At 60.6% G+C, this 115,343-nt stretch carries 101 protein-coding genes and 1 tRNA gene (2 of these 102 cut by a window edge); 62 read left to right on the top strand and 40 right to left on the bottom strand.

The window, feature by feature from the left end:
- The 11 genes from VI215_02295 to VI215_02245 form a co-directional block, all read left to right on the top strand.
- Positions 1 to 458: the 3' portion of a peptidylprolyl isomerase gene (locus VI215_02295; GenBank protein HEY6191138.1), read on the top strand. Its footprint begins 196 nt before the window's first position; 458 of the gene's 654 nt are visible here — the last part of the coding sequence; its start codon lies beyond the left edge, outside the window; it ends in the stop codon at positions 456 to 458.
- An 18-nt stretch (positions 459 to 476) separates the two neighbouring features.
- Positions 477 to 1,538, top strand: a complete 1,062-nt coding sequence (gene holA / locus VI215_02290; GenBank protein ID HEY6191137.1) for a DNA polymerase III subunit delta — start codon at positions 477 to 479, stop codon at positions 1,536 to 1,538.
- Between the two features lie 89 nt (positions 1,539 to 1,627).
- The gene (locus VI215_02285) at positions 1,628 to 2,230 is read left to right on the top strand and encodes a sigma-70 family RNA polymerase sigma factor (protein ID HEY6191136.1); all 603 of its coding nucleotides are present in this window, start codon (positions 1,628 to 1,630) and stop codon (positions 2,228 to 2,230) included.
- A 4-nt stretch (positions 2,231 to 2,234) separates the two neighbouring features.
- A complete protein-coding gene (locus VI215_02280) occupies positions 2,235 to 3,056 on the top strand; it encodes a hypothetical protein (protein ID HEY6191135.1) in 822 nt (273 codons plus the stop codon).
- Positions 3,057 to 3,251: 195 nt separating this feature from the next.
- Entirely contained in the window at positions 3,252 to 3,476 is a 225-nt protein-coding gene (gene rpmE, locus VI215_02275) for a 50S ribosomal protein L31 (GenBank protein HEY6191134.1), read from the top strand.
- Positions 3,477 to 3,553: 77 nt separating this feature from the next.
- Complete coding sequence (locus tag VI215_02270) at positions 3,554 to 4,810, top strand: putative sugar nucleotidyl transferase (GenBank protein ID HEY6191133.1); 1,257 nt, start codon at positions 3,554 to 3,556, stop codon at positions 4,808 to 4,810.
- Positions 4,811 to 6,217, top strand: coding sequence for a 16S rRNA (cytosine(967)-C(5))-methyltransferase RsmB (gene rsmB, locus VI215_02265; GenBank protein HEY6191132.1), 1,407 nt, complete (start codon positions 4,811 to 4,813; stop codon positions 6,215 to 6,217).
- Positions 6,214 to 7,446, top strand: a complete 1,233-nt coding sequence (locus VI215_02260; protein ID HEY6191131.1) for a zinc-binding dehydrogenase — start codon at positions 6,214 to 6,216, stop codon at positions 7,444 to 7,446. Before rsmB ends, VI215_02260 begins: the two co-directional genes overlap by 4 nt.
- A gap of 146 nt (positions 7,447 to 7,592) precedes the next feature.
- The gene (locus VI215_02255; protein ID HEY6191130.1) at positions 7,593 to 8,819 is read left to right on the top strand and encodes a glycine C-acetyltransferase; all 1,227 of its coding nucleotides are present in this window, start codon (positions 7,593 to 7,595) and stop codon (positions 8,817 to 8,819) included.
- Positions 8,820 to 8,830: 11 nt separating this feature from the next.
- Positions 8,831 to 9,922 carry an iron-sulfur cluster carrier protein ApbC gene (apbC, locus tag VI215_02250; protein HEY6191129.1) on the top strand — a complete coding sequence of 364 codons (1,092 nt, stop codon included), beginning with the start codon at positions 8,831 to 8,833 and terminating at the stop codon, positions 9,920 to 9,922.
- A 16-nt stretch (positions 9,923 to 9,938) separates the two neighbouring features.
- The gene (locus VI215_02245; protein ID HEY6191128.1) at positions 9,939 to 10,178 is read left to right on the top strand and encodes a NifU family protein; all 240 of its coding nucleotides are present in this window, start codon (positions 9,939 to 9,941) and stop codon (positions 10,176 to 10,178) included.
- 115 nt (positions 10,179 to 10,293) lie between these two features.
- On the opposite strand, the gene VI215_02240 is transcribed toward VI215_02245, so the two are convergent.
- The 15 genes from VI215_02240 to VI215_02170 form a co-directional block, all read right to left on the bottom strand.
- A complete protein-coding gene (locus VI215_02240; GenBank protein ID HEY6191127.1) occupies positions 10,294 to 10,989 on the bottom strand; it encodes an ATP-binding cassette domain-containing protein in 696 nt (231 codons plus the stop codon).
- The gene (gene pdxA / locus VI215_02235; protein HEY6191126.1) at positions 10,986 to 11,987 is read right to left on the bottom strand and encodes a 4-hydroxythreonine-4-phosphate dehydrogenase PdxA; all 1,002 of its coding nucleotides are present in this window, start codon (positions 11,985 to 11,987) and stop codon (positions 10,986 to 10,988) included. The genes VI215_02240 and pdxA overlap by 4 nt, the downstream gene beginning before the upstream one ends.
- A gap of 30 nt (positions 11,988 to 12,017) precedes the next feature.
- A complete protein-coding gene (locus VI215_02230) occupies positions 12,018 to 13,532 on the bottom strand; it encodes a leucyl aminopeptidase (protein HEY6191125.1) in 1,515 nt (504 codons plus the stop codon).
- The gene (locus VI215_02225) at positions 13,529 to 14,557 is read right to left on the bottom strand and encodes a bifunctional oligoribonuclease/PAP phosphatase NrnA (GenBank protein ID HEY6191124.1); all 1,029 of its coding nucleotides are present in this window, start codon (positions 14,555 to 14,557) and stop codon (positions 13,529 to 13,531) included. Before VI215_02225 ends, VI215_02230 begins: the two co-directional genes overlap by 4 nt.
- A 22-nt stretch (positions 14,558 to 14,579) precedes the next feature.
- Positions 14,580 to 15,632 (bottom strand): 2-oxoacid:ferredoxin oxidoreductase subunit beta, encoded by a 1,053-nt coding sequence (locus VI215_02220; GenBank protein ID HEY6191123.1) that lies wholly within the window; start codon positions 15,630 to 15,632, stop codon positions 14,580 to 14,582.
- A gap of 7 nt (positions 15,633 to 15,639) precedes the next feature.
- The gene (locus VI215_02215; protein HEY6191122.1) at positions 15,640 to 17,466 is read right to left on the bottom strand and encodes a 2-oxoacid:acceptor oxidoreductase subunit alpha; all 1,827 of its coding nucleotides are present in this window, start codon (positions 17,464 to 17,466) and stop codon (positions 15,640 to 15,642) included.
- 35 nt (positions 17,467 to 17,501) lie between these two features.
- Complete coding sequence (locus VI215_02210; GenBank protein ID HEY6191121.1) at positions 17,502 to 18,236, bottom strand: cytochrome c biogenesis protein CcdA; 735 nt, start codon at positions 18,234 to 18,236, stop codon at positions 17,502 to 17,504.
- A gap of 264 nt (positions 18,237 to 18,500) precedes the next feature.
- The gene (rplI, locus tag VI215_02205) at positions 18,501 to 18,944 is read right to left on the bottom strand and encodes a 50S ribosomal protein L9 (GenBank protein HEY6191120.1); all 444 of its coding nucleotides are present in this window, start codon (positions 18,942 to 18,944) and stop codon (positions 18,501 to 18,503) included.
- 25 nt (positions 18,945 to 18,969) lie between these two features.
- On the bottom strand, positions 18,970 to 19,209 hold the full coding sequence (gene rpsR / locus VI215_02200) for a 30S ribosomal protein S18 (protein ID HEY6191119.1): 240 nt from the start codon (positions 19,207 to 19,209) through the stop codon (positions 18,970 to 18,972).
- A 3-nt stretch (positions 19,210 to 19,212) separates the two neighbouring features.
- On the bottom strand, positions 19,213 to 19,713 hold the full coding sequence (locus VI215_02195) for a single-stranded DNA-binding protein (protein ID HEY6191118.1): 501 nt from the start codon (positions 19,711 to 19,713) through the stop codon (positions 19,213 to 19,215).
- A gap of 45 nt (positions 19,714 to 19,758) precedes the next feature.
- A complete protein-coding gene (rpsF, locus tag VI215_02190; protein HEY6191117.1) occupies positions 19,759 to 20,271 on the bottom strand; it encodes a 30S ribosomal protein S6 in 513 nt (170 codons plus the stop codon).
- A 102-nt stretch (positions 20,272 to 20,373) separates the two neighbouring features.
- Entirely contained in the window at positions 20,374 to 20,961 is a 588-nt protein-coding gene (gene pth / locus VI215_02185; protein HEY6191116.1) for an aminoacyl-tRNA hydrolase, read from the bottom strand.
- A 24-nt stretch (positions 20,962 to 20,985) separates the two neighbouring features.
- Complete coding sequence (locus tag VI215_02180; GenBank protein HEY6191115.1) at positions 20,986 to 21,753, bottom strand: 50S ribosomal protein L25; 768 nt, start codon at positions 21,751 to 21,753, stop codon at positions 20,986 to 20,988.
- 14 nt (positions 21,754 to 21,767) lie between these two features.
- Positions 21,768 to 22,715, bottom strand: a complete 948-nt coding sequence (locus VI215_02175; protein ID HEY6191114.1) for a ribose-phosphate pyrophosphokinase — start codon at positions 22,713 to 22,715, stop codon at positions 21,768 to 21,770.
- Between the two features lie 319 nt (positions 22,716 to 23,034).
- Complete coding sequence (locus VI215_02170) at positions 23,035 to 24,369, bottom strand: T9SS type A sorting domain-containing protein (protein ID HEY6191113.1); 1,335 nt, start codon at positions 24,367 to 24,369, stop codon at positions 23,035 to 23,037.
- 287 nt (positions 24,370 to 24,656) lie between these two features.
- Here VI215_02170 and VI215_02165 point away from each other — a divergent pair, with 287 nt between their 5' ends.
- The 6 genes from VI215_02165 (at position 24,657) to VI215_02140 (ending at position 35,431) form a co-directional block, all read left to right on the top strand.
- A complete protein-coding gene (locus VI215_02165) occupies positions 24,657 to 27,584 on the top strand; it encodes a CHAT domain-containing tetratricopeptide repeat protein (GenBank protein ID HEY6191112.1) in 2,928 nt (975 codons plus the stop codon).
- Positions 27,585 to 28,277: 693 nt separating this feature from the next.
- Positions 28,278 to 29,819 carry a hypothetical protein gene (locus VI215_02160; protein HEY6191111.1) on the top strand — a complete coding sequence of 514 codons (1,542 nt, stop codon included), beginning with the start codon at positions 28,278 to 28,280 and terminating at the stop codon, positions 29,817 to 29,819.
- A gap of 96 nt (positions 29,820 to 29,915) precedes the next feature.
- Positions 29,916 to 31,301 (top strand): T9SS type A sorting domain-containing protein, encoded by a 1,386-nt coding sequence (locus VI215_02155; protein HEY6191110.1) that lies wholly within the window; start codon positions 29,916 to 29,918, stop codon positions 31,299 to 31,301.
- A 215-nt stretch (positions 31,302 to 31,516) separates the two neighbouring features.
- The gene (locus VI215_02150; GenBank protein ID HEY6191109.1) at positions 31,517 to 32,047 is read left to right on the top strand and encodes a sigma-70 family RNA polymerase sigma factor; all 531 of its coding nucleotides are present in this window, start codon (positions 31,517 to 31,519) and stop codon (positions 32,045 to 32,047) included.
- Between the two features lie 67 nt (positions 32,048 to 32,114).
- Positions 32,115 to 32,957 carry a hypothetical protein gene (locus VI215_02145; protein ID HEY6191108.1) on the top strand — a complete coding sequence of 281 codons (843 nt, stop codon included), beginning with the start codon at positions 32,115 to 32,117 and terminating at the stop codon, positions 32,955 to 32,957.
- A gap of 398 nt (positions 32,958 to 33,355) precedes the next feature.
- Positions 33,356 to 35,431 (top strand): T9SS type A sorting domain-containing protein, encoded by a 2,076-nt coding sequence (locus VI215_02140; protein HEY6191107.1) that lies wholly within the window; start codon positions 33,356 to 33,358, stop codon positions 35,429 to 35,431.
- 123 nt (positions 35,432 to 35,554) lie between these two features.
- On the opposite strand, the gene VI215_02135 is transcribed toward VI215_02140, so the two are convergent.
- Genes VI215_02135 through VI215_02120 form a run of 4 tightly spaced genes read right to left on the bottom strand, consistent with a single transcriptional unit; the run spans position 35,555 to position 39,131 of the window.
- A complete protein-coding gene (locus VI215_02135) occupies positions 35,555 to 36,934 on the bottom strand; it encodes an amino acid permease (protein ID HEY6191106.1) in 1,380 nt (459 codons plus the stop codon).
- A 16-nt stretch (positions 36,935 to 36,950) separates the two neighbouring features.
- Positions 36,951 to 38,057 carry an SRPBCC family protein gene (locus VI215_02130; protein HEY6191105.1) on the bottom strand — a complete coding sequence of 369 codons (1,107 nt, stop codon included), beginning with the start codon at positions 38,055 to 38,057 and terminating at the stop codon, positions 36,951 to 36,953.
- Entirely contained in the window at positions 38,054 to 38,470 is a 417-nt protein-coding gene (locus VI215_02125) for a FlgD immunoglobulin-like domain containing protein (GenBank protein HEY6191104.1), read from the bottom strand. The genes VI215_02130 and VI215_02125 overlap by 4 nt, the downstream gene beginning before the upstream one ends.
- Before the next feature lie 13 nt (positions 38,471 to 38,483).
- Positions 38,484 to 39,131, bottom strand: coding sequence for a hypothetical protein (locus VI215_02120; GenBank protein ID HEY6191103.1), 648 nt, complete (start codon positions 39,129 to 39,131; stop codon positions 38,484 to 38,486).
- 299 nt (positions 39,132 to 39,430) lie between these two features.
- Here VI215_02120 and carB (VI215_02115) point away from each other — a divergent pair, with 299 nt between their 5' ends.
- Genes carB (VI215_02115) through VI215_02095 form a run of 5 tightly spaced genes read left to right on the top strand, consistent with a single transcriptional unit; the run spans position 39,431 to position 49,754 of the window.
- Positions 39,431 to 40,921, top strand: a complete 1,491-nt coding sequence (carB, locus tag VI215_02115; GenBank protein ID HEY6191102.1) for a carbamoyl-phosphate synthase large subunit — start codon at positions 39,431 to 39,433, stop codon at positions 40,919 to 40,921.
- A 22-nt stretch (positions 40,922 to 40,943) separates the two neighbouring features.
- Positions 40,944 to 41,435, top strand: coding sequence for a Spy/CpxP family protein refolding chaperone (locus tag VI215_02110; GenBank protein HEY6191101.1), 492 nt, complete (start codon positions 40,944 to 40,946; stop codon positions 41,433 to 41,435).
- 5 nt (positions 41,436 to 41,440) lie between these two features.
- Positions 41,441 to 43,234 (top strand): carbamoyl-phosphate synthase large subunit, encoded by a 1,794-nt coding sequence (gene carB, locus VI215_02105; protein HEY6191100.1) that lies wholly within the window; start codon positions 41,441 to 41,443, stop codon positions 43,232 to 43,234.
- 35 nt (positions 43,235 to 43,269) lie between these two features.
- Positions 43,270 to 46,125, top strand: coding sequence for an excinuclease ABC subunit UvrA (gene uvrA / locus VI215_02100; GenBank protein HEY6191099.1), 2,856 nt, complete (start codon positions 43,270 to 43,272; stop codon positions 46,123 to 46,125).
- A gap of 59 nt (positions 46,126 to 46,184) precedes the next feature.
- The gene (locus tag VI215_02095; GenBank protein ID HEY6191098.1) at positions 46,185 to 49,754 is read left to right on the top strand and encodes a T9SS type A sorting domain-containing protein; all 3,570 of its coding nucleotides are present in this window, start codon (positions 46,185 to 46,187) and stop codon (positions 49,752 to 49,754) included.
- A 131-nt stretch (positions 49,755 to 49,885) separates the two neighbouring features.
- Here the strand turns inward: VI215_02095 and VI215_02090 are convergent, their stop codons facing one another.
- The 3 genes from VI215_02090 to VI215_02080 all read right to left on the bottom strand — a co-directional run bounded on the left by VI215_02090 (position 49,886) and on the right by VI215_02080 (position 53,103).
- Complete coding sequence (locus VI215_02090; protein ID HEY6191097.1) at positions 49,886 to 50,575, bottom strand: hypothetical protein; 690 nt, start codon at positions 50,573 to 50,575, stop codon at positions 49,886 to 49,888.
- Positions 50,576 to 50,833: 258 nt separating this feature from the next.
- Positions 50,834 to 52,009, bottom strand: coding sequence for a class I SAM-dependent rRNA methyltransferase (locus VI215_02085; GenBank protein HEY6191096.1), 1,176 nt, complete (start codon positions 52,007 to 52,009; stop codon positions 50,834 to 50,836).
- Positions 52,010 to 52,047: 38 nt separating this feature from the next.
- Entirely contained in the window at positions 52,048 to 53,103 is a 1,056-nt protein-coding gene (locus VI215_02080) for a class I fructose-bisphosphate aldolase (protein ID HEY6191095.1), read from the bottom strand.
- Positions 53,104 to 53,284: 181 nt separating this feature from the next.
- Here VI215_02080 and VI215_02075 point away from each other — a divergent pair, with 181 nt between their 5' ends.
- The 9 genes from VI215_02075 (at position 53,285) to VI215_02035 (ending at position 64,908) form a co-directional block, all read left to right on the top strand.
- A complete protein-coding gene (locus VI215_02075; protein HEY6191094.1) occupies positions 53,285 to 54,835 on the top strand; it encodes a hypothetical protein in 1,551 nt (516 codons plus the stop codon).
- Positions 54,832 to 55,827: a Gfo/Idh/MocA family oxidoreductase gene (locus VI215_02070; GenBank protein HEY6191093.1), complete on the top strand. Its 996-nt coding sequence runs from the start codon at positions 54,832 to 54,834 to the stop codon at positions 55,825 to 55,827. The genes VI215_02075 and VI215_02070 overlap by 4 nt, the downstream gene beginning before the upstream one ends.
- 4 nt (positions 55,828 to 55,831) lie before the next feature.
- Entirely contained in the window at positions 55,832 to 57,274 is a 1,443-nt protein-coding gene (locus VI215_02065) for a CCA tRNA nucleotidyltransferase (protein HEY6191092.1), read from the top strand.
- Positions 57,275 to 57,431: 157 nt separating this feature from the next.
- Complete coding sequence (locus tag VI215_02060; GenBank protein HEY6191091.1) at positions 57,432 to 58,757, top strand: TolC family protein; 1,326 nt, start codon at positions 57,432 to 57,434, stop codon at positions 58,755 to 58,757.
- A 26-nt stretch (positions 58,758 to 58,783) separates the two neighbouring features.
- Positions 58,784 to 60,037: an efflux RND transporter periplasmic adaptor subunit gene (locus VI215_02055; GenBank protein ID HEY6191090.1), complete on the top strand. Its 1,254-nt coding sequence runs from the start codon at positions 58,784 to 58,786 to the stop codon at positions 60,035 to 60,037.
- Between the two features lie 27 nt (positions 60,038 to 60,064).
- Positions 60,065 to 60,787, top strand: a complete 723-nt coding sequence (locus VI215_02050; GenBank protein ID HEY6191089.1) for an ABC transporter ATP-binding protein — start codon at positions 60,065 to 60,067, stop codon at positions 60,785 to 60,787.
- A gap of 9 nt (positions 60,788 to 60,796) precedes the next feature.
- Positions 60,797 to 62,020, top strand: a complete 1,224-nt coding sequence (locus VI215_02045) for an ABC transporter permease (protein HEY6191088.1) — start codon at positions 60,797 to 60,799, stop codon at positions 62,018 to 62,020.
- Positions 62,021 to 62,032: 12 nt separating this feature from the next.
- Positions 62,033 to 63,292, top strand: coding sequence for an ABC transporter permease (locus tag VI215_02040; GenBank protein ID HEY6191087.1), 1,260 nt, complete (start codon positions 62,033 to 62,035; stop codon positions 63,290 to 63,292).
- Between the two features lie 212 nt (positions 63,293 to 63,504).
- Positions 63,505 to 64,908, top strand: a complete 1,404-nt coding sequence (locus tag VI215_02035) for a T9SS type A sorting domain-containing protein (GenBank protein ID HEY6191086.1) — start codon at positions 63,505 to 63,507, stop codon at positions 64,906 to 64,908.
- A gap of 216 nt (positions 64,909 to 65,124) precedes the next feature.
- Here the strand turns inward: VI215_02035 and VI215_02030 are convergent, their stop codons facing one another.
- The 5 genes from VI215_02030 to VI215_02010 all read right to left on the bottom strand — a co-directional run bounded on the left by VI215_02030 (position 65,125) and on the right by VI215_02010 (position 70,274).
- Positions 65,125 to 66,834, bottom strand: a complete 1,710-nt coding sequence (locus tag VI215_02030) for a short-chain dehydrogenase (protein HEY6191085.1) — start codon at positions 66,832 to 66,834, stop codon at positions 65,125 to 65,127.
- An 84-nt stretch (positions 66,835 to 66,918) separates the two neighbouring features.
- Positions 66,919 to 67,251 (bottom strand): YbjQ family protein, encoded by a 333-nt coding sequence (locus tag VI215_02025; GenBank protein HEY6191084.1) that lies wholly within the window; start codon positions 67,249 to 67,251, stop codon positions 66,919 to 66,921.
- A 12-nt stretch (positions 67,252 to 67,263) separates the two neighbouring features.
- Positions 67,264 to 68,256 (bottom strand): PsbP-related protein, encoded by a 993-nt coding sequence (locus tag VI215_02020; GenBank protein ID HEY6191083.1) that lies wholly within the window; start codon positions 68,254 to 68,256, stop codon positions 67,264 to 67,266.
- Between the two features lie 35 nt (positions 68,257 to 68,291).
- Positions 68,292 to 69,791, bottom strand: coding sequence for an aldehyde dehydrogenase family protein (locus VI215_02015; protein HEY6191082.1), 1,500 nt, complete (start codon positions 69,789 to 69,791; stop codon positions 68,292 to 68,294).
- Between the two features lie 3 nt (positions 69,792 to 69,794).
- The gene (locus VI215_02010; protein HEY6191081.1) at positions 69,795 to 70,274 is read right to left on the bottom strand and encodes a hypothetical protein; all 480 of its coding nucleotides are present in this window, start codon (positions 70,272 to 70,274) and stop codon (positions 69,795 to 69,797) included.
- 280 nt (positions 70,275 to 70,554) lie between these two features.
- Between VI215_02010 and VI215_02005 the strand changes: the two genes are divergently transcribed.
- The 12 genes from VI215_02005 (at position 70,555) to VI215_01950 (ending at position 80,485) form a co-directional block, all read left to right on the top strand.
- Positions 70,555 to 71,352: a methyltransferase domain-containing protein gene (locus tag VI215_02005; GenBank protein ID HEY6191080.1), complete on the top strand. Its 798-nt coding sequence runs from the start codon at positions 70,555 to 70,557 to the stop codon at positions 71,350 to 71,352.
- Between the two features lie 163 nt (positions 71,353 to 71,515).
- Positions 71,516 to 72,331 (top strand): glutamate racemase, encoded by an 816-nt coding sequence (murI, locus tag VI215_02000; protein ID HEY6191079.1) that lies wholly within the window; start codon positions 71,516 to 71,518, stop codon positions 72,329 to 72,331.
- Between the two features lie 33 nt (positions 72,332 to 72,364).
- Positions 72,365 to 73,054: a CADD family putative folate metabolism protein gene (locus tag VI215_01995; GenBank protein ID HEY6191078.1), complete on the top strand. Its 690-nt coding sequence runs from the start codon at positions 72,365 to 72,367 to the stop codon at positions 73,052 to 73,054.
- Between the two features lie 51 nt (positions 73,055 to 73,105).
- Positions 73,106 to 73,381: a 4a-hydroxytetrahydrobiopterin dehydratase gene (locus tag VI215_01990; GenBank protein ID HEY6191077.1), complete on the top strand. Its 276-nt coding sequence runs from the start codon at positions 73,106 to 73,108 to the stop codon at positions 73,379 to 73,381.
- Between the two features lie 37 nt (positions 73,382 to 73,418).
- Entirely contained in the window at positions 73,419 to 74,003 is a 585-nt protein-coding gene (pyrE, locus tag VI215_01985) for an orotate phosphoribosyltransferase (protein ID HEY6191076.1), read from the top strand.
- Between the two features lie 12 nt (positions 74,004 to 74,015).
- Positions 74,016 to 75,104 carry a mechanosensitive ion channel family protein gene (locus tag VI215_01980; protein HEY6191075.1) on the top strand — a complete coding sequence of 363 codons (1,089 nt, stop codon included), beginning with the start codon at positions 74,016 to 74,018 and terminating at the stop codon, positions 75,102 to 75,104.
- Positions 75,076 to 75,615, top strand: a complete 540-nt coding sequence (locus tag VI215_01975) for an NUDIX hydrolase (GenBank protein ID HEY6191074.1) — start codon at positions 75,076 to 75,078, stop codon at positions 75,613 to 75,615. Before VI215_01980 ends, VI215_01975 begins: the two co-directional genes overlap by 29 nt.
- Entirely contained in the window at positions 75,612 to 75,800 is a 189-nt protein-coding gene (locus tag VI215_01970; GenBank protein ID HEY6191073.1) for a hypothetical protein, read from the top strand. The genes VI215_01975 and VI215_01970 overlap by 4 nt, the downstream gene beginning before the upstream one ends.
- A 1-nt stretch (position 75,801) precedes the next feature.
- On the top strand, positions 75,802 to 77,127 hold the full coding sequence (locus VI215_01965) for a thymidine phosphorylase (GenBank protein ID HEY6191072.1): 1,326 nt from the start codon (positions 75,802 to 75,804) through the stop codon (positions 77,125 to 77,127).
- Positions 77,128 to 77,188: 61 nt separating this feature from the next.
- Positions 77,189 to 77,644 carry a CBS domain-containing protein gene (locus VI215_01960; GenBank protein HEY6191071.1) on the top strand — a complete coding sequence of 152 codons (456 nt, stop codon included), beginning with the start codon at positions 77,189 to 77,191 and terminating at the stop codon, positions 77,642 to 77,644.
- Positions 77,645 to 77,674: 30 nt separating this feature from the next.
- On the top strand, positions 77,675 to 78,115 hold the full coding sequence (locus VI215_01955) for a 2Fe-2S iron-sulfur cluster-binding protein (protein HEY6191070.1): 441 nt from the start codon (positions 77,675 to 77,677) through the stop codon (positions 78,113 to 78,115).
- A gap of 138 nt (positions 78,116 to 78,253) precedes the next feature.
- A complete protein-coding gene (locus VI215_01950) occupies positions 78,254 to 80,485 on the top strand; it encodes an MASE1 domain-containing protein (GenBank protein ID HEY6191069.1) in 2,232 nt (743 codons plus the stop codon).
- On the opposite strand, the gene VI215_01945 is transcribed toward VI215_01950, so the two are convergent.
- From VI215_01945 to VI215_01935, 3 genes are read right to left on the bottom strand one after another with little or no spacing between them, the layout of a single operon-like run.
- A complete protein-coding gene (locus VI215_01945) occupies positions 80,446 to 81,222 on the bottom strand; it encodes an inositol monophosphatase family protein (protein HEY6191068.1) in 777 nt (258 codons plus the stop codon). The genes VI215_01950 and VI215_01945 overlap by 40 nt on opposite strands.
- A 29-nt stretch (positions 81,223 to 81,251) precedes the next feature.
- Entirely contained in the window at positions 81,252 to 82,529 is a 1,278-nt protein-coding gene (gene hflX / locus VI215_01940; protein HEY6191067.1) for a GTPase HflX, read from the bottom strand.
- Positions 82,526 to 84,697: a BatA and WFA domain-containing protein gene (locus VI215_01935; GenBank protein HEY6191066.1), complete on the bottom strand. Its 2,172-nt coding sequence runs from the start codon at positions 84,695 to 84,697 to the stop codon at positions 82,526 to 82,528. Before VI215_01935 ends, hflX begins: the two co-directional genes overlap by 4 nt.
- 296 nt (positions 84,698 to 84,993) lie before the next feature.
- Between VI215_01935 and VI215_01930 the strand changes: the two genes are divergently transcribed.
- The 15 genes from VI215_01930 (at position 84,994) to VI215_01860 (ending at position 103,381) form a co-directional block, all read left to right on the top strand.
- Entirely contained in the window at positions 84,994 to 87,228 is a 2,235-nt protein-coding gene (locus VI215_01930) for a PQQ-dependent sugar dehydrogenase (protein HEY6191065.1), read from the top strand.
- Positions 87,229 to 87,376: 148 nt separating this feature from the next.
- A tRNA-Pro gene (locus tag VI215_01925) sits at positions 87,377 to 87,450 on the top strand.
- 303 nt (positions 87,451 to 87,753) lie between these two features.
- A complete protein-coding gene (locus tag VI215_01920; GenBank protein HEY6191064.1) occupies positions 87,754 to 88,122 on the top strand; it encodes a response regulator in 369 nt (122 codons plus the stop codon).
- 36 nt (positions 88,123 to 88,158) lie between these two features.
- Entirely contained in the window at positions 88,159 to 89,499 is a 1,341-nt protein-coding gene (locus tag VI215_01915; GenBank protein HEY6191063.1) for a sigma-54 dependent transcriptional regulator, read from the top strand.
- A gap of 288 nt (positions 89,500 to 89,787) precedes the next feature.
- Positions 89,788 to 90,957 carry an acyl-CoA dehydrogenase family protein gene (locus tag VI215_01910; GenBank protein HEY6191062.1) on the top strand — a complete coding sequence of 390 codons (1,170 nt, stop codon included), beginning with the start codon at positions 89,788 to 89,790 and terminating at the stop codon, positions 90,955 to 90,957.
- A 57-nt stretch (positions 90,958 to 91,014) separates the two neighbouring features.
- Positions 91,015 to 92,481: an IMP dehydrogenase gene (gene guaB / locus VI215_01905; protein ID HEY6191061.1), complete on the top strand. Its 1,467-nt coding sequence runs from the start codon at positions 91,015 to 91,017 to the stop codon at positions 92,479 to 92,481.
- Positions 92,478 to 93,581, top strand: coding sequence for an aminopeptidase P family protein (locus VI215_01900; protein HEY6191060.1), 1,104 nt, complete (start codon positions 92,478 to 92,480; stop codon positions 93,579 to 93,581). Before guaB ends, VI215_01900 begins: the two co-directional genes overlap by 4 nt.
- 2 nt (positions 93,582 to 93,583) lie before the next feature.
- Positions 93,584 to 94,885, top strand: a complete 1,302-nt coding sequence (locus VI215_01895) for a glycosyltransferase family 4 protein (protein HEY6191059.1) — start codon at positions 93,584 to 93,586, stop codon at positions 94,883 to 94,885.
- Positions 94,882 to 96,192: a phosphoribosylamine--glycine ligase gene (purD, locus tag VI215_01890; GenBank protein ID HEY6191058.1), complete on the top strand. Its 1,311-nt coding sequence runs from the start codon at positions 94,882 to 94,884 to the stop codon at positions 96,190 to 96,192. The genes VI215_01895 and purD overlap by 4 nt, the downstream gene beginning before the upstream one ends.
- Positions 96,189 to 97,115, top strand: a complete 927-nt coding sequence (locus VI215_01885) for an NAD-dependent epimerase/dehydratase family protein (protein HEY6191057.1) — start codon at positions 96,189 to 96,191, stop codon at positions 97,113 to 97,115. The genes purD and VI215_01885 overlap by 4 nt, the downstream gene beginning before the upstream one ends.
- Before the next feature lie 3 nt (positions 97,116 to 97,118).
- Positions 97,119 to 98,075 (top strand): methylmalonyl Co-A mutase-associated GTPase MeaB, encoded by a 957-nt coding sequence (meaB, locus tag VI215_01880; GenBank protein HEY6191056.1) that lies wholly within the window; start codon positions 97,119 to 97,121, stop codon positions 98,073 to 98,075.
- Positions 98,076 to 98,370: 295 nt separating this feature from the next.
- Positions 98,371 to 99,549 (top strand): acyl-CoA dehydrogenase, encoded by a 1,179-nt coding sequence (locus VI215_01875; protein ID HEY6191055.1) that lies wholly within the window; start codon positions 98,371 to 98,373, stop codon positions 99,547 to 99,549.
- A gap of 89 nt (positions 99,550 to 99,638) precedes the next feature.
- Positions 99,639 to 101,228 carry an acyl-CoA carboxylase subunit beta gene (locus VI215_01870; protein ID HEY6191054.1) on the top strand — a complete coding sequence of 530 codons (1,590 nt, stop codon included), beginning with the start codon at positions 99,639 to 99,641 and terminating at the stop codon, positions 101,226 to 101,228.
- A 9-nt stretch (positions 101,229 to 101,237) separates the two neighbouring features.
- Positions 101,238 to 102,005: a hypothetical protein gene (locus VI215_01865; protein HEY6191053.1), complete on the top strand. Its 768-nt coding sequence runs from the start codon at positions 101,238 to 101,240 to the stop codon at positions 102,003 to 102,005.
- Positions 102,002 to 103,381 carry a sigma-54 dependent transcriptional regulator gene (locus VI215_01860; protein ID HEY6191052.1) on the top strand — a complete coding sequence of 460 codons (1,380 nt, stop codon included), beginning with the start codon at positions 102,002 to 102,004 and terminating at the stop codon, positions 103,379 to 103,381. The genes VI215_01865 and VI215_01860 overlap by 4 nt, the downstream gene beginning before the upstream one ends.
- 28 nt (positions 103,382 to 103,409) lie before the next feature.
- Here the strand turns inward: VI215_01860 and rlmB are convergent, their stop codons facing one another.
- The 10 genes from rlmB to larB all read right to left on the bottom strand — a co-directional run bounded on the left by rlmB (position 103,410) and on the right by larB (position 111,335).
- Positions 103,410 to 104,195, bottom strand: coding sequence for a 23S rRNA (guanosine(2251)-2'-O)-methyltransferase RlmB (rlmB, locus tag VI215_01855; protein ID HEY6191051.1), 786 nt, complete (start codon positions 104,193 to 104,195; stop codon positions 103,410 to 103,412).
- Positions 104,196 to 104,230: 35 nt separating this feature from the next.
- Positions 104,231 to 104,434, bottom strand: coding sequence for a hypothetical protein (locus VI215_01850; protein ID HEY6191050.1), 204 nt, complete (start codon positions 104,432 to 104,434; stop codon positions 104,231 to 104,233).
- On the bottom strand, positions 104,431 to 104,685 hold the full coding sequence (locus tag VI215_01845; protein ID HEY6191049.1) for a glutaredoxin family protein: 255 nt from the start codon (positions 104,683 to 104,685) through the stop codon (positions 104,431 to 104,433). The genes VI215_01850 and VI215_01845 overlap by 4 nt, the downstream gene beginning before the upstream one ends.
- Complete coding sequence (gene lgt, locus VI215_01840; GenBank protein ID HEY6191048.1) at positions 104,685 to 105,512, bottom strand: prolipoprotein diacylglyceryl transferase; 828 nt, start codon at positions 105,510 to 105,512, stop codon at positions 104,685 to 104,687. The genes VI215_01845 and lgt overlap by 1 nt, the downstream gene beginning before the upstream one ends.
- A 50-nt stretch (positions 105,513 to 105,562) precedes the next feature.
- Positions 105,563 to 105,973 carry a hypothetical protein gene (locus tag VI215_01835; GenBank protein ID HEY6191047.1) on the bottom strand — a complete coding sequence of 137 codons (411 nt, stop codon included), beginning with the start codon at positions 105,971 to 105,973 and terminating at the stop codon, positions 105,563 to 105,565.
- A complete protein-coding gene (gene hisS, locus VI215_01830; GenBank protein HEY6191046.1) occupies positions 105,970 to 107,238 on the bottom strand; it encodes a histidine--tRNA ligase in 1,269 nt (422 codons plus the stop codon). The genes VI215_01835 and hisS overlap by 4 nt, the downstream gene beginning before the upstream one ends.
- Before the next feature lie 63 nt (positions 107,239 to 107,301).
- A complete protein-coding gene (locus tag VI215_01825; protein ID HEY6191045.1) occupies positions 107,302 to 107,772 on the bottom strand; it encodes a PTS sugar transporter subunit IIA in 471 nt (156 codons plus the stop codon).
- Between the two features lie 211 nt (positions 107,773 to 107,983).
- Positions 107,984 to 109,117, bottom strand: a complete 1,134-nt coding sequence (locus VI215_01820) for a PLP-dependent aspartate aminotransferase family protein (GenBank protein HEY6191044.1) — start codon at positions 109,115 to 109,117, stop codon at positions 107,984 to 107,986.
- 6 nt (positions 109,118 to 109,123) lie between these two features.
- Entirely contained in the window at positions 109,124 to 110,512 is a 1,389-nt protein-coding gene (locus VI215_01815) for a cystathionine beta-synthase (GenBank protein ID HEY6191043.1), read from the bottom strand.
- 25 nt (positions 110,513 to 110,537) lie between these two features.
- Complete coding sequence (gene larB / locus VI215_01810) at positions 110,538 to 111,335, bottom strand: nickel pincer cofactor biosynthesis protein LarB (GenBank protein ID HEY6191042.1); 798 nt, start codon at positions 111,333 to 111,335, stop codon at positions 110,538 to 110,540.
- 483 nt (positions 111,336 to 111,818) lie between these two features.
- On the opposite strand from larB, the gene VI215_01805 reads away from it, so the two are divergent.
- The 4 genes in view from VI215_01805 to VI215_01790 are tightly spaced (at most 24 nt apart) and all read left to right on the top strand, a layout consistent with a single transcriptional unit that may run on beyond the window.
- Entirely contained in the window at positions 111,819 to 112,430 is a 612-nt protein-coding gene (locus VI215_01805) for a glycerol-3-phosphate acyltransferase (protein HEY6191041.1), read from the top strand.
- A 16-nt stretch (positions 112,431 to 112,446) separates the two neighbouring features.
- Entirely contained in the window at positions 112,447 to 113,346 is a 900-nt protein-coding gene (locus tag VI215_01800; protein ID HEY6191040.1) for a transketolase, read from the top strand.
- A complete protein-coding gene (locus tag VI215_01795; GenBank protein HEY6191039.1) occupies positions 113,324 to 114,283 on the top strand; it encodes a transketolase family protein in 960 nt (319 codons plus the stop codon). Before VI215_01800 ends, VI215_01795 begins: the two co-directional genes overlap by 23 nt.
- 24 nt (positions 114,284 to 114,307) lie before the next feature.
- A protein-coding gene (locus tag VI215_01790; GenBank protein ID HEY6191038.1) for a trypsin-like peptidase domain-containing protein crosses the window boundary here: on the top strand, positions 114,308 to 115,343 show its 5' portion. It continues 161 nt past the right edge of the window; the window shows 1,036 of its 1,197 coding nt (coding positions 1-1,036); the start codon lies at positions 114,308 to 114,310; the stop codon falls past the right edge of the window.

Raw genomic sequence — 115,343 nt, 5'->3', positions numbered from 1 at the left:
GCGCGCAGGCTCCGAAAACGGTCGAGAACTTTGAAGGTCTCGCAAAGAAGGGATATTACAACGGCCTGACCTTCCACCGCGTGATCGAAAAGTTCATGCTCCAGGGGGGCGATCCGACCGGTACGGGCGCCGGGGGAGAGAGCATCTATGGAAAGGATTTTGAAGATGAAATCAGCCCCGATCTGAAGTTCGACCGCCCCGGGCTCCTTGCGATGGCGAACAGAGGGCCGGGCACCAACGGCAGCCAGTTTTTCATCACGCTCGTTCCGACGACATGGCTCAACGGCCACCATACGATTTTCGGCGAAGTTGTCGGCGGGATGGACGTCGTCGAGGCGATCGGCAAGGTGAAGACGTCCAAACCGGGCGACAAGCCGCTCACCCCGGTCGTCATGAAGAAGGTCTATCTCAAGGAGGGCAGTGAGAAAGCTCCCAAAGAGTCCAAGCCGAAAAAGTAACCCCCCAGGGAGAGCCGCGTGACCGATCCCGTACCCGAAGATCGGGCGGGGCGATCCGCCCTGCAGACCCGCCGGGCGACCGGCGGCGGCGGCACGTTGGGTGAACTGGAGCGGTCTCTCCGGCAAGGGGAGATCGCTCCTCTGTATCTGTTCCACGGCGAGGAGGACTTCCTGATCGGCGAAGCGGTCCAGCGCGTCGTCGAGTCCGCTCTCGAGCCGGGCGCGCGGGAGTTCGACCTCGACACCGTCCGGGGAGCCGAACAGGATGCTATGGATATCTCCTCGATCGTCGCGTCCTATCCGATGATGGGGAAGCGGCGCGTGGTCGTTGTACACGAGATCGACAAGGTCGCCAACCTGGAACGGTTGCTTCCGGTGGCGGAGCAGCCCCCGGCCTCGGCGAGCCTCGTCTTGATCTCCGCGAAGCCCGACTTCCGTCTGAAGTTTTTCCGCGCCGTCCGCGAGAAGGGAGTCGTGCTGGAGTGCAAGCGGCTGGCCGAGTACGAGATGCCCGAGTGGGTCGAAGGACGCATCAGGAAGCTCGGCAAGGAACCGAGCGCGGAGGCCTGCCAGCTTATCCCGTCCTATGTCGGCAGGTCGCTCCGCGAGGTCCAGAACGAGATCGAAAAACTCGTCATCTATGTCGGCGACAAGAAATCGATCGACGCCGGGGACGTCAACAGCGTCGTGGGGATGTCGAGGCAGTTCAATATTTTTGAGCTGCAACGGGCGATGGGGCTCCGGAACATGCAACGGGCGATGGAGATCATGGAGCGGATGCTCAAAAGCGGCGAATCTCCGGTGGGGATGATCGTCATGCTGACCCGCTACTATCAAAAAATCTGGCTCCTCCAGGAGTTCGTCGGGAAAAGGATCCCCGAGTCGCAGCTCCCGGCTCAAATGGGCATGAGCCCCTTCGCCCTCAGGGAATATCTTGCGGCCGTGAAAAACTACCCGGCGGAGACGCTCCGCAACTGTTTTCGCGCGCTGGTGGAGGCCGACGAGTCGTTGAAGTCGTCTCAGATGGACGAGCGGCTGACGATGACGCTCCTCGTCTTCAAGCTGGCGGGGCCCGGATGACCGGCGGGGTATCGAAACCGTGCCGATTGGCCCCGAATCCGGCCGCGGAGGAACATTTGACCCGTTCAAGAAGTTACATGGGTAGCTGAATGCCCCTCGGGGAGCAGACCGCGGCCCGCGTGCGGACCGACGAAGAATTGATCGGGGCGTTTCAGAACGGCGACCAGCGGGCGTACGATCTCCTCGTCGGCCGGTACAAGGACCAGCTCGTCAATTTTGCGTTCCGGTTTCTTGGGGAATACGACGGGGCGGATGAGGTGGCCCAGGAGACGCTGATCAGGGTCTACCGGAAGAAACACTCGTACAAGCCGATCGCCAAATTTTCGACCTGGATCTACACGATCGCCGCGAACCTCGCGAAGTCGGAGCTCCGCCGGCGCACACGGCACGGCTTGTTTTCCCTCAGCGGCCGGCGCCGGGGCGGCGGGGAGAGGGAGTTCGAACCGGCGGACCACCGGAATCCCACCGACGGACAGGCGGAGAGAAGCCTGCAGTCGGGGCTCATCCAGGATGCTCTTGATTCCCTCCCGCCGAAGTACAGGGAGGTGGTGGTCCTGCGGTATGTCCAGGAGATGAGCTATGAGGAGATCTGCGAGATCTCTCACACCTCGATGGGTACGGTGAAGTCGCGCCTGAACAGGGCTCGGCTCCGCCTTCAGGAGTTGTTGAAGGGCGCTCTCGATGACGAATGACAGAATGGAACAAAGGGACGATCCCTCCGACCGGATCAAGCGGGCTCTGAAGAATCTTCCCCCGGTCAAAGCCGCGCCCGATTTTGAAGCGCGGCTGCAGCGGCGGCTCGACGAGCCGGAGCGGCGGGAAGCGAATGCCCGATGGTGGCAAAAGATTTTCACCCCCGAGAGAGTGCCCGCGTTCGGATATTCCCTCATGGCCCTTGTCGCCGTCGGATTCGTTTCCTATTACATGTTCTGGCGCTCGGGGATGACTCCGGAGGGTGCCGTCGAATCCGTCCAGGCTCCAACCGGACGCGCGACGCCCGCGCCGCCGCCGGTTCTCAGGCAGGGGGAATCTGCCGGGGGACTGGAAGAGAGTAATTCAGGGGCGGCTGCTTCCACGGAACCGGGATCAAAGGCGCCCGCCCCGCGGGAAATACCTGCAGGGAAGGATAAGACACCGCTCATGACGAAAACCGATCTTCCGGGCGTCGCGAGGGACGCAGATCGCAGGCTTGAGAGCTCTTCGCGCAACAGGGTCGGCTTCGGAGACGCATCTCCCAGCGCCTCACAAGCGCCGAGAGACGAGGTGAGCGCACCGGCGGCGAATGTGCAACTCCAGCAGGTCAGTCCCTCCCAGGCGAAGAAGGCGGGACCGCTGGCCCCCCAGATGCGAAAGCAGCAAGCCGTTCCTTCCACGACCTACGACCTGAAAAAAGGGGAGGAGTTCCGGCAAGAAGCGGCCGCGGCGGTGACCGCACCGGCTCCCGATTCGGCCGCCCGACGGGATAGTCTCCGGCTGGATTCCCTGAGGAGGGCGAGGGCAAAGAAGCCACCCGAGTGATTGGGGGGAGTTCACTTTGTCATCCTGAGCGAAGCGAAGGATCTTGCTGGTTGAATCGACGAGATCCTTCGGTCGCTACGCTCCCTCAGGATGACATATTCGCTGAAAGTAAGACACCACCCCCGGGTCGATTTGTGATTCTGCCGGATTTTTATTATACTATATGGTCAAATTTCGACGGAATCGGAGATTACAATGCAAAAAGGAATTCATCCAGGATATAAGAAGGCGCTCGTCACCTGCGTTTGCGGGAGCGTCTTTGAGACCCGCTCCACGAGCGGCAACATGAAAATTGAAATCTGTTCCAAATGCCATCCCTTTTATACCGGAAAGCAGAAGCTTGTCGACTCGGCCGGTCGCGTCGAGCGGTTCAATAAGAAATATGCGAAAAAGACCCCTGTAGTACCCGCGACTGCTTGACCCGGGATCAAACCACGTTACCTTCAGAAACGGAATTCCGGTCGATCGGAATTCCGTTTTTGCTGCAATAGGGTCGCATGCACATCTGCCTCTTCGAAGATATTCATTACCGGAATTTTCTCCCGCTCGCATACCTGCGGCCTCTCTACGAGCTCCGGTGCGGCGCCTCCACGCTCAGGGAAAACCTCGAGTCCTGGTTTCCCGGGAACGCCGTGTCCCTCCACGTCCGTCCTGATCTCGCCGGATTCTGGCGCCGCGAGCATTCCTCTCAATCCGTAAATACGCTCGCGGACCGTGACACCTGGTTCATCAACGGCCGCGTCATCGCGGACGAGCGCCTCGTGAAGCTGGTCCGGTCGAAGAAACCCCGGCAATGCGCGTACTTCAGAGGCGGCGATCTTGCCGCCTTCCGCGTCGACGGGGGAAATCTCCGCACGTTTCTTCACCGGTGGCCCGAGCCCATCGGACCGGAGGACGTCGCGGGACTCCCCGCGGAGCAGATCGATTGCGCGATGGTGCGGTATCCCTGGGACCTGGTCTCCAACACTGCGGCAGAGATCGAGAGATTCTTCGGATTGCGCCGGCGACGCGACGGCGCGGCGGGAAAGACGCGTGTCGACCGGAGAGCCACGCTGCTGAACGGCAGGCAGATAAGAATCGGCCGGGAGAGCGTCGTGAAGGCGGGCGCGGTCATCGATGCCACCGGGGGACCCGTCCTTCTCGGCCGCAACGTCACCGTCCTTCCGCATGCCATGATTGAAGGGCCCGCATCGATCGGGGAGCACTCGGTCATCAGGGCCGGAGCGAGGATCTATCACGGAACTTCGATCGGAGCGCACTGCAAGGTGGGGGGAGAAGTGGAGGCCTCAGTCGTCCAGTCTTACTCCAACAAGCAGCATGACGGATATCTGGGCCACTCCTACCTCGGGAGCTGGGTGAATCTCGGCGCCGGTACGATCACGAGCGACCTCAAGAACACATACGGACACGTCAGGGTGCGCCTGGGCGGGGAGGAAATCGACACGGGGCTGCAGTTCGCCGGACTCACGATGGGAGACCACTCGCTGAGCGGCATCGGTTCCCTGTTCGATGCCGGGACCGTCGTCGGCGTCGCCTGCAATCTCTTCGGGCCGGGCATCCCGCCGAAATTCGTCCCTTCGTTTTCATGGGGGGGACAGGGGCGCTTCACTCTCCACGATCCCGGGAGGGCGGTCGAGACCGCGAGCAGGATGATGGCGCGGCGCGGCGTCGCGATGAGCGACGCGTACCGGGAACGGCTTCTGGAACTCTGTTCGATCACCCGGACCGAACGCGCCAACGCGGGGATATCGTAGATGGCAACCGAGACCGCGGAGCGCCAGGCATTGTACGCCGGTCCCCGGGGGACCGCCGTCAAGATACTGAACCGGATCGAGCGGACCGACTCGTATCTCGACAAGCTCCTCGACGTGGAGCTGAGGTCGGGGGAGCTCTCCGATCTGGACAAGAACCTGCTCGCGGAGATCGTGCACGGCGTCATGCGCTGGCAGGGAAGGCTCGACTGGGTGCTGAACGGGTTCACGCACGGGAATTTTTCGAAATCCGAGGTCAACGTCAAGAACACCGCCCGCGTCGCGCTCTACCAGCTCCTGTTCCTGACCCATGTGCCCCACTACGCCGCCGTCAACGAGGCGGTCGAGTTCATCAAGCGGATCCGCGGCGAAAAATCGGGCCATCTCGTCAACGCGGTCCTTCGGAACATCATCCGGAGCCTCGACGCGATCCATTATCCGAAACCCGACGACGACCTCGCGCAATACCTCGCGGTCTACTATTCGCACCCCCTCTGGATGGTGAAGCGCTGGATGACCCGGTTCAACAGGGAGGAGCTCGAGAAGTTTCTGGCGGTCAATAACGAGATTCCCAGCCTGACCCTCCGCATCAACAAGCTGAAGATCGCGCCCCCCGAATTCCTCTCGATGCTCGACACCGCCAGGATCACCTACCAGGGGTCGAGCTTCATCGACTATTTCATCAAACTGAAAAGCCTTTCGGGGATCGGGCAGATGAAGATGTTCCAGAGCGGGTTCTTCTCGATCCAGGACGAGAGCGCGGCGCTCGCGGTGCTCCTGCTCGACCCGCAGCCCGGGGACCGTGTCATCGACATGTGCGCGGCGCCGGGGGGCAAGACGACGTTTATCGCGGAACTGATGAACAATCAGGGGGAGCTTCTCGCCGTCGACAAGTACGAGAGCCGGCTCAGGATCATCAAAATCAATTGCGAGCGGCTCGGCATCCGGAACGTCCGGTTGCACGTGGCGGACGGAACCGTCATCGATACCCCGCAGGCGGACCGGGTGCTGATCGACGTCCCCTGTTCCGGGCTGGGAGTCCTCAGAAAAAAACCCGACATCAAGTGGAAGCGCGAGCCGGAGGATATCGAGCGGCTTGCCCGTCAGCAGACGAACCTCCTCGAACGGGGCGCGCAGCTCGTAAAACCCGGCGGCGTCCTGGTCTACAGCACGTGCACGACCGAGCCGGAGGAAAACGGAATGCAAATCCGGTCGTTCCTCGACCGGCATCCGGAATACTCGCTCGACGACGCCTCCCGCTTCGTCAATAAGGCCGCGGTGGGCCCGGACGGCTCGATCGAGACGTTTCCCCACCGGCACCATATCGACGGGACATACGCGGCGCGGCTCGTAAAGTCTCCTGCCGCGGCGCCGGAAACCAACCACCAGACGGAGGCGACAGAGGCATGAAATCGATCTTGAAAGCACGGCCTGTCGAGGGGAACGAATGGAAGCGCGGCCTCTCGCTCGCCGACCGTCCCGAGCCGTCCATTGAGTCGTCCACCGACGCGAAGCTCCGGGTCGTCGCCGGCGCCGTTTGCGGGACCGACGGGGGGATTTACGACTCGAAGGACTCGCTCCGCCGGGAGATGCTGAAAGCCAGGCGGCCCGAGGTGATCATCGGCCACGAGTTCTGCGGCAGGATCGTCGATTCGGGCACGAAGGCGAGGGAGATGATCGCGCAATTGATGATCCGCCACGCCCGGGGAAACGCCCGCGTGGGGAAGTTCATCGGCCGGAGGAACGCGAAGCAGCTCTCGAAAGACCGGCATTTTGACGAAGTGTTGGAGGAACACTTTTTCGCCTCGGCCGAAATGCACGTCACCGACGGAACGTGCTACCAGTGCCGGCTGGGCGAGCGCCACGTTTGCCAGCACACGGTGATCAAGGGAGTGCACGACGACGGGGCGTTCACGAACTTCGTAGTGGTGCCCGCGGAAAACATCGTGCTGTTTCCCGCCGGCGAGATTCCGCCCGAAGTCATCGCGTTCATGGATGCTCTGGGCAACGCCACCCACACGGTGCAGTCGGTCCCCTCCAGGGGGGGCACCATCGCGATTCTGGGTTGCGGAGTGCAGGGGTTGATGGCGACGGCGGTCGCGAAATATGCCGGCGCCAAGAAGGTCTTCGTCACCGACGCCTCGCACGGAACGGTGACGCACGAGAAGCTGGAGGAGACGCGTTTCAGGCTGGCAACACTGTACGGAGCGGACGCATGCTTCGACGTTTCGGTCCCCGCCGAGCATGAGGCGTTCATGCAACGGGTGATGAAGGAAACCAATAACACCGGGGTCGACGCCGTGTACGAGATGTCGGGAAGTTACCGCGCCTACGAGGATGCCTTCCGCGTGGTGAGGATGGGCGGGGCGATCTCCCTTCTCGGATTGCCGTCCGGAGTCATGCAGATGGATTTTGCGAAGGATGTGATCTTCCGGGGCGTGACGATCCACGGGATCATCGGCCGGCGCGTATTCGAAACGTGGGACCTGATGCGGCAGATCCTGAAAAAGGGCCTGGCCGAAAAATTCGTCTCGACCGGTTTTATCACGCACGATCTCCCGCTCGCGCGGTTCGAAGAGGGGTTCACCGCCCTCCGAAACGGCGACGGGCTGAAGGTGCTGCTCCGGCCGGAGAAATGACGAATGTCATCCTGAGGGAGCGAAGCGACCGAAGGATCTCCACGCGCCAAGGAATAGATCCTTCGCGGAGTTTACACTGAGCGAAGCGAACGTGCTCAGGATGACACATACAATATTACAATCGATCCGCTCATATGGGTATTTCAATGACTGACAACATGGATCTCATCCGCGCCGAGCTCGCGCGCCTCGAGGAGACGAAAACTTATAAATACGAGACCGCCCTGGAAGGCCCCCAGGGGGGCATGGTCGAGGTGGGGGGAAAAAAGCTCGTGATGCTCGCTTCGAACAACTACCTCGGCCTCTCCAACCATCCCGCGGTCAAGTCGGCCGCAATCCGGGGAATCCGCGAGTACGGCTACGGGGTCGCGTCGGTCCGCTTCCTCTGCGGGACACAGGACATCCACAGGGATCTCGAAAAGAAAATCGCGAAGTTCATCGGGTGCGAGGATGCCATCCTCTACTCCTCCTGCTTCGCGGCGAACGAGGGGTTCTTTGCCTCGCTCGTGAACGAGAAGATGGGCCTGAACCAGTACAAGGATGTGCTCTACAGCGACAGGCTGAATCATGCGAGCATCATCGACGGGCAGCGCCTTTGCCGGCCTGAACTGGTGGACAAGAAAATCTATCAGCACGCGGACATGGCCGACCTGGAGCGGATGCTGGAGGAGGACAAGAACCGGGACTACCGCTTCCGGATCATCGTCACCGACGGCGTCTTCAGCATGGAGGGGGACCTGGCGCCCCTCGACGCGATCGTCCGGCTCGCGAGGCGATACGGGGTCATGGTGTTCGTCGACGATTCCCATGGAATCGGCGCGTGCGGCCGCACCGGGAGGGGGACTCCGGAGGCGACGCAGACGAGGGGAGACATCGATATTCTGAGCGGGACGCTCGGGAAGGCGATCGGAGGCGCGGCGGGCGGCTATGTCGGCGGCTCGCGCGAGATGGTCGCGTACCTGCGCCAGAAATCGCGCCCGTACACCTTTTCGAATTCGCTTCCTCCCCCGATCGTCTACGGCGCTGCTGCGGCGTTCGACCTGCTCGTGAAGAACCGTTCGATCGTCGCGCGGCTCCGGGAAAACACGGAGTACTTCCGGGCACGGATCAAGGCGCTCGGATTCAGGATCCTTGACGGGACGCACCCGATCGTGCCCGTTATGCTCGGGGAGGCGGCGGTCGCGCAGGAGATGAGCGCAGCGCTCCTCAAAGCGGGCGTGTTCGTCAAGGGGTTATGGTTCCCGGTCGTGCCCCAGGGCGAGGCGCGCCTCCGCGCCCAGATATCGGCGGCGCACACCCGCCGGCACCTCGATCGCGCTCTCGAGGCGTTTGAGCGCGTCGGGAAAAAAATGAACGTGCTTACCAAGGACTAAAAGGAATTCCAATGAAACCGCTTACCGAATCAAACGTGCTGGACGCGCTCCGCTCCGTGAAGGATCCGGATCTGCACCGCGACATCGTGTCATTGAATTTCATCAAGAACCTTTCCATCAAGGGGAACAACCTGAGTTTTGCGATCGAACTGACGACGCCCTCCTGTCCCGTGAAGGATGAGCTGAAGGCCTCCGCGATCCAATCGATCCGGGATCGGATCGGGGATGTCGGAACGATCGACGTGGAGATGACCTCGAACGTTAGAAGCAGCAACGCGGGGCAGCGGGCCAATCTTCTCCCCGGCGTGAAGAACACCATCGCGGTGGCGAGCGGAAAAGGAGGGGTGGGGAAGTCAACGGTCGCGGTGAATCTCGCCGTCTCCCTTGCCCTCGACGGAGCGTCGGTCGGGTTGATCGACGCGGATATCTACGGGCCGAGCATCCCTCTGATGATGGGCATCAGCACGAAGCCGGTGGTGGTCGATCAGAAACTCGTCCCGCTCGAAGCGCACGGTATCAAGGTGATGTCGATCGGGTTCCTGGTCGAACCGCTCCAGGCGGTGATCTGGCGGGGGCCCATGGTGAGCGGCGCCCTGAAGCAATTCATGTCCGATGTCTCCTGGGGCGAGCTGGATTATCTCGTGTTCGACCTTCCCCCCGGGACCGGGGACATTCACCTGACGCTTGTGCAGACGATCCCTCTCTCCGGCGCCGTCGTGGTCACGACCCCCCAGGATATCGCGCTCGCGGACGCCCGGAAGGCGTTCAAGATGTTCGAAAAGGTGCACGTCCCCGTCCTCGGAATCGTCGAGAATATGAGCTACTATATCTGCGGGAGTTGCGGCCACCGGGAGGATATCTTCGCGACGGGGGGCGGGCGGCGCGCTTCGGAGGAACTGGGGACGTCGTTTCTGGGAGAGATCCCGATCTACACGCCGATCCGTGTCGGCGGAGACATCGGCAAGCCGATTGTCACGCTCGAGCCCGAATCGGAGCAATCGAAGAATATCCGGCAGATCGCCCGCTCCATGGCCGCGCAGGTGAGCATCCACGGGTTCGACGGTGAGGCGAAGCCGGCGATCGAAATCAGCCTGAACATGTAGGAAGGGTGCGGAATCCATGACAGACTCTCTTCGGGAACGCGTCGAAGGCGCGCTGGAGGAATGCCGGCGGTACCTGCACGCCGACGGCGGGGACATCGAGCTGGTCGAAATCCGCAGCGGCGGGATTGTCATTCTGAAGTACCACGGCACCTGCGCGATCTGCCCGATGTCGCCCATGACGCTGCGCGCGGGGCTCGAGCGATCGATCCTCTCCGCGGCGCCCGAGATCAAGAGGGTGGAGGCGGTGCAGAAATGAAATTGTCATCCTGAGCACGTTCGCTTCGCTCAGTGTAAACTCCGCGAAGGATCTCGTTCTTCGAGGTGGGAGATTCTTCGCTTCACTTCGTTCCGCTCAGAATGACAGGGGGGTGTCACACCCCCGCGATCTCCGAAACGCTTCTCTCCCTGACGCCGATGATCCGGCTTCCCGATCTCCTGACGAGCTCGTGATTGTGCGTCGCCAGGATCACCGCGGTGCCCCGGCTGTTGATTTTCTTCAGGAGCTGCAGGATCTCGAGTGAGGTCGCGAGGTCGAGGTTCCCGGTCGGTTCGTCGGCAAGGATCACGAGCGGATCGTTCACCAGCGCCCGCGCTATGACCATCCGCTGCTGCTCTCCCCCCGAGAGCTCATGCGGCATCCCGTTTCGCTTATGGCTCAACCCCACGTCCGCCAGCGCCTGCAGCACCTTCTTCCCAATCTCGGCCTTTTTCGCGCCCGTCACCTCGAGCGTAAACGATACATTCTCAAAGACCGTCCTGTCTTCCAGGAATCGAAAGTCCTGAAACACGATCCCGAGCGTGCGGCGGAGTTTCGGGATGTCGCGCTTCCGCGCCGACGAAGTGCTGAAAGCGCCGACGGTGACCGTCCCCTCTTCCGGAAGAAGGTCGAAATAGATCAATCTGAGCAGGGTCGTCTTGCCCGAGCCGGTGTCGCCCACCAGGCAAACGAACTCGCCCCGGCGGATTTCCAGGACGACGTCGGTGAGGACGGGCTGGCGTTCGAACGACACGGAGACGTGGTCGAGGCGAATCATCGTATCCGGGTTCTGTGCGGAATCGGCGCTCAACGGCGGGACCTCTTTCTGTTCCTGATGACCGAGGCGGCGAGCTTGATCGCCTCGATCATGCTGCCGGGATCGGCGAGGCCTCGCCCGGCGATATCGAACGCCGTGCCATGGTCCGGCGAGGTGCGGACGATCCGAAGCCCGGCGGTGAAATTGACTCCCGATGAAAAGGCGCTCATTTTGAGGGGTATGAGGCCCTGGTCATGGTACATGGCAAGCACCGCGTCATAGGAGCGAAACGCGGCAGCGCCGAAGAAACCGTCGGCCGGAAAGGGCCCGCTCGCGAGGATCCCGGCCTTGCGCGCCCGGTTGATCGCGGGGCTGATGGTCAGAATCTCCTCCGCGCCGATGTGGCCGCGTTCACCCGCATGGGGGTTCAGGCCGAGCAGGGCGATCTTCGGCCGCTTGATCGCGAAGTCGCGGCGCAACGAAGCATCGATGACGCGAAGTTTCTTCACGATCCGGTCGACTGAGAGGTTCTGCGACACCTGCCTGAGCGGGAGATGCACCGTGGCCAGCGCCACCCTGAACCCGCCGGCGACGAGCATCATGGCGGAGTCGCGCGCGCCGGAGCGCCAGGCGAGAAATTCCGTCTGCCCCGGATACCGGTAGCCGGAGCGGAACATCGCATCTTTCGAGACCGGCGCCGTCACCATCCCGTCCACGGCCCCGTCGAGGCAGAGGGAGAGAGCTTCTTCAAGCGCCTGGGCGCTCCGTCTCCCGCTCGCCGCAGAGAGGAGGCCGGGCCTGATCCGGGGCGTCCCGCGGCCCGACGAAACGACGGCGATCGCGCCCGGCGTCCCGTCTCCCGGCATTTTCCCGACCGTGGTGAAGCGAAGAGAGATCCCGAGCTTGCGGGCATAGTATTCGAAGACGCCGGCCGAACCCACAAGGACCGGCGAACAGATCTTCCGCACGGCGGGGGATCGAAGGCTCTTCAGCACCACTTCCGGCCCGATCCCGTTGAAATCCCCCATTGTAATCGCGATGACCGGCTTCATTGGCAGATAGATCCTTCGCGGGGATTCTCTTCAGGCCGTCTTCCAGTTCCTCAGGAAGTTTACGAGCAGCCGCACGCCGACGCCCGAGCCCCCCTTGGGCGCATACGGGAGCGATTCTTCGAGGATCGCCGTGCCCGCGATATCGAGGTGGACCCACTTGTACCCGTCGACGAACTTTTTGAGAAAAAGCGCGGCGGTGATGGCCCCGCCCCAGCGGCCCCCCACATTTTTTACATCCGCCACGTCGCTCTTGATCTGCGGCTCGTATTCCTCAAACATCGGAAGCTCCCAGACCCGCTCGTACGTCGCTTCCCCGGCTGTCTTGAGCGCCGCCATGAGACCGTCGTCGTTCCCCATCATTCCGGAGGCGTGGTGCCCGAGGGCCACGACGCACGCCCCGGTCAGGGTCGCGAGGTCGATCACGGCCTTCGGTTCGTACTTCGAGGCGTAGACGAGCGCGTCGGCGAGCACGAGCCGCCCCTCGGCGTCGGTGTTGTCCACCTCGGAGGTTTTTCCGCCGTAATGCGTGATGATGTCCCCCGGCCTCATCGCCAGCCCGCCCAGCAGATTCTCGGTGGAAGGAATGAGGCCTACGATATGAAGGGGCAGATCGAGCCGGCTCGCGGCCTCGAGCGTCCCGACCACCGCCGCGGCGCCGCTCATATCCATTTTCATTTCCGCCATCCCGCTCGAGGGCTTGATGGAGATCCCGCCGCTGTCGAACGTGATTCCCTTGCCGACGAGCACGATCGTGTCGAGGTCCTTGCGTCCCGAGTTGTGCTCGAGGATGATGAACCGGGGCGGCCTCTCGCTTCCCAGGTTGACCGCGATCAGTCCGCCGAATCCCATCCGCTCGATCCGTTTCTTGTCCCAGACCTCCGCGCGGTATCCGTGGGCGAGCGCAGAGCGCCTGGCGGCATCGGCGAGCGTTTCGGGGTAGAGTTCGTTCCCCGGAGCGTTTTCCAGATCCCTCGCCAGGGTGACCGCCTCGCAGACGATGCGGGCCTCCCGGGCGGCTTTCTTCAGGAGCGCGGCCGTTGCGGGGGCAGGATCGAACAGCGTCAGTTCGCGCACCTTCTTGTCGTGCTGTTCCTTGTCCGTGAAGTATTTGTCGTAGCGATACAGAGAGAGGACTGCGCCCTCGATCAGGGCCTCCGCGAGCTCGGGCATCTCCGTTCCGGCCGGGGCGGCCGGAAGAGCGATCGCGAGGTGCCTGACGTTTGAGCTGCGGGCCCGCTTGGCCGCGGCCGCGGCGGCCCGCCGGTAGCCCTCGAGCGTGCGGGGATGGTCGGCCTTCTCACTCCCGAGGCCCGCAAGGATGAGTCTCGGCGCGGAGATCCCGCCCTCGCTGAAGAGCGCGAGGACCTGGCCCTCTTTCCCCTCGAACTTCTCGAGTTCGACCGCCCGGTCGATTCTTTTCCCGAACAGCTTGCGGAGGGTCGACATCTCCTGGCGAAACAGCTTCGCCTCCTGGGGGATGAAGAGCGCGACGGCATCCGCACGCACCCGTTTGAGCGTGGATTGAATGGTGGTAAGCTTCATCATGATTTGATTCCTTCAGTTGAGGATCCGGCCACGTACTTCTTGGCCCTGGCGACCACTTCGGGGACGACCGCGTCGAGCCGGGCGTCGAAGAGACGGGCGCCGGCCGCGTTCAGGTGGCCGTTCCCCCCGAACTCTTTCGCAAGCTCGTTGACCGGAATCCGGCCCTTCGACCGGAAACTGATCTTTACGCCGTTTTCCAGCTCGTTGAAGAGAATTCCCACGAGGACGCCCCGCACGCCCATGGGGAATGTAGTGAAATTATCGGTATCCACGCCGGTCGTGCCGGTCGCGCTGAACATTTTTTGGGTGCAGACGATATAGGCGAGCTTCCCGTCGTGGGCGATTTTCATGGAGTCGAGGACCTCCCCCAGGAGACGCAGGCGTCCGGGGCTCCAGTTCTCGTAGACATTTTCGAAGATGGAGGTCGGGTCGGCGCCGCGTTCGATCAGGTGGGCGGCGATGAGATGGATTTCGGGGTCGGTCCGGGGATACCGGAACGAACCGGTGTCGGTCATGATCGCGGTGTAGAGCGCCCGGGCGATTTCCTTCGTGATGGAAACGCCGGGGAGTTCCTTCAGGATCCTGTAAACGATCTCCCCCGTGGAGGTGGCCCCGTCGTCGATTACGTACCGGTCGGCGAACGGATCGGGATCGAGGTGGTGGTCGACGACGATCTTCACGCCCTTCGCCGCCCGGAGCGGTTCCTCGAGGCTCGGCAGGCGCGCAGGATGGTTCGTGTCGAGGACGACGATGCAATCGGCTTTCAGGAGGGTCTGGCGGTCGCGATCGGAGGAGAACTGCACGAGGTCCTGGCCGGGGTCGAGCCAGCGATAATTTTCGGGGGTGCTGCTGTGATTCAGGATCGAGACGCTCTTGCCCATCTGCCTCAGCGCCCACGCGAGGGCGAGTTCGGAGCCGAGCCCGTCGCCGTCGGGGTTGACGTGCGTGGTGAGGACGAACTCCTGGTGCAGGGCCATGATGCTCGCCGCCTGGCGGATCGCTTCTCCCGGATCTTGAATCTGCATGCGGTTCACGGGTTAACCGCCCTTACTGGATCGTCCAGGTCTCCCCGTGATGCAATAGTTTTTCGAGATCGCCTTCGCCCTGCTTCTGGACGGCCTGCTCGATCTGTTTCACCACCTCGGCCTCGTAAAGCGGCCGCTCGACCGAGTAGATGACGCCCGCGGGACGCGGCAAACCGGCGATGCTCGACATCCGCGCAAGGATGAACGAGAGCATCGTGTCTTTCTCGTTGTGGACGATCAGATCGCTTGCCGAATAGGCGCCCTCCTTGAGCGATACCACGGTCGGCGTAAATCCCTCGAGCCGGATCCCTTTGTCGCGATCCTTTCCGAAGATCATCGGCTTTCCGTGCTCGATGAACACGACGTTCTCCTCCTTCGTCTCTTTTTCCGTGTAGGTGAAGAAGGCGCCGTCGTTGAAGACATTGCAATTCTGGTAAATCTCGACGAACGACGTTCCCTTGTGTTCCGCCGCCCTCCGGACCACGGTCTGGAGATGTTTCGGGTCCCGGTCGAGCGTGCGCGCGACGAACGACGCCTCGGCCCCGAGAGCGACAAGGAGCGGGTTGAACGGATGGTCGATGGAGCCGTAGGGAGTCGACTTGGTCACCTTTCCCACCTCGGAGGTGGGCGAGTATTGCCCCTTGGTCAACCCGTAGATCTGGTTGTTGAAGAGCATGATTTTCAGGTCGATGTTCCGGCGGCAGACGTGGATGAGGTGGTTTCCGCCGATGCTGAGGCCGTCCCCGTCGCCCGTCACCACCCAGACCATGAGGTCGGGGCGCGCGATTTTCAGGCCGGAGGCGATCGCGGGAGCGCGCCCGTGGATCGAATGAAAGCCGTACGTATCCATGTAGTAGGGGAACCGGCTCGAACAACCGATGCCGGAGACGAACGCGACGTTGTGTTTCGGGATGTTCAGGTCGGGCATCACGCGCTGCACCTGGGCGAGGATCGAATAGTCGCCGCACCCGGGACACCACCGGACGTCCTGGTCGGACTGGAAGTCCTTCGCGGTCTGCTTCACCGCGGGAATTTTCGGCACGTCTCTGAGAGTTTCTTCAACTAAGTTGGTCATTGGTCACCTATAGGATTTCGTCAATTTTCTCTTCGATCTCGCTCGCCCGGAAGGGCAACCCCTGGATCTTGTTCAGGCTCAGCGCGGGGATCAGGTACTTCGCCCGCAGAAGGCGGGAGAGCTGCCCGAGGTTGAGCTCAGGAACAAGGATGTTCTTGAAGTTATAGAGGATCTCGCCCACGTTTCTCTGGAACGGGTTCACATATCTCAGGTGAAGGTGGGAAACCGACTTTCCTTCCCGGCGCTTGGCTTCCACGGCGGTCCGGATCGCGCCGTAGGTGCCGCCCCAGCCGACCACGAGCAGGTCGCCCTTCTCGTCGCCTTCGACTACGGCATCGGGGATGTCGTCTGCGATGCGGTCGACTTTTGCCTGCCGCATCTTCACCATGAACTCATGATTCTCGGGATCGTAGCTCACGTTCCCGGTGATGTGCTGTTTTTCCAGACCGCCGATCCGGTGTTCGAGCCCGGGTGTCCCGGGAATCGCCCAGGGGCGCGACAGTGTTTTCTCGTCGCGCAAATAGGGCTGGAAGCCGGCCGGATCCGTCCTGAAGGACGGCCTGATATCCGGAAGCGATGAGATCTCGGGAATCAACCACGGTTCCGCGCCGTTCGCGAGATAGCCGTCCGAGAGAAGGATGACCGGCGTCATGTACTTGATCGCGATCCGCACCGCTTCGAACGCGGCGATGAAGCAATCGGCGGGTGTGGAGGATGCGATCACGGGGATCGGCGCCTCGCTGTTCCGCCCCAGGACCGCCTGCATGAGGTCCGCCTGCTCCGTCTTCGTCGGGAGCCCGGTGCTCGGGCCTCCCCGCTGAACGTCGACGATGACCAGCGGAAGCTCGAGCATGACGGCAAGTCCCATCGCCTCGCCCTTCAGGGCCATGCCGGGACCGCTTGTCGTCGTGACTCCGATGGCCCCGCCGTAAGACGCGCCGATGGCCGAAGAGATGCCGGCGATTTCGTCCTCCGCCTGAAAGGTCTTGACCCTGAAATTCTTGTGCTTGGAGAGCTCGTGCAGGATGTCGCTCGCCGGAGTGATCGGATAGCTGCCGAGGAAGATATCGAGGCCTGACTGTACGGAGGCCGCGATCAATCCCCATGCGACCGCCTCGTTCCCGGTGATGCTCCGGTACTTTCCGGCGGGTAGATCCGCGGGTTTTACTTCGTACCGCGCCGCGAAGATCTCGGTGGTCTCGCCGAAGGCGTACCCCGCCTTCAATACTTTGATGTTGGCTTCCACGAGCTCGGGATTCTTCTTGAACCGCTCCTGGAGCCACTTGATCGTCGGCTCCAGGGGCCTGGTGAACATCCAGTACATCATCCCCAGGGCGAAGAAGTTCTTGCTGCGATCGACGACCTTATTGGAGAGCCCCAGCTCGTCGAGTGCATTGTGCGTCAATTTCGTGATATCGACCGCGTGCACCTGGTATTTCGAGAGGGAGTCGTTCTCGAGGGGGTTCGCTTCGTACGCGGCGAGCTTGAGGTTCTTCTCGTTAAATCCGTCCCTGTTCGCGATGATGATGCCGCCGTCGCGCAAACTCCGGAGATTGACTTTCAGGGCGGCGGGATTCATGGCGACGAGGACGTCGCACGTGTCGCCCGGAGTGTTGATCTCCGTCGATCCGAAGTGGATCTGAAAACCGCTCACACCGAACAGGGTCCCCGCGGGGGCCCGGATTTCGGCCGGATAATCGGGGAAGGTGCTCAGGTCGTTTCCAAGAAGCGCGGTCGTGCTCGTGAACTGCATGCCGGTGATCTGCATGCCGTCCCCCGAGTCGCCCGCAAAACGGATCGTTACTTCGTCAAGATTCTTAAACGGTTTCGCCATGGTCTTTTATGCCGGTGCTGTTGAAAGTATTGTCTCTATCCAAGCTCGTTGAGGAACGGAAACCATCTCGAGAGATACCCCGACAGGATCGTCAGGTAGTTCGTCATGATGAGGGCGCCGACGGCGACCAGCATGATTCCCCCCACCACTTCCACGGTGTGCAGATGCTTCTTGAACCGGTTGAAGGCGCTGTAGAACGCCGTCAGGCTCATCCCGGCCAGCAAGAAGGGGACCCCGAGGCCGAGGGAGTAGCTCGTGAGGAGCACCATCCCTTTGCCGACCGAGTCCTGCTGGCTCGCGATCGCGAGGATCGCGGCCAGAATCGGCCCGATGCAGGGAGTCCACCCGAAGGCAAATGCCAGTCCGACGAGGAAGGCGCCGAAGTACCCCAGCTGCTTTCCCTCGGTGTGGAAGCGCTTCTCGTAATTCAGAAAGGGGATTTTGAAGACCCCGATCATGTGCAGGCCGAAGACGATGATGACCACCCCGGCGATCTTGCTGATGATGCCGATCTGCTCGTGCAGAAACCGGCCCACGACGGTTGCGGACGCGCCCAGGGCGATGAAGACCAGGGAGAAGCCGAGGATGAAGAAGACGGAATTTGCGACGATCCGGTTCCGGACCCGCTTCCGGTTGTCGGAATTCTGCATCTCGTCGAAGGAGACGCCGGAGATGAACGAGAGGTATCCCGGAACGATCGGGAGGACACAGGGGGAGATGAAGGAGAGCAGGCCGAACGCGAACGAAGTCAATATATTGACGTTTTCCAACTCATCTCCTCATCAATTAACGGCCCCGAATGACACCTATCCGCTCAGAATTACAGGCTTTTCGGCGGCCTGCCATTGAAAAGTAGCAAATTTTCGAGGAAATAACAAGCCGGGGTAGTGCCTCAGTGTGGTCGATTTCCTCCCCAACTCGTCATGCTGACATGCTCCTGGTCAGCATCTTTCAACTCTCTTATAAAGATCCCGACCTAATACATGTCGGGATGACGGCATAAGACGAAACAGCGACGTTGCGCGGGAGTGGGGTTATTCCCTCACCACCCACACCTTCACTTTTCCCGTCACCCCGGCGAGAAGCCGGACGTCGACGGTGTAGATCCCGAGCGCCTTGATCGGCTCTTCCAGCTCGACCGAGCGCTTGTCGATGACGATGCCCTGTTCCTTCAACGCGTCGGCCACCATCTGGTTCGTGACCGATCCGAAGAGCTTCTCATCTTCTCCCACCTTCACCTTCAACGTCACCGAGATCTTCTCGAGGTCCGCCGCCAGCTTTTCCGCCTGGTGGACCTCCTTCTTTTTCCGGTCGACGTGCTGCTTCTTCTCCTCTTCGAGGGTCTTCAGGCTCCCTTTCGTCGCGATATAGCCGATCCGGCGGGGGAGGAGATAGTTGCGGGCGTACCCGTCCTTCACCTCGACGATGTCGCCGAGTTTCCCGAGTTTTTCAAAATCCTGACGCAAAATGATCTTCATGTGGCTCCTTTTCGGTTGTCGTGACCTACCGGATCGTTTCCGAGACGAACGGCAGCATCGCGAGATGGCGGGCGCGCTTGATCGCCTTCACCAATTGACGCTGATGCCCGGCGCATGTGCCGGTGATCCTCTTGGGAATAATCTTCCCCTGCTCGGAGACGAACCGTATCAGCCTTTTTTCATCCTTGTAATCGATGTAGATTTCATCGTTTTCGCAAAACCGGCAGACGCGGTGTTTTCTGATTTGTTGATCTGGTTTAGGCATGGTTTATCTTCCCTGTGACTGAGTCGTTGGTTGGTCCTTGAGGAGGTGCGATTCCTCGTTGGTAAGGAATTTGTCGAAGGAATCATCCTCTGCGGTCGAAAATTCCTCCTCGTGCGTGTGCGCGGGAGGGCACGGGTGCGAAGCGTCGGCCGCCACGGGCCGCTTGTTGAGGAACTGAATGCGGCGCGCCTTGATCTCGACGATGTTCCGGTTGAACCCGTCGTCCGTCTTGAACAGATGGCTCTGGATTTCTCCGTCGATCAGGACGGCGCTCCCTTTCTTCAGCCGGTTTGTGCAGCTTTCCGCCAGCTTGTTCCAGGCGACGATGCCGATGTAACAGACGTCCTCCTGCCACTGGTTGTTCGCATCGCGGTACTTCCGGTTCGAAGCGATCGAAAAATTCACGACCGGCGTTCCGTTCGTCGTCTGCCGGAACACCGGGTCTTTCGTGAGATTTCCCGCGATGATGATGTAATTGAGTTCAGGCATTTTCAAGTCGGCCATGGTCATTCCCCTTGCAAAGAGATGAGTGTCATCCGTTCAGGCTGATCACGAGGCTTTTGGCGAACTTTTTTCTCCCGGCTCGTCGTCGAACAGGGGTTTCTTCTCCGGTTCGGACGGCGCTGCAGGCGCCGCTTCGGCCGCGGCCGGCTGGGCTGCGGGAGCCGCTGCGGCGGGGGCCGGAGCAGCAGGAGGAGGGGGGGGAGGAGGCGCGACCGCCGCGGGAGGCGGAGGAGGAGCCAGCGCCCGGGCTTTCAACGAGAGCTTGTCGATCTGGATGGTGAGGTACCGCAGGAAGTTCTGGTCCAGCTGAAACGTGCGCTGGAGCTGGGCGATCACCGGCTCCGTTCCGAGGAACTCGAGGTTCGCATAGAACCCGTTGTTCTTCTTCTGGATCGTGTAGGCGAGCCGCTTTCTCCCCCAACGGTTGACGGCGGTGATTTCGCCGCCGTTGCGGGTGATGACCTCCTGGATGTGGGTGATTGCCCCCTCGATCTGCGTATCCTCGAGGGAGGCGTTGACGATGAAGGTTGTTTCGTAGAGACGCTTGCGTGGTTCCATGACTGGCCCTTTGGACGTTGAAGATGCGATCCCCGAATAATTGTCCCGCCCCGGGCGGGATCAAATTCAGGGATAGGGTTTATTATTGTTGCTTCGACTATTTCAAATTGTTCTGTTAAAGCGGTTGATCGCGACGTCAAGGCCCTCGGCCACTGCGACGACCGCCGCGTCCCGGGCCCTCAGCGTGAGCGCGCGAACCGCGTCGAGCTCCCGCTTCTCGAACGGGGAGAGAACATACTGCGCGAGTTCGCTCTTGTCGGGCGGCATCGAATCGCCGCCGATCCCGCACCGGAGCCGGGGAAAATCGTCCGACTGCAGCTGCTCGATGATCGAGAAAAGGCCGTTGTGCCCTCCGTCGCTTCCCCCGCGCCGGAGCCGGATCGAGCCGAGCGGGAGATGAAAGTCATCGACGATCACCAGGAGGTCCTGCAACCCGAGCCCGAACTGGCCGACAATCTCCCGGACCGCCTCGCCCGAGTTGTTCATGTACGTCAGGGGTTGCACCAGGAGCACGCTTTCCGCTCCGATCACCCCCGCCGCGGAGCGGTAGTTGCTCTCGCCGCCGCTTCGGCGGATCTTCAGGCGGACCTTCAGCGCGAGCGCGAGCGCGTCGACGACCTCAAAACCGATATTGTGTCTCGTACCGTCGTACTGCGAACCGGGATTGCCGAGACCCACCAGGGCGCGCACGGCCGGAATCGCCGCCCCGACGGCCTACTTTTTCTTCTCTTCCTTCTTCTTTTCTTCCTTGCCGGCGGGTGCTGCGCCTTCGGCCTTCTTCGCCCCGGCCTCGCCCTTCTTTCCGCCCGCCTCGCCCTTCTTCTCCGCGCCTTCCTCGCCCTCTTCGCCTTCTTCGACCTTCTTGCCCTTGCTGATCACCTCGGGCTCGACGGCTTCCTCGACTGCCGCCGTCGCGGGGGTGGCTTCCTTCTCGACGGTCGGAGGAACGACGCCGACGATCGTGCCGCCCTCGTTCTCGAGGATCGTGACGTTCTCGATCTTCACGTCCCGGACGTGGATGAAGTGGTTGATTTTCAAATTTTCCGGGTTCACCTCGATGTGGTCCGGGATGTGCTTCGGGAGGCACGAGATCTTGAGCTTATGGATGATCTGCTGGAGGACGCCGCCGTCGCGGACGCCGACCGGGGTCCCGCCCCCGACGATCACAGGAACTTCGATCGTGATTTCCTCGTCCTGCCTGAGCCCCTGCAGGTCGAAATGGATCGGCCGGTCGGTCACGGGATCGAACTGGATATCGCGCAGGATGCAGCTCTTGTTCGTCCCGTCGGCCAGTTTCAGGTTGACGATATGAGTCTCCGCCGTGAAAATCAGCGGCTTGAGGCTTTTCTCGACCACCGTGATGGGAATGGTATCCTCACCGTGGATGTAGAAGACGCCCGGGACCTTCCCCTGGCGCCTGATTGCGCGGGTGTGTTTTCCGAGCTGGGTTCTGACTTCCGCTTCCAATAGAATTTCACGCATGCGTTCTTCCTTTGCTATCCTTTATCGACGTCGAATAAGGAACTGATGGATTGATTTTTGAAACCGCGTTTAATCGCGTGTGCGAATATGTCGGCGACCGAAAGCACGTTGATGGTCTTCGACCGGGAAATCTTTGAATCGAGCGCGATCGTGTCGGTCACGAACAGGCGCGAAACGGGCGCGGCCGCGATCCGGGAGGTCGAGTTTCCCGAGAGGATCGCGTGGGTGCAGGCTCCGTAAATTTCTTTCGCTCCCGCCTTGCGGAGCGCACTTGCCGCCGCGACGAACGTGCCGCCGGTGTCGATGAGGTCGTCGACGATCAGGATGTTTCTCCCTTTCACTTCGCCGATGATGTTCATGACTTCCGCCTGGTTCGGTTTCGGGCGGCGCTTGTCGATCAGGATGAGGTCCCCGCCGAGCCGCTTCGCGAACGCGCGGGCCATCTTGATCCCCCCGACATCGGGGGAAACCACCGTCAGGTCCCGCATCTTCTTCTTCAGGAAGAACGACGTGTAGAGCGCCGACGAGTAGAGGTGGTCGACCGGTATGTCAAAGAATCCCTGAATCTGGGGCGCGTGCAGGTCCATCGTGATCACCCTGTCGACGCCGGCTTCCGTCATCAGGTTTGCGACCAGTTTTGCCGTGATCGAAACTCTCGGCTGGTCTTTCCTGTCCTGCCGCGCGTATCCGAAGTACGGGATCACCGCCGTGACTTTCCGGGCCGAGGCCCTTCTCGCGGCGTCCACCATGATGAGCAGCTCCATCAGATGGTCCGCGGGCGGATTCGTGGACTGGATGATGAAAACGTCGCTTCCACGGACGTTCTCGGTGAACTTGACCCAGATCTCGCCGTCGCTGAAATTCCGGATCTGGACCTGACCCAACGGCTGGCCGACAAGCTTCGCGATCCGTTCAGCGAGCCGCGGATTCGACCGGCCGGCAAAGAGTTTCAGTTCAGGCATTCAGGGTTTTGAGAGCAGGGTTGTTGCACCGTCTGGGCCTTGCCGAAAAGCCCTCGAATCTGTCATTTTCCCGGATAATTCGGGGACTCCAATATACAAATAATCCGCGGATTCTGCAAGGAATAAAGGGGGGAATAAGCCTGCGGGTGACCCTCCGCGACCTAAAGGTCGCGGACCGCAGCCTAAAGGCTGCGGCTACCAAGCCCAAGGAATCGGTAGCCGCGACCTTCAGGTCGCGGACCGCAGCCGGAAGGCTGCGGGTACCCGTCTCTGCTCGCAGGAGAGGCTATACCGCAAAGCTAGCGGTTGGTTCCTTCACTTACTTGATCAAAGACATCTTTCTCACGTTCTGGAACATCAGCTCACCAGTCCCAATGTCGTGCGCGAAGAGCTTGAAGAAATAGATGCCCGAGGGGAGGTTCGTGCCGTCGAACTCCACCTCGTTCTGGCCATCCCCGAACTCCTCTCCGTCGACCGCTGCGGCGACCTCCTGCCCGAGGGTATTGTAGATTTTCACCGATACGAGCGCCCTTGTGGCAAGCTCGAACTCGATGGTTGTGGTCGGGTTAAAGGGGTTGGGATAATTCTGCCGGAGGGCGAACTCGGCGGGTTGAGAATTGCCCGCCAGGCCTTCAGGCGGACGTTGTGTCGCGGGGTACGCCGTCGTGCTCCGGAACAAGCCGTCGAGCGTGCCCGCCAATAGATGCCCGTCCGGCGTCACTCCCACAGAAGAAATGATCGGAGGATAGGAGGATTCACTGGGCGCCAGTCCGCTCCGAAGTTCTTGCCATGTCGATCCCCGGTCTTTCGACTGAAGCACACCGTTGGCGCAGGAGCCGAGATAAAAATTCCCCGCGCCGTCGGCCGCGAAGGACGAAACTCCGGGGCCGCAGATACCCGCGGTGTGAATCTCCGAAATTTTTTTCCACGCTCTGATTCGTGAACTTGTGAGCCGGTACAGGTTCAGTGTGGACGCCGCGCTGGAGTTGTACGGAAACGCAAACACACCTTGCACCTGATCCGACCACACGTGCCAGGAACGGCCGTTTCCCCGGCCGATAATTTTTCTAACAGCGGCCAGCCTTCCGGGCGCTACAAAATAGACACCGCCCTCATCCATGCTTGCCGCCCAGATCCGCTGACTCACGGCGTCGCAAGCCATCGTCGTAATCATCGTGGAGACCGGCATCCGTACGGTAATTCTCAGCCACGAAGCGCCGCCGTCGGTGGATCTGTAGATGGAACGGAACCCGCTGAAGAAGATATGACCCGCGGCGTTGACCGCGATGAGCCCGCCTCTCCGCTCCCCGGCATAAATGGAGTCCCAACTTATGCCGTCATCGGTGGATCGGAGGAGGGCGAACGGCTCAGCTCTCGAAAGGAGAAGCGAACCGGAGGGAGTGACTGCGATTTGAATGAAGTCCGTGCCCCCGGGATTGATGCGAGACCAGTGGAGTCCGTTATCCGAAGACTTGAACGCCCCTTCAGTGGAGGTCGTATAGACTCTGCCGTCTCCCCGCGATGCAAACGAGTAGACCCACCCAGTCACACCGTCCGCTTTCTCCCAGAAGTTCGTCTGTCCGGAGGCGCTATGATTACCGTCTATTGCGAATAAGCCACCAACGATCAGGAGAGTGGTCTTCAAGAATTTCATTGGAGTATCCTTCCGAAAAATTCCTGAATAAACATCTGGATCGCAATATACGATAGTTTCCTGAAAAACACGAAGATGAGCCTATTCCGTGGAACCTCCCGTTCGGAGTAGGTAGCCGCGACCTTCAGGTCGCGGACCGCAGCCGTCAGGCTGCGACTAACGGATCACAGCCTGCCAACCTTCCGTGGGCTGGCATGAAAGAGGAGAAGATCTTGACAATACGATCCGGAAGCTCTAAATTCACTCGTGAGTCCCGACTAGTCATTTCGGAATGCCGTCATTATCGAATGGAGAAATCGTTGAGCTGGAGCTTCATAGGAATCGTTCTGGTGTCATTGATCGGTCCTTCATATTCAGCTCAAGGGCAGACATGGAACGAGTTACTCAAGAAATCCCAGGTTTTCCGCGGCCTACAGTCGGAACCTCATGCCTTGGATTCAGCAATCTATTATGGTCAGGAGGCGTTAAACGCCGCACGGAGTGCCCTCGGAGAATTGGATACGAATACAGCGCAGATCTCACTCCATCTAGGGAACTGTTACTTCGCCGACAGGAGGTTTGTTGCAGCGGAATCCCTATTGAGACAACTGGTTCTTACCTATCACAAGACTATTGGACTGGAGAATGCCAGTGGCATGGCCGCGCTGAATGATTTGGCGAACCTGGTCGACGATCTTGGACGGCATGATGAAGGGCTACGTTTAACTCAACAATTGCTCGGGATCAGGATCAAGGTGTTCGGTCGAAATCATGTCAATGTGGCAAGAAGCTATACCAATCTCGCAGTGATCCTGATCGAAGCAGGACGCTACGTCGAAGCTGAGCCATTGTTGGGAAGGGCCCTAAAGATACATGAAAGCTTATCCCCTCGCATGCCTTGGGCTCTCGCGGTTACTTACACAACGCTGGGCTCCCTCTTTGAAACCGAGAAACGTTTCAGCGAAGCGGAATCACTTTTTGTTCGGGCTTCTCGATTGTTTGCTGAGGTCCATGGCCCTCGCACGAATGAGGTCGGGATGTGCGTCGAGAACATCGCAGAATGTTATTTCGAGCAGGGGCGATTTGAGGAGGCTGAGCCTAGATTTCTTGCAGCGATCGATATTTGGCATGGTATTGATTCCCTCAATTGGTGGATTCCGACGGCTCTCAGACGTGTTGCCGAACTGCGCAGCGCAACCGGAAAGACATCGGCCGTCGAAGGGATTTACCGGCGGGTAATTCAACTTCACAATCGTGAATTGCCCGCAGATCATCCCTGGATGGCTGAGGATCTCGAGGGCCTGGCAAACTTCTATAGAAACCAGAAAAGATATGATGAGGCACGGGTTCTGTATGACCAAGCGCTTTCCATCAATCGGAAAAAGCTCTCCCCAACGCATGATAATTTCGCCATCTGTTATGGCGATTTGAGCACATTTTATGGAATGAGGGGGGACTGGCAACACTCAAGGACATATGCCGACAGCGCGTATGAGATTCGATGGAAAAACTTCAAAGCGCTGTCCTCCGGCATGTCCGAATATGATGCCTTGAACTATGAGGCATTATTAAGGGAATCTGCAGATCAGTCGCTTACATCATATTTCAAAGATCTGTCATCACTTGCGACCAGACAAGAGGAGGCGGCCGGGGTCATATTCACCATCAAGGGCGGTCTCTCCGAAGAAGTTCAGACTCGCAACAAACGAGCGAGCCAGCAAGTCGATTCGGCCCATCGCTCAATGCTGGAGGCGTACCGGAATGTCCTTCGGAAGATCTCCAACTCATTCATACGACATCCTGATGATGACCCCACATCATCATCGTCCGTCGAGCTCGACTCGTTGACCAGACTCGCCCGCGTGTTTGAATCCGGGCTTTCAGGTCACGTCGGGGGAGTCGGGATCAACCTGGCCGATCAGTCGCTAACCGCCAGGGACCTCGTGCGTAGCATGCCCATGCAGGGGGTCCTCGTTGAATACTTGAAATTCAACTATCATGGCTTGGATCCTAAGACCTCAGCGCCCCACTACCTGGTGGTGGTCCTCGATGCCACTGGGATGCCATCCATCGTTGATCTCGGTGAGGCGAAGAAAATTGATACGGAGATCGCCGCCTACCGGAATCATTTCTTGCAGCTTGCGACGCTCAAACGTCCGATCACAGCAGCGGATCAAGGCGAATGCGTGAAATATTCTTCCCGTCTCTATAAGCTCATCTGGGAGCCGATCGTCCCGAAACTCAAGGACGGAATAACGCTGTTCATCTCCCCTGATGGCGGCTTGAATCTCGTCTCCTTCGCCGGGCTGACGGATGCGAAGGGAGACTACCTGATTGAAGGACACGGAATCCATTATCTCTCAGCGGGGAGAGACTTGATGCGACCGAGGGATCGTGAGAGCTCTGCTTCCGGACTGATTGCATTCGGGGATCCGGATTACGACGCACCGGCGTCAATCCGAGTGTCAGATCGATCGGCATCCGCTCCGCTGAAGTTCGAGGGGGATACGGCGGCCTACAGTGTTCGCAATGTCCGCTCCGGGTGCACATCGCTAGGTGAGATGAGAGTCACCCGGTTGACCGGAACGCGCATGGAAGTTGATTCCATCGTATCCTATTGGACGCGAGATACGCGCGCGGACGCTCCGCTCACTTTTTTCGGACCTGATGCGAGCGAAGAGCATTTTATGAAGTACGCTCCTGGCAGGAGGGTTATCCATCTCTCTACCCACGGCTATTTTCTGCAAGGCGAATGTTCTCAGAACAGGACTCTACCTGTCGATCAGCAAGTATTTAATGAAAACCCTCTCCTTCAATCCGGCATATTCCTCGCGGGCGCGAACCTGCATGGCGAGGGAGCAGATGGTCCTGGCGCAGAAGACGGCATCCTGACGGCACTTGAGGTTTCCACGACGGAACTCGGTGGCACCGATCTTGTTGTGCTCTCCGCGTGCGAGACAGGCCTTGGGAAAGTAGAGCAGGGCGAGGGTGTCTATGGTTTGAGGCGCGCCTTCCAGATGGCGGGGGCTAAAACGGTTGTCAGCTCCCTTTGGCAGGTTCCTGATATCCAGACGATGACGTTCATGAAGGATTTGTATGCCCAGAGGGCATCCACGTACCCTGAGCTGATGCAAAAAGTCATGCTGAAGCGAATTAATGAGCTGCGTCTTCGCGGCATGCCGACCCATCCATTCTCGTGGGCCGGCTTTGTCGCGACGGGGGATTGGAGAAAATGAGTTTTATGACATGACAGCTCCAACCGATTGACCCTTAGTTTACCAAACCCTGTAATCTAGAGATCATCCCAACCCCCCGCCCGAAACTGCCAGCTCTCCATCGATCTCCTCGCGTGTCTTTGTAACCTTCGTCTCCTTCGATCGACTATCTCAAAAGGGGAAGGAATTTCAATTTTGAGACCAGCATGTCTTCGATCGATCACGCGATCCGGTTCATCAAGAAATCCTGGAAGGAGGGGAAAACTCTCAAGGAAATCGCCCATGATCATCGGCTTGACCCGGGCAACCTAGACCGGGAATTCCGCAAGGCCGAAGGGATAACTGTCAAACAATACGTCGATGCGAGAAGAAAAAGGGCCTTTGAACGTGCCCTGAGGCGAGGCGGCCGTTTTGGTTATGAAATTGGCACACTGCTTGGGTTTAAGAATGACCTCGCGTTTTACCGATGGGTTCGACGAGCGTATGGAAAATCGTTTCGCTCGCTGCTTCGCAATCCCCGCCCTCCTTCAAAGGAGGATGAGGCAGGAAACGATTAAGACGTGACAAGAAATAGAACATTTATTCCATTGGGTATGGAACCAATTTGATGTATTCTTTTACACAGTGCGCGATTGTGGGGTGGCTATCTCTCACGCTTGCTGCCTTTCGATTTCCAATTCATCGATTAGATAAATTCGGCCTCAAGGAGGAATCATGGGAAAGAAGGACCTCGCTTTAATACTCTCGATTCTTGGGTTCTCTCTAAGACTCGAAGGGCAAGAAAAAGATGAATTCACAACCGGGAAGGGCTCCGGTCTGATTCGGGGGCCCTTTGGAGCCCAAATAATCACGAGACAGAGTATTCCCCGCAGGCTCTCGTATCAAGGTTTGTTAACAACCTCTTCCGGCACACCCGTCCCAGATGGGAGCTACAACCTGAAGTTCGAGATTTATAACCTGCCGGCCGGTGGAACGCTGCGCTTTGCGGAAATCCAAAACGGCACTCCAGTGGTGCGTGGAACATTTAGCGTCATGCTTGGGTCGATCACCCCTCTTACTGCTATTTTCAGCGAATCGTTGTACGTGCAGGTTACGGCGCTTGCAGGACCGGGCATCGGCTCGCCCCAGGTTTTCTCTCCCAGATCTGAGCTTACGAGCGCGCCCTACTCGCTTGCACCCTGGGCACCCGCCGACTCGGGAATCTTTTACAATGGAGGGCAAGTGGGCCTCGGAACGCCGAACCCCGGTAAAAACGGGATACCCTATTTGAGGCTTGACCTGCAGGATGAAGATGGTATAAACAGTGACATTAACATCGGCGTCTCCGGCGCATTGGAATCAATCGGGGGGCGTGGGTGGCCGGTCTTGAATTTTTCGAAGTCTCGCGGGAGCACTGCCTCACCTCTCGCCGTGCAGAGAAACGATTTTCTTGGCGAAGTACTCTTCTGGGGATACGACGGTCTGCAGTATCGACAATCGTCGCGGATTCTCTCCGTCGCGCGAGGGACGCCGGGCCTGAACAATGTGTCCTCTCAGATGGTTTTTTATACACGCAGACAGGGGGATACAGCGATTACGCGCGCCCTGACCATCGATACAAGTCAGAATATAGGTATCGGCCTGATTACCCCCGCGTATAAGGTTGACGTCAATGGAACGATAAATGCGACAGCGTTCAGGGGCGATGGCTCACAATTGACAAACCTGCCGACCGGCTCGAGCCAGTGGACGACGAACGGGAGTAATATTTATTACAACTTGGGCAGCGTGGGCATCGGGACTTCGACACCCGGACAACAACTGACTGTATCCGGCCCGTCCGCGACGATTCAGCTCAATTCTACCTCTTCCAGTGCCAACGAGCTTTATTTCACCACATCCGGGACTGCTCGCGGGTATATGGGAGTGGCCCCAGCGGCCGACCAGATCATAATTGGGGCCCTTCTTGGAGATATGGTCTTACGGTCGGATAACCAGTCGATCCGGTTTTCCACGAATGCCGGTTCGGGCTCTGCGGCAGTGATTACATCCACTGGCAATGTAGGCATCGGGACAACCACCCCGGCAGAAAAGCTGGAAGTCGCCGGTAACATCAAGATCGGCAGTGCCACTATCCATAGCGGCACGGGAAGTCCGGAAGGTGTTGTTTCCGGGAATGTCGGTGATCTATATCTGAGAACGGATGGTGGCGCCGGCAGCACGATGTATGTGAAAGAGAGTGGGAATGCGACAAACACAGGATGGGCAGGGAAGTGATCACAAGTTTTTTGCCACATGGAAATTGAGGCGAGTCACCCCCTCTCGATTTCGGATTTGTGAAATTGGGAGGGGGTAAGATAAGGAGATGGACGCATGAAAATGCTTTTTTCAACTATGATGTTTGCTCTGGTCTTCGCAAACATAGCACGTTCACAATCGATTGTCCAGAGATGGCATGTCAATGACGCCGGAGGAGGAAGGTCAAGCGGGGGTGGATTGTTGTTATTCTCGTCCATCGGTCAAAACGCGGTTCGGGCAATGAGCGCCGGTGGACAAAACCTTGAAAGCGGATATATTCCGGGAATCCGTTCCGGAGCAGGGTTTACTGCGGTCACGCAAGTCCAGCCGGAAGGTGGATGGAATCTCCTCTCCCTGCCGGTGTTGACTGATGACCCACGGGTACGTGTGTTGTTTCCGACCGCTTTGTCTTCTGCCTTCTCGTATCAGGGAGGGTACAGCAAGCGGGACTCACTAGATAATGGGAGCGGGTATTGGATTAAATTTCCGGACTCTACACTCGTAAATCTGGGAGGTACGACCATTACGCAGGAGACCGTGAAGGTGAGCAAGAACTGGAATCTGATCGGATGCCCTTCCTATCCTGTACGCATTTCCGATATCACAGCCGTCGGTACGAATATCAGATCGCCCTACTTTGGATACTCCAGCGCATCAGGATATTTTGTCGAGGACACGCTGAAGCCCGGTTCCGGCTATTGGCTCAAGACTGACACTGTCGGCAAGCTCGTGTTATGGACGGGCTCGGTGTTGGCCGTACCGGCCGCTCCAACTAAGACCGGACCAGCACCGGGCAGTATGTTGACAGACCTTAGTCAACATGGCGGTGGAATTCTCACGGTACAAGACGCGCTCGGCTTCCGACGCTCCCTATATTTTTGCTCGTCGTCGGAGAATTCCGGTTTGGAGCAATACGAACTTCCTCCCGCGGCCCCTTCAGGTATGGATGTTAGATACACGGACAACCGGATGATGGTGTTAGCCGATCCTCATGATGTGAAACGTGTGAAGATTCAGATCGTTGCCGCGGAATACCCGCTTACGATTTCCTGGAAGTCATCTGTCGTCCTGATAAATGCCGCGCTCCTCGTCGACGGCGAAGCATATCGCATAAAGGGCCAGGGTGAAGCACAGGTCTCGACTTCGGAATCTCAAGTTCGACTGCAGCTCGCACCCGCTTCCTCCGTTCGCCTGCCGAGAGAATTTGCCTTATCCCAGAACTATCCCAATCCTTTCAATCCTACGACGCGTTTGTCCTACGCGATCCCACGAGACCAACACGTGTCGATAACGGTCTATAATGTCTTGGGTCAGGTCATGGCAACCGTCGTCGACGAATTCGAAAGCGCCGGATATAAGTCGGTTGAGTTCGATGCTGGAAGGCTTCCGAGCGGAACCTATTTCTATCGTCTGCGAGCGGGTACGTTCACCGATGTGAGAAAGATGCTGCTCATGAGATAAACGGTTATTGAGAGCGTAGTAACGAAGAAGCTTCTGCTGTAGTAACGGGCGGCCTCTTTGAAATGATCCCGGCAAATCACACTCTTTCCTCTCCTACCACGATAATAAGAATGAGGGACCCGCCCTCCGATCCGAGGTTTTGATAAACAGTTGGAAATATTTATTTTGATGTCGTTCATCGACCGACGGTTGATCTTTACTCTGGAAAGGATAGTTTGTCGGATAGCTCCATCATTGAAGGCTTCCTCAAAGGGAGAACACAGGATTACACCTTGGTCGTCAGTTGGATCAAGGATGTGGTTCACGCGCGGGTATGGGTGTCTGGAATTGAGCCTGATGATATCATCTCCGATACGACCAATAAACTCCTTGTAAACCTCCGCTCAAAACTGTTTAGATTTGAGTCTTCCCTCAAGACCTACGTTCAGAAGATCGCAAGATTCACTCTCATCGACGCGGTTCGCAGAAACAGGAACGCGCCGGCACACATCCCGAAGGAAAGCCTGGAGCCGACTGATGGAACCAACCCCCACGAAATCGCCGTGGAAAATGAGGAAGCGATGATTTTCAGGAGAATTCTGGGCTCAATCGATGAGAAATGCAGGGAGCTTTGGAAGATGGTATTTCAGGATTGTCTCAACTACAAGGAGATCGCCCGGAGGTTGGCAATATCTGAAAACGCGGTGAAGACACGGGTGTTCCGCTGCAAAGAGACTGGAATCAAACTGATGAAGAAAATGGTTTGAAACCCCTCCACTGTGAAAACGACTATTCTATGGACGCCGGACCCGGAAGGTTTTGAAGAGTGAGGCAATGAATCCTGAAGAAATTCGGAAGCTAATTCCGTTCTTCGTCGCCGGAACGCTTGATCCGGAAGAACGAAAGATAGTGGAAGAAGAATTGCGCCGGTCGCCCGAGCTGGAGGATGAGGTGAAATACTGGCGCAATGCGCGGCGTGCACTGCTGTCTGAAGAGGAACAGGCGAGGGAGGAACATCTTACACCCGCTAACATCATTGATTACATCGAGGAGAAATTGTCAGGCGACCACTTCGCCACAGTGGAAAGGCACCTGAGTAGATGTGAATCTTGCAATGAAGATGTGAAGGCTATCCGCGATACGTACGGAACCGAGGCCAGACCGATTCCCGGAGCTCGGACCGGAGACGGGATTCTCGAGATTCTGAGATCGGTACGACTGTCATACGTTCTTCCGGCAATTGCCGCCGCAACGCTTGCGGTCTTTTTGATTGTCAAACACTATTCGCCCCGACAGGCGGACCATCTACGAATCGTTCTTGGCTATCAGCCACAGCTACGGGGCCCTGAAGAACAAGTCATTTCCCGGTTTGTCATTGGACAAGATACCCGGTTCGTCAATTTTGTTCTTGCCGTACCTCACACCGCGATTGCGTCGACGCGGTATGCAGCGTGGCTAGCGAACCCGGATGGTTTGGATAGATTGCTAGCAAAGGAATTGCAACCAGCCGTTGTGACTGCGAACGAAGATACGGTTAAGGTCTCCGTTGGGATGGAAGTCTTTCCTCGAGACGGAATTTATTCTCTCTCGATCAGCGAGATGGCTGAGTCACTTCCTCCCGGCGCGGAGCCGCAAGAATACCTCTTCCGGTTTTCCCTGAGCAAGAGCGGCGAATAAAGATCCCGATCAAAAGCATATCGGGATGACGAGAGAAGGTGAAACTGCGGCACTACCAGGGGGAATGAGGCTGCGAGTGACCTGCAAGGAATAAAGGGGGGTGGTAATGACGCTGACGTTCAACCCTCGAGCATATGTGCACCAGTTCTTAGCCATCTGATTCGGGGGAGCTCGGCGCCCCCGTCGCCCGGGGTCGAAGGCGGGCCCAATCGTTTTCCCCTAGGTGAAACACATTAACCCCTCATAGCAATACAGGAGAATAAAAATTACGCCGCATCCTCTATTGACTGGCGCGTAGGCAGTTTTTACATTCGAAAGCGGAGGCGAAAGCAACCTGTTCGGTGCCTGCCGGAAGGGACTACGGAGGCACTCAACCATCCTTGGAAAGGGGGACGATCATGAATCGCATCGCACGTTTGACTATCGTTTGCTCCCTTGCATGGTTCATCGGTATCTGGGATACGCCGTTTTCGAGCGCAGCGACTCCGGGGAGCGGTACGCTGAGTACCGTCTCGACTTCGTTGTCATGGACCGGCGGACCGTACACCGCTGTGACTGCCGACCCCTCTTTATGCACCTCGTTGACGTGCGACCAGTACTCGCTTACGGTCAACATTCCATCGAGCTTTTACGCGACCAACCCGTCATACACCGTGCGGGTGGGCATCTCGTGGGCAAGCAGTCTGAACGACTTCGATCTGTACGTCTACGACTCGGGAGGCAATCTGGTAAACTCCTCGGCGTCGGGGGGCACAACGAGCGAGTCGGTCGATCTCGGCCAGCTTTCAACCGGCACATTTCAGGTTCAGGTCGTTGCATTCGCGACCGTCAATGCGACCTATTCGGGTCTCGCCACACTCGCCGCGCCTCCGGTCGCGCCATACCGTTCCGCGAAGTACAAGACCGGAGCGTTTTCGTTCTCGACTCCAGTGCCGCTGCTTGGCCCGGACGATCTGGTGTTCGGCGTTCAGGGGCTTGAACCCCGCTCGGCATTTGACGCGCTGGGAAATATTTACGCCGCGGCGATCCAGGGTATTCCCGCCGGAACCGACGTCTGGAAATCGACGAATGGCGGCGCGAGCTTCACGTATCTCGGCCAGCCCGACGGGGCTCAGGCGGCGTCCGCTCTTGCGCGGGGCGGAGGAGCAGGCGGAGGCGATGAGGATATCGCAGTCGGGGCATCTGGAAACGTCTACGTGAACTCTCTCTGGCTCGGATCGTGCACGCAAAGCTCATCCTTTAGCGGCGGGGTGACGTGGCTTCCGAACCCCGTTTCTTCGGTAGTGCCAGACAACGACCGTCAATGGATCGCCGCCCACGGAAACAACGAACTCTATCTCACCTACAAACAGCTCGGCGCACTTCTCGGGGGGACCGAGAGCATCTTCTGTGTCAAATCGTTCGACGGGGGCATCACGTTTCCGCAAGTGACGGAAGTGACGACGCCTGAGCTGGGTGTACAGCCGGGGGATCAGGGCAACATCGCCGTCGACCAATCCAACGGCAATGTATATACCATCTTTGTCGGTCAAAGCTCTCCCAATCAACTCTACATCGCGAGGTCGAGCGACGGGGGCAGGACGTTTATCATCAAGCTGATTTATCAGGACCCATCAGGGACACGTCTGTCGAACGTGTTTCCCATTATCGCGGTCGATCGCGGCAGCAACCTGCATGCGGTCTATTCTACCGGGACAAACATCTATCTGCTCAGCTCTTCGGACCAGGGGGCCACGTGGACTCTTCCGGTGCGGGTGAATAACGGAGGCGGCACAAAGACCGCCCTGGGCCCATGGGTCGATGCCGGCGATGCAGGAAAAGTGAACATCACATGGTGGGGAACATCCTCTTCGTCGAGCCTCTCAAGCTCAGCCCAGTGGAGTGTCTTCTTCGCTCAGACGCAAAATGCGCTCTCGAAGGCCCCTACCATCAGCGAAAACGCGGCAACAGGGGTCATCCACACCGGCGCCATTTGTGTCAACGGCACGGGCTGTGCTTCCGGGACTCGCAACCTGGCAGAGTATTTCGCCAACACAGTCTACCTTGATGGGATGGACATGATCGTCTTTCCTGATGACCAGCACAATTCGAATCCCATCACGTATTTCACGAAGCAGACAGGCGGATCGGGGGTGCTTTCGGGAAAGAGGGCTCAGACTGCTCTCGCTTCCGGAGAAGTCGAGACCAATGCCCGGACCGAGATGACCCCGGTACGCTACGCTCTGGGCCAAAACTTTCCTAATCCCTTCAACCCGACGACCGTGATTACCTACGACCTTCCTGAGGAGATATATGTGAACCTGCGTGTGTACGACGTTTTCGGCCGGGAAGTCCTGACACTGGTCGACGGTGTCCAGGGAGCGGGACACAGGTCGGCCATGCTTGACGCAGCCAGGTTACCCAGCGGGATCTACTTCTATCGTATCAGGAGCGAAAAATTCACGGAGATGAAGAAAGCGATTCTGATGAAGTAAGGTGCGTGCTTCCAATGAGCCGGCCCCCCTCCTGAGGTGTTCGGAAACTTTTTCAGGGACAAGACTCCGGGGCGGCCGGCTCATTCCCATTCCGTTTCGTGTGTTCTACCCTCATCCGGCGAATCAGAGAAATCGACCTGCCCGCCTTCGCCAATAGTAATAGAGCGGAATTCCGGCCAGGATGATGGCGGTGCCGACGGCGGCGTCGCGGGGGTCTTCGATGACCGTTTCGGCGACGAGGTAGAGCGAGAAGAGAACGAAGAGGACCGGGGTCACCGGGTATCCCCATGTCCGGTAGGGCCGGTCGGCCGAGGGCCGGCTTCTCCGGAGCCGTATTACCGCGACAACCGACATTGCGTAGAAGACCCAGGAAGCGAAGACGACGTACGTCGCCAGCTGATCGAAAGTGCCTGACAGCACGAGGACCGATGCGAGAACGGCCTGGGCGATCAACGATCCGATGGGGGTGCGGTACTTCGGGGAAATATTCGCCAGCCAGTTGAAAAAGATTCCCTCCTTCGCCATGGCATAGTAGATTCGGGGACAGGTGAAAATGAACCCGTTGTTGGCTCCGAAGGTCGAGATGATTACTGCGAGTGAGACGGCGGCCGCTCCCCAGCTTCCCAGGAACGTTACCGCGGCGTCCGAGACGACCATGGACGATCCGGCCATCTTGCTGAGCGGCAGCACGTAGAGCAAGCCGCAGGTCACCGCGACGTAGAGGCCGATGACGATGACGGTCGAGAGGAAGAGGGCGCGCGGGATCGTGCGGCCCGGCTGTTTCACTTCGCCCGCGACGTACGTGATCTCGATCCAGCCGTCGTAGGAGAAGAGGGCTGCGATCATGGCGAGCATGAGAGGCCCGGCCAGGCTCGAGAGCGGCTCGACCGGGAGGAGAGGCGAAAAATTTGCGAACGATCCGCCGCTGAGGACGAAGCTGAGAATCGCCAGAAGAACGAGCGATCCGATTTTCAGGAGCGTGAATCCGTTCTGGACGAGCGCGCCCAGCCTGATCCCGAAACAATTGACGATCGTGAGAAAGACGATCGAGGCGACGGCCACGACGGCCCGCCCGGCGGGGCCCATCGGGAAAAAGTAGCTCAAGTAGAGGGCGAACGTGGCTGCGATCGCTGCGATCGACGCGGTGTTGATGCAGGCAAAGGCCGTCCAGCCGTAGAGGAACCCCCAGAGGGGCCCGTAGGCTTCCCGCAGGTAGACGTACATTCCTCCCGCCCTCGGCATCATCGCTCCAAGCTCGGCCACGGAGAGGGCTCCGAAGAGGCTCACGATTCCGCCCACGACCCAGACCGCCAGGACTGCCACCGAGGAGTGAAGCTGGAGGGCGATCGTCGCGGGGACGATGAAGATTCCGGAGCCGATCATGCTCCCGGCATTGATCATCGTCGAGTCGAGGAGCGAGAGCTCGCGTGGGAGCTCTTTCTCCGCCCCCTGGGGGCCGGGGCCGGGATCCAGATTATTCGTCGCTTCGCTCCTCAGAATCACAAACGGGAATAACCTGTCAGCGGCTCAGGAATTTCCGGTAGGCGTCTTTCAGGAGGCATTGGAAATGGTACACCCCCCGCTCCATCTCCACCGAGAATCGCCCCCGGTCGTAGGCCGCCGAATTCAGCCCGTTCTGGACATGCTCGCAAATTTCGATGTCCTCCTGTTGCACGCGCTCGCTGTACTCGATGTCCTCCTCGATGAGCCGGACCGCCTGGGGCGATGTGACGTCGTCGTAGTAGTAGTCGAAAATCACCTTCGTCCTGTCGTGCGCGAGGGGAACGACGACGTTCGTCTGAAGCCGTCCCGGGAGGATGTTCAGCATCGTGTTCGGAAAGATGAAATAGTAGAAGGCCCCGTCGTTCTGCCCCATCGACCCGTAGATCTTGTCCTCGTTCAATGGGCTGTACTGGAGTGAAACGTGCTCGAACGTCTCCGTGACGTACTGCCGGTAATCGAGAAGGTTGCAGAGTTCGGGGTGCACATACGGGAGATGGTAACCCTCGAGGTAGTTATCGACGTAGACCTTCCAGTTGCATTCGAGCCGGTATTCGACCCGGCGGTAGAACTTCCTGGCCGTGAGGTCGATGGGGGCGATCCGTTTCGCGACCGGCTCCAGCATCGATTGAAGGCCCGGTTCCCCCGCGCCGGAAAGGTTGACGAACTGGAGACCCTGCCAGGAGTCGAACCCGACGGGGATCAGGCCGTAGTCCTTCCGGTCGAAGAGTTCCACGCGGTCGAATTGGGGAACTCCCCTGAGCATCCCCTCCAGCGTGTAGGTCCAGCCGTGGTATTTGCATTGCAGCGCGTTGCAATTCCCGCTCTCTTCGATTGCGATCGGACCGCCGCGATGGCGGCAGACATTATAGAATGCCCGGAGGAGATTGTCCTTGCCGCGAACGAGGAGGATCGGATTGCCGGCCGCCGAGCCGGCAAGATAGTCTCCGGGTTTCGCCAGGCGTCCCGCGTGCCCGGCCAATTGCCAGGTCCGGGAGAAGACGGACTCCCTCTCGAAATCGAACAGCCGGGGGTCGGTGTACCAGGAGGAAGGAATCGTTTCGGCGCGCGCCAGGGGAACGATCGTGAAATCGTCGGGGGAGATCCCGGGCGGCGGCGGCTTCATTTCTCCAGCCGTGCGGTTCTGGAGCCGGTGAATCCGGGGGCGTAAAGCGTGATGAAGTAGGTGCCGGCCCTCAGGTCGCGGGTGCCGCCCTTCGTTGCATCCCACACGACCTTATAGAGACCGGGTTCATGGAATCCGGAAGCGAGCGTTTCGACCACATCTCCCACCGGGTTCTGGACGACGAGAAGGATTTGTGACGCGACCGGCAGGGAGACTTCCACCGATGTCGTACCGTTGAAAGGGTTCGGGTACGGGGTGTAGATCGCATAAGCGGAAGGTACGACAGACCCTTCTGGCCCGCCCGCCGATGAAGTGAATGCCGGTCCGTCCGGAGAGGGTGAATCGAACCGGCAGCCGGCGAGGAACATCATGATCAAAAAATTGAAGGCAGTTATCGTTAAACGCTTCTTCATGGTTGAGACCTCCTCAAAAACTTATGGCAAGCCGTGCATGGAAGAGAAAACCGCCGACGTTTCCAAGCCCCCCTTCATCGGAGAAGCCGAGCCGGTTGATGTCATAGTCGATCCCGAAACTGCTTGAGAAGACTTCACCCCACGGGTGTTCGATTCCGAGGCCGAGATCGACTCCGTACCCCAGAAAATTGTCGGTTGTGCTCACCTCTGCGAGGGGCGTAGGATCGTTCTGGGTCGCAAGATAAGTCGACGAGAACCTGGTCCAGTAGAACTCCGCGCCGGCTCCGATGTAGGGGGTCCATCCTGAGAGGGTTATAAAATCCTTCGGAATGTAGTAATGGATGCCGAGCGTGACCGGCATGAGGGCGAGCGAAACATCGTTGTCGGACTTCAAACGGTGGTTGATTCTCCTGACGGCCAGGTAGAGGTCGGTCTGCGCCGAGAGGGGACGGTCGAGTTCGAGCCCGAGCGAGACCGGGACGGAAGCCGACCCCGCGAACAGGCTCTGGTCGTAGTTCAGGCGGAACGATTCTCTCGCCGGGCTGTAATACCCGAGCTCGATCGCGAGCCTGGTCCTCCGTTGCGGGGCGGGTTCCTCTTGTGAAGAAGCGATCTGCACGAATGCGAGGGCCGTCAGAAGAATCAACGTGAATCGGGTCATGGAAGTGACACCTCCGGAGCTTGAATCACTGTGGACTGCGATCGCGCCAATGTAGGAATATTTGCAGCGAGATTCAACACAGAGGAGGGGCGCTTCGCGCGCCCGGCCGCAGAGCGGCCGAAAGACCCGTTCCCACGCGGAGCGTGGGAACGAGAAAAAAAGAGTTGAAAGATGCTGACCAGGAGCATGTCAGCATGACGAGGTGGAGAGACATTCGGCCAAATTGAGACACTCCACCTGCGCAGTTTCTGTGGCAACTCTGGAATAATTTTCCTATCTTTTTGAAACCTCCTGAACCAATGCCCAGACGTCAAGACCTTCATTCAATTCTCGTCATCGGTGCCGGACCGATCGTCATCGGACAGGCGTGCGAATTCGACTATTCCGGCACGCAGGCGTGCAGGGTCCTGCGGGAGGAGGGCTACCGGGTCATCCTCATCAACAGCAACCCCGCGACGATCATGACCGATCCGGAATTCGCGGACCGCACCTACGTGGAACCGATCACCCCCTACTTCGTCGAGCGGATCATCGAGCGGGAGCGGCCCGACGCGCTCCTCCCTACGATGGGAGGTCAAACCGCCCTGAATATTGCCGTCGCGCTCGCCGAAAACGGGGTTCTTGAGCGGTATCATGTCGAGCTGATCGGCGCGAAGCTCGAGGCGATCAGGAAGGCGGAAGACCGGCAGCTCTTCCAGAAAACCATGCGGGAGATCGGCCTTGAGACGCCCCGCGGCGGGCTCGTCCGGAGCCTCCAGGAAGCCATGGACCTTGCGACCGAAATCCGCTTTCCGATTATTCTCCGCCCGTCCTTCACCCTGGGCGGGAGCGGCGGGGGAATCTCCTACAACATAGAGGAATTCAAGACGAGGGTCGAGCATGCCCTCGCCGCGAGCCCCGTCCACGAGATCCAGATCGAGGAATCGATCATCGGCTGGAAGGAATTCGAGCTCGAGGTGATGCGGGACCTGAACGACAATGTCGTCATCGTCTGCTCCATCGAGAATGTCGATCCGATGGGCGTGCACACCGGCGACTCGATTACGGTCGCGCCCGCGCAGACCCTCACCGACAAGGAATACCAGTCGATGCGCGACGCGACCCTGCGGATCATACGGGCGATCGGCGTTGAGACGGGCGGATCGAACATACAGTTCGGCGTGAACCCTGCCGACGGCAGAATGCTCGTGATCGAGATGAATCCCCGTGTCTCCCGCTCCTCGGCGCTCGCCTCGAAGGCGACCGGCTTTCCGATCGCGAAAATCGCCGCCCGGCTCGCCGTCGGATATACGCTCGACGAGATCCCGAACGATATCACAAGGAAGACCCCCGCCTCGTTCGAGCCAACGATCGATTATTGCGTCGTCAAGATTCCGCGGTGGGATTTTGAGAAGTTCAAGGGCGTCGACGACACGCTCGGCGTCCAGATGAAATCGGTGGGGGAAGTCATGGCGTTCGGAAGGACGTTCAAGGAGGCGCTCCAGAAAGCGCTCCGCTCGCTCGAACGCGGCAGGCACGGCCTCGGAGCGGACGGCAAGGACGAAGTCGAGGCCGGCTCTCTGAGCGAAGAGGCCCGGAACGCGCTGAGGAAAAAAACGATCCAGCGGCTGCACACTCCCAAGGCGGACAACCTGTTCCTTCTGCGGACCGCGCTTCAGCTCGGCGTGAGCGTCGACGAGCTGTTTGAAATCACCCGCATCGACCGGTGGTTTCTCCACAATATCCGGCAGATCGTCGAAATGGAGGAAGAACTCCGTGGGTACGCTGTCGAGAACGCGTCACTACAATAACCCTTTGGAAACGGAAAGCGCCATGAACATTCGAACACTGATTCTCGCCGGTTGTTTCAGCATTCTTAGTCTTGCCGTGTCGGTTCCTGCGGTCCGGGGCCAGGTCCCGCCCGACCGTGAGGTCCTCCTCTCGGGAGGCGAGCCGGCGTCCGAGCGGCCGGCCGAGCTGACAGGGTACCCCGCTCCCGGACGCGTGCTGGAACTTGAAAAGGATCTCAAGCTCACCGAGGCTCAGGTGAAATCACTCCGCGCCGCCTCGGAGGAGATGCGCCTGCGGGCGATCGAGCTCGGAAAGCGGATCGTCGGCGTCGAGGGAGAGCTGAACGACGCCTTCCGGACCGGACTCGTGAGCGAGCAATCGGTGCGCGACGACGCCGAGCAGATCGGCCGCCTCAGGGGGAAACTCCGGGCAGTCCACCTGGCCGCCCGCCTGAAAACGAGAAGGATCCTCACGCCCGAGCAGCTCAATACGCTGAGAAATCTGAAATCAAAGGAGCCGGCCGCGAAGCGGTAGCGCGCATGAAGCAGATCACCCGCGACATACTCCTCCGCGCCAAGCAATTCGGATTTTCGGACCGCCAGCTTGCCTATCTCTGGCGGACCGACGAGCCGGCGGTCCGGCGGTTGCGCGAGGGAATGGGAGTCAGGCCGGTGTTCAAGGCGGTCGACACCTGCGCGGCGGAGTTCGAAGCGCATACGCCGTATCACTATTCGACGTACGACTCCGAGACCGAAGCCGTGCGGTCCCCGAGGAAGAAGGTCATTATCCTCGGGGGCGGGCCCAACCGGATCGGCCAGGGGATCGAGTTCGACTACTGCTGCGTGCAAAGCGTTTTTGCCCTCCGCGAGGAAGGGTACGAGACCATCATGATCAATTGCAATCCGGAGACGGTCTCGACGGACTACGACCAGACGGACAAGTTGTATTTCGAACCGCTCACGCTGGAACATGTCCTTGACGTCTGCGACGTGGAAAAACCGGACGGCGTCATCGTGAGTTTTGGCGGGCAGACCCCGCTGAAGCTCGCGCGCGCCCTGGAGGCGAACGGGGTGAAGATCCTCGGCACCTCCCCGGAAGGGATCGATATCGCGGAGGATCGCAAACGGTTCGGGGAGCTTCTCGAGAAACTGCACATCCCCTCGCCGCGCTTCGGCACAGCGAGCTCGGTTGAGGAAGCCCGCGTGGTCGCGGAGAAGATCGGGTATCCCGTTCTCGTCCGCCCGTCCTATGTCCTCGGCGGCAGGGCGATGGTGATCGTCTATAAGCCGGAGTCTCTGGAGGAGTACATCAAGGCCGCGGTCGAGCTTTCCCCGGACCATCCGGTGCTCATCGACAAGTTTCTGGAGGATGCGAAGGAATTCGACGTCGACGCGGTCTGCGACGGGAAGGACGTTCTCATCGGGGGAGTGCTCCAGCATATCGAGGAGGCGGGGATTCACTCCGGCGACAGCGCCTGCGTGCTCATGCCCCAGGTGGAGAGTGTCCAGGTCATCGAACAGCTCAAGGATTTTACGCGCAAGCTCGCTCTCGCGCTCGATGTGCGCGGGCTCCTCAACGTTCAGTGCGCCGAAAAGGGGGGCCTCGTCTACGTCCTGGAAGTGAACCCGCGTGCCTCGCGGACAGTCCCGTTCGTCAGCAAGGCCATGGGAATTCCGATTGCGAAGATCGCCGCGAAGGTCATGGTGGGCCGTACGCTCAGGGAGCTGGGGGTGCCGCTCGATTCCCCTCCGAAGTACATCGCCGTCAAGGAGCCGGTCTTCCCGTTCGGAAAGTTCCCCCAGGCGAATGTCTATCTGGGCCCCGAGATGCGTTCGACGGGAGAGGTGATGGCGATCTCCGGGACGTACGGCGAGGCGATGGCGAAAGCGTTCATCGGCGCCGGGGGAAACCTCGCCCTGGAAGGGGGAGTCTTCATCAGCGTGAACGACAACGACAAGAACTACCGGATGATAGAAGTCGCGAAGGGCTTCCGGAAGCTCGGCTTCGGCATCTTCGCGACGGCGGGCACCGGTTCGTTCCTGGGGCAGCACGGGGTCGAGTATGTGAAGCTCTTCAAGGTGAACGAGGGGAGGCCGAACGTGGTCGATCTTATCAAGAACGGAGAGATTCAGATCGTCGTCAACACGCCTCTCGGCGAAACGTCGCGCTTCGACGAGCTGGCGATCGGCAACGCGGCGCTCGAAGCGAAACTGCTGATGATCACGACGATCTCGGCCGCCGCCGCTGCGGTGAAAGGGATCCAATGGATGCGGGATCAAAAGCCCGACGTGAGATCGCTCCAGGAGTACCACGGTGAACCGGCCGCGCCCTGACCACCTCTTCGTTCCCGTCCAAACCCGCCAGATCCATGCTTAAGACCGCCAGGCGCCGCACGACGGCCCGGGCCGCGGGCGCTCCGAAGGAGGATTCCCCGCAGCCGTCCCGCTCCCGCATCATCATTCGCGGCGCCCGCGTCCATAACCTCAAAAACATCGACCTCGAGCTCCCCCGGAACAAACTGATCGTCTTCACCGGCGTGAGCGGCTCGGGAAAGTCGAGCCTCGCCTTCGACACGATCTATGCCGAGGGCCAACGGAGGTTCGTCGAGAGCCTCTCGGCGTACGCGCGCCAGTTCCTCGAGCGGATGGACAAGCCCGACGTGGATCTCATCCAGGGGATCAGCCCCGCAATCGCGATCGAACAAAAGACGACGGCGAGAAACCCCCGCTCCACGGTCGGGACCACCACGGAAATCTACGACTACCTCCGGCTCCTCTTCGCGCGGATCGGGAAAACGTATTGCTACAACGACGGCTCCCTGGTCCGCCGCGACTCGGTCCGGACCGTCTTTGAGTCCCTCGACGTGGAGGCGAAGGGTCGCGCCGAATTGAAACTTCATGTTCTGTTCCCCCTCCAGGTCCACCCGAAGGCGACCCTCCGGGAAGAATTGGACAACCTGAAGAAGCAGGGCTACTTCCGGATCGTCCACAAAGGGGAGTTGCTCGATCTCAACTCCCAAACCCCGGGCGCGAAGGCCGGCAAAGAGGACATCCTCGTCCTGGTGGACCGGATTGTCTACCGGCCCGGCACGGAGGACAAGCGTCTCGCGGATTCGATCGAGCTTGCGTTCCGTTCGGGCGACGGGCACGCGGTGGTCACGCTTCTTGACGGGGACCGAACGATCCGGTATAACCAGCACTTCGCATGCCCCCGCTGCGCGACCCGGTACGAAGAGCCCGATCCGCGCCTCTTCTCGTTCAATAATCCGTTCGGTGCCTGCCCGACGTGCCAGGGGTTCGGAAGGTCCGTGGGCATCGACATGGACCTGGTCGTCCCGGACAAAGAGCAATCGATCCGCGACGGCGCGATCCAGCCCTGGACCGTGCCCAAGTGGCACGACCAGCTGCGCGATCTTCTCCGGGTCGCGTACAAGGCGAAGGTCCGGGTGGATGTCCCGTTCCGCGAATTGAAGCCCGAAGAGCTCGCCGTCGTCATGAACGGTTGCGAGGGCTTCGAAGGGATCCGGGGGTTCTTCAAGCTCGTCGAGCGGAAACAATACAAGATCTATTACAGGATGCTCCTGAGCCGGTACAGGGGTTACACCCGTTGCGAGGAGTGCGGCGGCTCCCGCCTCAGGAAGGAGGCGCTTTGCGTCCAGGTGGGGGGAAAGACGATCTTCGACGTCGTGCGCGGCACGATCGACGAGACACACCGGTTTTTCGACACTCTCGGCCTCACTCCGTTCGAATCGGCGGTCGCCCGGAGAATTCTCGAGGAGCTCCGGAGGCGCCTCAAGTACCTCGTCGATGTCGGAATCGGGTACCTGACACTCGACCGGTTGTCGAACACGCTCTCCGGCGGAGAATCCCAGCGGATCAACCTTGCGACCGCGCTCGGCTCCTCGCTCGTCGGTTCTCTCTACGTGCTCGACGAACCGAGCATCGGGCTTCATCCGCGCGACAACGCCCGGCTGATCTCGATCCTCAAATCGCTCAGGGACATCGGGAACACCGTGATCGTCGTCGAGCACGACGCGGACATGATGGACGCCGCCGACGTCGTTCTCGACATGGGCCCCCGCGCGGGCGAACTGGGAGGGGAAATCGTGTTTCAGGGGAGCGCCGCCGGGCTCCGGGATTCGGCGGAATCAACGACGGGAGCCTATCTGAGCGGCCGGAAATCGATCGCCGTTCCGAAAAAACGGAGAAAGGCCGGCGCAAAGAAGATCGTCGTGAAGGGAGCCGCCGTGCATAATCTGAAATCCATCGATGTCGGCATTCCGCTCCGCCTCTTCGTGACCGTCACCGGCGTCAGCGGCTCGGGAAAGAGCACGCTGGTTCATGAAATCCTCTATGCCGGGTTGAAGAATACGGCCGGAACGGAGGGAGACGACGCGGGCGGCCACCGCGGCATCGAAGGAGCGGAATTGATCGACGGCGTCGAGCTGGTGGACCAATCGCCGATCGGGCGGACCCCCCGCTCCAATCCCGCCACCTATGTCGGCGTCTTCGATTTGATCCGCGCGTTATTCGCCCAGACGCAGGCGGCGAAAATCCACGGCTACACGCCGGGAACATTTTCGTTCAACGTCCCTGGCGGGAGATGCGAGGCATGCGAAGGGAGCGGCATTCAGACGATCGAGATGCAATTCCTCGCCGATCTCGAGCTCACGTGCGAAGTCTGCAAGGGGAAGCGGTTCAAGAAAGAGGTTCTCGAGGTGTTGTATCATGAAAAGAACATCCACGACGTCCTCGCGATGACGGTCACCGAGGCGATTCCGTTTTTCAATTCTCACGCGGGCGGTCAAAGGGTGGCGAAGCGGCTGCAGGTGCTCCAGGATGTCGGTATGGGATATGTCCGTCTCGGGCAATCCGCGACCACGCTCTCGGGCGGGGAAGCGCAGCGGGTCAAGCTCGCGACCCACCTCGCGAACCAGGAGCGCGGCAAGCACACGCTCTTTATTTTTGACGAACCGACCACAGGTCTTCATTTCGACGACATCGCCAGGCTCCTGAAGGCGTTCAACGCGTTAATTGAAAACGGCAATTCCATCCTGATCATCGAGCACAATATGGACGTGATTAAGTGCGCAGACTGGATCATCGATCTGGGCCCGGAAGCCGGGGCGGGGGGAGGCGAGATCGTCGTCGAAGGGACGCCGGAACAGGTGGCGGCCTGCAAGGCCTCTTATACCGGACAGGCGCTCAAGCCGTATCTGGGGTAACCGGCTACCGGAATCTTACTCCGGATCAGGGGAGGTCATTTTAGTTTACGGAGGGTCGCATGAAAAAGTCGTTGAACCTGTTTACCACTCTCTTCGCATTCGCCGTCATCTTCGCCGGCCTGGGCGGGCCCAACCGCTTCATCGACCGGAGTCCGGACACCTCCAGCCCCGAGGCGGACCGGGAAGAACGGACAGGCGCAATGCCCTCGCTTGATTTTTGGACGCGATCTCGAGCCTACCCGGGGGCGGACATCCCGTCCGCGAAATACTACCGCGCCTACCTCGACGCAAAACGCCAGGTCCGGGAAATCTCTTCGGTCCTGGCCGCCGGGGCCACCTGGGACCCGATCGGACCGACGAACCTTCAGGGCCGTTGCATCAGCGTGGCGCTCAATCCCATGAATCCCGCCACCGTCTATGTCGGGTCGGCGAGCGGGGGATTATGGAAGTCTTACACGGGAGGCCTCGGCGCCGACTGGCGTCAGGTCAAGCTCGGGTACCCCGCGCTCGGAATTTCGGCGATCGTCGTCGATCCAACCGATTCGAACACCGTCTATCTCGGCACCGGAGAGGTCTACCGCTACCAGGCTGCTCTGGGCGGATTGGTGATCCGGACCACGCGCGGAAGTTACGGGATCGGCATTTTGAAAACGACCGACGGAGGGACAACCTGGACCAAGAGCCTCGACTGGACATCCAATCAGGAACGGGGTGTGCAGGTGATAAAAGCCAATCCTCTCAACCCCCGGACTCTCTGGGCCGGAACGACCGAGGGTCTCCTGAAATCGACCGACGCGGGCGCAAGCTGGACCGGGCTCCTCGACTACGGCTCGCTGACGATGGCGGAAGACATCGCGATCAATTCCGCCGATACGGACAGGGTGATGGTCTCCATCGGAAACCTCGACCCGTTGAGCGCGATCTGGCGCACGCTGGACGGCGGGACAACCTGGGAGGTGGTCTTTTCCAACGGCTCGACCGGCAAGACGCTTCTCGACGTCTATGAGGCGCATCCCGATGTCGTCTATGCAAGCGTCGCCGACAGCACGACCGGAATCGGCGCCCTTTGGAGGACGACCAATTTCGGCGAGAGCTGGTCAAAGCTAAGCGATCAGTCGACGGGTCCCAGTTTCGGGCAGCAGGGATGGTATTCCCATTTCGTGGCGGTCCACCCCGCGGACTCGAGCAGAATCATCCACGCGGCCGTGAGCGCAGGATCCTCGCTCGACGGCGGCAGGTCGTTCAATTCGAGCGGCGGGCTCTATTCCGATAATCACGCGTTCGCCCGCGACCCGCAGAATCCGGAGATCGTCTATGTGGTGAACGACGACGGAGTCTACAGGACGACCGATTTTGGATTCACATTTGCGAGCGTCGGCGACGGGATGCAGACCGGTCAACTCTACAACGGTTTTTCAAATTCCGAGCAGGACTCGCTCTTCGCGGTGACCCAGTCGCAGGACCACATTCCCGGCTACCTCTACCACGGGAACCGGGTATGGTCCCGCGGCGTGAGCGATGAGGTCGGATGGACGGCGGTCGACCCGACAAACGACCAGATCGTCTATGCGGACAATCGCAACGGAAGCTCTGTCTGCAGATCGGACAACCGGGGGGTCTCTTTTTCCACATGTATGGGGTTCGGCGGCACCGGGGGGTGGAACTCCCCCTTTGCTCTCTCCCGCTCGAATCCGTCCACGCTCTACTTCGCAAACCAGAGAGTGTACAAGACCACGAACCAGGGGAACACGTGGAGCGTGACGAATAGCGGCATCATGCTCGACGGCGACCCGGCGCTCTCGATGGCGATCGCGCCCACGAGCCCGGACACGGTCTTTGTCGGAGTCGCGCCCGTTTCCGCTCGGGCCCGTCTCTTCCGCACGGTGAACGGCGGAGCCTCATGGAGCGACGTGACAGGAACCCTGCCCGACCGCTATCCGCTCGACGTCGTGGTGGATCCGGCCGATTCCCGCGTGGTGTACGCGGCGTTCGGGGGGTTCGGATCGGGCCATCTCTTCAAGTCGATTGACGCGGGCGCGAGCTGGGCGGATATCAGCGGTTCGCTCCCCGACATGCCGACATCCGCGGTCGCGATCGATCCGCTCCATACGAATATCGTCTATGCGGGAAACGACATGGGGGTCTATGCGTCGACGGACGCCGGCTCAACCTGGTCGGCGTTCGGCGAGGGCCTGCCCGACGCGGTCATCGTGGCCGACCTTGCTATTTCTCCCTCGAACAGGGCTCTCAGGGTCGCGACCCACGGGAACGGCGTCTACGAACGGAAGCTGATCGGTGAACTGCCGCCCGACTTTCTGGATATCAAGGCCGCGCAACTTGTGGCACCCGCGGATGGCGCGACCAGCGATCTTGGCCTGACGGTGACGCCGATCCGGGCGCGGTTCAGGAACATCGGTTCCGTCGCCCATCCCGATTCGTTCAACGTGCAATACCGCATCCTCCGGGGCCAGACAGAACTCTACTCCGACACCCGCCGCACCGCGGGGATGAATTTGGCGGAGGAGAGGGATGTGACATTCGCAGGCGGTTTTAATCCGCCGGACACGGGTGTGTACACGCTGGAGGCGATCTCCCTTTCGGGAGATCAGGCCCCCGGCGACGATACTCTGAGAGGGAGCATGACGGTTCTCTCGGCCGCCGACGTGTCCTCGTTTCTCGTCAGCAAGCTGGGTTGCCCCTATACCGAGATCTCCGGCGGGGCGCCCGGTCCGAGCGGAGACGATGTGCAAAGCATCATGGCGCTCCCGTTCCCTTTTCAGTACGACCGGTTCTTCTATGACTCCGTTCAGATCAGCACGAACGGGTGGATGGAATTCGGCACGGGAGCGAGGGGGTCGGTGAGGGGGTTGTCGACGGCCGCGCAGATCGGAGGTTTTTTCAGGGTGGTGATGTCCACGACCGATCGTCCGACGAAAGTGCTCGGGCCCTGGTGGTCCGACTTATACACCGGTGGTACGACGGGGGTCATCAGCACCGCTACGGAAGGAACGGCCCCGGCGCGCGTCTTCGTCGTCCAGTGGAAAAACATGCCCCCCTGCTGCAGCTCCGTCAACGCCACGCTGCTCAATTTTCAGATCCGGCTCCATGAAACGACCAACATCGTCGAGTTCGATTACGGGCCTGCGGTCCTCTCCTCGTTCGACGGAACCGGCGCGTTCACGGGAATGAAGGATTACGTCGGAGGAGATTACCGTTACTTCGACATTGCGAAAGGGGGCACAGGGCTTGCCGTTGAAGCCGTGACGGGGCTTCACCCCGCGACAGGCTGGCCGGGGCATGACAGCTGCTACCGGATCGATACGAATACGCCGGCGACAGGAGTAAGCAGGGACCGCGAGATTCCCACGGCATTCAACTTGAGCCAGAATTTTCCGAACCCCTTCAATCCGGTCACGTCCATCACGGTCGGAGTGCCGGGGAGGAGCCGCCTCAGGCTGCTGGTTTACGATCTGCTCGGAAGGAACGTGATGACGCTGGCGGACGGGGTGTATGATGCGGGGTCGTACATGTTCAGCGCCGATTTCCGGGGCCTTGCGAGCGGCATCTATTTTTACCGTCTCGAGGCGGGTTCGTTCGTACAGGTGAAAAAGCTTGTTCTTGCAAGATGAACGACCGGCACGCGACCTAAAGGTCGCGCCTACCGACGCATCGGGCTTGGTAGGCGCAGGCTTTAGCCTGCGTTAAACGGCACGCGACCTAAAGGTCGCGCCTACCGATTCTCTGTCAGAATGATCTCGACTTAGAGCGTGCTTCCGAAATTGAGCGTGATGAAAAAACCGCCGAACTGGGTCTTGGAAACGTTCTGCAGGCTCTCGAGTCCGCTGAAGTAGGGGAGGTAGTAGTAGCGCAGATTCAGGCCGAGGAGGTTCGACTGCTCCGAGCCGAAGAAGGCTCCCACTCCGACGTATCCCCCGAAGGTGTATTTCGGCTGCCCTTTTCCGAGCGCGCTGAAATACTCCTGATTGTACGGGAAGACGTAAATCATCGCCGGGCCCGCGGCGCAGTTGACATAGGGCCTGAAGTTGTCGAGGATTTCGTCCTTGAACAGGCGCTTCTCCAGTCCGAGGAAGACCGGCATCACGAGGAACCGGTTGACCTTCCCCGGCGTAAACGTGTTGCCGTAAATGTCGATGTACTCCACCTCGTCGTCGTCCTTCGCCTCCGAGATCGAGAAATCGAGGAACCCCGAGAGCTCGTCGCTGTACTCGTGACGGTAGAAGGTTCCGAGGCCGAACCCGTTCGTCGACACCATCAGGTCGATGCCCCACGAATTGGTGCGCTCGACCGGAAGAGCCGGGAGTTTCTGCGCCTGTTGAATCGTGCCGAAGGTGATGGTGGTGTCGCCGCGCGACTTATCCTGGGCGTGGAGCAGGGGAAGGAGGAAGAGCAGGAATGCCGAAATTGCCGCTATGGTTCGTACCGGTCTCACGGAACACCGCCCTCGATTGATCATCTCTCTATAGGTATCCAACACCCCCCTCCACAATATAATTCCGGCTTCCGGCAAAGTCAACCCTACGCCCGTACACAAACCACCTCTATTTATCTCGTTCCGCCGCTCCGCGGCGGAATGCATACCCGGACGCTCTGCGTCCGAACCTCGTAGCGGCGCAGAGCGCCGCAATATGCGTTCCCACGCAGAGCGTGGGAACGAGTGTGGATGCAGGGGCGAGGCATGCCTCGCCCGTTACGCCCGCACGGCGACTACCGCAAATTTCAGATACCGGGTTTCCTGCATGCCGGGGAGCACGGGATGGTCGGGGGAAGCGCCGCGCCATTCCAGGAGGCTGATCGTCTTTCCCGCGGCGCGGGCGGAATCGTGGATGATCTCGAGAAACGTCTCTTCGAACACGTGGTGAGAGCAGGAGGCGGTTGCGAGGATGCCGTTCGGCCTTAACAGCCTGTAGGCGTACGAGTGGAGTTCCTTGTAACCCTTCTTCGCCTTGCGGACGGATTTTTTGCTTTTCGCAAAGGAGGGAGGGTCCAAAATGACAAGGTCGAACTGTTCGCCCCTGGCGACCGCTTCCTTCATGTAGTCGAAGGAATCGGCTTTGACGAAGGAGGGGCTCACGGGGAGTTTGTTGCGGGAGGAGTTCTCGGCCGCCCTCGTGATTGCGCGCTCGGAGACGTCAATGCCGGTCACTTCCGAAGCGCCGGAGGCGGCAGCATTCAGGGCAAAACCTCCCTCGTTGCAAAAACAATCGAGGACCCGGCGGCCCGCCGCGTAGCGCCGGATGGCGTGGCGGTTCTCGCGCTGATCCAGGAAGAATCCCGTCTTCTGGCCCTCCAGGAGGTCGACGGTATACTCCACTCCGTGTTCGGTGATGCGCGCCGGAGACGCCGCTCCTCTCAGGATTCCTTTCCGCTGCTCGAGTCCCTCCAGCGAGCGGACCGGCGCATCGTTCCGCTCGACGATCGAGGCCGGATGGAAGATCGATTCGAGCACGTCGCAGATCAACGTGAGCCGCCTGTCCATGCCGTAGGAGAGCGCCTGAATCGCAAGCTGGTCGTTGTATTTGTCGACGATGAGGCCGGGAAGGAAATCGCTCTCGCCGTGGATGAGGCGGAAGGTTTCGGACTCCTGGTAAAGCGTGCGCCGGAGGAGGAGGGCGGCTTCGATCCTCCTCGCGAAGAAACGGAAGTCGATCTCTTCCTCCAGCCGCGTGAGAAGCCGCACCGCGATCAGGGAGCCGGGATTGTAAAACCCGGTCCCCAGAAGCCCGCCGGAGTGGGTGCGCAGCTCGACGATATCTCCAGCCGCCGGCTCGCCCGCGATGCTCAGGATTTCATTGCTGAACGCCCAGAGGTGGCCGTTGGTGATCCGGCGCTCTTCATTTTTCCTCAACGTGACGACTTTAGGCACGACCGGCCCTCGGCAGTCCCGCCGGGAGAAGACGGCGTTCAGGCAATCGTGACGTCGCCCGAGAGGTACACATCCTGGATCGCATTCAGGATGGCGATTCCCTCCTTCATCGGACGCTGGAAAGCCTTTCGTCCGGAGATGAGGCCCATCCCGCCCGCGCGCTTGTTGATCACCGCGGTCCGGACAGCCTCCGCCATGTCGTTCTCTCCGGATGCGCCTCCCGAATTGATCAGCCCGGCCCTGCCCATGTAGCAGTTTGCAACCTGATACCGGCAGAGGTCGATCGGATGATCGCTCGAGAGGTCCGTGTAGACCTTTTTGCTCGTCTTCCCGAACTTCAGGGCGTTGAAACCCCCGTTGTTCTCCGGAAGTTTTTGCTTGATGATATCGGCCTGGATCGTGACGCCGAGATGGTTCGCCTGGCCTGTCAGGTCGGCGGCGAGGTGATAATCCTTCTCGGGGGTCTTGAACGCCGCGTTCCGGAGGTAGCACCAGAGAATCGTTCCCATCCCCAGCTCATGGGCATGCTGGAACGCCAGTCCGACTTCCTGGATCTGGCGTTTCGATTCCTCGGATCCGAAGTAGATGGTGGCGCCCACGGCCACCGCCCCCATGTCGAACGCCTGCTTGACCCGCCCGAACATGATCTGGTCGTACGAATTCGGGTAGGAGAGGAATTCGTTATGGTTGATCTTCAGAATGAACGGGATTTTGTGCGAATATTTCCGGGCGACCGACCCGAGGACCCCGAGGGTCGAGGCGACCGCGTTGCATCCCCCGTCCATCGCGAGCCGGACGATGTTCTCCGGGTCAAAGTAAATCGGATTCGGGGCGAACGACGCGCCGGCCGAATGCTCGATGCCCTGGTCCACCGGCAGGATCGAGAGATAACCCGTGTGCGCGAGCCGCCCCTGGTGGATCAGCCAGTTCAGGCTCTTCAGGACCGGCGTCGGCCTGTCGGATTGCGCGTAGATCCGTTCGACGTAATCGGGCCCGGGAGTATGGAGCATCGACTTCGGGATCCCCTTGCAGGTGTGCTCGAGGAGGCTCTTCGCGTCGGCGCCCAGCATTTTTTCGATATCTTGAGAGGTCATGTTGTGTTCCTATGGTCTGAGGGTGGCTGAAAAGAATGAGCGAATATACAAAAATCGGGCGTAAAGAGAAAACCCTCCGTGCCTTTGAATGTCCCGCGATTTTTGGTATATTTTGGCGCATGAAACGAATCTCCTGCATAATCTTCAATCTTGACGGCACGGAGATCGGGGACCGTCGAAGTTGAACGAGGAACGCCCGCACCGGACTCTGCTGCTGATCAGCCTGCCCCTCATCGTTCTGCTCTTTTACGGCACGGCCAGCCTCCACTTTCCCTACACGCCGGACGACACCTATATCTATCTGCAGTTCGCCAAAAACGTCACGCAGGGAAACGGAATTTCGTTCAACGCCGGCGAGCAGACGTACGGGATCACGAGCCCTCTCTGGATGTTCATCATCGCCCTTGGCGGGAAAATGGGGGTCGATTTCTATGTCGCGGCGAAAGCGATCGACCTCGTGTTTGCGAGCCTCGCGCTCATGGCGGTCTACCTCCTGGCCTTCGAAATCATACGGGACGTGGGGGTCGCCCTCTCCGCGACGGTGGCCTTCTCCGTCAACGCGTGGTTTCTCCGCTGGTCCGGCTCCGGGATGGAGACCTCGCTCTCCGTTCTTCTCACGCTGGCAACGCTCCTCTTTTGCCTGAGAAACGAGTATTTCCTTTCGGTCGTCTTCGCCGGGCTTCTCACCCTGACGCGGCCCGAGGGAGGGCTCCTGGCGGGAGTGATCGCCGCGGACGTCCTCTTCAATTCTCACAACAGGAGGCGCGCCCTAAAAATAGCGCTTTCCGTTCTTCTGATCTACGGGGCGCTGATTCTTCCCTGGCTGCTCTATGCCTCCTCCGTCTTTGGAACGCCGGTTCCGAACACCGCCCTCGGAAAGGCGGGGTGGAATCTTTCGCCGGGAGATCTTCTTGCCACCTTCTCCGACGCCGTCAAGACTCTCCTCGCCGCGGATGCAGTCGCGGTGCTCGTGTTCCTGGGGGCGGGATTCCTCCTCTTCATGCGATTCCGGCGCGGGGCGGACGCCGGCCGGGATGCCGGGCGGGCGGAGTATGTCTCGCGTCAATCCCTTCCCGGAATCGTGTGGGTCGCCGGACTTCTCCTCCTGTACGTCGTGAGCGGAACGAACGTGGTGTCGCGATACCTCCTGATGACGTCGCCCTTGATAACGATCTACGCCTTCTTCTTTCTCTACGAACTCCTCGCGGCCTCCCCGTGGCGGCGGGGCGCCAGCGCCGGGGTGATCGTTCTGACCGCCCTGATCATGCTTCAAAACCAGATCGTCTATCACCGGTACGTCCTTCCCGGAATCGAGGCGTTCGAGGAGGGGATGGAGAGCTGCCTGATCCCCATCGGCCGGTGGATCAACGAGAGCACGCCGCCGGGCTCGACCGTCGTCACCGGCGACATCGGGGCGATCGGATACTTCTCCGGCCGGAAGGTGTGTGACGCGGCGGGGCTGGTCTCTCCCGCGCTTCTCCCGTTGATTCACCGGGGCCTCAAGCCGAATGAGATTATTGAGCGCAAGCTCTACGAAGCGTGCTGCGCCCCGGAATATGTGGTGCACCGGGCCCCGGATCCCGAAGAGCTGAAATCCGACTCTGACCTCGTCCCGGTCCTCTCGAAGCCGTTTCCGAACATGAGTCTCAACGACCCGAGAACGAATTATTTCACGGTCTACCGCGTTCGCCACGCCGTCCCCGCAGGGAAAGCACCGGAGGCGGGGCAATGAGCCGTCTGCGGGTGGGCGTCATCGGAGTCGGGCACCTCGGGTCCCTCCACGCGAAGATGCTCTCCGGGATCCCCGAGGCGCTCCTGGTGGGGGTGCTGGATGCCGACCGGTCCAGGGCCGACGCGATCGCCGCCGAAACGGGCGCCGCGTCCTTCGGGACTCCCGGCGAACTCCTCGGGTCCGTCGAAGCTGTCATCATCGCCGCTCCGACGAGCGAGCATTTTGAACTCGCCCGCCGGGCGGTCGATGCGGGAGTCCATCTCTTCGTCGAGAAACCGATGACCACCACAGTCGCGCAGGCTCGGACGCTGGTGGACCTCGCGCGGGCGAAGAACCTCAAGCTTCAGGTGGGGCATATCGAGCGGTTCAATCCGGCGCTCCTGGCGCTGGAGAAGTACCGTCTGGCGCCGATGTTCATCGAATCACACAGGCTCGCGCAGTTCAACCCCCGGGGCACCGACGTGGCCGTCGTGCTCGATCTCATGATCCACGACATCGACATCATCGTGAGCCTGGTGCGCTCCCCGGTGGCGGAGATTGAAGCCAACGGCGTCGCGGTGGTCTCCGATACGATCGACATCGCCAACGCCCGCATCCGGTTCGAGAACGGCTGCGTGGCGAACGTAACGGCGAGCAGGATTTCCCAGAAAAAAATGCGGAAAATGCGCCTCTTCCAGAAAGACGCATATATCTCGATCGATTTCTCCGAGGGCGCGGCGGAGGTGTTCCGTCTTCGGAACGACGGCGACGCGGAGGAAGGGAACAACACGCTCCTGCTCGGCGAAATCGAGTCGGGCGCGGTCAAGAGAAAAATCGTGTACGAGCAGCCGGAGGTGAAGGAGGTCAACGCCCTTCAGCACGAACTGGAGCGGTTCATCCGCGCCGTCCAGCGCGACGAGGAACCGGCCGTCACCGGGGAAGAGGGCCTGCGGGCGTTGCAGCTCGCGCACGACATCATGATACGCATCCAGGGGCAACCGCTGACGCTCTGAAGCCATGGCCGGAACATCCATACCGCCCGGGAATCCGGATCAGCCGAAGCAGGTCCTCATCGACGATCCGATGCTCCTCGACGCCGGCCGTATCGCCGACGAAGAGGGGATCGAACTTTATGTGGTGGGGGGATACGTGCGGGACAAGCTTCTGGAGAGGGCCGTCTCCGACGCCGATCTTCTCGTCATCGGGGACGGCATAGGGTTTGCAAAATTGTTCGCCCGGAAATCGGGCGGGCGCCAGGTGGTCGCATTTGAGAAGTTCGGGACGGCGATGATCCCGTTCGAGGAGCGGAAGCTCGAATTCGTTTCGGCGCGCGAAGAGTCGTACGAAGCTTCGTCGCGAAAGCCGGCGGTGAAACGGGCGTCGCTTGCCAGCGACCTCGCCCGGAGGGACTTCAGCGTCAACGCGATCGCCGTGTCGCTCAACCGGGAGAGGCGGGGAGAGATGGTCGACCCGTTCGACGGCGTCTCCGACATCGCCCGGAAGGTCATCCGGACTCCGCTCGCGCCCGATCGCACCTTCGACGACGATCCCCTCCGCATGATGCGCGCGATCCGCTTCGCGTCGCAGCTCGATTTTGCGATCGACCCCCCGGCGCTTGAGTCCATCGTGCGCAACGCGGGCCGGATTACGATCGTTTCCCAGGAGAGGGTGACGGACGAGTTCCTGAAGATACTCCGGTCGAAGAAACCTTCCGTCGGGCTCAAGCTCCTCCACGATACCGGGCTCGACAAACATGTCTTTCCCGAGCTCGTCGATCTTGTCGGGACGGAGCAGCGGAAGGATTACCACCACAAGGATGTCTTCCTTCACACGCTCAAGGTGGTCGATAACATCTCGGAGAACACCGGGGACGTCTGGCTCCGGTTCACCGCGCTCGTGCACGACATCGCAAAACCGCGGACCAAGGCCTTCAAGGAGGGGACCGGCTGGACGTTCCACGGGCACGAGGAGCTGGGCGCCAGGATGATGAAAACGGTCTTCCGGAGGATGAAGCTTCCCCTCGACAAACTGCCGTACGTCGAACGGCTCGTCCGTTTGCACCTCCGGCCGATGGTCCTGGTGAGCGAGGAAGTGACCGATTCCGCCGTGCGAAGGCTCCTTTTTGAGGCGCGCGAGTTGATCGACGACCTGATGACGCTCTGCCGCGCCGATATCACTTCCCAGAACCCCGGGAGAGTTGCCCGGTACCTGAGAAATTACGATATTGTGATGGAGAAAATGCGCGAGGTAGAGGAGAAAGACCGTCTCCGCAACTGGCAGCCTCCCGTGCGCGGCGAAGAGATTATGAGCGTTTGCGGCCTCGAACCGGGTCCGGTCGTGGGAATCCTCAAGAAACGGATAGAGGAGGCGATTCTCGAGGGTGAGATTCCGAACGAGCACGATGCAGCTCTGGCCTACCTCCTGGCGATCAAGGATCAGGTCCTTCAGGGCACGGGCTGAACTGCAATCAACCTCTGCCAACCTCTGCAACTTTTACCACCGCTTTTCGTTAAGAGGGGTAATGCTGTGGGATCCCCTCTTGCCACTTAACCACCGAATCACAGGAGTTCACGCGATGAAACAGGTTTCCGCTCTCGCCTTTCTTATAGTATTGACCATGACCTGCCGAACGGCGTCGCCGGGGCAGGATTCGAAAACCATCACGCTTCAGAGCGCAATCGATATGGCGGTCGAGCACAACATTTCGGTCATCCAGGCCCGCAATTCCGTCGAGGCGTCGCAGTCGGCCAGGCAGGCCGCGGTCGGGGCGATGCTCCCGAGCCTCGATCTTTCCGGGAGCTTTTCACGCTCCCAGACCTGGAGCACCCAGGAGGCGGGCGTGGTCTTCTATCAGGGAATCCCGATCTCGGTGGGGGGAGGAACAGGCTTTCGCGCGAGTAATTCCTTCAGCAGCGGGATCTCGAGCCAGGTCGTCCTGTTCAACGGATTCGCCAATTCGTCGAACGTGAGCCGCGCCCAGTATGCCGCGGCCTCGTCCGACTACAACCTCAGCCGCACCGAGCAGGCGGCGATCTATCAGACTCACCAGCTCTATCTCGGGGTCGTCCAGACGTTCCAGCTCCTGAAGGTGAACGAGGATAATCTCAAGAGCGGCGAGCGGCAGCTCGAGCGGATCGTCGAATCGAACAAGGTCGGGGCGGTCGCGGTGGCGGACGTTTACCGGCAGAAAGTCCAGGTCGGGTCGGACGAGCTCGCCCTGATCCAGGCGCAGAGCAACCATGAGAAGGCGAAGGCGGACCTGATCGCGTTCCTGGGGATCGACTTCAATCAGGAGTACAAATTTGATTTCACCGGAATCCCGGACAGCATCGACACGACGGAATTCGCGCAGCTCAACGCGCGGTATGCGAACTTCGACGAGCTCTGCAAGTCGGCGATCGAAAAGCGGCCCGACTACCTGGCCGCGGTGGAGAACCTGAACACCGCCGACGCTTCGGTCACCATGGCCCGCGCCGGGTACCTGCCGACGGTGAGCCTGAACGGCTCCTACGGCTACAACAACACGGAGCTGAGCAACCTGACCGACAACCGGAATCTCTATTTCGGCTTCAATATCAACCTCCCGATTTTCAGCGGCTTCTCGACGCAGAACCAGGTCGAGCAGGCGCAGGTGCAGAAACGGAACGCGAACGAACAGGTCAAGCAGGATCTCCGGCAGGTGAGGGTCGACGTGCGGAAGGCGCTGCTGGACCTGGAGTCGTCCGAAAAGCAGGTTTCGGTGACGCAGTCGAGCGTCGTGTCCGCGGAGATGGACAGAAAGATCGCGGAGGAAAAGTATAACCTGGGGGCGGGAACGCTCCTGGACCTGCTCGTCGCCACGGCGAACTATACCACGGCGCTGAGCAACAAAGTTAACGCCGTGGTCGGCTATCTCCTGTCGAAAAAGCAGGCTGAGTACGCCCTCGGAACGCTCTCCAAGTAACAGTCGTCCTTCAGAAGGGATTTCAAATGGCAAACATAAAGTCGCGAAAGAAACTCATCATCTTCTCGATCATCGGCGCTCTCGTGATCGTGCTGACCCTGCTCGTGATCATGGGAAGCAAGAAAGAGGTGGTCATCTCCGTCGAGACGGAGAAGGTCGTGAGGCGGACCATCACGCAGACCGTGACCGCGACCGGGAAGATCAATCCCGAGGTCCAGGTCGTGATCACGCCCGAGGTGAGCGGCGAGATCATCGAGCTTCCGGTGAAGGAAGGAATGAAAGTGAAGAAGGGCGATCTCCTGATGAAGATCAAACCCGACATCTATCTCGCCGAGCGGGATCGCGCGAGCGCGCAGCTCAGTTCGGCGAAAGCCAGCCTCGTGCAAAGCGAGTCTCAGAACAAGCGGGCGAGCGACCTCTCCAAGAAGGGGCTGATCTCGACCTCCGAGCTCGAGGCGGCCAGCACCGGGTACCAGGTGGCGAAATCGCAATACGACCAGGCGGACGCCGCGCTGAAGCAGGCGCAGGAGAGCCTCCGCAAGACCACGATCTACTCCCCGATGGACGGGACGATCAGCGGCCTGAAGGTCGAGCTGGGCGAGCGGGTGCTCGGGACGAGCCAGTTTCAGGGAACCGAGGTGATGACCGTGGCCGACCTCTCGCGCATGGAGGCGCGCGTCGATGTCGGAGAGAACGACATCGTGCTGATCTCGATCGGGGATACGGCGCGGATTTCGGTGGACGCGCTCCCGGACCGGAAGCTGACGGGGGTCGTCTATGAGATCGGCAATTCCGCAAAGACCAAGGGCCTCGGCACGCAGGAAGAGGTCACGAATTTCGAGGTGAAGCTCCGCATCACCGACAAGGACGTCGTTCTGCGGCCCGGTATGTCGGAGACGGCCACGATCGAGACGGAGACCAAGAGCAACGTGCTCGCCGTCCCGATCCAGAGCGTCACGATCCGGTCCGATAAGAAGGACAAGGAGAAGATGGAGCCTTCGGAGTCCGACCAGCTCGCCGCCAACGATTCCAAGATCAAGCAGCAGAAGAACGAAAAGCCGCAGGAAGTCGTCTTCGTGGTGGACAACAGCAACGCGAAAACCATCGGCGTGAAGCGTGGAATCTCGGACGATTCCTACACCGAGATCGTCTCGGGTCTCGCGGAAGGGAAGGAAGTCGTTTCCGGAAGCTATAAGGCCATCAACCGCGAGCTGGAAGACGGCGTCAAGGTCAAGGTCGACAACAACAAGAAGAAGTCCCCGACCCCCGGCGCGAAGTAAGGCTCTTTTCAATTACTCGGAGCAATCATGGCACAAGACATCGTCATCAACCTGCAGCAAATCAAGAAGAGCTACGACATGGGGGGCGCCGAAGAGGTTCTGGCGCTTCGGGGGGTCTCGGTCCAGATCGTGAAGAACGAATACGTCGCGATCATGGGACCGTCCGGCTCGGGGAAGTCGACGCTCATGAACATCATCGGGTGCCTCGACACGCCGACATCGGGCCTCTACGAATTCAACGGAATCAACGTGAGCGAGATGAACGACAACCAGCTCGCCAAGATCCGGAACAAGGAGATCGGGTTCGTCTTCCAGACGTTCAACCTCCTCGCCCGGTCCGACTCTCTGCATAACGTCGAGCTCCCCCTGATCTACGGCGGGGTGGCCGCGGCGGAGCGCAAGCGACTGGCCCGCGAGGCCCTCGAACATGTGGGGCTCGGCGACCGGCAGCATCACAAGCCGAACGAGCTCTCCGGCGGCCAGCGCCAGCGCGTGGCCGTCGCCCGGGCGCTGGTCAACAAGCCGTCCATTCTGCTCGCGGACGAGCCGACGGGGAACCTGGACACGAAAACCGGCGAAGAAATCATGCTCCTGTTCGAGCACCTCCACCGGCAGGGGAACACGATCATCCTCGTCACGCACGAGGAATCGATCGCCGAACACGCGCACAGGATCATCCGCGTTCGCGACGGCATGGTGGAGAGCGATGTCAAGGTGGACGCCCGCAAAATTGTCTCGTCCAACGCCTGAGGGATCCTCATGCATTTCCTGACTGAAGTCAAAGAGGGCATGCTCATTTCGTTTCGCGCGATCCGCGCGAACAAGATGCGCTCGGTTCTCACCACCCTCGGCATCGTCATCGGGATCGTATCGGTGACGATGATGGCGACCGCCATCGAGGGGGTCACGCGGTCCTTCGAGAAGAGCGCCTCGGCGTTCGGATCGAAAGTGCTCTACATCCAGAAATTTCCCTGGGTCGGCGGGGACGACTGGTGGAAATACCGTAACCGGAAGGATCTGCGCGTGGAATTCGCCGACGGCGTCGCCCGGCAGGCGACGCTCATCGACGCGATCGCTCCCGCGGCGAGCACCTCCAAGGACGCGCGCTACGGATCGCGGATCATGCTCGGCGCCTTCGTGACGGGGACGACCAACCAGTACCAGGAAGCCTCGGGCACCACCATCATCGACGGGAGGTTTTTCTCGCAGGATGAATCCGACGGCGGCCGGCCGGTCTGCGCGATCGGCGCCAACGTGGCCGAGACGCTCTTTCCGTCGGTCGATCCGATCGGCCAGACCATCAAAGTGGGGGGGTTCCCCTATACGGTCCTCGCGGTGTTCGAGAAGCAGGGGGGCCTCTTCGGCGCCTTCACATCGGACAACCGGATCTACGTTCCGATCAACGCGTTCCTGACGCAGTTCGGGACTCACCGGGATATCACCCTGAACGTCCGGGTGGCGAAGGCCGCCGATATCGACGACGCGAAGGAGGAGCTCCGCGGCATCATGCGAAAATTGCGCCATCTCGCGCCGCTCCAGGAGGACGACTTTAACATCAACGAGCAGGAGCAGCTCACACAGGTCTTCGGAGCGATCACGGCCGTGATCGCCGGCGTCGGATTCTTCATCACCGGACTCTCCCTCTTCGTCGGGGGAATCGGCATTATGAACATCATGTATGTTTCGGTCTCCGAACGGACCCGCGAGATCGGCATCCGCAAGGCGATCGGCGCGTTCCGGCGGACGATCCTGCTGCAGTTTCTGGTCGAGTCGGCCCTGATCTGCCTGATCGGAGGGGTGATCGGGCTCGTGATCGCCTACCCGCTCAGCCTGATCGCGAACCAGATCCTACCGACGGCGATGCCGGTATCGGTCGTCATCATTTCGCTCCTCGTATCGCTTCTCGTCGGCGTGGTGTCCGGGTTCCTCCCCGCGTTCCGGGCGGCGCGGATGGATCCCGTGGAGGCGCTCAGATATGAATAAGGAGGTCCGGCAGTGAGCCGCACATTTGAAACCGTCGTCCATGAGATCCGGGAAAGCCTGAGCATGGCGCTCGTGGCGGTCCGGACGAACAGGCTTCGCTCGATCCTGACGCTGCTCGGTATTTCGGTGGGAGTGTTCTCGATCATCGCGGTGATGACCGCCATGGGGGTGCTTGTAAACGGCATCGAAAGCGGAATCAGCCAGCTCGGAGCCAACACCTTCCAGATTCAGCGAACGCCGATGTTCCGCTCGAACAATCCGCGCGAGCGCGCGAAGATCAGGGCCCGCAAGAACATCAAGATCGACCAGGGGCTCCAGGTCAAGGAGAAGACCTCTCTCGCAAAGGCGGTGGGACTGGAATCGTGGGACTTCGGGAAGGTCGTCGCGAGCCCGCACGGACAAAAGACGAACCCGAACATCTCGATCGGCGGCGAGGACATCGAGGGGTTCGCCACCAACAACTGGGATATCGGCGACGGCAGGCTGTTCACCCAGGACGAGCTGAATTCGAACAAGAATGTGGCGATCCTCGGGGGCGGCGTGGTCCAAAAAGTGTTTCCCAAAACGGATCCGATCGGCCAGACGGTCCGGATCGACGGGCATGAGTACGAGGTCGTCGGCGTGATCGAGTCCAAAGGGGGGATGCTCGGCGGCAACGAGGACAATTTTGTGGCGATCCCGCTCACGACGTTTTTCGACGCCTACGGCAAGGACCGCGATATCCACATCATGGTGACGGCCCGGGGATCCGACTCCTACGACGATTGCATGGAGCAGGTGCGGGGGATCCTCCGGACTGCGCGGCGGGTGGCCCCCGGCGACGATGACGATTTCTATATTTTTTCAAACGATTCGGTGATCCAGTCGTTCAACGATTTTACGAAGTACGTCCGGCTGGGAATCATGCTCATCAGCGCGATCGCGCTCATCGCGGCCGGTGTCGGGATCATGAACATCATGCTCGTCTCGGTGACCGAACGGACGCGCGAAATCGGCATCAGGAAGGCCATCGGCGCGCGCCGCAACAATATCCTGACCCAGTTCATCCTCGAAGCCATCGTCCTCAGCCAGCTCGGCGGGATCATCGGGATTGTCCTGGGGATTGCCGGCGGCAATGTCGCCGCGATCCTCTTGAGCGTTCCCCCCATCATCCCGTTCGATTGGGCGGCGATCGGTTTCGCGATCTGTTCGATCATCGGAATCGTCTTCGGGGTCTACCCCGCGTGGAAAGCGTCGAACCTGGATCCGATCGACGCTCTCCGGTACGAATAGGGCGGGAGCTCCCGCCCCCCGGTTCATCCCCGTTCCCGGGCCTCCGCGCTTCAGAGCCCGCCTGTTTTCCTCGTTTTCCTTGCATATGAACAATTTTTAACTTGACTTCCCCCGGCGATCGGGCTATCTTATTACAGCGCCCGCAGATCCGTCCATCCACGGATATACCTATGAGGAGACAACCCATGCGAACTTTACCACTGAGAGACCACTTGAATAAACTCTACGCTATCGTCGGAATCCTTTTTACGGCGGGCATTTTGGCATCCTCCGCGGCGATCGCACAGCCTCCACCGCAACCGGTCTACCGAACCTTCAGCCAGACGGAATTCGCGTCGAAGAAGCTGAATCAGGTCGGAAAGGTCGAGGCGACCAGGGCATGGTTCACCTTCCGGAACGATTCGGATTTCGCGGTGAACAGCCTCCACGTGAAATTCAACGGCCACGTGGTCGTTGTCGAGGATTCCGGTGGATTTACGACCGTCGTCACCGGCGAAAAACAGAGCCTCAGTTTTACCGGCAGGACCGTTGCCGCCCACGACTCCGTGACGCTCAGGTTCCTCTTCAAGAAGGGGGTGCCCAACGCAAAGGCCGACAGGTGGTGGTGGGATATCTCCGGCACCCGGGCCAGCACGGTGAACAAGGATTTGGAAGCCACGAACATCTTTCTGCTCCGGAAGCAGCCCGGCGGAGGGAATGTCTTCGAGTTTCTCTACAAGCACGAGGTCCGCAGGCCGCAGGGGCTTCTCTTCGGGATGAAGACCGACACCCTAGGCGTGGGATGGATCCGGTACAAATCGGCCGACAGGAAATTCTTCCCGCATACCGACAGCTCGCGTTGCTTCGACTTCATCGAGACGGGCGAAGGCGGGCAGCGCCCCTTCATCGGCGAGTTGAAAAACCCGCACGTGAAGAAACACAATAACCACCTCCTCGGCGAAGTCCACGTGCTCCTGCTCGCGGTGATCGCGAACGATTCGGGCGTGACGGCCCCCTTCGACGGCGGCGCCACCCGGCTCGGCGATCTGATTTATAACGATCCCGGGAATCCGGGCGATCCGTCCAACAACATGACGATCCGGGAGATCATCGCGCTCACCGATTCCGGGCTGACCTATTGCGGACATTTCACGGCCCCGTTCTACTTCGGGCAGGATTCCGCCATCAGCAGGATCAACAGGGCGTTCGACGGGCCGATCGTTGCGGTCTCGTTCAGCCCCCTGAGGATCGACGGGACGCAGCCCTTGCCGCCGTTCCTGCATCCAAATCCGCTGGCCGCGCCCGTCACTCCCACGTTGTCGCGGTACTCGATCCTCGACGACACGCCCGACCAGTTTACGATGCGGCAGAACTATCCGAATCCCTTCAACCCGACGACGACGATCGAGTTCAACCTGACTCAGCCGAGCCTGGTGACTCTCAAGGTTTACAACGTGCTGGGGCAGGAGGTGTCGACGCTGCTCGATCGTGAGTTGCTGCAGGAGGGGGAGCAATCGTACGAGTTCGACGCGAACAACATGCCGTCCGGGGTCTACTTCTACCGGATCCAGGCGTTCGGCGCGGGGCAGAATAACCAACAGTTTCAGGCGGTCAGGCGAATGGTGCTGCTCAAGTAGGGCGGCGACGCAGCGCACGTGGATAAAAAAAACCCGGGACCAGATCCCGGGTTTTTTTATGCGATGCTTCGCTTCTCTTCGCTTCACTGCGTTTCGCTCAGACCGCAGCCTGAAGGCTGCGGCTACCGATACATTGTCATCCTGAGCGAAGCGAAGGATCTTGTTCGTGGATCGGGATCCTTCGGTCGCTACGCTCCCTCAGGATGACAATGCCCCCTACGCCTTCATCCGCATCCCTTCTTCCTCGAAGCTGAAAATCCAGCCCGCCAGCTTCCCCGGGTCGATGTCGCGGAAATCGTTCCAGTACTTCCGAGTGTACATGAACTGCGAGCTGGTATCGGGGGCCCGGACCTCGTCCACCATCCGCATGATTTTCCGGAGCCGTTCCTTCCACCGGCGCATGTTCGCAACCCGCAGGTCGATCCATCCGTCGTGCGACCAGAGGTCGATGCTCTTCGCGGTGATCGGAACGTACTTCTCGCCCCGGTCGGGAGGTATCTTGATCTCGTTCGCCCGGAGGAGGGACTTTCCGTCGGGCAACAGAATCGGAATGCCGATGGAGATGATCCGGGAGCGGAGCTTCCTGTCGGTCGAGATCAACCGGAGAAGCTTCCGCGAGAGGTCCGTCGCGCTGGTGTCCAGCACCGTCTTCGCATTCGCGCAACAGAGTTCGAGGAGGTGCGCCTCGTAGAGGAGCTTCGAGAGGCGGGGCGGACCGAGAATCTCGAAAGCGATGCTCCGGACGCCGTGCCTCCGCTCGAGCTCCTCCAGGCGCTGCTTCGCGCCGTGGAACAGGTAGCCCGCCCGGTAGGTGGGGGAGAGGGTCGCGTTGTCGAGCGCGTTGATGATGTCATGCCCGGTGTTCCCTCCCCGGATTTCGTAGATCACGTCTTCGGCGATCTCTTCTGCCGTCACGAACTCCATCTGCCCGGGAGTGGCGATGGTCTCAAATTCCCCCCGGGAGAAAAGCCCGTTCTCTCCGGTGTCGATGAAGACGGATTTGAGCGTTTCACCCGTCGCGCGCGCTCCGTTCGCCATGTTGAGCTCGAGGGTCTTCCCCAGCTTCACGGCGCGTCCGGGGGGGCAATCGAACAGCCTGACGGGAGCCCCCCTCCGCTTGATTTCTCCGTACGTGATCCTTTTCCAGGCGATGGCGGCGGTCGGCTTGATCTCCTTCGTGATCGGCGCATCGGGAGTCCGGCCCATCAGGAAGAGGAGCAGGGTGTGGGCGCCCGCGACGGCGGACTTGCTGAGCAGGACGCTGGACGGCCTCTCCTCGCTGTGGGTGTAGGGGATGTTCAACCCCATCCCTCCCGTTCCGCTCGTCCCGATTTTCAGATAGATCTTCGTGCCCGACTTGTGCATGGAGCGGTAGAGGAGTTGGACATGCCGGATCAGCTGCGGGATGTAGAGCGTGCAGAGGAGTTGTTCCGTCACGCGCCGGAGGGCCGCGCTGTTGTCGGATCGTTCGTTCTTCTTGATCTGCTGGAGGACCCTGCGGGCGCCCCGGAAGATGTCCTGGTAGGCGATCGCCGTCGCGGAGTTGATGCAATCGATGATGATCTCGGGCTTATAGGCGTCGATCAGCCTGAAGATGGTCGAGCGGCGTATCGTCTCCTCGGTCAGCTCGCCCAGGTTGTCTTCGATGAGCATCGCCCGCATGGCGGGGTCGTCGATCATGTCGTCGCGGCGCGTGTCCTTGAGCGTTTGGCGCACGAAAATATTCCCCCACCAGGGGACAAAAAAGTTCTTCCCGAGAGAGGGAAATTCCTTCCGCAGCGACCGGGCGGCCTCTTCGGCTTCCGACTGGAGGAGGGAGGTGACGATGATCCGGCGCGGCCGTTCCTCGACGAGTTTCCGGCAGATGGCGCAACCGACCAACCCGCCGCCTCCGAGAACGAGGACGGTGCGGTTCTTAATATCCATGTGGTACCCTGGCCCCGGCTCCCGGCCTGCGATCCGAATCCGGCCGCGCGGCCGGGGACGCGCGGTGAAGCGCCGCCGTCCCGGTCATGAAGTCTTTTCGACGAGAAGCGCGGTCCCGTACGCAAGAACTTCGGTCACGCCGTTCATGACCTCGTTCGCGTCGTACCGCATCCCGATGATCGCGTTGGCTCCCATCTGGCGCGCATGCTCGACCATGATCAGGTAGGCGTCCTGCCGGGCCCTCTCACAGAGTTCCTGGTAGATGGAAATGTTCCCTCCCACCAGGGTCTGGAACGCCGCGCCGATGTTGCCGACGATCGAGCGCGAGCGCACGGTAATCCCCCGCACGAGCCCGAATTGCCTGACGACCCTGTACCCTTCCAGCGTGAAAGCGGTGGTGATCAGAGTATGGTCCATTCTAGTCCGCCCTCATTTAAGTTTTATCGATTTCACGCACTTCTCGAAGACCGGAAAGTACACGTCTTTCTGCGGCGTATACCAGTTGAGCGAGATCCGGACGACCTTGTCGTTCTTCACGGCGAAGTAGGCCCGGCTCGAGATGTCCTTGACGGGCGAATAATCGACCCAGTAGGCCGTGGCTCCGTCGATCGTGGTTTCCCCGGTCCCCTTCGACTTGTACTTCCCCTTGTTCTGCGCCCAGACCTTGTCGACCGTGAGTTTCTGGGCTCCGAAGACGTCGATGTGGATGCTGCAGTCCTGGCGGTCGGCGCGCAACTCGAGAACGTAATCCTTGCCCTTCGCCGGGACGCTGGCAACGGCGAGATTATCGGGATACTGCATGCTGAAGACCGGCGAATTCGAGACCGTCTCCAGATTCGCCGAGGCCTGCCACACGTCGGGTTTCTGCGCGACGACGGCCGGTATCTGGAACGATTTCAGGACCGCGTCGAAGACCGCCTCGTGGGCGGCGAATTGGTCGCCGTAGCCTTTGAACTCGAGCTTATAGACACAGGTGTCGCCGGGCACGAAGATCTGGTATCCGTAGATGTTCGTCTTGTTGGTCGCCTTGATCAGGTAGGGGACTTTGGGGGATTGTTTCCCCCCCGCCGTCACTTCCTGGTCGGCGCTCAGCTCCATCGCCGACTGCTTCATGTCGTCTTTCGCGGCCTGAACGATCTGGGCGAGGGGCTTCCCCTCATACCGGATGACCTCCACGCTGACGTCTGCGCCCGGTTCACCGGAGGTCGGATCGAGAAAACGGTTCAACACTTCCTGAGATTTTACGAACACCGGCTTTCCCGTGGTGCCGAGTTGTCTCCACTCCGCCGGATACTGGATTGAGAACCCGTACCCCGCGTCGCGGTATTCGCTCATCTGCCCGACCGCAACGGGGCCCGTTTTTTTCTCGCACCCCGGAAGGAGCAGGATCAGAAGGAACGTGGTGAGGGCTAAGTGTTTCATCGAAGACTCCCTGATGAGTTGTGATCGACCTTTGTTCATTTGGGAACTACCGTATCGTACCAGAATTTCTTCCCCCGGAGACCGACCTCGTCGACATGGACATGCTTCGATTCCATGTACTCCTGCACTCCTTCTACGCCGAATTCGCGCCCGATTCCGCTTTGCTTGTACCCGCCGAACGGGGCTTTCTCCGACAACAAATGCCACTCGTTGATCCAGACCGTCCCGGCCCGGAGCCGCCGGGCGACCTCCATCGCTTTCTCCGGGTCGCGCGACCAGACTCCGCCGGCGAGGCCGTACATGCTCTCGTTCGCCATCGCGATCGCTTCGTCCACGCTCCGGTAGGGGATCACCGAAAGGACCGGGCCGAAGATTTCCTCCCGGGCGATCGTCATCGAGTTCCTGACTCCGGTGAAAATCGCCGGCTCGATGAAGAACCCGCGCCCGAGGCCGGGGGCCTCCGGCTTCCGCCCTCCCGTGACCAGCGTGGCGCCCTCCTCGGATCCGCTCCTGATATAGGCCATGACCCGCTCGCGCTGTCGCTCCGAGATCACCGGACCCATGTCTGTCGCAGGATCCATCGGATCTCCGAGCCTGATTCTCTTCGTCTTCTCGACCATCCTCGAGACGAATTCCTCACGGATCCCCGCGGGAAGGAAGAGCCTCGATCCCGCTTCGCAACACTGCCCCTGGTGATAAAAGATCGCGTATAACGCGCCGTCGACCGCGAGATCCATATCCGCGTCCTCCAGGACGATGTTCGCGGATTTGCCCCCGCACTCGAGCGTGCAGTTCTTCAGCATCGACGCCGCGAGTCCCATCACCCGCCGGCCGACTGCGGTCGAGCCGGTGAACGATATCTTGTCCACCATGGGGTGCTTGACGAGCTCTTCGCCGGCTTCCTCCCCGAACCCGGGGATGATATTGACGACTCCCGGCGGAAAGCCGGCCGCCTGCACGATCGACGCCAGTTCCATTGCGGTGACGGGCGTCAGCTCCGACGGTTTGAGAACGACGGTATTGCCGGCTGCGAGCGCGGGTCCGAGCTTCCAGATCGCCATCTTAAGGGGAAAATTCCACGGGATGATGGCTCCCACCACACCCACGGGCTCGCGGACCACGAAGTTCCGGCTGACGCCGGGCCTGGAAAGGCCGTCGATCGGCTCGGTGAAATCGGTCGAAGCGACCTTCGAAAAGTAATTGACGGCGCGTGCGCTGAGGTGGACATCCTCCCTGGCTTTTCGGATCGTCGAACCCGAATCGAGGGACTCGAGCTCCGCGAGGGAGTCCTTGCCGGCGTTGATCGCGTCGGAGACCGCCTTGAGAAGCGATCCCCGCTCGGCTCCGGTCATCCTGCTCCAGGGACCGTCGTCGAACGCCTTACGCGCGGCCGCGACGGCCTTCTGAACGTCCGGGGCTCCTGCCCGCGCCACGCTAGCGACGACTTCCTGATTGAAGGGGTTGATCGAGTCGAAGCGCTCCTTCGACCCAGATTCGACGAATTCGCCGCCGATATACAGAAGGTATTCGCGCATCCGCTATTGAGCTCCGAGCCGGCCGATGACGGATAGGTAGAGAATGATGAGAATCAGCAACGGCATGACGATATGAAAGAGCAGAATCTGCCTGTCGAGCACCTCGATGCGCTCTTCAGAGTAAGGGGGTGCCCCCCCGGAAATCATTTTCTGAACCAGGGCGCTCCGCTGTTTCGTCTTGATGCTGAACAGCGCTCCGCTGATGACGGCCAATGCGAAAAAGATGATCTTGGCAGTGAGCCACCCGAGCGTCAGCAATCCGGCGCCGATCGCGTGCATGTTCCCGATGCCGGTGACGAGGAGGATGAGGACTGCGACGGGACTCAGGAGTCCGATCGGTCTCAGCGCCCGCAACAGGGCCGCCTTTGCGTCAAGATCGGGGGCTTTGCGGTACTGCAGATGGAGGAACAGCCCGGCCACAGTCGTGGTGGCGAGCAAACCGAAGCCGATGAGGTGGAAGAGGAGAACCAGTTCTTGTGCCACTCGTGCATGCCTTTCAGAGAAGCTGAGCTCTTGGTCCGGGCCGGGTACCCCGGGGGGTGATAAAGATACAAAATGTTTTCGAGAGTCTCAAGATTGGCACCCTTCGACGGGAGGTATCGCCTTATATTGTCATCCTGAGCGAAGCGAAGGATCTCGCAGATCGGAAGGAGGAGATCCTTCGGTCGCTACGCTCCCTCAGGATGACATGTTCCGCCAAATTGAGACCCGACCCGCAGGGCAGGCGGCTTGACTGCGTTTGCGTTTTTAGGTATGATGGACCATGGAATTAAATCCGCCACAGGAAGTACTTCTCGATGAGGTAGCCGGAGACCTTATCGCCTTCCGCTGGAAAGACGGCGCGCTCAACCTCGAGGTATTCGGAAACCGTGTCACCTCCGGCCAGTACACGATCGTCTATGAGGCCGCGCTCGCACACCTGCCGCGGGGGGAGAAGGTCCTCGATTGGGGGTGCGGGAACGGCCATTTCTCGTATTTCCTTCTCAAGGCGGGATACCGGGTGACGGGGTTTTCCTTCCTGGGGGCTCCCCGCCTGATCGGCGATCCCGGCGGCCGCTTTGAATTCGTGAGTGGAACAGAGAAAGACCCCCGGACCCTCCCGTTTGCCTCGGGAGAGTTCGGATCGGTGGTGAGCATGGGCGTCCTCGAGCATGTTCGGGAAACCGGGGGCGAAGAGAGCGCGAGCCTTCGTGAGATCCGGCGCATCCTAAGGCCGGGAGGGGTGTTTTTGTGCGCGCACTTCCCTAACCGGCGCAGCTGGATAGAATTCCTCACCCGTCATCTTACGCGGTCGAAGTTCACTCACCGGTTCCGTTTCACAACGAAGGAGATCAGGGCGCTCTGGAGCGAGGCGGGGTTGGAGGTTCTATCAGTAACCCGGTACGGCTGGCTTCCCCGCAACCTGCTGAGCGGCATCCGCTCGCCGCTCATGAATTCCTCTCTGTCGGTAAAGGCCTACAACGCCGCGGAGCGGGTGGCGAGCCTGGTTCTCTTCCCGTTCCATCAGAATTTCTTGATCGTGGCGAGGGTGCCCGAAACGGGGGAAGATCACGCGACCTGAAGGTCGCGCCTACCGATGCCTCGGGCTCGGTAGGCGCAGGCTTTAGCCTGCGTTCGTTCGGCTACCGCCCTCCGCTGGCTTGACATGCCGTGGGGATTTGAGTATGTTTGCCTGATCTCCGGCTTGTGAATCCACGACCCTTTTCCTATATTTATTTTAGCGTATGAGCGACCAGTCCCAGCAGGCCAAGCCGATCGGCGTCTTTGATTCAGGGATCGGAGGCCTGACGGTCGTGAAAGCGCTCATGCGCCGGCTGCCGCACGAAAATATCGTCTACTTCGGAGACACCGCGCGGGTTCCTTACGGATCGAAATCCGCCCAGGTTGTCCGTGAATATGCCGCCCAGGATACGGATTTTCTCGTCCGACACGACGTCAAGATGATCGTGGTCGCCTGTAACACCGTCTCCTCCGTCGCGCTGGATGTCGTGCAGAAGCATTCGAAAGTCCACGTCGCCGGGGTGATCGCGCCGGGCGCGAGGGCGGCGGTGGCGGCGACGAGGAACAAGCGGATCGGCGTGATCGCGACGATCGGCACGATTGCCAGCAACGCGTACTCCAACGCAATCCGGCAACTCGATCCGTCAGCCACGGTCGTCGGCCAGGCGTGTCCGCTGTTCGTCCCTCTGGCGGAAGAAGGGTGGATAGCGCAGAAGGCCACCGAATTGATCGCGCGCGAGTACCTGTTCCCGCTCGGGCTTCAGAAGATCGACACCCTTGTCCTCGGTTGCACGCATTATCCGATCCTGAGGGACGTGATCGCCGGCGTGTTCGACGGGGCGGTGAGCCTGATCGACTCCGGCGAGGCGACGGCTCTGGAGGTCGCGCAGACGTTGACGGAGCTCGGATTGCGGAACCCGAGCGATCAGAAGGCCAACGTTCAGTTTTATGTGAGCGATATCCCCTACAAGTTTACCGAGGTGGGGGAGATGTTTCTCGGACAAAAATTGGGCCGGGTGCGGAAGGCGGAAGGATTTTAACCGGACCATCACACAACCATCAAAGGAGATTCCATGACCGAAGTCGATCGCTTCTTGCGCGAGCTGGACGACGCCATTGACCAGAACAAAATGCTCCGGCACCCCTTTTACCAAACATGGACCATGGGCAAGCTGAGCCGGGAGGCGCTCAAGGGTTATGCCGCGCAATACCATCATTTCGTGCAGGCGTTCCCCACATACCTGAGCGCCACACACGCGAACACGCCGGATCTCTCCGTGCGGCAGGTGCTCCTTGAGAATCTCATCGAAGAAGAACGGGGGCCCGGAAATCATCCCGATCTCTGGATGCGGTTCGCCCGCTCGCTGGGAATATCAGACAAAGAGGCGGCGCAGACCAGGTTGCTTCCCGAAACCAGAGAGGCCCTTGATACGATGCGTTCCCTCACGCGCGACGCTTCCTCCCTCGAAGGAGTTTCGGCGCTCTACGCGTACGAATCGCAGATCCCGGAGGTGGCCGGAGTGAAGATCGACGGCCTGAAGCGGTTTTACGGGATCACCGATCCCGAAGCGCTCTCATTTTTCACGGTGCACCAGGAAGCCGACGTGCACCATTCGCAATCGGAGCGGGAGATTCTCGCGAACGGGGCGCTCGACCCGGAAGAGAGGCGCTCCTGTGTCGAGGCAGCCCGGACATCCGCCCGGGCCATGCTGAAACTGCTCGACGGCGTCGAGCGGGAGTTCGTCTCGCCACAAGGACGGTGAGACAGCGCCCGCCGTCGCCATGAATCCATGAACCGATAATCCGGAGGAACCATGCCGCTGCTTGCCAAGAACCAAATCGCGAAGAAGCTCGCCGGGATGAAAGGGTGGAAGCTCGTCGGATCCGAAATCCGGAAGACCTGGGAAATGAAGGATTTCGTTCATGCGATCGGCTTCGTCAACTCAGTCTCGCTTCTGGCGGAACGGGCGAACCATCATCCCGACATCGATATCCGGTGGAACAGGATCACACTGGCTCTTTCCACCCATAGCGCCGGGGGGCTCACGACGAAGGATTTCGACCTCGCTACCCAAATCGACAGCCTGTGAGTAGCTCGACCGCCCCCGGGTACCTCTCGCCGAAGGGATGACGAAAGAAGAGATCACCTCGCTGTTCCGGGAAACCGATGCCCTCCTGGAGGGGCACTTTGTCCTGACGTCCGGATTGCACAGTCCCTCTTACATCCAATGCGCCAGGATTCTCCAGTATCCGGCTCACGCCGCGCGCCTTTGCGGTGAAATCGCCCGCCGGTACAAGGAGAAGCGGGTGGATGTGGTGATCTCCCCCGCGCTCGGAGGAATCGTCGTGGGCCAGGAAGTCGGGCGCCAGCTCGGGGCGCGCACGATCTTCGCGGAGCGGCGGCAGGGCGCGCTCGTTCTGCGCCGCGGGTTCGAGATTCTTCCGGGAGAGCGCGTCCTGGTGTGTGAAGATGTCATCACGACCGGCGGATCGGTGCACGAGATTCTGGCGATCGTCCGGAACGCCGGCGGCACGGTTCTGGGCATCGGGGCGATCGTCGACCGGAGCGGCGGAAAAGCCGGTTTCGAAGAATTCTTCGCGGTCGTCACCCTCGACGTCAAGACCTACCCTCCGGGCGAATGCCCCCTCTGCGCGGCCGGACTTCCGGCGCAAAAACCGGGAAGCCGCGAGGGCGTGGCGGATCTCCGATGATCGGCTGAACTCATGCTCGAAGACCTCTTCGTCAAACATCTCATCTTCGCGGGGCTCATCATCGCCGCCGCGGGATTGGTCGGCAAGCTCGTCGAACTGATCTGGGGGCGGCTTGCCCGGCGCCTCAGCGGCACGACAAGGACGACGCTCGACGACAAGCTGCTCGAGCTTGTCCGCAAACGGCTTGCGATGCTCTCCCTGATCGCCGGGGTCTATATCGCCATCCGGGAGGTTCGCCAGGGGCTCAACGCGGAGAATGTCACCCGCCACCAGATACTCGACTACGTCGAAATCGCGCTGTTCGTGTTTTTGGTGGTGATCCTGACGAGGCTCGTGAGCAGGATTATCCGCGCGAGCTTCGATTGGTACCTCGAGGACGTCGCCGCCAAGACCCACAGCGAAATCGTTCCGTCGGTGGCTCCCCTCACCGCCAAGATCGTGAACATCGTCCTGTTCCTCATCGCCGGGATGATCCTCCTCGACCACTTCGGCGTGAACATGGGGAGCCTTTTCGTCTCCCTCGGTGTGGGATCGCTGGCGGTCGCGCTTGCGGCCCAGGAAACGATCGCGAACATGATCGCCGGGTTCGTGATCCTCATCGATCAACCCTTCCGGATCGGCGACCACATCAAGCTTCCCACCGGAGAAGAGGGAGACGTCCACCAGATCGGCCTGCGGAGCACGCGCATGCTCAATCCCGAGCGGAACCTCATGATCATCCCGAACGGCGAACTGATCAAAAGCCGGATCATCAATTATTCCTTCCCCGACAGCGCCATGACCGTCACCGTCGATGTGACGGTTTCGCCCTCGACGGGTCCGGAGCGGGTGCGGGAGATCCTCACCGCCCTGGCCGCCGGCCGGAGCGACATTCAGCAAGAACCGCCGCCGAGGGTCGTCGTCATGGGCTCGGGCGAGTCGGGCATCCAGATGCGGCTGATCTGTACGACATTTAGTTTCCGGAAGAGATTCGAAATTGAAACGGGGCTTCGGGAGCAGATTCTCGCCTCCTTCGCGAAGGAGGGGATCGAACTCCCGGTCCCGCGGCGTCTCATTCAGGTGATCGATCCCCATGAAGCTCAAGCTCCTCAAACGCACTAGAGTGTACGACGGGAGGGTCTTCAACATCATCGTGGATGATGTTGAGTATTCCTCCGGGAGGAAATCCGTCCGGGAGGTTGCCGAACACTCAGGGGGCGCGGTGGCTCTGGCGCTCTTTCCCGACCGGCGGATCATCCTTGTGAACCAACACCGGTACCCGTTCGACGAATTCATCTGGGAGCTGCCCGCGGGCAAGCTGAACAAGGGCGAGGAGCCGCTCCATTGCGCGCAGCGCGAGCTCGGGGAGGAAACCGGCTATCGCGCCTCCGAGTGGGAAAAGCTGACATCGATCTACACGAGCCCCGGGTTTTGCAGCGAGGTGTTGCACCTGTTCCTTGCGCGGGGCCTTGCAGGCGGCCCCGACGAGCGAAGACTGGAGGAAGGCGAGGAGACGATGACGATGAAGGTGTTGCCTCTCGGGGAGGCGATCGACATGATCGGACGGGGAGAGATCAAGGACGCCAAGACGATCTGCGGCATTCTCCTCACGGAACGGCTGGTCGGGAAATGAAAGACGCTTCCCACAGAGACGATCCGGGGGGCCGGGCCTACAGGCTCGACCTCAAGCGTTGCATCATCAGCGAATGCGACGGCGAGCTCGCGGAGATCTCGTACTATGAGCGCAACAATTGGGTGACGGTCGAGCTGCAGTGCAACCGTTGCAGGAGAAAATTCGTGGTGAAGGTCGAGGCGTGAACTGAATCCCGTAGAGCTCATCAGGAAAAAGCGCGACGGAGCCGCGTTGTCGCGGGGGGAACTGGAGTTTCTGATCCGGGGCTACCTGGACGGCAGCGTGAAGGAGTATCAGATGTCCTCCTTCCTCATGGCCGTTTACTTCCGCGGAATGCAATTTGAAGAGACCTCGATCCTGACCGACGTCATGTTGCGCTCGGGAACGGTCGTCGACCTCTCTTCCGTCCCGGGCGTCAAAGTCGACAAGCACTCGACCGGGGGGGTCGGAGACAAAGTCTCCCTGATCCTTGCCCCCATGGTCGCGGCGTGCGGGGTGCCCGTCCCGATGATATCGGGGCGCGGACTCGGGCACACCGGAGGGACGCTCGACAAGCTCGAATCGATTCCCGGCTTCAGAACGAACCTCTCCCTCGAAGAATACCGCTCTGTCATCGGCGAGGTCGGCGTCGTCATGAGCGGACAGACCCGCGACCTGGTGCCCGCCGACCGGATGATCTACGCCCTCAGGGATGTCACCGCCACCGTCGAAAGCATTCCGTTGATAGCCGGGAGCATCATGAGCAAGAAGATCGCCGAAGGGATCGATTCCCTCGTGCTCGATGTAAAGGTGGGGGGCGGCGCCTTCATGCGGACGGATGAAGCGGCGATCGAGCTCGCCAAAACCCTGATCTCGATCGGGTCCTCGTTCGGCAAAAAGACGATCGGATATCTGACCGACATGAGCCAGCCTCTCGGCTACGCGGTCGGGAACTGGCTTGAGGTCAGGGAATGCGTCGATTGCATGCAGGGGACGGATGTTCCGGACCTGATGGAAGTGACCTATCTTCTCGGGGGCGCCATGGTCATGCTGGGGGGCAGGGCGGCGTCGGTCGAGGAGGGGCGGAAGCTGTGCCGCCGGGCAATTGAGGACGGGAGCGCCCTGGCGAAGTTTCATGAACTTGTGCGCCGCCAGGGCGGCGATCTCTCCTATCTCACCGGAGAACGGGCCTACCCCGCGTCGAGGCATATCGTGGAAATCGCGAGCCCGCAGGCGGGAGCCATCGCCTCGATCGACGCCCTCGAAATCGGGCTGGCCGGAATCGCCGCCGGCGCAGGGAGGATGAGGATCGACGAGCCGATCGATCCCAGGGCGGGGATCGTCCTGAGGAAGAAGGTCGGCGACCCAATCGCGAAAGGGGAGACGCTCGCCTCGGTGCATACCGACCGGACGGAGAGCCTCGCCGGGGTGGAGTCCCGGGTGAGAGGCGCCTTCGGCATCGCGGAGGCGCCGCGAAAACCGCCGCCTCTGATCCACGCGATGATCGATGAGCGCGGGGTGCACCCCTCTTGAATTGTGAGAAATATTTTCATATCTTTTTCTTCGCGATGATCCACAACAAAGGATTCCGGCCATGGCATCAATCGGAAGCTTGATCGGCGATCGGCCCGTCTACGCGGTTCAGCGGGATAGTTCGGTGCTGGAGGCGGCGCGGTGCATGGCGGAGAGGAATATCGGGGCGATACCGGTCCTCGAGGAGAAGCGGCTCGTCGGAATCGTCTCGGAGCGCGACGTGATCCGGAAGGTCGTCGCCGAAAAGCTCGATCCCGGCGCCGTTCAGGTGGGCGAAATCATGACACGGGAGCTGGTGGTTGCGGACGCGTCCGAGAACGAGGAATCGTGCCTCCGGAAGATGAAGGCGGCGCATTGCCGCCATCTGCCGGTGGTTTCCGGCGAGACCCTCGTCGGAATTCTCTCTCTTCGCGATCTGCTGCAGGGCGAGCTCACCGAGCGCGAAGAAAAACTGGAGTTCCTGACCAGCTACATGTTTCATCTCCCGCCCGATTCGGAGAAGCGGCCGGGAGCCTGATCCTCAGCAACCATAACACGGAGTCACGGAATGCCTGTTGTCACGATTGCAAGCAGCGGAAAAACGATCGAAGTGCCCGAGGGCGCGAACCTTCGGAAAGTCCTCCTGAAAAACGGGATCTCCCCGTACCGGGGGAAGGACAAGTTCCTGAATTGCCTCGGAAACGGATTGTGCGGGACATGCCGCGTGGAAGTAGTGGACGGGAAGGGCGCTCCCCCGATGTCGCCTCTGGAAGATTCGGCGCTGGTCGGCCTCGCTCCGTTTTACGCGCGGGCGATTCCGAAGAACGTACGCCTCGCCTGCCGGATCGCCGTGACGAAAGATATTGCCCTCAACCTCTACCCGGTCGTCGCCATCGACTGGCGGCTCACCAGGGAGCGGCTTACGCTCCTCTCCATATGGCTCCTCTTCGGAGGGGCGCTCCTCGCCGTTGTGGGAAGGCTCCTGGTTGAACTCGCTACAGGGCGCTAAAACGGTGCCTTTTCTCCTGAAATGTCTGTTTTTCGGGAATAATCGGGCATTCGGGCTTATTCCAAAGGTGGAGAGTTGACTTTCCGCAACATTCTGTTATATTAATTTGAAAAAATCAGCGACAATTAGTAGTTTTTGATGGAACTACACGGACGATTGGAGCGAGGGAGGAAAGTGGGTTGGTGGCTTCTGGAAACCTTCCTTGTCGCAGCGTCCTACGCTTTGACAGCCAAGCTGAGTTTCGCTATGGCTGTCCCTCCCGGAAATGTTTCCGTCGTCTGGCCTCCTTCGGGGATCGCGCTCGCCGTCATTCTGATCCTGGGTGAGCGGATGTGGCTCGGCGTCTGGCTCGGCTCCTTCGTCGCGAACACCTGGTTCTTCACCGGCATCACCGACCCGCTTGCGCCCTACACCCTTGTCACCACGGCGATCATTGCCACCGGTTCGACATTCCAGGCGCTGCTCGGCGCTCTCCTGATCAGGAATTTTGTCGGCTCGAAGGACCTCTTCGACCGCGCGCAGAATGTGTTCGCGATCGTGGTGATCGAGGTCTACAGCTGTTTCGTGGCGCCGCTGTTCGGCGTTACCGCGCTCTGCGTCGCGGGCTTCGCGCGATGGACGGCTTACGGAAATCTCTGGTGGACATGGTGGCTGGGAGATTGCGCGGGGGTCGTTCTGATCGCGCCGTTTTTCCTCGCCTGGCAGCACGTGCCCCGGATCCGCTTCCACCTGCGGCGCGCGCTCGAGGGCGTGGCGCTGGCGCTCCTGACCGCGCTGGCATCCCAGGTCGTCTTCGGCTGGCCGCTCCGGCTTCCGTTCGGGTATGTTCCCTCGCCCTTTCTGTTGGTCCCGTTCGTCATCTGGTCGGCCCTCCGGTTCGGCCCGCGGGGAGTCACCCTCTCGCTGGTCGCTCTCTCGGCGGTCGCGGTCGCCGGCACTCAGCACGGTCACGGTCCTTTTGCGACTCCGGAGCCCGATGACGGATTCAGAATGCTGCAGACGTTTCTCGGTTTCCTCTCGGTGCCGGCGCTGATCCTGTCGGCCACGATCGACCGGTACAAGAGGTCGGAACGGGAGTTCCGCCGGTCCCGGTCCCATCTGGAAACGCTGATCCAGGAAACGACCGGAAACCTCGACATCGCCAACAAGGCCCTCCGGGCGGAATCGGTCGGGCGAAAACGCACCGAGGAAAAATACCGGGAGAGCGAGCAGCGTTTCCGTCTCATTCTGGCCGGCGTGAAAGACCATGCGATTTTTATGCTCGATCCGCGGGGAATCGTCCTGACCTGGGGGGAGGGCGCAAAGTGCCTGCACGGGTATGAAGCGGAGGAGATCATCGGACGGGATTTCTCCGTCCTTTATTCCGAGGACGACCTGCGGTGGGGAAAACCCCGGATCGAGCTTGAGGTTGCCCGGACGCAGGGGCGGCTGGAGGAGGAAGCGTGGCGCGTCCGGAAGGACGGCTCACGCTACTGGGCGAGCCTGGTGGTCACGGCGCTGCGGGACTCAAACGGAGAGCTCCGCGGCTTTGCGGCGATTACACGGGATGTCACGGCGCGGAGGAAAGCCGACCTGGAGCTTCGGTCGGTCGCGCAGGAGCTCGAGCTTCGCGTCACAGAGCTGAATATGGTGAACAAGGAGCTGGAGGCGTTCAGCTATTCCGTCTCCCACGACCTCCGCACGCCGTTGAGGCATATCGACGGGTTCGTCGAGCTCCTCAGGACGGAACTGGCGGGTTCGCTGAACCGGGAGGGGGAGCGTTATCTCGGCGTCATCTCGGAGTCCGCCAGGCATATGGGAACCATGATTGAAAATCTGCTCCTCTTCTCGCGCATGAGCCGGGTCGAATTGCAAAAGGCGCCTGTCGATCCCAACCTCCTCGTGAAAGAGACGATCGCGGCTCTCGAGATGGAGACAAAGGGGCGGGAGATCGAATGGAAAATCGGAGACCTCCCGCGTCTCGAAGCGGATGCGGCGCTGATGGCGCTCGTCTTCACGAACCTCATTTCCAATTCACTCAAGTACACGCGGCCCCGCCCCACGGCGGTGATCGAGATCGGATACGCCCCGCATGACGGACATGGACCCGCCTACTTTGTGCGTGATAACGGCGTGGGGTTTGACATGCAGTACGCGGACAAGCTTTTCGGCGTGTTTCAGCGTTTGCACACCGCGCAGCAGTTTGAAGGGACCGGCATCGGGCTGGCTAATGTGCGCCGGATCGTCCACCGGCACGGCGGAGCCACCTGGGCGGAAGGGGCGGTGGACAAGGGCGCGACGTTCTACTTTTCGGTGCCGTCGCCTGTGGGCCGGATGAAAGGCCCGCAGGCTCATCCCGATCGGGATGAAAGGGTTTCGATCATCTCCTGATGCACGAGCCGGTTGCTCGCGACAAGCTCCTGCCCGTAGATGCTGAAGGGCTGGCCCGAAAACCCGCTTACGCATCCCCCCGCCTCCTCGACAAGCAGCACTCCCGCCGCCATATCCCAGGGGTTTAGAGAGGCCTCCCAGAAGCCGTCGAACCGGCCTGAAGCCACATAGGCGAGATCGATCGCGGCAGAACCCATGCGTCGGACCGCCTGCGCGCGCGTCAGAAAACGGACGAAGTGGGCGACGGCGGGCCCGGGATCTTCCGCAATCGTGTAGGGAAATCCTGTCACGAGGAGACTCCCGCCCAGCGAATCGACGTCCGAGACCCGGATCCGCTTTCCGTTGAGAAACGCGCCACCCCCGCGTTCCGCGGAGAAGAGCTCGTCCGTATTCGGATCGTAGATCACGCCCGCGACGATCGTCCCTTTATGCTCGAGGCCGATCGAGACGCAGAAGACCGGGAGCGCGTGCACGTAGTTCGTCGTTCCGTCGAGCGGATCGATGATCCAGGTGAAATCGGATTCGCCCCCCTTCCGGCCGGTCTCTTCCGCGAGGATGGAATGGCCGGGATGATGCCGCTTAATGATGCGGATGATCGCCTCCTCGGACCGCTTGTCGATCTCCGTCACGAGGTTTTTCTCCTGGCCTGATTTCCGCCGGACGTCCCGGACGTTTCCGAGGTGCTGCTTCAGGATCTTGCCCGCTTCCCGGGCGGCTTCTATTGCCGTGGCAAGCATCGGTCACTTGGCAGGAGAGTGACTTCTCTTCACCTGCGGCTCCTTTTCGGATGCAACAAGTTCTTCACCTGTTCGAGGTTCCTCCGGTCGACCCGGAAGGAAACCTTCACGCTGTTCTCCTCATATACTTTTCCCGTGATTTCCGTCAGCTCGTGCAGCTTTGCGATCGTCCGGTAGTCGGATTGCTTCACCGTCGCGGTCTGCTCCGCGGTGTCCCGGTTGAGGAGGTCCAGCATCTGGTTCTCCAGGCTTGAGATATTGATTCCTCTCCCTGCGGAGATGAAGACGGCCGGCTTGTAGGTCTCGGCGAGCCCCGTGAAAATGGAACGGTCTGCCAGCCTGTCGATCTTGTTGAAGACGAAGACGATCGGTTTTCCGGTGCAGTTCAGGAAATCGAGCGTCGAGTTGACCACCTCGATCTGCTCGGCGAACGCGGGATGGCTCACGTCGATGACATGGAGAAGCAGGTCCGCCTCGGCGGCCTCGGCAAGCGTGCTCCGGAACGACGCGATCAGGTGCGGGGGGAGCTTGCGGATGAAGCCCACCGTGTCCGAAAGGAGTATTTTCTTCCCCGCAGGGAGCTGGACCGCCCGGACAGTGGTGTCGAGCGTCGCGAACAACCGGTCTTCGACGAACACCCCGGCGGCCGAGAGGAGGTTCATGAGCGTCGATTTCCCCGCGTTCGTGTAACCGACCATCGCGACGCCCGGCAAGCCCCGCCTTCCCTTCCTCTGCACTTCGCGTTCCTTGCTGATCGACTCGAGCTTTTTCCTCAAATGGCTGATGCGCGTGCGGATGGCGCGGCGATCCGTCTCGATCTGCTGCTCGCCGGGCCCCTTCGTCCCCACCCCTCCGTATTGTTTGGAAAGGTGGGTCCATTGCCTCGTCAGCCGCGGAAGGAGGTACTGGAGCTGCGCGAGCTCGACCTGCGTCATCGCCTCCTTCGTCTTGGCCCGCGAGGCGAAGATGTCGAGGATCAGGCCGCTCCGGTCGATGATCTTGCAGGGAATGAGTTTCTCGAGATTTCGCACCTGGACGGGCGAAAGGTCGTCGTCGAAAATGACGGCGTCGATCCCCTCCGCCACGACGCGCTCACCGATCATCACGGCTTTCCCCCGGCCGATGAAGAGCGCGGGATCGACCCGCTCCCGTTCCTGGGTGATCTTGTGGAGCACCGCGACTCCGGCGGTGTCGGCGAGAAGGGCGAGCTCCTCGAGGTATTCTTCGACGCGCTCCTTGCGGTCGCGGCCGGTGACGACGCCCACGACGACAGCGCTCTCGCGCTCTGCGGTTTCGACAAGCTTCATGCAGCCCCCGAAGCTGGGCTCAGTGCCGCCGACCGGCTGTCGCGCGCCACCGCCATCTCGAGAAGGGCCATCAGGAGGGCGAGCGCGATGCAATGCTTCCAGAGCTCGACGCCGTATCTCAGTTGCAGGATGGTGGAGACGAGCTGATCCGTTTGGGTGATGGACCGGACCGCCGGGGGCGAGATCCCCGCCGCGGCCCAGAACGCCGCAAGATCGTTGCCCGCGATCCGCCGGGTGTCCGACTCGCGGGGGTCGATGTTGACGCCGAAGACGGTGAGCGGAGCGCTTCCGGACCGGATCTCATAGAAGCCCGGCAGCACGAGCCGCCTGAGCCGGAAGGGAAGGGCGGACTCCGCGAGTCCGGTCCGCCGTGAATCGGGCTGGATGAGTTCCTCCGATCCGTCGGGCGATATGAGCGAATACTTCTCTCCCCCCTGATGCGGGGGCCTCCGCACGGAAACGACGGGCTCCTCTCCCGCGGTGAACGCCGGCACCGCCTCGCCGAGGGACGAGAGGTAGATCATCGATCGGTAAACCAACGGGGCGAAGAGCCCTTTGAGCGGGAAATCCGACCAGCCGAGATCGGATGCGACCGCAAAGAGAAGGATTCTCCCTTCGCCGGATTTGTATTCGGAAAGAAACGCCCCGCCGTCGTTGAGCGAAATGAGAGTCCGTCCCTGTCTCCCGGAGTGCTGCCTCAGCGCGGTCAGAATCCTCGGCGACTCGACGGCGCCGTTCTTTTTCTTCTCCTGCGGCTCGAACATCGTCCTGAACAACGGATGGTCGAGGTCGAGGCTCTGGAATGTCAGCGCCGACTGCGGGTCGGCGGCGGCGATTCCCTCGATCGGCGGAATATTGAGCCGGGGAAAGAGGGTCGTGTTATAGTTGTCGCGATCGATGTCCCCGCCCGGGAAGATAATCAGACCCCCGCCCCGTTTCACGAAGGAGGCGATCCGTTCCGCGTCGCCGGAGGTGAACGATCGCACGTTCGAAAGAAGAAGCACATCCGCCTCGTTCAGGCTGAGGGAGGGAAATTTCTGGTACGAGGCCTGGCTGACGTCGAGCAACGGCCTCTCGTGTTCGCCGGTCTTGCTCGCCCCGGCGGCGAGCATCACGAAGCGCAGATTCTCGGGAGCGCCCGAAACCATCGCCACCCCGATCCGTGACGGGACCGACAGCGTGAAATATCTCCGGTTATCCGGCTCGAGGGCGTCGCTCTCGAGCTCGGCGTATCCCTTTGCGAAACCGGAATGCTTGGGGCTTGCGCTGAATTCCTTCCCGGCAGATTCCCAGGGCCCGGCGGAGAGGTTTCCCTGCGCGACTCTGGTGCCGTCAAGGAAGAGGCTCGTCACGATGTCATGGGCGGCGACGTTGTTGAAGTTCCGGACCGAGACGTATGCCGTGACGGGCTTGTTCTGCTCGAAGATTTGTGTCCTCACTTCGAGCGAATCGATCCCCATGTTCGGAACTTGCCTGGAGCCGATCTCGACGACGAAAATCTTCGCGCTCCCCTCGAACGACGAGTCGGGGCCCGCGCCGTGACCGGATCCCTGAAACAGCGTGCGTTGCATGTCGCTGACGATGTAGACCTCCTTGTTCGCGTTCCTGGAGGTTTGAAGGAGCCGCGACGCCAGCCGGAGCGCCTCCCCCATGGGACGCCGGACGCTTGAGGTCTGGGATTCCTGGATGAGCGTCTTCAGGGCCGCAACATCATGCGTCGCAGGATCGATCGACGCTCTCGGGAGATCGGAGAGGCGAATGAGAAATGCCTCGTCGCCTTCCTTCAGCAGGCCCGCGAGTCTCACCGCAGCGTCCTTGGCCTGTTTGAAAAATTCCCCGTGTTCGTCGCTGGCGGTCATGCTGAACGAGTCGTCGAGTATGAAGACGAGCGTCGAGTTCGCATGCGATCCGAATCCCCCGAACATAGTGCCGCGCAGGGCGGGACGGGCGAATGCGAGTATGAGAAAGACGATCAGGAGAGTCCGGATGAGGAGGAGGAGGAGTTGCCGCAGCTTCAGCCTCCGGATCCTGGTTTGCTGGAGCTCTTTAAGAAACGTGAGGGTGCTGAAATGGATCGTCCGGAGTTTTCGAAGGTTGAGCAGATGGAGAATCAGGGGGATGGCGGCGGCCGCCATTCCGAGCAGGACGAGGGGGTTAAGGAAAACCATCCGCTACAACGCTTGGGGAAAATGCATGAGGGTCTGGATTCAATTAGTGGAAAAAACACCTAAAAAGCAATTGAAACAGAAACTTGGCAGTGCCTTATTTTGTCATCCTGAGCGAAGCGAAGGATCTCGCTGATCGGAAGGACGAGATCCTTCGGTCGCTACGCTTCCTCAGGATGACATCGTTGGCGAAAATGCGACACTACCCAAACTTGCCCGTTCGCCCTGAAAATTCTATATTGGATTCAGGCGCCACACAAATGGCGATGGCGTATCCTGCAACGGCGGACTGAGCTCACATGAAAGGCCTCGAATACCTTCACTCCCTTTGCCGGCTCAACTCGTGCGTCATCCTCGCCGGGTCTATTCTCACGCTTCATGCCCCTGCGCCCTCCCAGGTGATCCTGAGGGATCAGTATCCGCATCTCACCTTCAACCTGCCCGTCGGAGTCGTTCCTCCGAACGATTCGACCGACAGGCTCTGTGTGGTGGAACAGGGAGGTGTGATCCGGATCGCCACGAGAGATTCCAATGCTACTGTTGCAAAGACATTTCTCGATATCCACAACCAGGTGATCAGCGGCGGCGAGCTGGGGCTTCTCGGGCTCGCCTTCCACCCGCACTACGCGGCGAACGGTTACTTCTACGTCGATTACACGCGGAACAACCCGCTGCGTACCGTAATTTCCCGGTTTCGCGTCAGCGCGTCGAACCCCGACTCCGCCGATCCGGCAAGCGAGTTCATCCTGCTCGAGCAGCCGCAGCCCTTCAACAATCATAACGGGGGCCAGCTTGCGTTCGGACCCGACGGGTATCTCTATATCGCTTTCGGCGACGGCGGGAGCGGGGGAGATCCTTTTGGGAACGGCCAGAGCACGTCGACCCTGCTCGGGAAGATTCTGCGCATCAACGTCGATACGGTCTCGGGGACCAAGCATTACGCGATCCCTCCGGACAATCCGTTCCACGGCGACACGACGAAGAAACAGGAAATCTTCGCCTACGGACTCCGCAATCCCTGGAGGTTTAGCTTCGACCGGCAAACGCTCTGGTGCGCCGACGTGGGGCAGGACAAGTGGGAGGAAGTCGACACGATCGTCAGCGGCGGAAACTACGGTTGGAACGTCATGGAAGGGTTCCATTGCTACAGCCCGTCCATGGGATGTATTCAGACCGGTCTCACGCTTCCGATCTGGGAGTACAGCCATGACTCCGGGAGATGCAGCATCACGGGAGGGTTCGTGTCGAGGAGCCCTGAACTCCCTTCGCTCGCCGGGAAGTATATCTACGGAGATTATTGCACGGGCGATATCTGGGTGTTGACGCCGGGAGCGTCGAACCAGTATCTCCTGGACGCGGCGTTCAACATCTCTTCGTTCGGCGAGGACCGGTTCGGTACCATCTACGTTTGCAACCACGGCGGGAAGATCTACCGGCTCACGACGAATCTTCCGGGACCGTTTTCATTGATCGCTCCGGCGGATCACGCCCTCAACCGGCCCAACATCGTCTCGTTCTCGTGGAGCGCTTCGGCGGGGGCCACCGGGTATGAAATTCAGGTTGCCCTCGACTCCGCGTTCACTCCCGCCGTCTTGAGGGACACCACGGTGCAGGGGACCGGTGTTCAGATCGGGCCTCTGCCCGACTCGACCCTCTTGTTCTGGAGGGTTCGTGCGAAAAACGGCGGCGGGTCGACTCCCTATTCGGCGTTCCGCCGATTCACGACCGCATCGCTCTCGATCCCGTATCATCTGATGATGTCGTGGAACCTCGTCTCGCTCCCCCTCGACGTTCCCGACGCCCGGACTTCGGCGTTGTTCCCCTCGGCGGTCTCCCGCGCGGTTGTGTACGATTCGGCCGCGGGATATACCTTCCGCGATACGCTCATCCCGCGCTCAGGGTACTGGCTCAGATTCGGCGCGGCCGCCGATATCGGAGTCGCGGGCGGCGCCCGGTATGCCGACACGATTGATGTCGTCCCCGGTTGGAACATGATCGGCTCGGTCTCACGGCCGGTACCGGTCACGGAGATCTCATCGATCCCCGCTGCGATGGTGACATCCCATTTCTTCGCGTACCAGGGAAGTTACGTGGCGGCCGCTTCCATCGATCCGGGGAAGGGGTACTGGGTGAAGGCCGTCGAGAACGGGAAATTGATCCTCTCATCCTCCCCGGCGGCCGGGGAGAATCCGGCGAGGGTGCGGATCGATCCCGCGATGGGGCTTCCTCCTCCGCCGCCGGACCTCGACGGGCAGATGGCCTCCCTGCCATCCGAGTATCTCCTCGACCAGAACTTTCCCAACCCGTTCAACCCCGGGACGGTGATTCAGTATGCGGTCCCCGCAGCGGGCCACGTCTCTCTCGAAGTCTTTAACCTTCTGGGTGAGGAAGTCGCCGTCGTGGTCGATCGGATGGAAGAGGCGGGAGTCAAGTCGGTCACCTGGGACGCGGCCGGCCTCCCGAGCGGCATCTACCTCTACCGGCTGACCTCCGGCCGTTTCACCGGCGTAAAAAAGATGATGGTGGTGAGGTGATAGTGCGTGTCATCCTGAGGGAGCGAAGCGACCGAAGGATCTCAATCCTTTGACAAGAAGATCCTTCGCTGCGCTCAGGATGACACACGATTAGAATGACACGCCGGTTTTGCGACTTCGGAATGATTTGAGTATATTTCCATCCCGACGGGATGTAGCGCAGCCCGGTAGCGCGCCTGCCTTGGGCGCAGGAGGTCCCGGGTTCGAATCCCGGCATCCCGACTCAATTTCGATACTCCGCTGAGAGCCCGGTTTTCCGCCTCCACCACCCGCCTGTAGGGCAGTTTCGCAGTTTTATCTTTTGCCGTCATCCCGACATGTTTCAGGTCGGGATCTTTCTAAAAGCGTTGAAAGATGCTGACCAGGAGCATGTCAGCATGACGAGCGGGGGAGAGAGACGGCCGAACTGAGGCATTACCGCCGGCAGTTCAACGTTGCTTCTTTTCTCCGATTTGATTACTTTAGGGCACGCTGAACCGGAATCGGCGGTTCACAGATCGATGAATCTTCTCAAGGAAATCGCGTATGGCTGATAAGAGTCACATCCTGGTAGTCGACGATGAGGATGCGTTGCGCTCTGTCCTGAGCAACGAACTTTCGGGCGCAGGATACGACGTTGCGACCGCCGTGGACGGGAACGACGCGATCTCCGCGGTTCAAAACAAGAAGGTGGATCTGGTCCTTCTCGATATCAAGATGCCCGGGCCGGACGGGTTCGAGGTTCTCAAATTCATCAAGAAAGACTTTCCCAAGGTCAAGGTGATCATGCTGACCGGGTTTGCCGACCTGAAGAACGCCATCGAGTCGAAAAAGCACGGAGCGGAGGATTTCGTCAGCAAGCCGTACGATCTTGTCGACCTCCTGACTACCATCGAGCGTGTGTTGAGTGAGTAGATTCTTCCTCTCGCTGTCTGAAGGGGGAGCGTCCTGATGTCGCAGCATTACCAGATCCTGATCGTGGACGACGAAGCCTCGATCACGACCCTCCTGAAAGAAGAGCTCGAAGAACACCAATCCTACCAGGTTGACCTCGCCTTTGACGGAGCCGAAGGAATCAACCTCATCCAGAAGAAGCTGTACGACGTCGTTCTTCTCGACATGAAAATGCCGCGCGTCGACGGGCGCGAGGTGCTCCAGTTCATCCAGGCCCACTCGCCCTCCTCGCAGGTCATCATCCTTTCGCAGTTCGCCGACCTTAAAATGGCCGTCGAAAGCACGAAGCTCGGCGCCTACGAGGTTCTCGGCAAGCCGTACGACATCGAGCAGATCGAGCAGACGATCCTTCGCGCAATCGAGCGGAAGAAACTCTCCATCGACAACAAGCTGCTCCAGACCGAGCTGGACCGGAAGTCGGGCGGATTCGAGCTCGTCGGCGGGAGCAAAGCCCTCCAGGACGTGATCGAAAGCGCGCGCCGCGTCGCGGCGAGCGATTCGATCGTGCTTATTTACGGACTGAGCGGAACGGGGAAAGAGCTGATCGCAAACCTGATCCACAAGGCGAGCCCCCGGAAGGAGCGGCCGTTCGTTCCCGTCAACTGCTCTTCGATTCCGGATTCGTTGCTCGAGAGCGAATTATTCGGGCACGAGAAGGGGGCGTTCACCAACGCATACCAGGCGAAGCCGGGCCTCGTGGAAGTGGCCAACGGCGGCACGCTCTTCCTTGACGAGGTCGGGGATATCAGCCCCATCATCCAGCCCAAGTTGCTTCGGTTTCTGGAGACCGGGGACTTCCGGCGGGTGGGGGGGACGGTCGAGCTCAAAGCGGACGTGCGCGTCCTGTCGGCGACGAATAAGAGCCTCCAGGACGAGGCGCGGGCCGGCCGCTTCCGCGAAGACCTGCTCTACCGCCTCAACGTCGTGACGATACGCATGCCTCCCCTCAAGGATCACCGCGAGGACATTCCTTCGCTCGTCCAATATTTCCTCAGGAAGAAATCGAAATCGAAGGAGCCCAAGAAGCTCGCCGACCGGGCCCTCGAAGCCCTGATGATGTACGACTGGCCCGGGAACGTGCGGGAGCTCGAACATGTCATCGAGGGCGCGATCATCCTCTCGCCCGGCGAGGTCATCGACGTCGCCGACCTTCACCTGACCGACCGCCACTCCGAGGCCATTCCCGAGACGCTGGCGATCGAGGCGTTCGAGAAGCAGCACATTGAGAAGGTCCTGAAAATGTTCAAGGGCAACCGGAAAAAGAGCGCCGAGGCCCTCAACATCAGCGAGAAAGGCCTCTATCTCAAGATCAAGGAATACGGGATCGTCGTCGACTGACGCGCCGCGCCGGAGTGACGGGTAGCGCCGCAGTTTCACCTTCTCTCGTCATCCCGACATGTTTTAGGTCGGGATCTTTATAAAAGAGTTGAAAGATGCTGACCAGGAGCATGTCAGCATGACGAGGTGGAGAGACGTTCGGCCAAATTGAGACACCACGGAATGACCCCAATGTTTGACATTCCTGCTATATTTTCGTAATTTCCTGCCGGTATCACGCACACTGCGCCCTGAGTTCGATTTCGCGGACGGGGCTTTTTTTGTAGTAATCACCGAATAGACCTTCCGATGCCAAAGTTTTACGGGGTAGACTATTACGATATCGCGAGCCTTCTTTCCGAGGAGGAGCTTCTCGTGCGCGATACCGTCAGGGAGTTCGTCGATGACCATGTCCTGCCCATCATCGAGAAGCATAACCGCGCGGGAACGTTTCCGGTCGATCTCGTCCGGAAGATGGCGGACCTCGGGATGTTCGGGTCCACCCTCCCGGCGAAATACGGCTGCGCGGAGATGAACAACGTGGCCTATGGCCTCGTGATGCAGGAATTGGAGCGCGGCGACAGCGGAATCCGGAGTTTCTCCTCCGTTCAGAGCGCGCTCGTCATGTACCCGTTGTATACCTTCGGCTCCGAAGAGCAGAAAGACTCCTGGTTGCCGAAACTGGCGTCCGGTGAGAAGATCGGCTGCTTCGGCCTGACGGAACCGGACTACGGCTCCAACCCGGGCGGCATGATCACCCGGGCCGAAGAGCGGGGCAACAGCTACGTGCTCAACGGCGCAAAGATGTGGATCACCAACGGCACGATCGCCGACGTGGCCGTCGTCTGGGCGAAATTGAACGGCGTCATCCACGGCTTCCTGGTGGAAAAGGGGACCAAAGGTTTCAGCACCCCGGAGATGAGGGGAAAGCACTCGCTCCGGGCGTCGGTCACCTCCGAACTTATTTTTCAGGATTGTACGATCCCCAAAGAGAACATGCTGCCGAAGGCCCAGGGCCTGAAGTCGCCTCTCATGTGCCTGAACCAGGCGCGGTACGGAATCGCGTGGGGAGCGACGGGGGCGGCGATGGCGTGCTACGATACCGCGCTCGCCTACGCCAAATCGCGGATCCAATTCGGCAAACCGATCGCCTCGTTCCAGCTGATCCAGGAGAAGCTCGTCGGAATGGTGACGGAGATAACGAAAGCGCAACTCCTCGCGCTCCAGCTCGGGCGGTTGAAGGACCAGGGCAAGCTGCGCTTCAAGCAGGTCTCGATGGCGAAGCGGAACAACGTCTTCCACGCGCTGGAGATCGCAAGGACGGCCCGGGAGGTCCTCGGAGCGAATGGAATTCTCGACGAATACCCCGTCATGCGCCACATGGCGAATCTCGAATCCGTGAAGACCTATGAGGGCACGCACGAAATGCACACGCTCATCGTCGGAGAGGATATCACCGGAATTCCGGCGTATCTCTGATGCGATCGCGGCGGCGGGGATTCACCGTCATTGAACCAACAGGAGCAGGTGTCACCGATGCCCGTTAGAAAATTCCTCGGCGATGCGATCACGTTCGACGACGTGCTGCTCGTGCCGCGCAAGTCGGACGTCCTCCCCCGCGAAGCGGATGTCACCACCAGGCTCTCCCGCCACATCACCCTGAATATCCCGCTCGTTTCGGCGGCCATGGACACCGTCACGGAGGCGGAGCTGGCGATCGCGCTCGCGCGCGAAGGCGGGATCGGAATCCTCCACAAGAACATGTCGATCGAGGATCAGTCGATCCAGGTCGAGAGGGTCAAGCGCTCCGAAAGCGGCATGCTCCTCAACCCCGTCACGATGCAGCCCCATCAGACCGTCGGGGATGCCATCCAGCTGATGTCGAAGTACAAGATCTCCGGGATACCGATCGTGGACGCCCGGGGGAAACTCGCCGGCATCGTCACTCATCGCGACATCCGCTTCGAACCGGACCACGGCCTTCCTGTTTCGGATCTTATGACCGGCAAGGATCTCGTCACGGCTCCGGTCGGAACCACGCTCGAACGGGCCGAAAAAATCCTGCAGAAACACCGGATTGAGAAACTCCCCGTGGTGGACAAACGGGGATACCTGCGCGGCCTCATCACCGTGAAGGACATGCAGAAGAAGAAGCATCATCCCAACGCGTGCAAGGACCCGCACGGGCGCCTGCGGGTGGGGGCGGCAGTGGGAGTCACTCCCGATGCGATCGAACGGGTCTCGGCGCTTCTCGGCGCCGGCGCCGATGTCGTCGTCGTCGATACCGCGCACGGGCATTCCCGCGGAGTCCTCGAGGCCATCAAACGCATCAAGGCGAAGTTCCCGGAGTGCGAACTGATCGCCGGAAATGTCGGAACCGCGGAAGCCGTGCTCGACCTTGTCCGTTCGGGGGTCGACGGGGTGAAGGTGGGGATCGGGCCGGGCTCCATCTGCACGACCCGTATCATCGCGGGCATCGGCATCCCGCAGGTGACCGCGATCTACGATTGTGCGAGGGCGGCCGCCCGCTCGAAGGTGCCGGTGATCGCAGACGGGGGGATCAAGCAGACGGGCGACCTCGCCAAGGCGATCGGGGCGGGAGCCGATTGTGTGATGATCGGGAACCTCTTCGCCGGCGTCGACGAGAGTCCGGGCGAGAAGATCCTCTTCGAGGGGAGGAGCTACAAGATGTACCGGGGAATGGGATCCGTCGACGCGATGAAGAAGGGGAGCAGCGACCGCTACTTTCAGGACGTGGAGGACGACCTTCCGAAGCTGGTCCCGGAGGGGATCGAGGGGAGGGTGCCGTACAAGGGACCCCTTTCCGACACCGTCTTTCAGCTCATCGGAGGGCTCCGGGCGGCGATGGGATATTGCGGTTGCCGCGGCGTCGCACAGATGAAAAAAGAAACGCAATTCGTCAGAGTTTCCGAGGCGGGAAACCGCGAGAGCCACCCGCACGACGTGTCGATCACCAAGGAACCCCCCAACTACTACTCATGAGCCAGGTCCCGGCCAGGCGCATATTTCCGCCCTTCCGCGCGAGGCTCAACAGTCTCCGGTCCCAGTTTGCCTCTCTCAAGGTCGACTCGTTCCTGGTGACCTTTCAGCCCCATCTCCGCTACCTCAGCGGTTTTTCCGGATCGAGCGGCGCCGGCCTGATCACCTCCGGGGGGGCGACTCTGTTGACCGACGGACGGTACACCGATCAGGTGCGGAACGAGGTGCGCAACTGGCGGATCGCGATCTGCGCCGACGGCGTTCTCGAGGAAATGAAGCGCCGGAAGCTACTGCTCCCCGGGCAACGGGTCGGATTCGACGGCAACACGCTGACGTACGCGCAGTACTCCCTCTTCAAAAAGAGCTTTCCGAAAGCCGTGTTCTGTCCCAAGGCCGACTGTATCGAAAAAATTGCCGTGGTCAAGGACGAGGCCGAGATCGGCAACATCAGGAAGGCGGTTGAGATCACCGACCGCGTCTTCTCGGACATCCTGGGGATGATCAGACCGGGGCTCCGCGAGCAGGATATCTCGGCCGAGATCTCCTACCGCCAGCGAAAGTACGGGGCGGAAGGGGACGCGTTCGAGACGATCGTCGCCAGCGGCGAGAGGGGCGCGCTGCCCCACGGCCGGGCGTCGATGAAGAAGATCGCTTCGAGGGAGATGGTCACGCTCGATTTCGGCTGCGTCTACGGCGGGTACCACAGCGACATGACCAGGACGGTGGCGGTGGGCAGGCCACTCCCGGAGGCGAAAAAAATCTACTACACCGTGCTGGATGCCCAGTTGCGCGCCATCGATGCGGCGAGAAGCGGGGTGAAAACCGGCGACCTGGACGCGGTTGCGAGAGGCCTCATCCGGCGCGAGGGATACGACCGGTATTTCCGGCATTCGCTGGGCCACGGCCTGGGGTTGCAGATCCACGAACCGCCCCGCATCTCGGTCCTGAGCACGTCGATGCTGCAATCGGGGAACGTCGTGACGATCGAGCCCGGGGTCTACATCGCGGGCCTGGGAGGAGTGCGCATCGAGGACGATGTCGTCATCCGCGCCGATCACTGCGAGGTGCTCAACCGGTCGCCGAAGGAGTTGATCGTTCTCTGAGCATGCCGACGGGTACACCCGACCAGTCCCAGGCGCCCGCACTGCGGAAGGTGCTCGTCATCGCCTATTACTTTCCGCCGATGGGATTGGGCGGAGTTCAACGGACCTTGAAGTTTGTCAAGTATCTACCCGAGTACGGTTGGGAGCCGACCGTTTTGACGGTGACGCCGACCGGCTATTTCGCCGAGGACTACACGCTTCTCGAGGAAATCAGCCGCCGTTCCGTCGAGATCGAGCGCGTCGGTTCGCTCGATCCGAACAGGTTTTTTCAGAAGAAGGGGGTGGTGAAAATGCCCTCCGAGCGGCTGCGAAAGATCCTGACGTTCGTGAGCGACCTCTTCTTCGTCCCCGACAACAAGATCTTCTGGAAGCGGAAGGCGGTGCGGGCGGCGGAGGCGCTCCATGCGCGGAAACAATTCGACCTCCTCTTCGCCACCGGGCCGCCCTTTACGGATTTTTTGATCGGGCTCGAACTGCACCGCAGGTGGAACAAACCGCTGGTGCTGGATTACCGCGACCCGTGGCTCGAGTTCCCGTTCAAGTACTACCCGACCCCCGTCCACCGGTACCTGAACGCCCGCCGCGAGAAGGAGTCCCTCCACGCCGCTTCGAAAATCGTCACCACGAACCGGCGGGTCAAGGAGCTGATCCTGAACCGCCACAAATTCCTGAGCTACGACGATGTCGTGATCCTGCCGCAGGGGTTCGACCCCCGGGACTTTGAGCACGAGGATCCGCCCCGCGCGAACACGGGGAAAATGCGCATCACGCATGCAGGCGTTTTCTTCGGCGACAGGACCCCGAAGTATTTTCTCAACGCCCTCCGGAAGGTGTTCGCGGAGCGGCCGGAGATGCGGGGGAAGATCGAGGCGTGTTTCGTGGGCCACCTGCACAGCGAGCATCTCCAGATGATCACCTCGATGCAACTGCACGATACCGTCGTCACGACCGGGTATCTCGACCATGCCCGGTGCGTGGAACAGCTCCGCTCGTCCGACGTGCTCTGGATGATGCTGACGAACGACCGCCAGTCGCCGGGGAAGGTGTACGAATATATCGGTGCCCGGAAGCCGATCCTCGCCTGCGTCCCGGAAGGGTTTATCCGCCAGGCTGTGGAAGAGACGGGGGCCGGTGTCTGCGTCGATCCCGGCGACGTGGAGGGGATCGCGTCGGCGATCATCCGGTTTTACAACCAGTTCCGCGGCGCGGGCCTGCCGAAAACGAGGGAGGATGTGGCCGCGAGGTACGACCGGATCGAGCTGACCAGGGAGCTTTCGGTCATTTTCGGCTTTCTCTCCGAATGAAAATACTCCTCATCGGATCGGGCGGCCGGGAACACGCCCTCGCCTGGAAAATCCGCCAGAGTCCCCTTGTCGCGAAAATGTACTGCGCCCCCGGGAATCCGGGCATCGGCGAGATCGCGGAGCTGGTCCCGATCAAGCCGGGCGATATCGACTCCCTCGTGAGGTTCGCGCGCGACCAGCAAATCGATCTGACGGTCGTCGGGCCGGAGCAGCCGCTGGTCGACGGGATCGTCGACGAGTTCGACAGGCAGGGCCTCGCGATCTTCGGTCCGTCCAAATCGGCCGCCGCCATCGAGGGAAGCAAGGTCTTCGCGAAGGAGTTCATGAAAAGGAACGGGATTCCCACGGCGGAATTCCGGTCGTTCACCGCGGCCGAGCGCTTCGACGCGGAGCGCTACGTCGACGAGATGCCGGTGCCGCTCGTGATCAAGGCGGACGGGCTCGCGTCCGGAAAAGGGGTCTCGGTTTGCGACACGAAGGAGGCCGCCCTGGAGACGCTCGACGCGATGATGGGGAAGAAGATCTTCGGAGACGCCGGGACGACGGTCGTCATCGAGGAGTTCCTCGAGGGAGAGGAGGCGTCTGTCCTTGCCATCACCGACGGGACCGACTTTGTCCTTCTCCCGCCGGCGCAGGATCAGAAGAGGATCCTTGACGACGACCAGGGAAGGAACACCGGAGGGATGGGTGCGTTCGCCCCGGCCCCGGTGGCGGGCGGAGAGATGCTCGAGAGAATAAAGCGCCTGATACTTGTGCCGACCCTCGCGGCGATGAAGAAGGAGGGGAGGCCCTTCAAGGGCTGCCTCTATGCGGGCCTCATGATCACGGAGACCGGCCCAAGGGTGGTCGAGTTCAACTGCCGGTTCGGCGATCCGGAGACCCAGGTGGTGTTGCCACTGGTCGAGAACGATCTTGTCGAGCTCATGCTCGATGCGGTTTCGGGCAACCTCTCCGGCGCCGCGGTGCGGCAGAGACAATCCGTCGCGGTTTGCGTGGTCCTCGCCTCGGGCGGATATCCGGGGAGGTATGAAACGGGGAAACCTCTCGTGGGACTCGACCGCGCGGCGGAGCAGGGAGACGTGATGGTGTTCCACGCCGGGACGGCGCTTGAAAAGGGCGGGGTGGTTACCTCGGGCGGAAGGGTGCTCGGCGTCACCGCCGTGGGCCCGGAGCGCTCGCCCGAGTCGACGGTCGACCTCGCCTACCGCGCGGTCAGGAAGATCACGTTCGACGGCGCGTATTACCGGAGCGATATCGGCAGGAAAGCGATAAGCCGGCTCATCAAAACTAGAGCGGAGGTCGGGTGAAAATTCTGGTCACGGGCGGGGCGGGTTTTATCGGGTCTCACGTTGCGGAGGCGTTCCTTGGGGCCGGGCACAAGGTCGCCGTGCTCGACGATCTCTCGATGGGCCGGAAGGAGAACGTGCCGCCGGGCGCGGAGTTCGTGGAGCTCGATATCCGGAATCCCCGGATCGGGGAGCTCTTCCGCGAGAACAGATTCGACGTCGTCATCCACCATGCGGCCCAGATGGACGTCCGGAAATCCGTCGAGGACCCTTCAAACGACGCGGACGTGAATATCCTCGGAACACTGAACCTGCTTCAGAATTGCGTGGCGCACGGGGTCGGGCGATTCATCTTCGCGTCGACCGGAGGGGCGATCTACGGGGAACAGGAGGCCTTTCCCGCCACCGAAGATCACCCCACCCGTCCGGTTTCGCCCTACGGGGTCTCCAAGCTCTCTGTCGAGAAGTATCTCCACTACTATCGCGTGGTCAACGGCCTGGAGTACACCGTCCTGCGCTACGCGAACGTCTACGGTCCGAGACAGAACCCGCACGGGGAGGCGGGGGTGGTCGCCATCTTCGTGAGCAAGATGCTGGAGGGATCGAAACCGGTCATCAACGGCGACGGCGGGCAAACGAGAGATTACGTCTTCGTCGGCGACGTGGTGGCGGCGAACTTGCTCGCGCCCGGGGTGAAGGGGTCGGGCGTCTTCAATATCGGGACCGGGATTGAAACTTCGGTGAACGATATCTTCCGGGGCCTTCGCGCGCTGACCGGATCGGATACTCCGGAGGTCCACGGCCCGGCCAAGAAGGGGGAGCAGACGCGAAGCGTCATCGATTCCTCCCTCGCCCGGCGCGTGATGGGCTGGACTCCGGCTGTGTCGCTGGCCGACGGGCTGGGGCGGACAGTCGACTATTTCCGGAACGCCGCAGGGCGATAACCGATGTCGGCCGGGCCCGAATTCATAGAGCGTATTCTCGGAAACGACCGCGGGGCCGTATCGAGGGCAATCTCGATGGTTGAGAACGGGCATCCCGACGCGGTCGGGCTGCTGAAAACCCTCTATCCCTCCACCGGGAAAGCGTGCCGCGTCGGCATCACCGGTCCCCCCGGCTCCGGCAAGAGCACGATCACGAACAAGCTCGCGCGCCACTATCGCACCGGGCCTGCCGGTCAACTGCGCGTCGGCGTGATCGCCGTCGATCCCTCAAGTCCGTTTACCGGAGGAGCGCTGCTCGGAGACCGCGTGCGCATGAGCGACATCGAGCTCGACACCGGCGTCTTCATCCGGAGCATGGCGTCCCGCGGAAGCCTGGGCGGGTTGAGCCGGAAGGCGAAAGAAGCCGCCGACGTCCTCGACGCGTCGGGGTGCGACATCATTTTCTTCGAGACGGTCGGGGTGGGGCAGTCGGAACTCGACATCGTGCGGGCGGCCGATACCGTGATCGTCGTCCTCGTGCCCGAGTCGGGCGACTCCATTCAGGCGATGAAGGCGGGGCTGATGGAAATTGCAGACTTCTTCGCTCTGAACAAGTCGGATCGCCCGGGAGCGGAACAGGCGGTCAGGGCGATCAAGACCGTGCTGAGCCTGAGGCCCGCGTCCGACGGCTGGAACCCCGAGGTGGTACAGACGGTCGCGACGAAAGGGACGGGGATCGAAGAAGTGGCCGGTCAGATTGCGGCGCACACCCAATTTCTCCGGGCGGGCGGCATGCTGGAGAAGAAGAGGGTTGAACGGGCCGTCGAGCGGATCAGGGAGATCGTGAGCGAGCGGATGCGGGTCGAGTTCTGGGACGAGGGGAGGGAGCGCGCGCTCGACTCCGAGGTCCGGCGGATGCTTTCGGGCGAGACCACTCCGTACGATATTGCAGAGCAGTTGCTCGGGAAAGTCAACAAGTAGCCGGATTGGGTGGGGTCTCAATTTGGCCGAACGTCTCTCTCCACCTCGTCATGCTGACATGCTCCTGGTCAGCATCTTTCAACTCTTTTATAAAGATCCCGACCTAAAACATGTCGGGATGACGAGATAAGATGAAAGTGCGCCACTACCGCGGATTGCAATTCTACCGAAATCCTCCTACATTAATTGAAATGTCATCCTGAGCGAAGCGAAGGATCTCGCCGATAGCAAAGATCCTTCGGTCGCGATGCTCCCTCAGGATGACAGTATACTCACCACCCAGCCGAGAAAGTTGATGCCTGAGCAGATCGCCGTGGAGGCAGCCACACCCGAGTTCGAATTCACCGAGAGCATGCGGATGGTTCAGGAATCTGCGCGCAATTTCGCCGAGAAGGAGATCAGGCCGGTTGTGATGAAGTATGACGAGTCGCAGGAGTTTCCGCACGACCTGATCCGGAAGCTCGGCGAGCTCGGGTTCATGGGGATCATCATCCCCGAGGAGTACGGAGGCTCGGGGTTCGGCTACCTCGAATACGTGACCATTCTCGTGGAGATCTCCAGGGTCGATCCTTCGATCGGACTGAGTCTCGCCGCCCATAACAGCCTCTGCTCGAACCACCTCTACACCTTCGGCACCGAAGCCCAGAAAAAGAAGTACCTCCCCGGGCTCGCCTCCGGCCGGACGATCGGAGCCTGGGCGCTCACCGAGCCGACCGCAGGGAGCGACGCGGCGGGCATGCTCACGACGGCGGCGCGGGAAGGGGACTGCTTCGTTCTCAACGGCAGCAAGAATTTTATCACCCACGGCTCGGTCGGCAACCTGACCGTCGTGATGGCGAATCTCGACAAGACAAAAGGGAAGAAAGGGATCTCGGCGTTCCTCGTCGAGAACGACACGCCCGGGTTCATCGTGAGCAAGAAGGAGAACAAGCTCGGGATGCGCTGCTGCGACACCTCCGCGATCGCCTTCGACAACTGCCGGATTCCAAAAGAGAATCTCCTCGGCGAGGAGGGGACGGGATTCGCCCAGGCGCTGGCGGTGCTCGACGGGGGCAGGATCAGCATCGCCGCCCTCGCGGTCGGGATCGCGCAGGGGTCCCTCGACGCCAGCCTGAAATACGCGCGCGAACGGAAGCAATTCGGAAAGCCGATCGGTGAATTCCAGGCGATCCAGTGGAAGCTCGCCGACATGGCGGTCGGGATCGAAGCTTCGCGCCTCTTGACCTACCGCGCCGCGTTTCTCAAGAACCGGGGCCGCGACATCACGCTCGAGTCGTCGATGGCGAAATTCTTCGCCAGCGAGGTGGCGGTCCAGGCGACGAACGAGGGGGTCCAGATCCACGGCGGCTACGGGTTCATCAAGGACTTCCCGGTCGAAAAATTCTATCGCGACGTCAAACTCGTGACCATCGGCGAGGGGACATCCGAGATTCAAAAGATGGTCATCGCCCGCGAGCTCCTGAATTCACGATAACTCCTTCCCCGCCGCAGAATCCCATGGCCCCGTCCGCCGCGGTCAAGAAAGACCTCACCTTCAACACGTACCAGGATAATTTCAAGAACATGCTCCGGGTCCTGAACGCCAAAGCCGAGAGCGTGAAGGCCGGGGGCGGCAAGGAGGCGGTCGAGAAGCATCACAAGCGGGGAAAGCTGACCGCGCGGGAACGGATCCGGAAACTGATCGATCCGCCGGGGGAGTTTCTCGAGATCGGACTTTTTACCGCGTACGGAATGTACGAGGAGTACGGTGGGGCGCCCTCGGCGGGAACGGTCTTCGGAGTCGGCAAAATCCACGGACGGGACGTGGTCGTGGTGGCGAACGACGCGACCGTGAAGGCGGGGGCCTGGTTTCCCATCACATGTAAGAAGAACCTCAGGGCGCAGGAGATCGCGATGGAGAACCGCCTGCCGATCGTCTATCTCGTCGACTCCGCCGGCGTCTTCCTTCCCCTCCAGAGCGAGATTTTCCCCGACAAGGAGCATTTCGGCCGCATTTTCCGGAATAACGCCGTCCTCTCATCGATGGGGATTCCGCAGATCGCGGCGATCATGGGACCGTGCGTCGCGGGCGGAGCCTACCTTCCGATCATGAGCGACGAAGCACTGATCGTGGACGGGACAGGAAGCGTCTTCCTCGCCGGGCCGTTTCTCGTGAAGGCCGCGATCGGCGAAGAGGTGGAGGTGGAGAAACTGGGCGGGGCCGGGATGCACAGCGAGATCAGCGGCGTCACCGATTACCGGATGCCGAACGACGAGGTCTGCCTCGAAACCATCCGCGAACTTATCTCGAAGCTCGGACACACCCCGAAGGCCGGATTCGACCGGATCGCGCCGAAGCCTCCGCGCCTCGATCCGGCCGACGTCTACGGCATGATCCCGGACGACCGCGCGAAGCCGTACGACATGTACGGCGTGCTTTCGACGATCGTGGACGAGGGGGAATTCGACGAGTTCAAGCGCGGCTACGGCAAGACGATCATCACCGCCTATGCCCGCGTCGACGGCTGGGCGGTCGGCATCGTCGCGAACCAGCGGTCGGTCACCAGGACCAGGTCGGGGGAGATGCAGGTCGGAGGGGTGATCTACAGCGAGAGCGCGGACAAGGGAGCCCGGTTCATCATGGGGTGCAATCAGAAGAAGATCCCCCTGGTGTTTTTTCAGGATGTCACAGGATTCATGGTGGGCTCGCGCGCCGAGCAGGGGGGAATCATCAAAGACGGCGCCAAGATGGTCAACGCCGTGGCGAACAGCGTGGTCCCGAAGCTGACCTTCATCATCGGAAACAGCTACGGGGCGGGAAACTACGCCATGTGCGGGAAGGCGTACGATCCGCGTTTCATTTTTGCCTGGCCGACGGCGCAGATCGCCGTGATGGGCGGGAAGCAGGCGAGCGAAACCCTGCTCAGCATCAAATTGCAGCAGGTCATGTCGAAGTCCGGCACGCAGATTCCGAAGGAGAAGCAGGAACTCCTCCTGAAGGAGATCTCCCAGCGCTATAACAGCGAGCTCGACCCGCTCTTCGCCGCGGCTCGGCTCTGGGTGGACGGCATCGTCGATCCGGTCGAAACCCGCTCGCTCATTTCCCGCGGCATCGAGATCGCTTCGAATAACCCCGAGCTTCCCCGTTTCAATCCGGGAGTGATCCAGGTCTAGCGGATGAGAATGCCAGCCGCCGTGATCATGATCGTGGCCTCGGCCTCGCAGCTCCTTCCGGCGCAGCCGAGGGAGATCGATTCGACCGCACAGTTCAAGCCGTACCTCACCCTCCACGACGACGCGCCGCTGAGCTGTCTCCTGACCTATTTTCCCCCGCTGTTCATTCAGCACGGCATCGAATTGAAGGCCTTTCTCCGGAGCAAAACATTCCGCCGCCTCCGCGCGGGGCTTGGCGACGTGGGGGCGCTCGACGCGCTCTACGTGCGGGCGATGCAGTTGACGGACAACAACACGGCGGTTGCGCTCCTGCTCGCCACGATTGCAACCTTCGACCATCGCCTCGTCGGGCTGAAGGTGCCCGTCTTCCGCTTCTACTTCCCCCTCTCGGACGAATCGGAGGAGGAGTTCGACCGGAGGGTGAACAGCCTCCCCCGGAACCTGTACCGCGACACTCCCCCCGGGACCGCCGGTGACCGCGACAAGCTCCAGCACTTCTTCGGCTCGGCCTTCCTGACGCTCCTGTTCGAAACGGAGGAGGGCGCGGAGAGGATCGGCCTCTTCGTCGAGGAGGGCGAGGACGCCTTCATTGTCGGAGGGGTGAAAGATGACCGGGACCTGCGTGCCGACCAGGAGGGCCAGCGGTTCGGAAGGGCTCTCCTGGAAGACATCCGCCGGATGCCCTCCGAATTCCTGGGGGCGGAACGGGAAACGGTCGGCGTCTCGGCCGGAGTCCCGGGCGGCGATCTTCCCTCGCGGATCGGGGACGGGCGATGAAGACGATTCTCGTTGTCGACGACGAAAAGAGCGTGCGGGATTCGATCAGGATGATCCTCGAGTACGAGAAATACCGGGTTGTCGCCGCGGAGAACGGCCGGGAGGGGCTCGAGCGCCTCCGCGACGGCCAGGTTGACGCGGTGCTTCTGGATATCAAGATGCCCCAGGGAATGGACGGGATCGAAGCGCTCCGGGAGATCATGCGCCTCGACGCCGACCTGCCCGTGATCATGATTTCAGGCCACGGGACGTTCGAGACCGCCGTCGAGGCGACCAAACTCGGCGCGTTCGATTACCTCCCGAAACCGCTCGACCGGGAAAAGCTGCTGATCGTCCTGAGGAACGCGCTCGAGCACCGCGCGCTCTCGAAGGAGCTGCGGCAGGTGCGCGACAAGGAGCAGATTCTGGGGGAGAGCCCGAAGATCAAAGCGATCATCGCCCTGATCCAGCGGGTCGGGCCGACCGACACGCGCGTCCTCATCTCGGGCGAAAGCGGCAGCGGAAAGGAACTCGTCGCCAAGGGCATCCACCGGGCCAGCAAGCGGTCGCAGATGCCCCTGGTCGAGGTGAACTGCGCTGCGATCCCGGCGGAGCTGATCGAATCGGAGCTGTTCGGACACGAAAAGGGATCGTTCACCGGCGCGACAGCGCTGCGGATAGGAAAATTTGAGCAGGCGGACGGCGGGACGATCTTTTTGGATGAAATTGGCGACATGAGCTCGCAGGCGCAGGCGAAGGTGCTGCGGGTCCTGGAGGAAGGGAAGATCGAACGCGTCGGAGGCAACAAGATGATCCCGGTCGACGTCCGGGTAATCGCGGCGACGAACAAGAAATTGATCGACGAGGTCAAGAGAGGCGCCTTCCGGGAGGACCTCTACCACCGGTTGAACGTGATACCGATCGAGGTGCCGCCTCTCAGGGACCGGAGGGAGGATATTCCGATTCTCGTGAAGGCGTTCCTCATCGACACCTGCACGAGAAACGGGATGGCGTTGAAGAAGATCACGGACGGGGCCCTGCAGGCGCTTGCCGGCGCGGAGTGGAGCGGGAACGTGCGCGAACTGCGGAACATCGTCGAGCGGCTGGTCATCATGGCTCCCGGCGATACGATCGAGCGGTCCGGCCTCGAGTCGCTCCCGGCCGCCCGGAACGGCATGGTCGAGGAGCTCCTCCATTCGGGGACCAGCTTTCAGGAGTTCAAAGATCGCGCGGAGGCGGCGTTCATCAAGCGTCAACTCGAGCTGCACAACTGGAACGTCTCAAGGACCGCCGAAGCGCTGGAAATGGAGCGGAGCCACCTTTATACGAAGATCAACAAGTACGGGCTCGAGCGGGGGGGCGAGGGCGGCGATCCCCCGAAGGACGCGGGCCGCTGACCGCCGGCGGCGGCGCATTCCTCTGCTCCTATGACAACGATTTTCTCTTCCGGACCGCTTCGTACATGACAAGCGCTCCGGCGACGGAGGCGTTCAGCGATTCGATTTTTCCGTAGACCGGGATCTTGACGAGGAAATCGCACTTCTCCTTCACGAGGTGCCGGATCCCCCTTCCCTCGTTGCCGATCACGATGGCGATGGGGCCCGAATAGTCCACCTCCGTGTAGATTTTCGGGGCCTCCGAATCGGTCCCGACCACCCACACCCCCTTCTCCTTGAGCTCATCGATCGTGTTCGCGACGTTGACGACCTTCGCGACGGGGAGATGCTCGCTCGCGCCGGCGGAGGTTTTCGCCACGGTCGTGTTGACTTCGGCGGAGTGGTGCTTGGGAATGATCACTCCGTGGACGCCGGCGCATTCGGCGGTCCGGATGAGGGCTCCGAGGTTTTGCGGATCCTCGATCTCGTCGAGGAGGAGCACGAAGGGGGGCTCGTTGCGCCCGGAGGCGGCCTTGAGGATGTCGTCGACCTCGACGTACTCCTTCGTGCCGACGACCGCCACCACTCCCTGGGTGGTCGTGTCGCTGACGAGCTCGCGGAATTTTTGCTTTCCCACTTCCATGCAGGGGACGCGGTCCCGCTTCGCCATCGCCTTGATTTTTTCGATCGCTTCCCCCTTCACGCCGGCGAGAATGACGATTTTTTCGATGATCGTCCCCGCCTTTAACGCCTCGATGACTGGGTTCCGCCCGGCGATGATTTTCACAGCGGGCTGCCTGTCATGCCCGGCGCCCGCAGGACGATTCTTTTCCATCTCCTCTTCGAACATATCCACCTCTGCAAGGAATACTAGCCTGCCTTCTCCGGGGTACCGGCGCCCCGGACGACTCTTTTTTCCATCTGGCGGCCGATGAGAAAGACCAGGATCCCGCCGAGAAAGAGGTACAACTCGCCCCACATGTCCCCATAGATCCCCTGGACCAGCCCGAGCATCACGGCGGCGATTCCGCCCGCTTCGAGCAACTTCGCAACGGGGTACAACTTTCCGCTCATCGGTGTCCGGCCTCCGCCGATAGTAATCGAGCCATAAACTCCTCCTCGGGCACTTTAAAATGAAACGCCTCTCTGCCGTCGATGTGAATGACCGGAACCCGGTCTTTCATCTGCTCGAAGAGGCCCTCTCCCTCCCGGATCTTCGTCTCCCGCAACTCGAACGGATGGCGCCGCCGAAGCTTCGCAAGCGACGCCCTGGCGATGTCGCAGAGGTGGCAATCCTCCTTGGAAAAAATCTCGACGAGAACCATCAGGCCGGAGAGGAGACCGGTTTCTTGCGTGAGAGGATGAAGAAACCGGCGAAGCCGCAGGCGACCATCACGAGCGCGATCAACTGCGCCTCGGAAAGGCCGAACAGGATCCGCGGGTTCAGGCGGATGAATTCGATCAGGAACCGGGCGGTCCCGGAGAGGATGAGGTAGAGCATGAAGAGCGAACCGTCGACGGCGAGCTTTTTCCGGAGTCTCCATAATAGTAGGAACAACAGAACCCCTATTAAAAATTCATAGAGAGGGGCGGGATGAACCGGAATCGTATCCGGCACAACCCCGTTGACCCCGTACTTTTGCACGATTTCGGGAAAATTCTTAAAGGCCAGGGAAGGCGGATAGGTTCCTTCCGAGTAGACGCACCCCCAGGGAAGGTTCGTGGGCATGCCGTAATCGCCGTCCCCCGAAAGATGGCACCCGATCCTTGCCACGCCGTACCCCAGCATAAGGCTGGGAGAGGCGGCGTCGCAGACCGTGAGGAACGGGATCTTGCGCCGGCGAACGTAGATCATGATGGCGACCGTGGCGAGGATGAACCCGCCGTACCAGGTCAAACCGCCGGGCGAAAACGCCATCCCGAACGGATCGCGCGACGCATAGCTCCAGTTTTCGATCAGGTAGAGGAGTTTCGAACCGATAATTCCGAAGATGATCGCCAGGAGGGTGATCGTGCTTCCCAGGTTCGAATCGAGCCCCTTCCGCCGCAGTTCCTTCGTCAGAAAGAAGCTCGCCAGGATGAACCCGATCCCGAGCATCAGTCCGTAACTGTAGATCGTAAGAGGTCCTATGGTGAAGAGTTTTGGATGCATGATCTGGCTCTGGTTGTTGGGCTATTGCTGAAATCCGGCCGGCCCCGCTTCTACCAATCTTCCCGCCGGGTGACGATATCGACGAACTTGACGTCGGGGGATTCCTCCACGTCGACCCCCTCCGGGGAGATTCGGACCGAGAAGATGTTCTCCTCGCGGTCGAGTTTTGAAACCACGACCGAGTACGTTCCGCGGGCCATCTCGAACTCCGTTTCAAACAGGGCGGGACCGGCCCCGGGGAGCGATAACTGCGGGGCCCGCAGGCCGTGGATGTTCAGCCGGAGCGTCTTGCCGGTGAGCTTCGCCGCGACGACGATCTCGTACCGGAAGCTCGTGAATTCGTTCACCGTGCGGAGCGCAACGAGGGCGACCGCCTTCTTTTCCGCCTCGTTGTATCCCGGGACGATGAGGAGGCGGTACTCGAGAGAATTCTTCGGCTTGACCCGCTTCCCTTTTTTCATCGGGCCTTTTTCGAAACCGTGAGCGCTGACGCCAGATTGTCGAGGGGGACGGCGGCCTGCTCGCCCGTCCGCATGTTCTTGAGCGAGCCCTCGTTCCGCCTCAGTTCGTCCGATCCCACAACGATCACGAAACCGGCCTCCTGGCGGTCCGCCTCGCGCATCTGGGCCTTGAGGCTCCGCCCGAGGAGATCGAGTTCGGCAGCGAGACCGGCGCGGCGGAGCTCGATCGCCGCCCGCGTCGCCCAGCGCTTTCCGTCCTCGTCGGCCGCGGCGAGGAAGACCAGGGGTGCGGGCGGAGAGGATCCTCCGATCTTTTGCTTCTCCATGACCATCAACAGGCGCTCCAGCCCCGCTGCAAACCCCACGCCGGGAGTCGCCTTCCCCCCGAGCTCTTTCACGAGGAGGTCGTAACGGCCGCCCCCCGCGAGGGCATCCTGAGCGCCAAGATCGGTGCTGATGATCTCAAACGCGGTCTTGGTATAGTAATCCAACCCGCGGACGATCCGCCCGTCGACTTCGAATTCGATCCCGATCGAGAGAAGGATGCGCTGAAGCTCGCTGAAATGCGCCGCGCACTCCTCGCAGAGATGGTCTTTCATTAAAGGCGCGTCGCGGGTCGCCTGCCGGTCCCCCTCGTCCTTCGAATCGAGGATGCGAAGGGGGTTCTGATCGAGCCGCCTCCGGCTCTCTTCTGAGAGCTGTTCCCGCACCCCGCCCAGGTACTCCGTCAGGAGCTTTTTGTAGGGGGGGCGGCATTTCTCGCACCCGACAGAATTGATCCTTATGGAGACCGAACGGACGCCGAGGGTTGCATAGACCTGCGAGGAGAGGGCGATGATGTCGGCGTCGATCGCGGGCTCCTGCCCGCCGATCGCCTCTGCGCCGAACTGGTGGAACTGGCGGAATCTCCCGGCCTGCGGGCGCTCCTGGCGAAACATCGGGGCGATATAGTAGAGCTTGGCGAGGGGCTGCAGTTCGCCGAGGTTGTGCTGGATGAACGCGCGGATCACCGACGCGGTCATCTCGGGCTTCAGGGTGAGGCTGGTGCCGCTCCGGTCGGAGAACGAGTACATCTCCTTCCCGACGATATCCGTCAGTTCCCCGATGCTCCGGGAAAACATGGCCGTTTCTTCGAACGCGGGCGTCCGGATCTCCCGGTAATTAAAGAGCCGCATCACGGTGCGGATCGTTTCTTCGACGAATTGCCAGCGATGGCTCTCGGCGGGGAGGATGTCGCGGGTCCCCTTCACGGACTTAAATTTCACGTAAGCTCCATTGAGCGGCGGCGGGGAATGGGGGGAAAGGGAGCGCGGACCGGACCGGCCCTCCTACATCTCCGAATAATTCGCTTCTTCTTGCCTGAAGATCTCCAGCACCTCGTGCGAAGTCTTCGTGTCGAGAAGCCGGGCGCGGAATTCCTCCTTGTTCATCAGCCGGGAAATCCGGCTGAGGAGCTTGATGTGCGGGCCCACCATGTTGTCCTTCCCCACGAGCAGGAAGACGAGGCGGACTGGTTTCTCGTCCAGCGACTGGTACTGGATCGGCTGTGCGGTGACTCCGAACGCGGCAACGGTATCGGCGACCGCGTCCGTTTTTCCGTGGGGGATCGCAAAGCCGTTGCCGACGCCCGTCGACATGATCTTCTCCCGGTCGAGGATCGCCGCGCGCACCTTCTCCTTGTCCAGCACCTTCGGAGAATGGCTCACAAGCTCCACCATTGCGTTGATAATTTCTTCCTTCGATTGGCCCGGGAGGTTCGTTCTGACCAATTTGTCTTCAAGGATATCACTGATCTTCATTCCTGGGTACCATTCCTAGAAAGAGAGGGGGGATGCACACCGCGGTGAGAGAGATCGAAAAAACATCTGCGAATGTAACAAAAAAAAGGCTCCTTCGCAACCCGCCTCATCGGATATGTCATCCTGAGCGGAACGTAGTGAAGCGAAGGATCTCCACACGACAATCGGTGAGATCCTTCGCTTCGCTCAGGATGACATGGTGAGAAGGTACTCATTTGAGCGCCCTCTTCAGGTCTGCGATGAGATCGTCGGAGTCTTCGAGGCCGACGGAGATCCGGACCAGCCCGTCCGTCACGCCGATCTTGCGGCGCTGCGCGGGAGGGATGGAGGCGTGGGTCATGGTTGCGGGATGCGAAATGAGAGTTTCGACGCCGCCCAGGCTTTCGGCGAGAGCGCAAAGCTCCACGCGCCTGAGCATCCGCTTCGCGTTGGAGAGGCTCCCGAGGTCGAACGAGATCATTCCTCCGAAATTCTTCATCTGGCGTTTTGCGAGCGCGTGTTGCGGATGGGTGGGGAGCCCGGGATAATGGACCGCGACGACCCTCCGCTGCTTCGAGAGCCACGAGGCGATCCGCGCCGCGCTCTCTCCGTGCCGCTCCATCCGGACCGCGAGAGTTTTCACGCCGCGCAGGCAGAGCCAGGCGTCGAAGGGGGCCAGGATCCCCCCGGCCGCTTTTTGAAGAAACCTCAGCCGTTCCACCACCGCGCTCCGGTTCGAGACCACCATTCCGCCCAGCATGTCGCTGTGGCCGTTCAGGTATTTTGTGAGGCTGTGGACGACGATGTCGAATCCGTGCTCGATCGGGCGCTGCAGGTACGGGGTGGCGAAGGTGTTGTCGCATACGCTCAGCAGGCGCCTCTTCCGGGCAAGCTTTGCGAGAGCGCCGAGATCGCTGATCTCCATCGTCGGGTTGGTCGGAGTTTCGATGAAGAGCATCTTCGTGTTCTTCCGGATCGCCTTCCGCACCGTCTCCGTCCTTGTCGTATTGACGAATTCAAACTCGAGGCCGTACTCCTCGAGCACGAACTTGCCGATTCTGTACGTCCCCCCGTACACGCTGTCGGACACCACGACGTGATCGCCGGGCTTCAGGAGCCGGAAGACGGCGTCGATCGCGGCCATCCCCGAGCCGAACGCCATCCCGTGCTTCCCGCTCTCAAGCGCGGCGATGTTCGCCTCGAGGGCGTCGCGGGTCGGGTTGTTGACGCGCGAATATTCGTACCCCTTGTTCCTGCCGATCCCCTGCTGCACGTACGTGGAGGTGAGGTACACCGGCGTCATCACGGCGCCGGAAAGCGGATCGGGGCTCTGACCCGCGTGGATTGCCTTGGTTGAGAAGCGCATTGTCTCCTATCGTGCCATGTATTCGATAACGTCGTAACGCGTCAGGATGCCGATCAGCTTGTGGTCTTCCTCTATGAGCACCGCCGAGTCCTTCTTCTTGAGAAAATCAATCGCATGCTCGATCGGAGACGCGGCTCCGATCACCGGGAACGGGGGCTTCATCAGCTTGCTCACCTCCGCGTCGAGGCGCGAGTTGTCCTCAAGGACGGCGGACATCAGGTCGTTGTCGAGAATCGTTCCCACGGGCCTCCCCTTGTCGAGGACGGGAAGCTGCGACACGTCGTGCTCCTTGAAGAGGTCGAGCGCGCGGCGCACGGTGGTGCTCGGGTCGATGGCGATGAGCTGCTGGACGTTCCTCGATTTGCTCTGCAGGACGTAGTGCGCCGTCACCCGGTCCGGGATGAGGAATCCGTTCTCCCGCATCCAATCGTCGTTATAAATCTTGCTGAGGTATCGCTCACCCGTGTCGGGGAGCAGGATGACCATGACATCCTGATCTTTCATCCTGTCGGCGTACTTGAGCGCTCCCGCCATCGCCGTGCCGCACGACCCCCCGACGAAGATCCCCTCCTCGCGCGTGAGACGCCGGGCCATGAGAAACGATTCCTTGTCGGTCGCCTCGACCATGTCGTCGATGACGTCGAAATTCAGCGTTCCCGGGAGCCAGTCCTGGCCGATCCCTTCCACTTTATAGGTCTTGAGGACGGGGGAGAATTTCTTCGTGTAGAAATACTCCCGGAGGATCGAGCCCCGGGGGTCGACACCCACGACTTTCACGTTCGGGTTCCGTTCCTTCAGATACTGTCCCGTTCCCGATATCGTCCCGCCGGTTCCCACGCCGCAGACGAAGTAGTCGATCTGTCCGCCTGTCTGCTCCCAGATCTCCGGCCCGGTGGTCTTGTAGTGGGCTTCCGGATTCTTCGGATTGAAATACTGGTTGGCGAGGATCGAATTCGGGGTCTCCCGGACGACCCGCTTCGCGACTTCGGTGTAGCTTTCGGGCGAGTCATGCGGCACCGCGGTGGGAGTCACGATCACTTCCGCGCCGAACGCTCTCAGGAGCCTGATCTTCTCGATGCTCATCTTATCCGGCATCGTGAAGACGCACTTGTATCCCTTGATCGCCGCGGCGATCGCAAGCCCCATCCCCGTGTTGCCCGAGGTCGCCTCCACGATCGTCCCTCCGGAACGGAGGCGGCCTTCCCGCTCCGCCTCCTCGATGATCTCAAGCCCGATTCTGTCCTTGACCGAGCCGCCCGGATTGAACGTCTCGACCTTGGCGAAATAATGGCCTTTGAATCCCCGCGTCACTTTGTGGAGCCGGACGAGGGGAGTGTTGCCGAGCGTTCCGAGAATCGTGTCCTGGACCTTCAGTTTCTTGACATCAGTAAGCATGATCGATCCTTGTCTTCTTCGTGGGTCAGGTGTGCCGCTTGCGCGCAGGCCGGCCGCGGGGAACGTCCCCTGCGGCGTTCCTGGTCATGAGACTCGCCGCGAAGCCTGCGCCGAAGCCGTTGTCGATGTTCACGACGGTCACGCCGCTTGCGCAGGAGTTCAGCATCGCGAGGAGAGCCGCGACGCCCTGAAAGCTCGCGCCGTACCCGATGGAGGTGGGAACGGCGATGACCGGAACATCCACCAATCCGCCGACCACGCTCGGGAGCGCGCCTTCCATCCCGGCGACGACGACGATTACGGCGGCGCGGAGGAGCTGTTCGCTCCCCGCGAGCAACCTGTGAATGCCTGCCACGCCGACATCGTAGAGCGTTTCGACGGGATTTCCGAACATACGGGCGGTCATGACCGCCTCCTCGGCGACGGGGATATCGCTTGTCCCGGCTGTCACGACGAGAATCGTCCCCCGGCCCGCGGCCGGCCGGCCGGGCTCATTCGCCGTAATCACCCGGGCGGCTTCATGATACCGGGCGTGCCTTATCTTTTTTTTGACAGTATCAAAGTGTTTCCGGGTCGCCCTCGTCGCGAGCAGCGGCTGGCCGCGGCGGGTGAGGCGGAGGGCGATTTCCGCCACCTGCAGGGGGGTCTTTCCCTGGCAGAGGATGACCTCAGGAAATCCCTGCCGGAGCTGGCGGTGGTGGTCGATTGTCGCAAAGCCGAGCGATTCCGAGCGCAGGGTGCTCATCGCGTCCACCATTTGCTCGCCGGTAAGTTTCCCGCTTTTGTATTGCTGGAGGAGGTGTTTGAGTTCTTCTTTGGTCACGCGCGTTGCCGCCGGTGGTTCGCTGCGGTGAGAATATACTCGTTTTCGCAGGTATATGCAAGGAGAACGGGCATGAGCCGCTTCTTGTAGCCGCAGCCTTTAGGCTGCGCCAATCATTCGGGGAGGGTAGCCGCAGCCTTTAGGCTGCGTTGAACGGCACGCGACCTGAAGGTCGCGCCTACCGAACCCTTGAGCTTGGTAGCCGCAGCCTTCAGGCTGCGGTCTTTTCCTGCGTCCTTTCCTGCCGCTCTGAGCGTAAAAAAAAAGCCTGGTGTTGTCCAGGCACCAGGCTCCCACTAATCCACAAGGTAAGCCGTCAGGAGGTAACAGCTTACTGTACCCATGATACATAATCCCGATCGCCTGTTCTGTGTCGATCATCAAGTCGTGTGCGCCGCGTCAAACGGGCCGTTTCCTTGTTTGTTTGCCATTATCTTCGTATTTTTGTTCGACAAGTCAGGAAAATCCCCCGGATCCGAGTCGATGGCGCTTATTCAAGGTTTCTTGCTTGGCTATCTTATCGGTTCTTTCCCGACCGCTTACCTCGTGGTGATGTGGAAGGCGCAGCTCGACATCCGCGGGAAGGGAAGCGGGAACGTGGGGGCATTGAACGCGCTTGAAGTGAGCGGCTCGAAACTTGTCGGAGCGCTCGTGCTTCTCATCGACCTGGGAAAAGGGGCTTTCGCCGTCTGGCTCGGGTCGCGGCTGATCGGAGACGATCTCTGGATCAGGGGAATCGCCGGAATCGGCGCTGTCGCCGGGCACAACTATTCCTTTTGGCTTCGTTTCAGAGGCGGCAGAGGGCTTTCGACGGCCGCGGGAGTCATGCTCGGCCTGGATTGGATTCTCGTGGTTCTCTGGTGTCTCCTCTGGGTCGCCGGTTACCTGTATCCGCGAAATGTGCATGTCGCGAACATCTCGGCGTCGGTTCTCAGCCCCGTTTTGACCATCCCTCTTCTGCGGACGCTTCGGCCTGCGGAGGATGGAACCGTCGCAGAGACGGCGCTCATCATGTCGGTCCTCTGCCTGCTCATCCTCTTGCGCCACATCGGCTATTTCGGGGAATTCAGAAAGATAGTTCAAAAAACAAACTAACCTAAAGACTCTCACGATGCAAGACTCCAATCATCAGGAACTTCACGAAGTGGCCAGGCAGATTCGCCGGGATATCATCAAGATGTTGATGATTTCCAAATCCGGCCATTCCGGCGGCACGCTCGGACTGGCGGACATATTCGCCTCTCTCTACTTCGACATTTTGAAACTCGACCCCGGGAACCCTCGCTGGAGTGAGCGCGATTACTTCTTCCTCTCGGCCGGGCATCTCTGCCCGGTCTGGTACGCGACGCTGGCGCGGCGGGGCTTTTTTCCGGTCGCCGAGTTGACCACGCTCCGCAAGATCAACAGCCGCCTGCAGGGCCATCCGGCTCCCCCCTGGACTCACGGTGTCCCCGGGGCGGAGATCGCCTCCGGCGCGTTGGGCCAGGGACTCTCGGTCGCCGTCGGGTGCGCGCTGGGCCTGAGGCTCGACAAGAAACCGAACCGCGTGTACGCGCTCCTCGGCGACGGCGAACAGGATGAAGGGCAGATCTGGGAGGCGGTCATGACCGCCGGCCACCACAAGGTGGATAACCTGATCGCGATGGTCGACCGGAACATGTGCCAGATCGACAACCGGACCGAAAAGGTGATGGAGCTCGAGCCGTTGGCCGACAAGTGGAGGGCATTCAACTGGCATGTCCTCGAGTGCGACGGGAACGACATTTCTTCGTTCCTCCAGACCATGAAGCAGGCACAAGACCTTAAGGGAAAGCCGGCGGTCATTATCGCTCATACCTTGATGGGCAAGGGCGTCTCCTTCATGGAAGACGATTACCGGTGGCATGGGATTCCGCCCGACGAAGCCCAGGGAAAGAAGGCGTTGAGCGAGCTTGCCCCGACCGGGCTCGGAGACTTCATTGAATTTGAATGGGAAAGGAGCGCGGTCGATGCTAAAATACCAGTCGCGTGATCTCAAGGCAACGCGTCTCGGGTTCGGCGAAGCGCTCGTCGAGCTCGGGAGGGAAAACCCGGATGTGGTCGTGCTCGGCGGAGACGTCACCGGCTCCGTGAAGACGGACCTCTTCATGAAGGCCTTTCCCGACCGGTTCATCTCGGTCGGCGTCGCCGAGCAGGACATGATCGGCACGGCGGCCGGGCTCGCGGTCGCGGGAAAAATTCCGTTCGCGTCGACCTACGGCGAGTTCGCCGTGGGCAGGCCGTTCGATCAGATCCGCCAATCGGTCGCCTACAGCAGGCTCCCCGTCAAGATTTGCGCATCGCACTGCGGGATCACCGTCGGACCCGACGGGGCGACGCACCAGTCGCTGGAAGATCTCGGCCTCATGCGATTGCTGCCGCACATGACGGTCGCGACGCCGTGCGACTATTTCGAGACGAAGAAGCTTGTGAAGGCTTCCATCGCGTGGGCGCAGCCGATCTACCTGCGGTTTTTCAGGGACAACACGCCCGTCTTCACGCAGGAATCCGAGCCCCTTGAAATCGGAAAAGCCAACACGCTCATCGAAGGGAATGACGTGACGATCATCGCCTGCGGCCTTCAGGTCTGGGAGGCGATCCTCGCCGAGGAGGTTCTTGCCTCCGAGGGGATCGGCGTGCGCCTGATCAACATGCATACGATCAAACCTCTCGACACGGAAATCGTCGTCAGGGCGGCCCGTGAGACCGGTGCCATCGTGACGGCCGAGGATCATCAGATCCAGGGCGGACTGGGCGGGGCGGTCGCCGAGGCGCTCGCGCAGGCGCACCCCACCCCCCAGGAATTCGTCGCCGTCCGCGACACGTTCGGAGAATCCGGGAAGGGGGACGAGCTGATGAAAAAGTACGGGATCGCCAAGGACGACATCGTGAAGGCCGTCCGGAGGGTCCTGCTTCGCAAGAAGAAGTAACCTGATTCCGGGAAGGAGACCCTCATGCGAAAAAACATCGCGATCCTGATGCTGGTCATTTCGCTCCCCGCGCTTGCCGGGTTCTGGGCAGGATTCCGGGTCGGACACCGCGAGACAGGCGCGACGGCGGAGTCGGCGGCTTCACCCGGCGAGCCGGTTTCCGGCGAGGGAGCGGTCTACCAGGCGTCCGCGCGCGACAGCGGCGAGGAGGTCATCTCGAACCAGCGCCGAAACGCGATCACCCGCGCGGTGAGTTCGGCCAGCCCGGCTGTCGTCGGCATCAACGTCACCGAAATCCGGGAGTACTCCTACCGCGACCCCTTCTCCCAGTTTTTCGGGCAGTACTTCGGCAACCGCGTGCTCAAGCAGGAAGTCAAGGGACTCGGGTCCGGTTTTCTCATCTCCCCCGACGGGTATATCCTGACCAACGACCACGTCGCGGGGAATGCGAAGGAAATCACCGTGACGATGACCAGCCGCCAGAAGTACAAGGCCAGGCTCATCGGGACCGATCTTGTGTCCGACATCTCGCTTCTCAAAATCGACGGCAGGGATTTGCCCTTCGTGAAGCTCGGGAATTCGGACGACGTCATCATCGGCGAATGGGTGATCGCGATGGGAAATCCCTTCGGGCTGTTCGAGATCAACGACAAGCCCACCGTCACGGTCGGCGTCGTGAGCGCGACCGGGATCAACCTGAATGTCGAAGGGGGCCGCTACTATCGCGGAATGATCCAGACCGACGCGGCGATCAACGAGGGGAACAGCGGCGGCCCGCTCTTGAATTCCGTCGGAGAGGTCATCGGAGTGAACGCGGTCATTTTTACGCCCAACCAGGGAAATATCGGGCTTGGATTCGCCATTCCGGTGAACCGCGTGAAGGGGATCCTGGCGGGGCTCAAGAAGAACGGCCGCATCGAGCGCGACTTCTGGACGGGCCTCGAGGTCAACTCGGTGGATGAGAGGGTCGCGAAATATTTCGGGCTCGCCCGCGCGGAGGGGGTCATCGTCACCGATGTGAAGCGGAACAGCCCCGCGGAGCGGGGGGGCTTCAAGGTCG

It is taken from the genome of Bacteroidota bacterium (assembly GCA_036522515.1).
Classification (GTDB): Bacteria; Bacteroidota; Ignavibacteria; order UBA10030; family SZUA-254; genus VBOC01.
Note: the sequence above shows the minus strand (reverse complement) of the source record. Positions and strands in the feature narration are given on the sequence as shown.

Coding starts and splice junctions, on each gene's coding strand:
- VI215_02215 (HEY6191122.1), bottom strand. CDS start 17,466: ATGGCGAAACCGTTTAAGAATCTTGACGAAGTAACGATCCGTTTTGCG.
- VI215_01800 (HEY6191040.1), top strand. CDS start 112,447: ATGCAAGACTCCAATCATCAGGAACTTCACGAAGTGGCCAGGCAGATT.
- VI215_02050 (HEY6191089.1), top strand. CDS start 60,065: ATGGCACAAGACATCGTCATCAACCTGCAGCAAATCAAGAAGAGCTAC.
- pyrE (HEY6191076.1), top strand. CDS start 73,419: ATGACGAAAGAAGAGATCACCTCGCTGTTCCGGGAAACCGATGCCCTC.
- rpsF (HEY6191117.1), bottom strand. CDS start 20,271: ATGGAACCACGCAAGCGTCTCTACGAAACAACCTTCATCGTCAACGCC.
- VI215_02195 (HEY6191118.1), bottom strand. CDS start 19,713: ATGGCCGACTTGAAAATGCCTGAACTCAATTACATCATCATCGCGGGA.
- VI215_02015 (HEY6191082.1), bottom strand. CDS start 69,791: ATGCGCGAATACCTTCTGTATATCGGCGGCGAATTCGTCGAATCTGGG.
- VI215_02120 (HEY6191103.1), bottom strand. CDS start 39,131: ATGACCCGATTCACGTTGATTCTTCTGACGGCCCTCGCATTCGTGCAG.
- VI215_02225 (HEY6191124.1), bottom strand. CDS start 14,557: ATGCAGATTCAAGATCCGGGAGAAGCGATCCGCCAGGCGGCGAGCATC.
- VI215_01825 (HEY6191045.1), bottom strand. CDS start 107,772: ATGAAGATCAGTGATATCCTTGAAGACAAATTGGTCAGAACGAACCTC.
- VI215_01875 (HEY6191055.1), top strand. CDS start 98,371: ATGCCTGAGCAGATCGCCGTGGAGGCAGCCACACCCGAGTTCGAATTC.
- hflX (HEY6191067.1), bottom strand. CDS start 82,529: ATGAAGCTTGTCGAAACCGCAGAGCGCGAGAGCGCTGTCGTCGTGGGC.
- VI215_02125 (HEY6191104.1), bottom strand. CDS start 38,470: ATGAAGAAGCGTTTAACGATAACTGCCTTCAATTTTTTGATCATGATG.
- VI215_02070 (HEY6191093.1), top strand. CDS start 54,832: ATGAGCCGTCTGCGGGTGGGCGTCATCGGAGTCGGGCACCTCGGGTCC.
- VI215_01950 (HEY6191069.1), top strand. CDS start 78,254: ATGGAACTACACGGACGATTGGAGCGAGGGAGGAAAGTGGGTTGGTGG.
- VI215_02230 (HEY6191125.1), bottom strand. CDS start 13,532: ATGATGAAGCTTACCACCATTCAATCCACGCTCAAACGGGTGCGTGCG.
- VI215_01960 (HEY6191071.1), top strand. CDS start 77,189: ATGGCATCAATCGGAAGCTTGATCGGCGATCGGCCCGTCTACGCGGTT.
- VI215_02285 (HEY6191136.1), top strand. CDS start 1,628: ATGCCCCTCGGGGAGCAGACCGCGGCCCGCGTGCGGACCGACGAAGAA.
- rlmB (HEY6191051.1), bottom strand. CDS start 104,195: ATGGAAAAGAATCGTCCTGCGGGCGCCGGGCATGACAGGCAGCCCGCT.
- VI215_01850 (HEY6191050.1), bottom strand. CDS start 104,434: ATGAGCGGAAAGTTGTACCCCGTTGCGAAGTTGCTCGAAGCGGGCGGA.
- VI215_02060 (HEY6191091.1), top strand. CDS start 57,432: ATGACCTGCCGAACGGCGTCGCCGGGGCAGGATTCGAAAACCATCACG.
- VI215_02160 (HEY6191111.1), top strand. CDS start 28,278: ATGGGAAAGAAGGACCTCGCTTTAATACTCTCGATTCTTGGGTTCTCT.
- VI215_01795 (HEY6191039.1), top strand. CDS start 113,324: ATGCTAAAATACCAGTCGCGTGATCTCAAGGCAACGCGTCTCGGGTTC.
- VI215_01845 (HEY6191049.1), bottom strand. CDS start 104,685: ATGGTTCTCGTCGAGATTTTTTCCAAGGAGGATTGCCACCTCTGCGAC.
- VI215_01955 (HEY6191070.1), top strand. CDS start 77,675: ATGCCTGTTGTCACGATTGCAAGCAGCGGAAAAACGATCGAAGTGCCC.
- VI215_02280 (HEY6191135.1), top strand. CDS start 2,235: ATGGAACAAAGGGACGATCCCTCCGACCGGATCAAGCGGGCTCTGAAG.
- VI215_02145 (HEY6191108.1), top strand. CDS start 32,115: ATGAATCCTGAAGAAATTCGGAAGCTAATTCCGTTCTTCGTCGCCGGA.
- VI215_01915 (HEY6191063.1), top strand. CDS start 88,159: ATGTCGCAGCATTACCAGATCCTGATCGTGGACGACGAAGCCTCGATC.
- VI215_01860 (HEY6191052.1), top strand. CDS start 102,002: ATGAAGACGATTCTCGTTGTCGACGACGAAAAGAGCGTGCGGGATTCG.
- VI215_01970 (HEY6191073.1), top strand. CDS start 75,612: ATGAAAGACGCTTCCCACAGAGACGATCCGGGGGGCCGGGCCTACAGG.
- uvrA (HEY6191099.1), top strand. CDS start 43,270: ATGCTTAAGACCGCCAGGCGCCGCACGACGGCCCGGGCCGCGGGCGCT.
- apbC (HEY6191129.1), top strand. CDS start 8,831: ATGAAACCGCTTACCGAATCAAACGTGCTGGACGCGCTCCGCTCCGTG.
- VI215_02130 (HEY6191105.1), bottom strand. CDS start 38,057: ATGAAGCCGCCGCCGCCCGGGATCTCCCCCGACGATTTCACGATCGTT.
- VI215_02260 (HEY6191131.1), top strand. CDS start 6,214: ATGAAATCGATCTTGAAAGCACGGCCTGTCGAGGGGAACGAATGGAAG.
- VI215_01870 (HEY6191054.1), top strand. CDS start 99,639: ATGCTCCGGGTCCTGAACGCCAAAGCCGAGAGCGTGAAGGCCGGGGGC.
- VI215_01815 (HEY6191043.1), bottom strand. CDS start 110,512: ATGCTTACTGATGTCAAGAAACTGAAGGTCCAGGACACGATTCTCGGA.
- VI215_01805 (HEY6191041.1), top strand. CDS start 111,819: ATGGCGCTTATTCAAGGTTTCTTGCTTGGCTATCTTATCGGTTCTTTC.
- VI215_02080 (HEY6191095.1), bottom strand. CDS start 53,103: ATGACCTCTCAAGATATCGAAAAAATGCTGGGCGCCGACGCGAAGAGC.
- VI215_02030 (HEY6191085.1), bottom strand. CDS start 66,834: ATGGATATTAAGAACCGCACCGTCCTCGTTCTCGGAGGCGGCGGGTTG.
- rsmB (HEY6191132.1), top strand. CDS start 4,811: ATGGCAACCGAGACCGCGGAGCGCCAGGCATTGTACGCCGGTCCCCGG.
- VI215_02005 (HEY6191080.1), top strand. CDS start 70,555: ATGGAATTAAATCCGCCACAGGAAGTACTTCTCGATGAGGTAGCCGGA.
- VI215_02020 (HEY6191083.1), bottom strand. CDS start 68,256: ATGAAACACTTAGCCCTCACCACGTTCCTTCTGATCCTGCTCCTTCCG.
- VI215_02170 (HEY6191113.1), bottom strand. CDS start 24,369: ATGAAATTCTTGAAGACCACTCTCCTGATCGTTGGTGGCTTATTCGCA.
- rplI (HEY6191120.1), bottom strand. CDS start 18,944: ATGAAGATCATTTTGCGTCAGGATTTTGAAAAACTCGGGAAACTCGGC.
- VI215_02065 (HEY6191092.1), top strand. CDS start 55,832: ATGGCCGGAACATCCATACCGCCCGGGAATCCGGATCAGCCGAAGCAG.
- VI215_01930 (HEY6191065.1), top strand. CDS start 84,994: ATGAAAGGCCTCGAATACCTTCACTCCCTTTGCCGGCTCAACTCGTGC.
- VI215_01895 (HEY6191059.1), top strand. CDS start 93,584: ATGCCGACGGGTACACCCGACCAGTCCCAGGCGCCCGCACTGCGGAAG.
- carB (HEY6191102.1), top strand. CDS start 39,431: ATGCCCAGACGTCAAGACCTTCATTCAATTCTCGTCATCGGTGCCGGA.
- VI215_02140 (HEY6191107.1), top strand. CDS start 33,356: ATGAATCGCATCGCACGTTTGACTATCGTTTGCTCCCTTGCATGGTTC.
- VI215_01980 (HEY6191075.1), top strand. CDS start 74,016: ATGCTCGAAGACCTCTTCGTCAAACATCTCATCTTCGCGGGGCTCATC.
- rpsR (HEY6191119.1), bottom strand. CDS start 19,209: ATGCCTAAACCAGATCAACAAATCAGAAAACACCGCGTCTGCCGGTTT.
- VI215_02095 (HEY6191098.1), top strand. CDS start 46,185: ATGAAAAAGTCGTTGAACCTGTTTACCACTCTCTTCGCATTCGCCGTC.
- purD (HEY6191058.1), top strand. CDS start 94,882: ATGAAAATACTCCTCATCGGATCGGGCGGCCGGGAACACGCCCTCGCC.
- VI215_02220 (HEY6191123.1), bottom strand. CDS start 15,632: ATGACCAACTTAGTTGAAGAAACTCTCAGAGACGTGCCGAAAATTCCC.
- VI215_02175 (HEY6191114.1), bottom strand. CDS start 22,715: ATGCCTGAACTGAAACTCTTTGCCGGCCGGTCGAATCCGCGGCTCGCT.
- guaB (HEY6191061.1), top strand. CDS start 91,015: ATGCCCGTTAGAAAATTCCTCGGCGATGCGATCACGTTCGACGACGTG.
- VI215_02165 (HEY6191112.1), top strand. CDS start 24,657: ATGGAGAAATCGTTGAGCTGGAGCTTCATAGGAATCGTTCTGGTGTCA.
- rpmE (HEY6191134.1), top strand. CDS start 3,252: ATGCAAAAAGGAATTCATCCAGGATATAAGAAGGCGCTCGTCACCTGC.
- murI (HEY6191079.1), top strand. CDS start 71,516: ATGAGCGACCAGTCCCAGCAGGCCAAGCCGATCGGCGTCTTTGATTCA.
- VI215_01995 (HEY6191078.1), top strand. CDS start 72,365: ATGACCGAAGTCGATCGCTTCTTGCGCGAGCTGGACGACGCCATTGAC.
- VI215_01865 (HEY6191053.1), top strand. CDS start 101,238: ATGCCAGCCGCCGTGATCATGATCGTGGCCTCGGCCTCGCAGCTCCTT.
- VI215_01935 (HEY6191066.1), bottom strand. CDS start 84,697: ATGGTTTTCCTTAACCCCCTCGTCCTGCTCGGAATGGCGGCCGCCGCC.
- VI215_02045 (HEY6191088.1), top strand. CDS start 60,797: ATGCATTTCCTGACTGAAGTCAAAGAGGGCATGCTCATTTCGTTTCGC.
- VI215_02110 (HEY6191101.1), top strand. CDS start 40,944: ATGAACATTCGAACACTGATTCTCGCCGGTTGTTTCAGCATTCTTAGT.
- VI215_02055 (HEY6191090.1), top strand. CDS start 58,784: ATGGCAAACATAAAGTCGCGAAAGAAACTCATCATCTTCTCGATCATC.
- VI215_01900 (HEY6191060.1), top strand. CDS start 92,478: ATGAGCCAGGTCCCGGCCAGGCGCATATTTCCGCCCTTCCGCGCGAGG.
- VI215_02180 (HEY6191115.1), bottom strand. CDS start 21,753: ATGCGTGAAATTCTATTGGAAGCGGAAGTCAGAACCCAGCTCGGAAAA.
- pdxA (HEY6191126.1), bottom strand. CDS start 11,987: ATGAAGCCGGTCATCGCGATTACAATGGGGGATTTCAACGGGATCGGG.
- lgt (HEY6191048.1), bottom strand. CDS start 105,512: ATGCATCCAAAACTCTTCACCATAGGACCTCTTACGATCTACAGTTAC.
- VI215_01945 (HEY6191068.1), bottom strand. CDS start 81,222: ATGCTTGCCACGGCAATAGAAGCCGCCCGGGAAGCGGGCAAGATCCTG.
- VI215_02270 (HEY6191133.1), top strand. CDS start 3,554: ATGCACATCTGCCTCTTCGAAGATATTCATTACCGGAATTTTCTCCCG.
- VI215_01835 (HEY6191047.1), bottom strand. CDS start 105,973: ATGAAAAAAGGGAAGCGGGTCAAGCCGAAGAATTCTCTCGAGTACCGC.
- VI215_01920 (HEY6191064.1), top strand. CDS start 87,754: ATGGCTGATAAGAGTCACATCCTGGTAGTCGACGATGAGGATGCGTTG.
- VI215_02255 (HEY6191130.1), top strand. CDS start 7,593: ATGACTGACAACATGGATCTCATCCGCGCCGAGCTCGCGCGCCTCGAG.
- VI215_02025 (HEY6191084.1), bottom strand. CDS start 67,251: ATGGACCATACTCTGATCACCACCGCTTTCACGCTGGAAGGGTACAGG.
- VI215_01820 (HEY6191044.1), bottom strand. CDS start 109,117: ATGCGCTTCTCAACCAAGGCAATCCACGCGGGTCAGAGCCCCGATCCG.
- VI215_01910 (HEY6191062.1), top strand. CDS start 89,788: ATGCCAAAGTTTTACGGGGTAGACTATTACGATATCGCGAGCCTTCTT.
- carB (HEY6191100.1), top strand. CDS start 41,441: ATGAAGCAGATCACCCGCGACATACTCCTCCGCGCCAAGCAATTCGGA.
- meaB (HEY6191056.1), top strand. CDS start 97,119: ATGTCGGCCGGGCCCGAATTCATAGAGCGTATTCTCGGAAACGACCGC.
- VI215_01975 (HEY6191074.1), top strand. CDS start 75,076: ATGAAGCTCAAGCTCCTCAAACGCACTAGAGTGTACGACGGGAGGGTC.
- VI215_01990 (HEY6191077.1), top strand. CDS start 73,106: ATGCCGCTGCTTGCCAAGAACCAAATCGCGAAGAAGCTCGCCGGGATG.
- VI215_02245 (HEY6191128.1), top strand. CDS start 9,939: ATGACAGACTCTCTTCGGGAACGCGTCGAAGGCGCGCTGGAGGAATGC.
- VI215_02155 (HEY6191110.1), top strand. CDS start 29,916: ATGAAAATGCTTTTTTCAACTATGATGTTTGCTCTGGTCTTCGCAAAC.